Genomic DNA, 115,343 nt, shown 5'->3' with positions numbered 1-115,343 from the left:
GGCCGATACCGCCACCGGTGCCGTGTGGTACGACGCCGGCAGCCAGAAGAAGAGCGGAAAGGCGGCCGCCTTGATGCCGAAGGCGAGCATGAACAGCGTCGCGATCACGGTCACCCGTTCCGGCGCCTCGACCGCATCCAGCTTGACCGCGAGATCCGCCATGTTGAGCGTGCCGGCGAGTCCGTACAGCAGGCCGATGGCGGTCAGGAACAGCGCCGAGGACACCAGGTTGAGCACGACGTACTTGATGGCACCCGCCATCTGCGCGCGCTCGCCGCCCATCGCCAGCAGCGCGAAGCTCGCCAGCAGCAGCACTTCGAACCAGACGTAGAGGTTGAAGATGTCACCGGTGAGAAAGGCGCCCGCCACTCCCGCCAGCAGAAGGTGCATCAGCGGGTAGTAGCCGGAGGTCTCGAGGCCCCGACCGACCGTCGATACGGAGTAGATCGCGACCGCCAGCCCGGTCAGCCCGGTCATCAGGGTCAGCACGGCGCCGAGCGCATCGGCCGCGAGGATGATCCCGAACGGCGCCGGCCAGCCCCCGGCGGCCAGCACCAGCACCCCGCCGTCGAGGACCTGCCACAGCAGCGCGACACTCACCGCCAGCATGGCGGCGGTCCCGCCGATGGCCAGCAACCGCTGCGAGAAGTGGGAACGCCAGAGCACCAGCGACAGCGCGCCGGTGAGCATGGGAATGAGAATGGGCAGTGCGACGAGCAGGCTCACTCGACTTCATCCTTGAGCATGTCGAGGTCGTCGGCCCCCAGCACCTCGTGCGCGCGATGGATCAGCACCACCGCGAAGGCCAGCACGCCGAAGCCGATGACGATGGCGGTGAGGATCAGCGCCTGTGCCAGCGGATCCGCGACCGGTCCCGCCGGCTCGTAGGCCCCCGGCGGCACGATGGCCGGCGCCGCCTCGGTGAGCCCGCCGGAAACGAAGATCAGCAGATTCGCCGCATTCGACAACAGGATCAGCCCGATCACCATCTTGGTCATCGAGCGCCGCAGCATCATGTAGAAGGCACAGCCGTACAGGCCGCCCACCGTGATCGCCAGCCAGGCCTCCATCAGCCCTCCGTCTCCGCCAGGGTCAGCACCATGATCAGCACGGCGCCGATGACCACGAGGTAGACCCCGACATCGAACAGCAGCGGGGTGCCCAGGTGGGTCTTGCCCACCACCGGCAGGGCGACATCCACCCAGAGTCCCTGGAACAGCGTGCCCTTGCCGCTGAACGGCGCCATCATCGCCGCGAGCAGCGCCACCAGCAGCCCGATGCCGACCAGCCGGCGCGGGTCCACGCGCAGCACGCCGCGCGCCGAGCGGATATCGGCCGCGAACAGCTTGAGCGAGATCGCCGACGCCGCGACCAGTCCGGCGATGAAGCCGCCGCCCGGCTCGTTGTGACCGCGCAGCAGCAGGTAGATCGACAGGACCATCAACAGCGGCAGCAGCACCTGGCCGGCCGCGCGCAGGATCAGCGAAGCGCTCATGCCGCGAACCTCCCGTCCCGCTTGCTGACGTTGCGCTCGCGCAGCAGCGCGTAGACACCCACGGCGGCCAGCGCCAGCACGAAGATCTCGCCCAGCGTATCGAGGGCGCGGAAATCGACCAGGATCACGTTCACCACGTTGCGGCCGTGGCCGTCGGGCACCGAGTGCTCCAGCAGCCAGCCGGAGATCGAATCGAACTCCCGATTGCCGGCGACCATCCACAGCAGGCATGTCATCAGCGCTGCAAAGGCCACCGAGACGGCGCCGTCGCGCAGGCGCGCCGGCCGCGACGACAGACGCTTGAATCGCGGCATGCGGAAGATCACCAGCATCAGGAGGATCGTGGTGAGAGTCTCGATGAGCACCTGGGTGATCGCCAGATCCGGCGCCGAGTACCACACGTAGAGCAGCGCCACGCCGAAGCCCAGCGCCCCCAGCGCGATCACCGATACCAGCGCCGAGCGCGTGTCCAGCGCCGCCACGGCCGATACCAGCACCAGCACGGCGATCAGGCCGGGTACCACGCCGGGCGCCCCGAAGAGGCTCGCGGACAGGCCGATGTCCGCGCGCAGCACCAGGGTGAGGCCCGAGAAGACCAGCGCCACGACCATCACCGTGAGTACGTAGGAGCGCAGCAGGCCGCTCTGGAGGCCGTCGGTCGCGCGCGCGGCCAGCGCCTCCAGACCGCGCATGAGCCCGCCGTAGCCGGCCTCGGGACCGCAGCGCTCGGGCAGCGACCAGGCCGCCAGCGCCGGCTGCCAGCGCGGCCAGGCGAAGAACAGCAGTAGCGCCGCCGTCAGCGATAGCGCCGACAGCAGCAGCGGCAGATTGAAGCCGTGCCAGAGCGCCAGATGGCTCTCCGCACCCGGCTGCACCGCGCCCGCGGCCGGCTGCAGCAACCAGCTCTCGGCGAGATGCGGCATCAGGCCGAAAGTGACGCTGCCGATCCCCAGCACCACCGGCCCGATCAGCATCGGCCAGGGCGCCTCGTGCGGGTGCGCGGCCGGCGCCTGCATCGGCCCCAGGAAGAACACGCGCAGCACCAGGGTGGCCATCATCACCGCCACCAGACCGCCGGCTACCGCTCCGGCCACCCCCATCAGCGCGTGGACATGCAGCCCGGTCTCGATGAGCAGCTCCTTGCCGATGAAGCCGAACAGCGGCGGCAACCCGGCCGCCGAAGCGGCGGCGATCAGGGCGAAGGCGGCCGTGACCGGCAGCGCGCGCGCCAGCCCGGACGCCTCACGGATGTCCTTGGCGCCGGCCTCGTGATCGACGATGCCGGCGACCAGGAAGAGCGCTCCCTTGTAGAGCGCGTGCACCAGCAGGAAGGTGACCGCCGCCACCGCCGCGCCCATGCCCAGCAGCATGGTCAGGGTGCCCAGCGCCATCACCGTGGTGTACGCCAGCACCCGTTTCACGCCCGAGCTGCGGAAGGCCATCGCCGACCCCAGCAGCATGGTGACGGCACCGGCCGGCACCAGCCACCAGAACCAGTGCGCGTGCTCGCCCAGTGCCGGGTGCAGACGCGCCAGCAGATAGACGCCGGCCTTGACCATGGTCGCGGAATGCAGATACGCCGACACCGGGGAGGGCGCCGCCATCGCATTGGGCAGCCAGAAGTGGAACGGGAACTGTGCGCTCTTGGTGAAGCAGCCGATGACCACCAGCGCCAGCGCCAGCCCCGCGCCGGGCCGCGTGTGCAGATCGTCCGTGGCAAGGATGTCGCTGATGCGGTAGCTGCCGGCCAGCTCGCCGAGCACCACCATGCCGGCGAGCATCACCAGGCCGCCGGCCACGGTCACGATCAGACCCTGCAGTGCGGCTGCGCGCGACTTCTCCGATTCGTGCTCGTAGCCGATCAGCATGAAGGAGGTGATGCTGGTGAGCTCCCAGAACACGAAGAGCAGCAGCAGGTTGTCGGCCAGCACGACGCCGAGCATGGCGCCCATGAAGCCGAGCAGATAGCAGAAGAAGCGGCCCGCGCGATCGTCGCCCGCCATGTAGCGGCTGGAGTAGGCCACCACCATGGAGCCGATGCCCAGCACCAGCGTGCTCATCAGCATCGACAGACCGTCGAAGCGGAAGTCCGCCGCCACCTGCAGGCCCGGCATCCATGGCAGGGATTCCAGTGCCGCGGTGCCGTCGAGCACCGTGCCGCCGTGCAGGCTCAGCAGCCAGACCAGCAACCCGAGCGGCAGCACCGCCAGCAGCATGCCGCCGCGCGGAGCGCCGGCCCGCAGCAACCAGGGTGCGACGGCTGCGGCGGCGAAGCAGGCCAGTGTCGCGATGAGCATCGCGTGGGTCGCGGCCTCTGCGGCTGGCACCTGCGGGGTCCTCCCTCTTCCTTAGCTGCGGTGACTGGGGGTATCGGGCAGCCAAGGGTAATGCACATGGCGACCGACCGGGCCGTGCAGCACGGAGCATGCCAGCTGTTCGGCCACCCGCTGTGCGGGCACCGGTCGGTAGCGCGCGAGTGGACCGCGCAGTGCCGGCCCGAGCGCGGGCGCGAGCTTCTGGGCGAGATCCTCGGCGGGTCGGGTCTGCCCGCGGACGCCCAGCAGCAGCGACGGCCGCATGATGTGCAGGGCCTCGAAACCCAGCGCGTCGAGCGCCTGCTCGACCTCGCCCTTGACGCGCAGATAGTGCGAACGCGCTCCGGGCGCCGCGCCCACCGAGCTGACCAGACCGAAACGCGACGCGCCCATCCCGCGCGCGCGCTCCGCGAAACGCAGCGTCAGATCGCGATCCACTGCGGCGAAGGCCTCGCGCGAACCGGCCTCGCGGTGCGTGGTGCCCAGGCAGCAGAACGCCGCATCAACCGCCGGCGCATCGGCAGCGTCGAGCCAGTCCCAGTCGTGCCAGGACGGCCCGCCCTCGCCGGCAGCGGCGGGAACGGTGCGCGCCAGTGCATGCACGCCGGATACCTGCGCATCGCCCAGCAGGTTCGCGACCAGCGCCTGCCCGACCAGGCCGGTTCCTCCGGCAACCAACGCGATCATCCCGCTCCTCTCCGACATTGGACAACGTCCCCGGCCTTTGGCAGCTTGCCGGGCACCAGTCTAAACAAACACGGGTGCCGCCCATGCCGGACTTCGTTCTCGACGCGCGACTGCAGCAGGACTGTCTGCCGATCACCGACTTCCCGCTGTGCCGGCTGCTGATGATGAACGACGCGCGCTTCCCGTGGTTCCTGCTGGTACCGCGCGTGCCCGGCGCACACGACGCCATCGATCTCGATGCCGATGACTACCGCCGGCTCTGGGACGAATCCGGCGAGCTGTCCCGGGCCATGCGCACTGCCTTCACGCCCCACAAGCTGAACGTCGCGGCGCTCGGCAACCAGGTCGCCCAGCTGCACGTGCATCACGTCGCGCGCTTCCGGGATGATGCGGCCTGGCCGCGCCCGATATGGGGCGAGGGCGCGCCGGAAGCGTGCGACGAGAGCCTCGTCGCCCACCGTCGCGGCGAACTCCTCGCGGCACTGCCCGGCCGGCTGCGCCCGCATTGATGGCACGAGACGCCGGCGGACAAAAGTTGCCTTCCGTTGTGGCTACACTGTCCGCCGGGTCAATACAGCAAGGCGCAGCAACGCGCGGTACAACACCTGCCACGCTGCCATGGGGAGAACGCACCGAATGAATTACCTAGTCACCGGCGCCACCGGCTTCATCGGCCGATTTCTGGTCGCGCGTCTGCTGCAGGACAGCGATGCGCAGGTTCATGTTCTGGTGCGCGAATCCTCGCGCGACAAGGTCGAGAAGCTGAGGAACGCGCTCGGCGAGGATGCGGCATCCCGGCTGCACGCGGTCTGGGGCGACATCGCCGAAGCCGGCCTGACCTCCGCCAGCGCGCGCAAGAAGCTCGCCGGGAAGATCGACCACATCTTCCATCTGGCGGCGGTGTACGACATGAACATGGACGACGCCACCGCCGACCGCATCAACACCGAAGGCACGCGCAACGTCGTGGAATTCGCCAACGGCCTGGGCGGCGACGTGCGCCTCCACCACATGAGCTCGGTGGCGGTCGCGGGGAACCAGTTCGAAGGCCAGTTCACCGAGGACATGTTCGACGAGGGTCAGTCCCTCGACCATCCCTACTACCGCACCAAGTTCGAATCCGAGCGCATCGTGCGCGAGGAATGCCGCGTGCCCTTCCGCATCTACCGGCCGGGCGCCGTGGTGGGCTCGTCCGAAACCGGCGAGATGGACAAGGTCGACGGGCCGTACTACTTCTTCAAGACCATCCAGCGCATCCGCGACACGGTTCCGCGCTGGCTGCCGATGATCGGCATCGATGGCGGGCGCGTGCCGGTGGCACCGGTGGACTACGTCGCGCTGGCCATGTACGCGCTGGCGCACAAGCCGGACGGCGACGGCGAGTGCTTCCATCTCATCCAGTCGCAGTCGCCGAGCGTGGGCGAGCTCATCGGCGTGCTGCTGGAGGCCGCACACGGCCCCGAGATCGCGCGCAGCATCGATGTCGGCCGCTTCGGCACCCTGCCGTCGCCGGTACGCCAGGTGACCAACTCGATGATCCGCGTCGTGCCGGGCAGCGTGCTGCGCATGGCCTCGCGCGCGCTGGGTGTGCCGGTGTCGGTGCTGGGCTACATCTTCAACCCGGCCGTCTTCGACGACCGCAAGGCGCGCGCCGCCCTCAAGGGCACCGGCGTGAAGTGCCCCGACATCCGCGACTACGCCGACAAGCTCTTCCAGTACTGGGAAGTGCACCTCGACCTCGATACCCATGTCCCGGCTTCGCTCCAGCGCAAGCTGGGCGGCAAGGTGGTGCTCATCACGGGTGCCTCCAGCGGCATCGGGTTCTCGGTGGCCAAGAAGCTGGGCGCGGCCGGGGCCAAGATGGTGCTCGTCGCCCGCACCCCCGAGAAGCTGGAACTCACCCGCCACATCATCGAGAAGGCCGGCGGCGAGGCCCACTGCTACCCCTGCGATCTCAACAGCATGGAGGCCATCGACGCGATGGCGCAGCAGGTGCTGCACGACTTCGGCCACGTCGACGTGCTCATCAACAATGCCGGTCGCTCCATCCGTCGCGCAGTGTTCGAGTCCTTCGACCGCTTCCATGACTACGAACGGACGATGCAGCTCAACTACTTCGGCGCGGTGCGGCTCATCATGAACCTGCTGCCCGAGATGGCACGACGCAAGTCCGGCCACATCATCAACATCAGCTCCATCGGCGTGCTTGCCAACGCCGCGCGCTTCTCCGCCTACGTTGCCAGCAAGGCGGCACTCGATGCCTACACGCGCTGCCTGTCCGCCGAGGTGCGCTCGCGCAACATCCACACCACGGCCATCTACATGCCGCTGGTGCGCACCCCGATGATCGCTCCCACCAAGATGTACGACTACGTCCCGACCTGGACGCCCGAGCAGGCCGCCGACACCGTCGTCGACGCCATCGTCAAGCGCCCCAAGTCCATCGCCACCCCGGTGGGTACCGCGGCCGCGCTCAGCTACGCCGTCTGGCCCAAGGTCAACGACTACATCCTCTCCAAGGGCTTCCAGCTCTTCCCGTCCTCGAGCGCTGCACAGGGCGTCAAGGAAGGCGGCAAGCCGACCATCGAGCAGGTCGTCTTCGCCAACCTCTTCAAGGGGGAGCATTGGTGATTTCGCGACCGACTTGCCTGCGGCAAGTCGCGGCGCGAAATCACGCCAGCACATGGATGTGCTGGCGCGGGTCACTTAGCGAGGCAAGGATGCCGAGCTTAGTGACCGCGGCGGCCGCCAGCACGAGACCGCCAATGTCGCCTGCATCCCAAAATGCTGAGAGTGCCAGCGACCGACTTGCCTGCGGCAAGTCGCAGCGCGAAATCACGCCAGCACATGGATGTGCCGGTGCGGGTCACTTGGCGAGGCAGGATGCCGAGCCTGGTGACCGCGGCGGCCCATAGCACGAGGTTCGCGCACACAGCCCAGGGCCATCGGCCACAAGCCGCTAACGCGGCCCCAGCCTCATCCCACCCCTTCTCCCGCCAGCGGGAGAAGGGTTGAGCCGTTGGCTTCGTGACCGCGGCCGCCGCTGGCGCGCGCGGCCTGGGGCCACCCGGTGTCCGATCAACGCGGCACGGGATCACGCAACGGTGACGGCGACGCGATGCCACCCGGCGGGGCCGGGTCGGCAATAGCGACCACGCTCCGTTCCGGCGACCGCCTCGCCATCGCCCCGGCTGCCGTTCACGCCTTCCCGCGGCACCGCACAGCCGGCAGCACGCACGCCGGCTCTTCCCACGCACCGCAACTTTCCGTATATTGACTTTTGTCAAGTTTGACATCTGTCATGTCTTGGCGTGGCTACCCGTCTTCCGCGAGCAGACCCGCAATGCGGAGGGACGGCGGAGTCAGGGGAAGAACAACACAACGAGCAACAAGCTGGAGGAGCAAGAACTGATGATTCCGACGATCAGAGCCGCGTCGGCGGCTGTGCGGACGGGGGCGCTCAGCGCGGCGCTGCTACTGACCACCGGGGCCCTCGCGCAGACGGACCCGGAATCCATTCCGGTGGAGGACACCGAATCCGAGCCGGCCCAGCCGGAAGTGGCAACCGCGCAGGCACCGGCGATCGACGAGATCGTCGTCACCGCCCAGCGTCGCGAGCAGAACCTGCAGGACGTGCCCATCGCGGTCACGGCGGCATCGGCGGAGATGCTCGCCGATGCGCGTGTCGAGAACATCACCGACATCCAGGCGGTGTCGCCCAGCATCAACTTCGACGTCACCAACAGCGCCGCCAACAGCGCCAACATCCGCATCCGCGGCATCGGAACCACCGGCAACAACCGCTCGTTCGAGGGTGCGGTGGGTGTCTTCGTGGACGGCGTGTACCGCACGCGGCCCGGCCAGGCGCTCCAGAACTGGGTCGACATATCGGGCCTGCAGATCCTGCGCGGCCCCCAGGGCACGCTGTTCGGCAAGAACACCTCGGCCGGCGCACTGATCGTCAACAGCAAGGAGCCGGTGCTCGGGCAGGTATCGGGCGACTACAGCGCCACTGCCGGCAACTACGACCTGCTGATGTCGAAGGGTGCGGTGAACACGCCCATCGGCGACGACATCGCCATCCGCGTGGCCGGCATGTGGCAGAACATGGACGGCTTCATCGAGGACCCCAACGACGGCGACGACTACAACGACCGCAACGCGCGCGCCCTCAAGTGGCAGGGCCTGTGGCAGGTCAGCGACGGACTGAAGCTGCGCCTGATCGCGGACTGGTCCGAGGAACGCAACAACTGCTGCTACGGACAGGTGGATGCCGTCGACGGCCCGCTGCAGCCCTACATCTACGGCACGCTGATCCCGGAACGCGGACTGGTACCGCCGTCGCCGGACTTCGATGACTACGAGATGGTGCTCAGCAACGACACCGACCAGAACATCGAGGACAAGGGCGTGGTCCTGCACGCCGACTACGCCTTCGCATCGGGCGACACGCTGCGCTCGGTGACGGCCTACCGGCGCTGGGACATCACCCAGATGGGCATGGACGGCGACTTCACCGGCGGCAACATCCTGACCATCAACGAATCCTTCGCGACCGACTTCTTCTCGCAGGAGGTCACCTACAACGGCACGCTGGACGACCTCGGCTTCGCGCTCGGCGCCGAGTACGTGATCGGCGCCTACATTTCCCAGGAGGACATCGACGCCCGCTACCAGCTCCTCTGGGGCGACCAGGCGCAGCCCTACTTCGACACGCTGCTCGGCGCCCAGGGCGCGCCTCCGGGCACGGCCGCGGCACCGGAAGGGCTGTGGCACGACGCAGCCTTCCCGGCGACCAGCGACTCCTACGCGGCCTTCACGCACTGGGACTTCGATCTCACCCACCGGCTCGGCCTGATCGTCGGTGCGCGCTACTCCTACGACGACAAGACCGGCGCCTATCAGCGTCTCTTCTTCACCGACCTGCCCAACGCCGCCTTCCGCGTCCTCGGCGCACAGCCCGGCCCGGAGTTCGACGCCTCCTACGACGACAGCGCGCTGACCGGAACGCTGGGCCTGCGCTACCAGTTCGCCGACAGCACCATGGGCTACGCCACCTACAGCCGTGGCTACAAGTCCGGCGGCGTCAACATCGACAACACCGCTGCCGGCGGGCCGGCAAGCAACCCCGAGGAGACACCCGGGGCCGTGCCCGGCGACCCGCGCTACAAGTCGGAGTACAACGACGGCTACGAGATCGGCCTGAAGACCGAGTACTGGAACCGCCGTGCGCGCACCAACATCGCGGCCTTCTACAACGACCTGAAGGACCTGCAGATCGCCCTGTTCTCGGGCACGCAGTTCTCGGTCATCAACTCGCCGGAGGCGACCGTCTACGGCGTCGAGATGGAGAACAGCCTGCTGCTGACAGATGTCTTCCGCGCCAGCCTCGATGTCACCTATCTGGCCGAGGCGGAGTACGGCGAGGATCCGGCGCTGGACCTCTCTGCCGCCGGTCAGGCCAACCTGTCGGGACGCGACTTCGCGCAGGCCCCGGACCTCGCCGGCAACCTCGCACTGAGCATGGACCAGCCGCTGTCCGATCGCTACGCCCTCATCGGCCGCATCGCCGCGCGCTACACCGGCGAGCAGTTCACCAACCCGTCCAACGACCTGAAGCGTGACGCCGAGACCGAGCTCGACGCCAGCCTCGGTCTGGCATCGATGCAGGGCTGGGAAGTGACGGCGTGGTGCCAGAACTGCACCGACGAGCGCTACGTCGTGCAGCACTTCAACTCGCCGCTGCAGGGCACCGACCGCAACGCCTATGTCTCGGCGCCGCTCACCTTCGGCGTGACCTTCCGCGGCGAATTCTGACGCGGAAGCCCCTTCCTCTCCGGCGGCACGGACTCTCCCGCCGCCGACCTTGACGGTGTCGCCCCATCGGGGCGGCGCCGATTTTTTGCGCGGCCCTCGCGTCCGACCGTTCGCCGGCACCCCCGGAGCGCCGGCATGCCTGCGCGCTCTGCCCGTCCGAGGCCGGTACGACTCGTGGACTGGATGCCGGCCTGATCGTGCGCAAGGCTCCCCGGTACCGCCGCACATCGCAGCGGCACAACCCGAGGAGACCACCATGAGCACGACCGGATCCACCACGGCAACCGACTCCGAGATGCAGGCGCTCAAGCAGCGTCTGAAGGCAACCTGGGAATCAGGTGACTACGGTGCCTTCGCGGTCTATCTGGAGCGCGGCGCGGCGGAATTCCTGGAGCGCCTCGATGTCGAGCCCGGCACCCGCATGCTCGACGTCGCCTGCGGTGCCGGTCAGATCAGCGTGCCGGCGGCGCGCGCCGGCGCCCGGGTCACGGGCGTGGACCTGGCTGCGAATCTGGTCGACCAGGCGCAGGCGCGGGCGCGCGAGGAGGGCGTGGACGCCCGCTTCGACGCGGGCGACGCGGAGGCACTGCCCTACGACGACGCCAGCTTCGATCTGGTCACGAGCCTCATCGGCGCTCAGTTCGCCCCCCGGCCCGACCGGGTGGCCGAGGAGCTGCTGCGCGTCTGCCGACCCGGCGGTCGCATCGTGATGGGCAACTGGACACCCGTGGGCTTCGTCGGCGGCATGTTCGGGATCATCGGCAGGCACGCACCGCCCTCGCCATTGATGGCGCCGCCGGTGCAATGGGGCGACGAGGCCACCGTGCGGGAACGCCTCGGCCAGGGCGCGGCGCTGACACTGACCCGCCGCGACTACCCGCTCGAGTATCCCTTCGGTCCGGCGGCGGTCGTCGACCTGTTCCGCGACCACTACGGGCCGGCGCAGAAGGCCTTCGCGGCGCTTGACGAGGCGGGCGGGAGCGCGCTGCACGAGGAGCTGACGCAGCACTGGCAATCGCACAACCGGGCGCGCGACGGCGGCACCCACTGCGATGCCGAGTACCTCGAGGTCGTCGCGCATCGCCACGGGTAGCGGTCGGCGCGCCGCATCGCGCACGTCGCGCGGGCGGGCGCGATGCCGCCGGCCGGTGTCCGTGCGTCGACACCGGCCGGCGATGGCGTGTCAGCGCTCGTACGCCTCGGCGCGCTCCCACATCTGGATGTAGGCCTCGGCCGAGCGGAAGAGGATGTCCACCGCCTTGCGCCCGTTCTCGCCGCCGTTCTGCTGCATGTCGGCGATGAGATCGGGATAGAGACCGTAGTGGGCGACACCGTCGCTGTTGAGGTCGAAGACGCGCTCGCCGCTGATCTGACGCTCGAACTCGACATCGCCGTAGTACGACGAGAACGGGTACTGCAGCGGCGCGTCGGCCGCGTTGCCGCGTGGACCGGGCTGCGTGGCGATGCCGTTGATGTCGGACGAGAAGCCGGTGGCGAAGAAGTAGTCCGGGTTCTCGTACTCGGCGATGCCGTTGATGCGGTCCGCCCAGTTGCCCGCCGTCGACGCGAAGTCGTTGACCATGCCGCCGAGGTCCACCAGACGCTGCTCGGCGCGCGAGCTGGTCAGGAAGCCGTGGCTGGACACCACGCCCGGGTAGCCGCGCGCCTCGAGGATCTGCAGCGCCTTGTCGCGCACACGCGTACCCATGTGGTCGACCTCGATCAGGATATTGCGATCGATGAGCCGGTCGATGAGGTAGGTGCCCATGTCGGTCATGCCGCGCGCGTTGCACTGGGGCTGGCCGCCGACCGGGTTCAGGATCGCGTTGAGATCGGTGAGGCCGGGTAGCGCGTCGAGATAGAACGACACCGTCAGCAGCAGCGACTCGAAGAGGTTCGGCCCGGGCTGGTCGGTCTGCTCCTCCTCCTCGGGCCCGCACGCTTCCAGTGCGAAGGGCTGTCCGGTCGCGAGCACGTTGCCGACGGAAATGACGGTCTCGGTGATGCCGGTGCCGTTGTAGGCACCGCCGAAGGCGTTGTCGAAGCGATGGATCGGGAAGATCGCGCGGATGCCGAGCTCGATGAACTCGTCCAGCTGGCGGTCGATCTCCTCGCGCGAGCAGGTGGGCTGGCCGAGATAGGACTTGCAGTTGAACAGATGCGAGAACTCCAGGCCCAGCATCACCGCGAGCTTGCCGTCGGCGATCACCTCGCGCGCCTCCGCCGGGGACTCGACGATGCGGAAGAAGCCGCGACCCGGGCCGCCCTCCTGCGCATCGATGTAGTCCTGCAGCTCGTGCATGCGCTTGATCTGCAGGCGTGCATTCTCCATCGGGTCGCAGTCGTTGCGCACCAGCGGGTAGATCTGGCACAGGGTCTCGTTGCCGGTCATGTGGTTGACCATGAACCGCAGACCGCCCATCCACATGCGCTCGATCCACTTGTAGTAGGTCTGGTGATGCTGCAGCGACGAGTGATGCGGCCAGTCCCGGAAGGTCGGCCAGCCCTGGGTGTCGTGCAGGCGCAGCGGCAGCGGACTGCCCGAGGTGAAGTGCTCGATCAGACCGGTCGTGCCCTGCGGACCGTGGTTGACCGCGCAGTTGTCCAGCGCGGTGGTCACGCCGAACTTGTGGAAGGGCTCGCCATAGTTGACGCGGCCGCCGATGAACTCGTAGGCACCGATATGGATGTGGGTATCGGCGATGCCCTTGAGCGACCCGTCGGCATTGGTACCCGAGAAGGGCTCGCCGTGCGCATTGGTCGTCACCTCCGGGAACTCGGCGCAGCCTTCGGTGGCGACCAGATCGAAGGTACCGGCCTCGCCCAGCACGGCTTCCTCGGCCAGTACCAGCGCGCCGGTATCGTCGGTCGCGGCCAGGCGCTGGCCACTGACGCCGTTGGCGAGCGTGAAGCGCCCGCCCTCCGGGCGCTGGACCGTCCAGATGGCGAGATCGCTGGCGTTGCGACGCGCGCCGAGCGCCGGGTTCACCTCGACCCCACCGACCGTGTCGCCGATACCCCCGACCACGTCCGCACCGATGGTGCGCAGCACGCCGCCGATGCGCCGCAGCGGGTCGATGACACCGAGCGTGTCGCCGACACCCGCGAGGATCTCGCCGACGGTCCCGACGAAGTTGCCGGCGCCATCGAGCAGTTCGCCGAGCGGATCGCTGATGCCGAGGAACTCCGCCTCGTGGTCGTAGAGCAGGTAGTCGCCGAGCGCGCTGGCACGGAAGTAGAAGGGCTCGGCCTCGTCCACCGCGGTGGCATCGGCCACGTAGTTGCCGTCGCGCTTGGCGATGAAGGCATCGCGATCATTGGACCGCAGGGCGAAGCAGCCGCCCGCGAGCGAATAGCGCGTCTGCGTGGATGGCACGACCACGCCGCCGTCACCGGATTCTTCACCCGGATTGCTCCCGCCGCAGCCGGTCAGTACGGCCCCGCCGAGCAGAAGCACACCCAGCCCCGCACGCGTTGCAGCGCGCGTCATCCCCCTCGAATCACGCATATCGACCCCGAATACCGTCATTGGATGCGCGCGGCACACGGTTGCCACGCTTTCCCGGTCAGGCTAGGGGGCGCGCGACGCCGGAGGTAAGCGTAATTTTTCAGCAATGTGACGGTCCGGCGCACGCCGGACCGTCACGCGAAGGGTCGACTCAGGCCGTCTCGACCAGGCGCTTGCGGCGCTGCGCCACGAAGCCGGCGAGCTCGCGCAGCACCGAAACGGTGTCGTCCCAGCCGATGCAGGCGTCGGTGACGGACTGGCCGTAGACCAGATCGCCGCCCAGATCCTGGCGCCCTTCCTGGAGATGGGACTCGATCATGACGCCGATGATGCGGTCGTCGCCGTCGGCGATCTGAGCGCCCACGTCCTGGGCGACATTGATCTGGCGGCGATGCTGCTTCTGGCTGTTGGCGTGCGAGAAGTCGATCATCAGATGCTCGGGCAGGCCGGCCTTCGCCAGCGCCGCGCAGGCGGCATCGACGCTCGCGGCATCGTAGTTGGTGCCGCTCGAACCGCCACGCAGGATCAGATGACAATCCTCGTTGCCGGTGGTCTCGAAGATGCCGGTCTGGCCGTCGCGGGTCATCGACAGGAAGTGGTGCGGATGCGCCGCCGACATCACCGCATCGACCGCCAGCTTCACCGATCCGTCGGTGCCGTTCTTGAAGCCGACCGGGCACGACAGGCCGGAGGCCATCTCGCGATGCAGCTGCGACTCGGTGGTGCGGGCGCCGATGGCGCCCCAGCTCACCAGATCGGCGAGGTACTGCGGCGTGAGGATGTCGAGGAACTCGACGCCCGCCGGCACGCCGGACTCGGTGAGCTGCAGCAGCAGCTTGCGCGCGGTACGCAGGCCGGTGTCGATGTGGTAGCTGTCGTCGAGCGTCGGGTCATTGATGAGTCCCTTCCAGCCGACGGTGGTGCGCGGCTTCTCGAAGTACACCCGCATCACCACCAGCAGGTCGCGCGACAGCTGCTCGCGCAGCGCACGGAGGTGCTCGGCGTACTCGAGCGCGGCCTTGGGATCGTGGATCGAGCACGGACCAACCACGACCAGCAGACGATCGCTCTGGCCGGCGAGGATCTCCTGGATCTCGCGGCGCGCGCTCAGCACGGTATCGATGGCCGCCTGCGAAAGCGGGTACTCGCCCTGCACCTCGGCGGGCGTGGAAACGGGCCGCACACTGCGGATACGGGTGTTTTCGGTTACGGCGGACATGGCAGCACCTGCTGCGGCGATATGGGCGAATCGGGCGCGCGATGTTAGCAGACGCGCCCGGGCTTTCCGATCACCATCCGCTATGCTCTGCACAGCCATCCCCTATGCCGGACCCGTCCATGCTGTTTCGTAGCGCCTGCAGCGCCCTGGTGGCGTTGTGCATGCCGGCCATCGCCGGCGCCGCCGACTACTTCCAGGTGCGCAACGAGAACCAGCTCGCGCGTGCCGTGCCCCTGCCGGTTCTGGCGCCCGACTCGCCGGAACCGGGCCAGCTCGACTTCGGCACCCGCCTCGATCTCAGTAACGAGTACGCCAATCTGCAGGCGGCTGACGAAGCCCTGCTCGCCGACGGCGAGGTCGCCAAGCTCACGCTGTCCGCCAGCGGCCGTTTCACCGCGGCCACGCACTGGTCCGTCCGCCTGCCGGTGCTGCACCAGGGTGGCGGCTTCCTCGACGGCACCATCAGCGACTGGCACGACTTCTTCGGCCTGCCCAACGGCGGCCGCGAGTTCGCGGTCGATGACCGTTACCTGTTCGCGTACGCCGAGAACGGCGAGACCCTGCTGCGGGTGGACGACAAGGGCACGCGCATCGGCGATCTCGAAGTGGCATGGCACTGGGAGCCGGCCGAGCGCTGGCTGCTGGGCGCCCACCTGCAGGTTCCGACCGGCGACGGCGACAAGCTGGCCGGCGGCGGCGCCATCGGCGCCGCCGTCTGGGCCACCCGGCGCTTCGCCGCCGGCCCGCTGGACGCCTTCCTCTCGGGTGGCGTGGCGGTGAGCGAACCGGGCGACATCCTGCCCGACCGCCAGCGCCGCACCATTCCCTTCGGCGGCGCGGGCATCGGGCTGCGCCTGTTCGACTGGATGCGGGCCGTGACGCAGGTCTATGCCCACCGCGCCTCCTTCTCCGACACCGACATCAACACGCTGGGACGCGACAGTGTCCAGCTGTCGGTGGGCGCTGTCTTCCGGCTCCCCGGAAAGACGCGCCTGCACCTGCTGTTCCAGGAGGACCTGGGCGTCTACGCATCGCCCGACTTCAGCGTGCAGGCTGCGCTCTACTGGTAGGCGCCTCCGACTTCCACGCCGCGATGACGCGATCGATCTCGGCACGCGCCTGTGCCATGCGGCGGTCCACGACCTCGGCCGGCGCGGCGGTACCCTGCCCGGCCACCACGTCGACGCCGGCGAAGCCCATGAAGCCGAAGAGCTGCCGCACCGTCGGCGTCAGCAGGTCGTAGCTGCCCGGCCCATCCTCGTACTGGCCGCTGCTGGTGGTGATCAGCAGCGCCCGGTGCCCGGTGAGCCAGCCCTCGTAAGCACCGTCGCGCACGGTCCAGGTGCGGTCCCTCTGGATGACAGCATCGAACCAGGCCTTGACCGCGGCCGGCAGCCCGAAGTTGTACATCGGTGTCGCCAGGATGATCCGGTCGGCCGCGCGCAACTGCTCGACGTACCGATCCATGGGCGCGAGTGCCGCCGCGGTCTCGGCGGCCGGTTCGATGCCGCCGTAGTTCCGCGCCACGTAGCCGTCCACCCGGGTGGTATCGAACAGCGGCGGGAGTGTCGTCGCGAGATCGGTGACGACGGGTGCCGGATCGAGCTGGGCAATGGCGTGCTCCAGCAGGCGCGCGGTGCGCGACCCGGTGCGCGGGGTGTAGCGGACGACGTGAACGGCCATGACTTTCATCTCTGCTGAAACGTGCAGCAACGGTATGGCCGGACCCGTGCAATGAATAGCGGACATGAAAGAACTCCGCTTTCAAAGCATTTGAAGGACCGATATGCTGGTGCCATGCGCCTGACGCTCGAATCGCTGCGCACTCTCGAGGTCATCGCCGACGCCGGCAGCTTCGCGCGCGCCGCCGAGCGGCTCCACCGGGTGCCATCTGCGCTGACCTACACCGTGCAGAAGCTGGAGTCGGACTACGCCATCACCCTGTTCGAGCGCGTCGGGCGCCGCATGCAGCTCACCGATGCCGGACGCGCGGTCGTCGAGGAAGCGCGCGCCCTGCTCCGGCAGGCGGAGGCCACCGACAACCGCCTGCGCAAGCTCGGCGAGGGCTGGGAATCCCGCCTCGGCATCGCGGTCGATGCCATGCTGCCGATCGACTGGCTCTTCCCGGCCGTGCGGGAGTTCGATGCACTGGCGACGCGTACCGAACTGCGGCTCATCGAGGAGACCCTCGGCGGCCCGTGGGACGCGCTGATCGGTGGCCGCGCCGACATTGCCATCGCCGGCGGCGAGCCGCCCGGCGGCTACGGGCTCAGCAGCAGCCTGCTCGCCGAGATCACCTGGGATTTCGCCTGTGCGCCGACGCATCCGCTGGTAGCGGAGGCGGAGCGGCGCGACGGCCCGCTGCCGGCGTCGGCGCTGCGCGCGCACCGTGCGGTGGTGGCTGCCGACTCGGCGCGCAAGCTGGCAGCCCGCACTTCCGGCGTCCAGGACGGGCAGCCGATCCTCGCGGTCTCCGGCGTCATGCACAAGATCCGCGCACAGGCCGACGGCCTGGGAGCCGGTTTCGTGCCGCGCCATCTGGCGCATCCCTGGCTGCGCGACGACCGACTGCGGCGGCTGGCGGTGGAAGTTCCGCGCGAGCGCACCCGCCTGCTGGTGGCATGGCGCAGCGGCGAACAGGGCCTGGCGCTGAACTGGTTCCGCGAGCGCCTACTGCATGACGCCGCACTGCAAGCGCGCTTCGACTGCGACGGCCGCGACTGAACCGCTACCAGAGCGTGCACCAGGCGCCTGCCACCAGCACGGCGACACCGCCGACCTCGGCCACCACCAGCAGCAGCATGAAGCCGTGCACGATCGCGCCGGGCAGACGCCGCGTGCCGAGACGATGCGGCGCGCGCAGCTGGTTGTCGGTATCGCCCAGCCAGCCGTGCACGACATAGGTCCCGATGGCGAGCGCGAAGAACAGCAGCGGCCAGACCACAGCGTGCAGATCCACCACCATCGGCCACGCCGACACCGCGGCCAGCGCGGCCATCACCAGGGCGGCGAAGCTGTAGAGCAGGCTGGCCCGATGCGCGATGTCGACATAGGGATGCGCCTGCGCGTCGGAGGAGCGCGCCATGCCCGCGTACTTCCATACGCCGGTCAGCAACCCTACGAGCAGGAACACGCCCGACGCCGAAAGCGCCACGCGTACCGGAAGCTCCATCACCGCACCCGCCAATGATTCCATGCCCGATCTCCCTTTCTGGCCGGGCGATAATCGCACCTTTACCGCATCGGGACCCGCATCGTGGATCCATCCGACATCGACCCGCTCGCCGTTGCCCTGCCCGGCATGGCGCCCGCGCTCTGGCTGACGGTCTGCGCCCTGCTGCCGCTCGGCGTGGTGCTGCTCGCCGACAGCCTGTTCCGGCACCGGGCGGCGCGGCTGCCGCCGGCACTGCGCGGCGGCGCCAAGCTCGCGGTCGGCCTCACCGGCGCCGCCATCGCCGCGCTGGGCAGCTGGCTCATCAGCAGCAACGGCGCCTGGCGCACCGACGACACCTTCTACCTGCGCGCGAGTCGTGCCTTCCTGGTGGAGCTGCCCGTCGAGCAGCTCCGGCCGGACGCGGCAGCGCCCCTGTCCTTCGACACGCTGACGGCGGACGGCCGCCTGCGCGCACCGGGCTATGCCGCCGGCTGGTACCGCGACCCCGACGGGCGCCGCGTCTTCGTGCTGTGGTCGGGCGCCCCGCTGACCCGCATCCCGACGGACCGCAACTTCGATCTCGCGCTCGCCATCGCCGACCCCTCGGCGCTGCGATGACGGCGTGACGACCGTGGCCGCACTACACTGCGCGCCTGTGCGACGAATCGCCCGGGGGAGGCATCGGAACATGAAACGGTGGATCAGTACGCTCGCCCTGCTCGCGGGCGGCATCGGCCCGGTACACGCGGCCGACATCGGCGCCGGCGTGCGCGCCTCGACGCTCGGACTGGGCGCCGAACTCTCGATCGGACTGCTCGATCGCCTGGTGCTGCGCATCCCGGTCAGCACCTTCACCTACAGCGACGACGTCGAGGAAGACGGCATCAACTACGACGGCGACCTCGATCTGCTCACCGTCGGCCTGTTCGCCGATGTCCATGTCTTTGGCGGCGCATTCCACATCACCGGCGGGCTGGCGAGCAACGGCAACGAGCTCAACCTGCGCGCCAGCGAAGCCACCGGCAACGAATCCTTCGAGGTCGGCAGCAACACCTACGTCTCCGATCCGGACGACCCCTTCGAGCTGCGCGCCGGGATCGACTTCGAATCGGTCGCGCCCTACATCGGCATCGGCTGGGGCAACGCGGTACACGCCGAGCGCAACAGCGTCTACTTCAAGCTCGAGCTCGGCGTGCTCTACCAGGGCAGCCCGCAGGCCACCGCCTCGGCAACCGGCTCGGTGCGCGACGCCGACACGCCTCTGGCGCCGTCCTTCGACGTGAACTCGGCCGACCCGCGCGCACAGGCCTTCCGCCAGCAGCTCGAAGCGGAGCGCGCGACACTGGAAGACGATATCGACGAGTACGATCTGTACCCGGTGCTCGGCGTGTCCGTCGGCTACCGCTTCTAGGACCGGCCGCCGACCGTGCTGAGCGCGGCACTCTGCGGTGCCGCCTTCGTCGGCGCCGTCCTCTCCGGCGCGCTGGGTCTCGGCGGCGGCACGCTGCTGATCGCGGTGCTGTTCGCGGCGGGGCTGCCGCCGGCCGAAGCGGTGCCCCTGTTCGCGATCGTGCAGATGGTCGCCAACGGCACGCGGAGCCTGTCCTATCTCCAGGCCGTCGACGGGCGCGCCCTGCTGGTGTTCCTCGCCGCCGGACTTCCCGCGGCGGTGATGTTCGCGCCGCTCGCCGACCGGGTGCCGTCGTACTGGGCGGCCATCGCCCTCGGCGGCCTGATCCTGCTGTCGCTGCTGCCGCGTCGTTCCCGCGCCCCGGAGCGGGGCCCGCGACTGCCGCCTTCGGCGGCCTACGCCGGCGCCGGACTGCTCAACGGCACCGCGGGCATGTTCATCGGCGCCACCGGCCTGATCGTCGGCCGCATGCTCGTGCGGCCCGACTGGGACCGCCCCCGCGTGGTCGGCACCATCGCCGCCGCGCAGATGCTCGGCCACCTCATCAAGATCGTCGGCTTCGCGCTGGCCGGCACCGCGCTCCTGCAGCGCCCGGCGCTGGCGGCCGGCATGTGCCTGGCGGCGATCGCCGGCACCGCCATCGGCACCCGCTTCGGCGACCGCCTGCCCGAGGCCCGGTTCCGCGCGGCGTTCCGCATCGTGCTGGTGGTGCTGGCCGCCCAGCTGCTGATCGACGGCATAATCCAGGCATGGAAACCCTTCTGAGCGCGGCCCGCGTAGAGGCCATCATCCACGCCGGACTGCCCGAATCCGACACCATGGGTGTCCGTGTCGAATCGGTGGGCGACGGCGCCGCCACCATCCGCATCCCGTTCTCCCCGCGCATGCTGCGCCCCGGCGAGCGCGTCTCCGGCCCGACGCTGTTCGCCGCCATCGACACCGCCATGTATGCCGCCGTACTCGCGCACATCGGCGAGCGTCCGATGGCGGTGACCGCCGATCTCAACATGCACTTCCTGCGCGCCTGCGCCCCGCGCGAGATCACCGCCGGCGCGCGCATTCTCAAGATGGGCCGCCGGCTGGCCGTGATGAGCGCCGTCGCCGGCGCGGTCGACGAGGCACCGGCCGTGCACGCGACCGGGAGTTATGCGCTGCCGGCGGAGGTGTTCGCGCAGAAGGGGTGAGAGGCCGCATCGCGGTTCCATGGTGCGGACCTCGAGACCGCACCAGCGCGGCGCCGCAGCCGCAGCAACCCCGCCCTACAGCACCCCCGGCAGCCAGGTGGCCAGCACCGGCACCAGCGCCACCAGCAGCAGGATGACGAGCTGGATCCCGATGAACGGCACCACCCCGCGATAGATGTCGAGGGTCCGCACCTCGGGAGGCGCGACGCCGCGCAGATAGAACAGCGCGAAGCCGAAGGGCGGCGTCAGGAAGCTGGTCTGCAGGTTCATTGCCATGAGCACGCCCAGCCAGACCGGATCCAGCCCCATCATCAGCAGCGGCACGGCGACGATGGGTACGACCACGAAGACGATCTCGATGAAGTCGAGCACGAAGCCGAGCAGGAACATCAGCACCATCACGCAGATCAGCGCGGCCACCGGCCCGCCGGGCAGCTCGGTCAGGGTGCGCTGGATCAGCAGGTCGCCGCCGTAGGCGTTGAAGGTCATCGCGAACATCGACGCACCCACCAGGATCATGAACACCATGGTGGTGACCGCCACCGTCTGGCGCGCGGTAGCGAGCAGTTCCCGTCCGTCGAGCCGGCCGCGCAGCGCGGCCAGCAGCACGCTGCCACCGGCGCCGATGCCGGCGGCCTCGGTGGCTGTGGCATAGCCACCCAGGATGGCGCCCAGCACCAGCACGATGAGCGCGACCGGCGGCAGCAGCGCCACCCCCACCGTTGCCATGGACGGCATGGGCTCGCGGGCGCCGTCGCCCGCGGCGGCCGTGTGCCGCGAGGCGAACAGCACGTAGATGACGTAGACCACCACCAGGATGACGCCGGGCACCAGCGCGCCCGCGAAGAGGTCGCCCACCGACACCGTCTCCACCGACCAGATGCCGGCGCGCAGCTGGGCCTGCTGGTAGGCCGAGGAGAGGACATCGCCGAGCAGCACCAGCACGATCGACGGTGGAATGATCTGACCCAGCGTGCCGGAGGCGCAGATGGCACCGCTGGCCAGCGGCGGCGCCACGCCGCGCGACAGCAGCGTGGGCATCGAGATCAGGCCCATCGCCACCACGGTGGCGCCGACGATGCCGGTGCTGGCCGCGAGCAGCGCCCCTACCACCACCACCGACGCGAGCAGACCGCCGCGCACGCGTCCGAACAGCGCGCCCATGGTCTGCAGCAGTTGCTCGGCAAGCCGGCTGCGCTCGAGCATCACGCCCATGAAGACGAACAGCGGCACCGCCATCAGGGTGGCATTGCTCATGGTGCCGTAGACGCGGCTGGCCACATCGAGCAGCTGCACGGCCTCGAAGGCGCCGATGCCGATGCCCAGAAGCGCGAACCACAGCGCGACACCCGCCAGCGTGAAGGCCACCGGGTAGCCCAGCAGCAGAACGCCGCAGGCCACCACGAACATCAGGATCGCCACCCAGGCCACTTACAGCCCCTCCTCGTGGGCCGGCGCGTCGAGCGTTTCGCCGCCGACAGCCAGCAGCACCGCCGACGCCACCGCCTGCAGCGCCAGCTGTAACGCCGCGACCGGCATCAACGTCTTGAGCAGATAGACCAAGGGCAGGCCCGAGCTCTCCACCGATGTCTCGCCCAGACGCCAGGACTCGGCGACGTACGGCATCACCGCCCACAGCAGGAACAGCGCAAAGGGCAGCAGCAGCAGCAGATGCCCGCCGATCTCGACGCGCCGCTGCACCGCGGGCGAGAAACGGTTGCGCAGCACGTCCACGCGCACGTGCCGGTCGGCGACGATGCCGCCGGCCGCGGCGAGCAGGAAGATGGCGGCGTGCAGGTACTGGGCGGTCTCCTGCAGCGCGATCAGTCCGATGCCGAAGCCGTAGCGCAGTACCACGACCGCCAGGAAGGTCACCACCATCGCCAGGGCCAGCCACGCCATGGCGCGTGCCACCGCGACATTGCACGCCCGCACCGCGCGCGCGGCGACCAGCAGCGCCATCCTCACAGCGATAGCGGCTGCCCGCCGGTATGGAAGCGGAGGATGCGCTCGTAGGGCGTGGGATCCTTGATGTGCACGAGGTCGCCGTCGCGCGGGAAGTGCCAGTCGTAGAGGCGCGACAGCCAGAAGCGCAGCGCCGCCGCGCACAGCACGCCCGACCAGTCGGCCTGCTCGGTCTCGGTGGGTTCGCGCTGCGCGCAGTACGCTTCGGTGAGCGCGCGATAGCGCGCGCGGTTGAGACGCCCGTCCTGCTCGAAGCACCAGTCGTTCACGGTCACCGCGAGATCGAACAGCAGCGCGTCATTGCAGGCGTAGTAGAAGTCGATGATGCCGCTGACCTGATCCGCCTGGAACAGGACGTTGTCGCGGAACAGGTCGGCATGGATCACGCCCTGCGGCAGCGCTGTCCAGCGTGCCGCCTCGTCGGCCGCCAGCGCGGTATCGAGCAGCGCGGCAGCCTCGGGCGGAAGCCGCGGGCGCACCTGATCGGCGGTGGCCACGCGCCAGTCGCGGCCGCGCGTGTTGGCCGCGGTCAGCCGGAACGAGCGCGCGCTGCTGTGCAGATCGGCGAGCGCCTCGCCGGCGGCATGGCACTGGGCCGTGTTCGGCGTCAGCGCGCTGGCGCCCTCGAGTCGCTGCACCAGTGCGGCGGGCTTGCCGCACAGCTCGCGCAGCACCTCGCCGTCCTTCGCGCGCAGCGGGCGCGGCGCCGGCACGCCCCGGTCGGCACAGTGCGCCATCAGCCCCAGGAAGAAGGGCAGATCATCGTGATCGAGACGCTCGAAGAGCGTGAGCACGAAGCGGCCGTCCTCGGTATCGACGAAGTAATTGGTGTTCTCGACACCCTCGCCGATGCCCTGGAACCCGATCAGGGCACCCAGCGGATACTGTTCGAGGAACGCGGTGAGCGCCTTGTGCGAAACCTTGGTGAATACCGACATGCGCGCGGAAGCGGGCTCTTGAGCGCGTCAAAATACACCAAAGCGCGACCGCGACACCGTTCGAAGGCCTGCACGGCCGTTCCGGCCGGCGGCGACCGCAGGCTAGCGGCGCACGATATCCGGGTCGTCGAGCAGCAGGCCGACCTCCTCGACCACGCCTTCGGGACTGATGTCGCGCACGATCAGCTCGAAGGGCCCCAGCGGCACGCGGTCGCCGAGCTCGACGCTGCCGCGGAGCCGGTCCCGGAAGACCTCGCGCAGCGTCTTGCCGCGCATGTCCGGTGGCAGATCGATGTCGAAGCGACGGGCGATGGAATCCGCCGACGCATCGGGCGGCAGCGAGAAATCACCGAGGAAGTCGCGCGCATCGACGGTATCGACGGCCGCGTAGATGCGGTCCAGCAGGCGGATATGGCGCTCGGCGCAGAACAGATAGACGGTGTCGCCCGGCTCCAGCGCACCGGCCTGATGCGGGCGCAGGCTCTCGCCGTTGCGCAGGATCAGGGAAGGGCGCGCCCAGCGCGGGATCCGGGTGGCGCCAAGCGCCGGGCTGTTGGCCGCCAGCCGGTAGCCGACCAGCTCGTGCTCGGCGCGACCGGGCAGCTCCAGCTCGATGCGGTCGATCATCGCGGCCTGCGCCGCTTCCATCTGCCGCAGGCGCTGCGCTGCCAGCCGCACCGTCCAGCCCTGCAGCAGCAGCGAGAAGATCACCACCAGGAAGACGACATTGAACAGCAGCTGCCCGTCGGCCAGCCCGGCGCGCAACGGCAGGATCGCCAGCAGGATGCTCACCGCGCCGCGGAGACCGACCCACCCCACGAAGCCGGTCTCGCGCCAGTCGAAGCGCTGCGGCCGCAGACAGATCAGCACCGCCAGCGGACGCGCGAGCAGCGTCAGCACCAGGGCCAGCCCGATGGCGGGCCAGATGACGTCGATGAAGCTCGACGGCACCGCGAACAGGCCCAGCGTCACGAACATCAGGATCTGCGCCAGCCAGGTGAGCCCGGCCTGGAAGCGGCGCATGGAGTACTTGCCCTTGAGGCGCTGGTTGCCCGCCACCAGACCGGCGAGGTACACCGCCAGGAATCCGCTGCCGCCGACCATGGTGGTGCCCGCGAAGACGATCAGCGCCATGCCCAGGACGGCAACCGGGTAGAGCGCGGTCTCGATATCCAGCGCGTTCACCAGACGCACCATGGCGAGCCCGCCGCCGATGCCGAACACCGCGCCCAGCCCCATCTGCTGCACCAGCGTGATGAGCATGCCGTCGATGCCGTCGCGGTCCCCGGCCACTGCCGCCAGCAGCGCCACCACCATGAAGATGGCGACCGGATCGTTGGTGCCCGACTCGATCTCCACCGTGGAACGCACGCGCTCGCGGATGCGCACGCCGCCGGTGCGCAGCAGGAAGAACACCGCGGCCGCGTCAGTGGACGACAGGCAAGCGCCGAGCAGCAGCGCGGTGGGCCAGTCGATGGGCAGCAGCAGGCGCGCCCCGGCCGCCACCACCAGCGCGGTGAGCACCGTGCCCAAGGTGGCGAGCGTCAGCGCCGGCGCCGCGGCCTTGCGATAGGCGCGCCAGGGCGTGGCGAAGCCGCTGTCGAAGAGGATGACCGCCAGCGCCAGACTGCAGCCCCAGTAGGCGATCTGGGCATCGTCGAAGTCGATGCCGCCGATCCCGTCCTCGCCCGCCAGCAGGCCGACGCCCAGGAACACCAGCAGCAGCGGCGCGCCCATCCGGAAGGAGAGCACGCTGCTGAAGATGCTGATCACCACCAGCGAGGCGATGATCAGGATGGTGACGATCTCGGGCTCGATCACCGCGCGCCTCGCCGGTTCCGGGAATGGATGAGGTCGCCCAGTGTACCGCCGGGCACCACCCCGCCCCCGGGCGCGCGGCGCCTCAGCGTCGCCAGAAGTAGGGGGTGAGCACCACCAGGAGCGGGAAGATCTCGAGCCGCCCCAGCAGCATCGCGAACACGCCCACCCACAGCCCGAAGTCGTTCACTGCCGCGAAGTTGCTCGCGACCTCGCCGAGGCCGGGACCGAGGTTGTTCAGCGTCGCCGCCACCGCGGAGAACGCGGTCACCACGTCGAGACCGGCGGCGAGCATGAGGAAGAAGATGATCAGGTAGAAGCCCGCGTACACCGAGAAGAAGCCCCACACCGCCTGGACGACGCGGTCGGGCACCGTGCGGTGGCCGATCTTGATGGGCAACTCGGCATTGGGGTGGATCATGCGCACCACCTCGCGTATGCCCTGCTTGAACAGCAGCATGACGCGCACCACCTTGATGCCGCCGGTGGTCGAGGCGGCCGAGCCGCCGATGAAGCTGGCGAAGAGCAGCAGCGGCGGCAGCAGCAGCGGCCAGCTGGTGTGATCGGCGGTGCCGAATCCCGACGTCGTGCCGATGGAGACAACCTGGAAGAGCGCGTGCGTGAAGGCCTTCACCCCGCTGCCGTAGGTGCCCGAGATCCACAGCACCGCGGTCACGAACAGCGTGATCGCGAGGATGATCCCCATGAAGGTCTTGAACTCGGCGTCCCGCCAGTACGCCAGCGGATGCTTCTCGCGCAGCATCGCGAAATGCAGGCCGAAGTTGATGGCCCCGCTGATCATGAACACCACGCAGATCATCTCGATGAGCGTGCTGTCGAAATGCCCGATGCTGTTGTCGTGGGTCGAGAAGCCGGCCGTCGACACCGTCGAGAAGGCGTGGCTGACGGCGTCGAACGGCGTCATGCCCGCCAGGTAGTAGGCCAGGGCGCAGGCCACCGTGAGGGTCAGATAGATCTGCCAGAGCACGCGCGCCGTCTCGCGGATGCGCGGCGTCAGCTTGTTGTCCTTGATCGGCCCCGGTACCTCGGCGCGGTAGATCTGCATGCCGCCGACACCCAGCAGCGGCAGGATGGCGACGGCCAGGACGATGATCCCCATGCCGCCGAGCCACTGCAGCTGCTGGCGGTAGTAGAGGACCCCGTGGGGCAGCGTGTCCAGCCCGGTGATGACCGTCGCACCGGTGGTGGTCAGTCCCGACACCGCCTCGAAGGCCGCCTGCGCGATGCCCAGTCGCGGCGTCAGCGCCAGGTACAGCGGCACCGCCGCGAACAGGCTCAGCACGGTCCAGAACAGCACCGCGACCAGGAAGCCCTCGCGGATCTTCAGCTCGCGCCGGAACGAGTAGACCGGCAGCCACAGCAGTGCGCCCGTCACCAGCGTGATGCCGAAACCCACCACGAAGGAGAGCGCCACGCCCTCGCGGTAGAACAGGTCCACCAGCGCCGGCGGCAGCATGGTGGTGGAGAACAGCATGAGAAGCAGCCCCACCACCCGCTGCACCGTGGCGTAGCGGTGCTGCATCCGCGGCAGACGCATCAGAGGAAGGTCGGCGGCACGTTGAACAGCTCCTCCACCGCGCGCGTGTACTTGCGGTCGACGATGAACAGCACGACGTGATCGCCGCCCTCGATCACGACGTCGCGGTGCGCGATGATGACCTTCTCGTTGCGCACGATGGCGCCGATGGTGGTGCCGGGCGGCAGGTCGATCTCGTCGAGCCGGCGGCCGACCACGCGCGAGTTGTCGCGATCCCCGTGCGCCACCGCCTCGATGGCCTCGGCCGCGCCCCTGCGCAGGCTGTGCACGCGCGCGACGTCGCCGCGCCGCACGTGCGCCAGCACCGCCGACACCGTCGCCTGCTGCGGCGAGATGGCGATGTCGATGATGCCGCCCTCCACCAGATCGATATAGGACAGCCGGTTGATCAGCGACAGCGCCTTGTGCGCGCCCAGCCGCTTGGCGAGCATCGCTGACAGGATGTTGGCCTCGTCATCGTTGGTGATGGCGCAGAACACATCCATGTCCTCGATGTTCTCTTCGGTCAGCAGATCCTCGTCGGCGGCGTCGCCGCACAGCACGATGCCCCGGTCCAGCTTCTCCGAGAGCATGCGCGCACGGTTGCGGTCGCGCTCGATGATCTTGACCTGGGCGTGGCCCTCCAGCGCCTGCGCCAGCTTGAGGCCGATATTGCCGCCACCCGCCAGCATGATGCGGCGTACCGGCCGATCCACGCGGCGCAGCTCGGCCATGATCTTGGGCGCGGCATCCACCGAGGAAATGAAGAAGACCTCGTCCTCGGCCTCGATGATGGTGTCGCCCTCCGGCAGCAACGGCCGGCCGCGGCGGTAGATGGCCGCCACGCGCGCGTCGAGGCCGGGTAGGTGCTGCGGCAGCTCGCGCAGCTGGCGGCCGACCAGCGGGCCGCCGTAGTAGGCGCGCAGTCCGATGAGCCGTACGCGCCCCTCGGCGAAGTCGACCACCTGCAGCGCCCCGGGGTACTCGATGAGCCGCCGGATGGCATCGGTGACCAGCTGCGCCGGGGAGATGTGCATCTCCATCGGGAAGCTGCTGTGGCTGAACAGATCGTCCGCCGAACGCAGGTACTCGTCGGCGCGCACGCGCGCGATCTTGGTGGGCGTGTTGAAGAGGTTGGCCGCGATCCGGCAGGCGACCATGTTCACCTCGTCGGACTCGGTGACCGCGATCAGCATGTCCGCGTCGTTGCCGCCGGCATCGCGCAGCACGCGCGGATACGAGGCATGCCCGTGGACGATGCGCAGGTCGAGTCGGTCGCGCAGTTCGTTGAGCAGCGTCTCGTCGGTGTCGACCACCGTCACGTCGTTCTGCTCGCCAGCCAGATTGTCCGCCAGCGAAGCCCCTACCTGACCGGCGCCGAGGATGATGATCTTCAATGCGGCGTCACATCGCTGTAGTGGCCCGGCATGATACGCCCCGCGAAGCCCGTCGGGGGACTGTTCCGCATAGGCAATTTCTACGATGGCCGCACCGCGCGCGGCGTCGCTATGCTGATCGGCTCGATACAACAAGAGCGCGGATACCGCGCCGGCGAGGAGACAACATGCCGTACCGCCACCCGGCAATCACCGCATTGCTGGCCGCCGCCCTGTGCGGCCTCGCCGCCTGCGGCGGCAGCGAACCCGTATCCGGTGACGGCGCGGGCGCGCCCGCCGAACCCGACGTACGCGTTGCGGAGGGCGCCCATATCGTCGTGCCAGCCGGCACCCGTGTCGGCCTCGGGGAAGCCGACGGCACGCCGCGCGCGTGGCGCCAGCAGCGCGGACCGGCCACACCACTGACCGGCGAAACCCTCCTGGCACCCGATGTCCGCGTCGCCACCGAGCTGCGCTACCGCGCCGGCGGCGACCAGAGCGGCATCCTCGTGCAACCGCGCCCCGACAGCGCCTGCGCCGGGGGCGCGCGCTGCGCCGCCGCCTCGAAGCGGCGCATCACGCCCGCGGATGCGCACATCGCCGGCATCCGCGAGGAGCGCCTGCTGATCGCGCCCAGGACGCAGCGCTTCAATCTCGGCGGCTTCGGCATCGACCCGACGCAGAACTTCCCGGCACCGCTCGACCGGCTGTCCGACATCCTCACCATCCCGGCGGCCGAACGCCTGCATCGCAACCGCGCCGACGACGACGAGCACACCTGGCTGCGCAGTCTCGTGCTCAGCGAGAACGGCGAGACCGTCGTCTTCCTGACCGTCGACGCGGTGGGTGCCGGCAACATCATCACCGGCGAGATGGGCCGCCGCATCGCCGATGCCACCGGCATCGATCCGGGCCGGATCCTCTTCGGCTCGACGCATACGCATGCCGGCGCCGACCTTCAGGGCCTGTGGGGCGGCGTGCCGCAGGACTGGATCGAGAACGTGCTCTATCCCGAGGCGGTCGGGGTGGTCGCCGACGCGCTGGCCGCGCTGCGCGAGGTCGAGCTGCGGGTACGTCAGGGCGACGCTGCCGCCTTCAACAGCTACCGCCGGCCGCCGGTCGATCCGACCGCGCGCGCCGACCCCATCATGACGCTCCTGGAAGCGCGCGAGCGCCGCTCCGGGCGACCGGTCGGCCGCCTGCTGCAGTTCAACGCCCATCCCACCAGCATCAACGAGGACCCGCGCACGCCCCATCCCGACTACGTCCTGGGCGCGGTGGACCGGCTGGAGGCGGACGGCGGCGTGGCCGTCTTCTACAACGGACCGATCGCCGACGCCTCCGCGCGCGGAGGCGACGCACCCGAGGACGCCACGCCCTACGAACGCGTGCGTGCCCGCGGTCGGGCCATGGCCGAGCACGCCCTCGCCCTGGGCGACGACCGCGTGCTCGGACCGGGGCTGACGTTCCGCCAGCAGCAGGCCCTGCTGCCGGTGACCAATCCGCTGTTCATCGGCGCGGCCGCCGCCGGCGCCTTCAACCGCTACTACAACTTCACCGGCCTGCCGCTGGAGCGCATTCCCTTCGTCAGCGAGTTGTTCACCACGCTGCCGCAGGTCGCGCCGGTGGCGCCCACCGCGGTGTCGCGCATCCGCCTGGGGAGCGACGACGCGGCGCTGGACATCGTCACCATCCCGGGCGAAGCCACCAACACCTTCGGCGAATCGATCCGCGCACTGGGCGACGGCAGCCCCATGATGCTGCTCGGCCTCACGCACAACAGTTTCGGCTACATCCTGCCGGTCGACGAGTTCAACTACGTCGATACCGGCGGCGGCACCGGGCTGTTCCTGCCCTTCACCAACTACGAGGAGTTCGTCTCGCTCGGACCGCTGACCGCGCCGCTGCTGCGGCTGCAGGCCTACGCGCCGCTGTTCGACATCGGCGCGGCCAATGCGGATGCGCTGCCGCCGGCGCTGTCGGCCTGCTTCGACGCGCTGCTGGGCGAGGACTGCCTGGTCAACCGCGTCGCCATGCAGCTCGACTACCTGCAGCAGGGCCTGCTCGACCGGTGCCGCGATGCCGGCGGTCCGGACGGCTTCTGCGCGCTGCTCGACCCGGTCACGCCGCTGGGCGACATCTGCCGGCAGCTCGGCCTGCCGCCGGCGGTCTGCGATCTGCTCGGCGAGACGACGCCCGCGGAAGCCCCGGCAGCGGCAGCGACTGAACAGGGCTGACCCGGCGACGCGCGACCGCTAAGCTGTCGGTCGATCCACGCCACGAAGGGAGCCGCGTCCAGCGACGCGGAGCAGCACGCATGAATCCAGCCGAGGAGGCCCTGTCCCGCCTGCGCGCCGGCAACGCGCGATTCGTCGAGCGCATCCGCAGCGCCACACCCACCGCTCAGCAGGCCGAGGCGATCACGCTTCCGCGCGAGCAGAAGCCCATGGCGATCGTGCTGGGCTGCGCCGACGCGCGCGTGCCGGCCGAGCTGGTCTTCGATCAGGGACTCGGCGATCTCTTCGTCATCCGGGTCGCCGGCAACATCGTGGCGCCGTCGGGCATCGGCAGCATGGAGTTCGCGGCCTCGCGCTTCGGCACACGGCTGGTGGTCGTGCTGGGACACACCGAATGCGGCGCGGTCACCGCCACGGTGGAAGAGCTGCTGCGCCCCGCCGGCGAGCAGTCGCCCAACCTGAGCGCCATCGTGGAGCGCGTGCGGCCGGCAGTCGCGCCGGTGGTCTCGGGCTGCGGGCACAGCCATACCGATGCCATCGTCCCCGATGCCGTGCGCGCCAACATCCGGCACTCGGTGGCGCAGATCCACAACGGCTCCGAGATCCTGCGCCAGCTCATCCGCGACGACGGACTGAAGATCGTCGGCGCCGAGTACGACCTCGCCAGCGGACAGGTGCACTTCCTCGACGACTGAGCTCAGTCGTCCAGCTCGGCCAGCCGGCGCTCCAGCAACCGGCGCTGGGCGGTCTGCTCGCTGAGCGCCAGCGCCCGCCGATAGCACGCGCGTGCCGCAGCGACACGGCCGGCGCGGCGATGAAGTTCCGCCAGGGCGGTATGGCCGGGCGCGTAGTCGGTCAGCGCACCGTCGGCGTGCAGCGCGTCGATGAGCGCGATGCCGGCATCCGGTCCGTCGCGCATGGCCACCGCCACCGCCCGGTTGAGCGCCACCACCGGCGACGGCTCGACGCGCAGCAGAACGTCGTAGAGGCCGACGATCTCGTGCCAGTCGGTGGACGCCGCGTCGGGGGACTCGGCGTGCAGCGCCGCGATCGCGGCCTGCAGACTGTACGGGCCGAAGCGCCGCGAGCCCAGCGCGCGCCGCACCAGCGCCGCGCCCTCGCGGATCTCGCCGGCATGCCACAGACTGCGATCCTGATCCTCCAGCAACACCGGCTCGCCCTCGGCGGTTTCGCGCGCATCGCGGCGTGCATCCTGCAGCAGCATCAGCGCGAGCAGCCCGAGCACCTCCGGGTCCGGCATGAGTTCGGCGAGCAGGCGGCCGAGACGAATGGCCTCGGCGGCGAGATCGGCCCGGCGCAGGCGCTCGCCACCGGATGCGGCATAACCCTCGTTGAAGACCAGGTAGATCACGTGCAGGACACTGTCGAGCCGCTCCGGCAGGTCGGCGGGCGCCGGCACCTCGTAGGGAATGCCGGCGTCGCGGATCTTGGCCTTGGCGCGCACGATGCGCTGCGCGACCGTGGGCACGCTGGTGAGAAAGGCGCTGGCGATCGCCTCGGTGGTCAGATCGCAGACCGTGCGCAGGGTCAGCGCGATCTGGGCATCCGGCGCCAGCGCCGGGTGGCAGCAGGTGAAGATGAGACGCAGCCGGTCGTCGCCGATGGCGTCGTCGCCATCCGGCTCGTCTTCGCGGCGCGCCTCGTACTGCTCGGCGATGAGGTGCTGCGAGGCATCGAAGCGCGCGCGCCGGCGGATGCCGTCGATGGCACGGAAGCGCCCCGCCGACACCAGCCACGCGCGCGGATTCTCCGGTACACCGTCGCGCGGCCACTGCGCGACGGCCGCCGCAAAGGCATCGTGCAGCGCCTCCTCCGCGAGCTCGAAATCGCCGAGCAGCCGGATGAGGGTCGCGAGCACGCGCCGCGACTCGGCCTGATAGACCGCGGCCACCCGCGCCGCGGCGGCACCGTCGTCGACCGGGCGGACCACGGCGCGCTCAGCGGGCTCCGGCGCCCGCGCGCCACCGGCCCGCGGACGCGGGCGGATGGGCCATCGATTCGGTTCGGTGCGTCATGGCACACGATCGCTTCTGTGACGACATGGTGTACCCGCTGCGAGACGTGGATACAAGACGGGGCTTGCACTCACTCCTGCCGGATGGCCTCGACCTGGATGCGCAGCGTCACGACGCCGGCCTCGCCCTCGCCGTAGGCGCTGTGCTGCATGCCGTACTCGGACCAGTTCATCGTGCCGGTGGCGTCGGCACCGCAGACCTCGACCTTCAGCATCGGATGCGGGATGCAGTTGAAAAGCGTGATGGTCAGCGGCACCTCGCGGGTGATGCCCCGGAAGGTCACCGCGCCGTCGACGCGGGCGGGGCGCCCGTCCTCGAAGACGATGGTGCCTTCATAGCCGGCATCGGGATGGCGCTCGACATCGAACCACTCCGCCGAGCGGGCCTTCTCGTCCATGATGTCGAGACCGAAGCGGATGCTCGCCGGGTCGATGGCGATGTCGACGCTGCCGGTTTCGGCCTCGCGGTCGAGGGTGATCACGCCGCTGCTGCGCGTGAACTTCCCGCGCCAGATCGAGATGCCCATGTGCGGGAAGGCCAGACTCGGGAAGGTGTGCTGCGGGTCGACCCGATAGCGAACCGCCTCGGCTCCGACGGTGCCGGGGAGCACCGCGGCCGCGAGCAGCGCGGCGGCGGCGATGCTCGCAACCCGCGATCCGGCCCGGGGCAGGCGGCCCATCACGCCGCCTCCGTGTCGGCAGGGCCCGGAATCGCCGCCATGTCCATCCACATCAGCTCCCAGATGTGGCCGTCCGGATCGCGGAAGGCGTGCTCGACCATGAAGCCGTGATCTGCGGGGTCGCGGAAGGTGGTGCCCCCCGCCGCGACCGCACGCTGCACGATGCGGTCGACCTCGGCGCGACTGTCGACACCGATGGCGATCAGCACCTCGGTGGCTGCGTGCGCATCGGCCACCGGCTGCGGCGTGAACTGCGCGAACCTGGCGTGCGTCAGCAGCATCACGGAAATGTCGTCGGCCACCGCCATGCAGGCGGCGGTGTCGTCGCAGAAGCGGTCGTCGAAGCCGAAGCCGAGCGACGAGAAGAAGGCCCGGGCGCGCGCGAGATCGGCGACCGGCAGATTGACGAAGATCCTGCGGGGCATGGATGCTCCTGGTCGGTGGATGGTGCGCTCAGGCCTCGACGATGGTCCGGAAGCCGCCCCAGAACATGCGCTTGCCGTCGAAGGGCACGTTCTGCATGTCCATGTCGGCGAGGCGCGGATCCTTCATCACCAGCTCGTTGATGCGGTCGCGTTCCTCGCGCGACGGGTAGGTGATCCAGGCGAAGACCACGGTCTCGTCCTCGCGCAGCAGCACGCTCTGCGGGAAGGAGGTCACCTCGCCGGGCTTGACGTCGTCGGCGACGCACTCGATGTACTCCAGGGCGCCGTGCTCGCGCCACACCTGCGAGGCGAGCTCGGCGAGCTTGCGGTAGTCCTCGACCCTGTTCTTCGGCACCGGTACCACGAAGCCGTCCACGTACTTGCTCATATCGGTTGTCCTCTTCAGTCAGCGGTTCACGATCTCAGGGGCAGCCACAGCGCGATCACACCCTGCCCGGTGGCGGGATCGAAGCGCTCGTCATAGCGCTCGAACAGCGTCGGCGATTCCGGCACGGCCTCGCCCGAGGCCGGCAGCCACTCGCGCCAGATCGCGTCCCAGCTCCGCCGCATGTCGGCGACATGGCCGTGGTGCTCGAAGACCGCGAAGCGGCCGGCCGGCAGCGGGTGCCGGGTCACAGCGTCCGGCAACGACGCGTCCGGTGCCACCTCGACCGCACACAGGTAGGCGATGCCGTCGGCGGGCGCGTGCTCCGGCGGCATCAGCCCGTACAGGGCCGAACCGATGCGACCACCGAACCGGTCCACGGATGCCATGAAGCGCTGCCACTGCACGGCGATGCCTGTCCGTTCCGCGAAGCGGTGGCGCTGCAGATCACCCGCGAACACGCGTCCGGGCTGATGCTCGATGCGTACCGGCTGCATGGCGCGCGCTCTCGATGCCGTTCCGGCCGCCATCATTCCGGTGTCCTGTTGCAGTTGATCATCCACGGCACGCCGAAGCGATCGACGACCATGCCGAAGCGCCGGGCCCAGAACGTCTCCGCCATCGGCATCTCGACCGTACCGCCCTCGGCCAGCACCGCGTACAGGCGCTCGGCTTCCTCCGGTGTGTCGACCGACAGCACGACGTGCATGCCGGTGATGGCGGCGCGCGGCGCTTCGCAGCCGTCGCCGTCGGTACCCATCAGCTCGACGTCACCGAACAGCAGGCTGGCGTGCATGACCTTGTCCTGCATCTCGGGCCCGACCTGATCCGCCGCCGGCCCGTCGCGGAACAGCATCACGCCGTTGCCACGCGCACCCAGCTGCCGCTCGTAGAACGCGAAGGCCTCGGCGCAGCGGCCGCCGAAGTTGAGATAGGGATTGAGCTGCATGATCGATCCTGGTGCGTGCGGGATGGGCGTGACGATGTCCGTGGGTAGTCGCCGCAGCGCGCGGCGAATCGACAGCAGCAGGCGGATATCGCTCAACCACAAAGTTGAATATTGCACGTGCACCCGCTATATTCAACCCAATGGTTATGCAATATGACGCCCGACTCGACGCCGTGTTCCGCGCACTGGCGGACCCCACCCGGCGCGACATGCTGCGCCGCCTCGGCGACGGCGAGCAGAACGTCGGGCAGCTGGCCGCACCGTGTGCGATGTCGCTGGCCGCCGCCTCCAAGCACATCCGCGTGCTGGAGAACGCCGGGCTGGTCGAGCGCCGCGTCGCGGGCCGCACGCACTGGTTCCGCCTGCACGGCGACGCGCTGGCCGAGGCCCACGCCTGGCTGGCCCGCTACGAGGGCTTCTGGACCGGGCGCCTGGATGCGCTGGCGCGCGCGCTCGAAGCACCCGACACCCCCTGATCCCGCACGGAGCCAGCCATGTCCGACCCCGGCCGACTCGATGAAACCGGCACCCTCATCTTCCGCCGGCGCCTGCCCGGCCCCATCGAACGCGTCTGGGCCTTCCTCACCGAGGCCGACAAGCGCGCGCGCTGGCTCGCCGGCGGCGAGATGGAGTTATGGGCAGGCGGTCGCGTCGAGCTGCGCTTCCTGCACGCCGAGCTGACGCCGCATCTCGAGGCCATCCCCGAGCAGCACGCCGAGCTCGTCGACGGTCACGTGATGACCGGACGCATCACCCGCATCGAGCCGCCGCACCTGCTCGCCTTCACCTGGGGCGAGAACGGCGATTCCCCGTCCGAGGTCTGCTTCGAGCTCGGCACCGACGGCGACGAAGTCAGCCTGCTGCTGACCCACCGCCGCCTCGCCGACACCGACGCCACGCGCGTCAGCGTCGCGGCCGGCTGGCACACGCATCTCGACATCCTTGCCGACCGCCTGGCCGGACGCACGCCGCAGCCGTTCTGGTCAACGCACACGCACTACGAGGCCGAGTACACGCAGCGCCTCACCTGGACCGAGGAGAGCCCGCCATGACCCGAAGCATCACGCCCTTTCTCATGTTCGAGGGCACCGCCGAGGCAGCGGTGCGCTTCTACGTGTCGCTGTTCGCCGACTCGGCGATCGTGCGGATGGCGCACTACGCCGCCGGCGAGCCGGGACCCGCCGGCAGCGTCCAGCGCGCCGACTTCCGGCTCGCCGGTCGCGACTTCATCGCCATCGACTCGCCGATGACGCACGACTTCGGCTTCACGCCGTCGCTGTCGCTGTTCGTCGAATGCGCGGACGCGGCCGAGATCGAGAGCGCCTACGCGCAGCTCGGCGCGGGCGGCCGCGAGCGCATGCCGCTGGACGACTACGGCTTCAGCCGCCGCTTCGGCTGGATCGACGACCGCTTCGGCGTGTCCTGGCAGCTCAACCTGCGCTGACGCCGCACACGGTCACTCGGTCCCGTCACCGTCCGCAACGAAGGTCAGCGCAAAGCTCACCGGCACCATGCTGCCGATGGCCTGCAGGCCGGCGACCTTGCGCAGTGCGTCGATGCCCTCCACCAGCGCGAAGCTGCCGGCATCGACCAGCACCGGCTGCTCGCTGGTGACGAACAGACGCGCGTCGTCCAGACGCGTCACGTGCAGGGTCGCCGGCACCCGCTTGCTGGCGCCGTGCAGATCGAGTGCGGCCTCGGTATCGAGCTTGCGCTGCTCGCCGGCCGCGAGACCGTCGACCATGTCCGCATCCACCGCGAGCGTCACGGTGGCACTGGCGAAGCGGCCGGTCTCGAACAGCATCTCGCGCATGCGCTTGTCGCGGATGCCGATGCCGGTCTGCACCGAGTCGAGGCCGATGCTCAGCGTGGCCTCGCCGTCGGCACCGATGGAGCCGCTCAGATCGGGAAATCGGTGCACTTCGGCGATGCTGTTGTTCTTGATCGAGACCACGCTGAGGCTCGATGCATCGGCGTCGAGCGTCCATGACCCGGTCCCGGCGCTGGCGGGCAGCGCCCAGAGCGGGGCGAGCAGCGCGGAGGCGAGCGCGAGTGTCGGAACGAAGCGTTTCATGCGGTTCTCCTTGGGGGCGAATAGCAACCCGGTGATCATGCAAGGACCGGCCCAGCCGACGCGGTACCGGTTCACGGCGTCGCCGCGTGGTCGCATCGTGCGTGCATGGGGATCGTGCCATCCGGGTCGCTGAAGCGCGGATCGCAGACGAAATCCCAGTCGGTAAGACTTTCGAGGAAGGCGAGCAGATCGTCGACCTCGCCCGGCGTCAGCCTGAACCCGACCATCAGCGCGTCCTTGTACGGACTCTGCGAGCCGTCGCCTGCCAGCGGGCCATCGGCCACCACCCGGCCGCTGCGCGCGTAGTGATCCACGATGACCGCGCGCAGGGTCGGGATGGAACCGTCGTGCATGTAGGGCGCGGTAAGCGCGATGTTGCGCAGGGTCGGCGCCCGGAAGCGGCCCATGTCCGAGGCTCTGCCGGTGAACTCGTACAGGCCCTGGTTGCCGCCCGGATAATTGCCCTGCTCCAGCGGATAGCCCGGCCCCGGGCCGGCGATGTTGTAGAGCCCGGTGTTGCGGTACTCGATGCCGTCGAGCACGGTGCCGTCATGCTGCACCGACTGCGCGAAGTTGAAGCCGCCGTGGCAGTGGAAGCATTCCAGACGCTCCGAGAAGAAAAGCGCCTGACCGCGCCACGCCGACTCGCTGATCGCCCCGGGATCGGGATCGACCGGATGCGTGGCGCGGTCGTACGCCGAGCGCCCCGAGATCATGGTCGCGACGAAGGCCGCATAGGCACGCGCCACACGGTCCAGCGTGAACGGATCCGGGTCGTCCGGGAAGGCCGCGAAGAAGGCATCGACGTACGCCGGATCACCGCGCAGCCGGTCCAGCATCGTCTGCTCGCGACCGGCCCAGCCGAGCTCCACCGGGTGCTCGTTGAGCAGCACGTCGATGGCCTGCGCGCGCAGGTCGGTGGTGTTCGGGTTGGCCCAGTTCTGGCGCGCGTTGTAGACCGCGTTGGTCAGGCTCATGGCGTTGCGCGGGTGCGTCTCGCCGGTAGGCCCGACCGCCAGCGCGCGCCGGTCGGTGAAGGCGAAGCGCTGCTCGTGACAGCTGGCGCAGGACCCCTCGCGGTTGACCGAGGTGCGCTCGTCGTAGAACAGCATGCGCCCGAGCTCGACGCGCGCCTCGCTGAGCGGCTCGTCGCCGGGCAGCTCCGGCGGCGGGAAGCCAGCGGGCAGGCGCAGGTCGAAGCCACCCGGCGGCACCGGATCGGGCGGCGCCGCGTCCCCGCCGCCGCCACCGCATGCCGCCGGGAGCACGGCGCCCATCGCGAGGATGGACGCCGTGAACACTCGGAAGCGCATCATCGCACCGTCAGGAACTGCTGCTCCTGCCGCGGAATCGGCTCACCGTTGTAGGTGAAATCGAGCCCGAAGCGGGGCACGATCCCGAGACACTCAGGATCGGTGGTGCCCGACATGCAGCCCGGCGCGCCGGCGGCGTCGCTACCGATATCGGCGTCGGCCAGCACCGGTGCAATATCGGCGACGATGCGCCCGCCTTCCGCAATGACCGTGTAGTCGAGGCAGATCTCGGCCTGGTTGGGCTGCGCGCAGGCACCGTCCGGTGGGGCGGTCGGATCGCCGGTGCCGTTGGTGCAGCCCGTGCTCCCCAGATGCACGAAGAAGTTCTGGCGCGCGCCGTCGGCATCGCCGATGCCGTCGACGCGGACGAACTTGCGGCCACCCAGCCAGGACCACGCCATCGCCGTCGAATTGAGCGGCGTCGGCGCAGTGGCGATGTCGCCGTGATTCCGGTCCGCCGGTACGCCCAGCGTGAAGCAGAGCTGGTCGAAGTCACCGGCCGCTGCGGCGCCGGCCAGCGCCAGCGTGCGCGCCGGGGCCGGGGCGTCGCAGCCCTCGACCAGACCCAGCAGGGCTACGTTGCGGCCATCCTGCTGATGGACCGTGCCGTCGGCGCGCGGCGCCAGCCGCACCGGCGCCACGCCGTCGTTGCCGCGCAGCTCGAGATCGCTGACGTACCAGCGGAAGTCGCGCAGCTCGTAGTTCTGAGCGGTGCTGCCCACGCCCTCGTAGGCCGCGCCGCACATCGCCTGATCACCGTTGACCTCGGCCGCGAAGGCGAGCGCGAGATTCTGCTCGTCGCCGGTGTGCACGTGCATGGCCGCCAGGATGTTGTCAACCAGCCGCGCCTGCTCGGCAGCGGCGTCGGCGAGCTGCGTCATGTCGATGCCGTCGAACCACTCCTCGTAGCGAAGCACCACGGTGAGGTCGAGCTGGCGGTGCTCGGCGTCGAGCGTTACCGGCGCCGAGAACGGCAGCGTGATCCGGCGGGGCTGAGCGGCGGCCTTCGCCTGCACGCAGCTGTGTGCGCTGATGCTGTCGAGCTCGGTGTCCGGCACGCCCACCGTGTCCGGGTAATGGCACGGCGCGACGTTGATGGCCACACCGTCGAGGCTGGTATCGAGCTCGCCGCCGTGCTTCGGCGCCGCGGCCGACCCGGGCTGCAGTGCGACGCGCAGGCCACAGTAGCTTCCCGGCCCGGCAATCAGCGCGCCGAGATCGACCACCCCTTCACCCCCGGCCACCGTGTTGACCGCACCCGCCGGCGGCGAGCCGCCGTGCCCGGCGTGCGCCACGGCCGCGCCCATCGGATTCAGCATGGCGAGCACCCGGCCGACGCCGGCGCTGGCGGTCGGACACGCCTCCAGCGCGATGGGCACCAGATTGACCAGGCCGAGCTGCAGGTCGATGCGCATGCCGTCGGCGCGGCGGAACTGTCGGTAGTCGGCGTGGCCTGCCCCGCCCCCGTCGTGAGACGCGGTGTGCGAGCCCATCGGCGTGGCGCGGAGACTGGCCTCGATGCCCGCCTCGCGTTCGCCGTTGCCGGAACACGCCGCGAGCACGGCGCACGATAGCGCGGCGACCAACGCCGCGCGCAACATTGCATTCGTTTGCATGGAAAATTCCCCGAATCTAGAAGTCGTAGGCGAGCGACAGGCGCAGCGAGGCGTCCTCGTCCTGCGCGCCGTTGAGGTCGTCGAGCACCGGCACCTGCGCGCCTGCGCTGATCGACAGCTCGCCCAGGAAGCGCGCCGCGACACCGGCGTAGAGCGCCGCCAGGGTGCCGCCGGAGTCCGGGTCGGTGACGCCGGAGAAGCGGTTCCTGCCGCTGTGCCGCGCATCGAGCCCGGCCTGCAGCGCCCAGTCCGCGTTGATCGCGTACTGGCCGAGCAGCGAGGCGGTGTAGGCATCGCCGGGCGAGAAGCCCTGATGGCCGTCGCCGTACACGAAGGCGACGCCGCTCACGGTCAGCATCCACGGGAAGCGGTAGTAGCGGTACCAGCCGCCGAGATTGGGCGCGATGGCACCGGCGTCGGGTTGCACGTCGATGTCGAGCCTGCTGCCGCCCTCGCGCACCTGGTCGGTGGTCGGCAGGCGCACGCCGAAGCGCACCCCGGCCAGGTGGCGGACCACCGGCTCGCCGCTGCGATGCAGGACCCACCAGCCGATGAGATCGATGTTGCCGAAGCCCTCGGCTTCCTGCGAGGCGAGATTGCCGTCGTCGAGGGTCTTGCGCACCCACGGCAGCTGTGCGGCCACGGTGAGATCGTCGCTGACCGCGTAGGACAGACCGATGGTGCTGCGCAGCTCCTCGGTCTCGCGCGCGTTCAGGCCGGCGCCCTGGGTCTCGCTGCGCGCCAGCAGGTCGAAGGCCGTGCGCAGGCGTCCGGCGTAGGGTTTCTCGGCGCCCAGCAGCGTGATGCTGTAGTCACCGCACTTGCAGGTCGAACAGGCCAGTGCCGCGGGCGGCGCCAGCACGAGAAGAAGCCCGGCGAGCAACGCCGGCTTCCGGAATCGGTACCACATGGTTGTCGCTCCCCTGGCCGCGGATGCGCGGCCCCGAGTGATGAGGCGGCGCCCTCGGGCGCCGGCTACGAATCGCTCAGGCGGGAATCGGGGGTGCGCGCGACGGCGGCCGCAGCGCGCGCGGCGCTGCCGGTATCGTGCCGCCGGCGATGGTCGCAGCGGGTGGCGCAAGCGACGGCCGGACCCCTTCGATGGCGACATCCGCGCTCGGCGCCGCGGCGGCGTGTGCTGTCGCGCAGGCGCTGCACTGGGGCAGCTCGGCGATGAGCCGGGCGGCATCATCCTGCGCACCGGCAGCTTGACCGTCGCGCACCGACGCGGCCAGCGCCACCGCGCCGGTGCCGCACCACGCGAAGGCGAGCGGATCGCCGGCCCGCTGCGCATAGGTCAGCGCGTGCGCCGACGGCAGCAGCAGCTGGCAGAGCATCGCGATGATGCCCAGCCACACGAATACGGGTCCGGGACGGCGCATCAGCCGATTATTCCAGAAGCCCGGCCGGGTGGCGACCGCACGCGCCGCCGACCCGCTGCGCCATGATCAGCCGGGCACATCGAGCTGCCGAATGGGCCGGACCTCGATGCTGCCGACACGCGCCGAGGGCACCCGCGCCGCGATCGCCAGTGCCTCGTCGCGGGACGCGGCCTCGATCAGCCAGAAGCCGGCGAGCTGCTCCTTGGTCTCGGCGAAAGGGCCGTCGGTCACCGAGACCCTGCCGCCGCGTACCCGCACCGTCGCCGCGGTCGCTACCGGCTGCAGCGCCTCGCCGGCAATCCACTGACCGGCATCGCGCAGCGACGCGTCGAAGACGGCACACTCGCTGTCCTCCGGACTCTCCGGCAGCCCGTGCAGGTCGGCCTCGCTGCTGTACACCAGACAGAGATACTTCATGGCTTGCTCGCGGCGTCGCATGGTCGGCCGATATCGTAGCGCGACCTGGTCATGCCCCCGGCGTCGACGACGGCGGTCGCTCCCATCTCAGACCGCGGCCGCGTGCGTCGGCGCCATCAGCTCGCGCGTGGGGCGGATCTCGATGCTGCCGACGCGCGCTGACGGAATGCGCGACGCCACCTGGATGGCATCGTTGAGATCGCGTGCCTCGATCAGGATGAAGCCGGCGAGCTGCTCCTTGGTCTCGGCGAAGGGACCGTCGGTCACCGAGACGCGCCCGTTGCGCATGCGCACGGTGGTGGCGGCGCTCACCGGCTGCAGGGCCTGGCCGAGCAGGAAGTGGCCGCTGGCCTTCAGGGCTTCATCGTTCGCCGCGCACTCGCCGTCGCGCGGGCTGTCGGACTGCGTCTGCAGCGCAGACTCGGCGGCGTAGACCAGGCAGAGATACTTCATGGTGCGTTCCTCGCGAAGCGGTGCTCACCCTCTGATCGTCCGGCAGTGCCGGATATCGACAGCCGGTCCTCGACGATGGTGTCCCGATCGACCCGCGCCCCGCGTCCACCCGCCGGGAGCAGCGGCGGCCGAGCGGTGCGAAGCGCGCTGAAGTCGATGACCTGGCCGCAGCGCCGGCGGCGCCCTATGGTGCGGACATGAAGCAGGCTTCCGTCGCCGATGATGCAGCCCTTGCCGCCTATCTGGGGCAGTGGGTCGACGTGGCCCCCGAGGAAGCGCGCGCCCTGCGTGCCTACGCGCGGCGCTGCACCTGGGAGCGCGGCGCCACGCTGTTCCCGCTCGGCGGCGAGGCCGACGACCTGATCCTGCTCACCGAAGGAGTGGTACGCAGCTTCTATCTGCACGACGACCGCGAGGTCAATCTGCGCCTGCTGTGCGCGCCCGCCGCGGCGCTGCCCTACAACAGCTTCCTGCTCGGCACCACCGCCGACGAGGCGCTGCAGGCACCGTCTCCGGGTACCGGCTATCGGGTGCGCTTCCGCGCCTTCTGCCGCGAACGGCCCGGGCTGCTCGCCGAGGCCGTGCGCCGCGAGCTCGCCGAGCGCCACTTCATCGCGCTGCAGCGACGCCTGCGCATGCTGCAGGCGCGCACCGCCGCGCAGCGCTACGCCTACTTCCGTGCCCACATGCCGCCCGAGATCGTCGCCGGCACGCCGGCCTACCACGTGGCCTCCTATCTGGGCATCACGCCCGAATCGTTGAGTCGGGTGAAGGCCGATCTTGAGAAATGTCAAGGAAACGCCGATCCGCCTCCGGCAGACTGACCGGCAACGGATCGATCGCGGGGGAGACGCCATGATCGGCTACGCGGTAAGCGGACTTCTGGTGCTGATCGGCACCATCAACCTGATCCCGGCGGCGGGCCTGCTGTCGCCGGAACGCCTGCGCGTGCTCTACGGCGTCGCGCCCGATGCCCCGGACCTGATCCTGCTCCTCCGCCATCGTGCGCTGCTGTTCGCGCTGCTCGGCGGCTTCATCGTGCTGGCCGCGTTCCGCCCCGCGCTGCAGCCACTCGCCTTCCTGGTCGCACTGGTGTCGATGGGCGGCTTCCTGCTGCTCGCCGCCGGTGGTGATCACGGCGCATCCATCGCGCGTGTGGTGCGCGCCGACGTGGCGGGCCTGTTGCTGCTCGCCACCGCCTTCCTGCTGCACAACCTGCGTCCCGACTGAGGGAGCCGAGCCGTGTTGAAGATGAAGCCCGCCTGCGAGCGCTGCGCCACCCATCTGGGCTGGCACGACGCCGCCCGCATCTGCTCCTTCGAGTGCACCTTCTGCCCGGCATGTGCCACGGCGATGGAGAGCGTCTGCCCCAACTGCGCGGGACCACTGGTCACGAGGCCGGTGCGCGAACGCGCGCCGCTGCCGGTGGCCGCGGGCCTCATCCGCCGGCGCCTGGGGATCGGCGGGCGCGGCACGCCGCGCTGATCCGGGAGACCACCGCATGATGAGGATCCACGGATTCCGCGGCTCCGGGAACTGCTACAAGGTCGAGCTGGCGCTGCGACTGCTCGGCCTGGAGTACGAATGGATCGAGCACGACATCCTGGCGGGAGCCACCCGGACCGATGCCTTTCTCGCCGTCAATCCCAACGGCCGCATCCCGGTGCTCGAGCTGGCGGACGGTCGCGTACTGCCCGAGTCCAACGCCATCCTCTGCTACCTCGCCGACGATACCCCGCTGATGCCGGAGGATCGCTTCCGGCGCGCGCAGGTGCTGCAGTGGCTGTTCTTCGAGCAGTACAGCCACGAACCCCACATCGCCGTGGCGCGCTTCATCCACCGCTACCTGGGCAACCCACCCGGGCAGGCCGAGCGCGCGCAGCGCTGCGTGGAACCCGGCTACGCCGCGCTCGGCGTCATGGAGCAGCACCTGGCGGCGCGCCGGTACTTCGTGGGCGAGGCCTACAGCATCGCCGACATCGCGCTCTACGCGTACACCCATGTCGCCCACGAGGGCGGGTTCTCGCTCGACCACTACCCGGCGGTGCGCGCCTGGCTGGACCGGGTGGCGAGCCGACCCGGCCACATCCCGATGGAGGGGCCCCGCAATGCCTGACGACACTCGCGCACAGACGACCGCGGAACCGCTGCTGACCCGCTTCCCGCCACCCGGGGGCCCGCCGGCCGGCCGCGTTCTGGTGCTTCCGGCGCTGGGTGTGCCGGCACGGTTCTACGGCCGACTGGCCGAGCAGCTCGCCGCACGCGGACTGGAGGTTGCGGTGCTCGAGCTGCGCGGCACCGGGGAGAGTCCGCTGACACCCGCGCGACACTGCGATTTCGGCTTCCGCGAACTCCTCGACGAGGACATACCGGCGGCGCTGCGCACGCTGCGCGCAGCGCGCGACGGGCTGCCGCTCTGGATGCTGGGCCACAGCCTGGGCGGGCATCTTGCCGTGATCACGGCCGGCCGCATGCCCGACGAGATCGACGGCCTCATGCTGGTGGCCTGCGGATCGCCATGGCGTGGCGCCTACGCCGGCGCCACGCGCCGCAGGCTCGACGCGATCTGCGCGCTGATTCCGGTCTGCAACGCGCTCCTCGGGTACTACCCCGGTCACCGACTGGGATTCGGAGGCCGGCAGCCGCGCACGATCATGCGCGACTGGCGCGCCCTGGCGCGCAGCAACCGCTACGCCGCCGCGGGCATCCGCGAGGATCTGGAAGCCGGACTCGCGCGCTTCGCGGGCCCCGTGCTCAGCCTGCGCATGGCCGACGATGACTTCGCGCCGCAAGCCGCCACGCGCGCCGTCACCGCAAAGCTTCCGGCAGCCTCGCTCACCGAGGCGGTGCTCGATGGTGCCGCCCTGGGCACCGCCGCCGACCATTTCCGCTGGGCGCGGCAGCCCGATGCCGTGGTGACCCGCATCGCGGAATGGATGCAGAAGGCCGGAGCGGCGTCGTGAGCGCGTTCGGCGAGAGCCAGATGCTGTTCGCGGGCACGCTGCTGTTCCTGCTCGGCCTGCTCACCGGCGTGGCGATACCGGCGCTGCGCAACAAGCGCATGGGGCTGTCGGCGCATCTGGTCGGCGTGCAGCACGGCATCGTGCTGTGGGTGGTGGGCCTCATCCAGGCGCGGCTGACGCCGTCACCAACGCTCGACGCGTGGATGACCTGGTCGCTGGTGCTCGGCCTCTACGGGCTATGGCTGGCGATGCTGCTGGCCGCCATCTGGGGCGCCAGCCGGGCGCTGCCCATGGCCGGTGCCGGCTTCTCGGCATCGAAGGCGCGCGAGCTGGTCGTGGGAGCGCTGGTCTACGGTCCGGCCGCGCTCATCATCGCCGGCACCACACTGCTGCTGGCCCGGCTCTGGTAGCGCGACGCTAGAAGCGGTACGCCACGCTGCCCACCACCGTGCGCCGGGCGCCGTAAAAGCAGTCGCCGCGCTCCAGGCACACCGCCAGCACGGTCTCGTCCTCGAGGTTGCTGGCGTTGACGGCGACGCGCCAGTGCGTCGACTCGAAGGCCGCCATGGCATCGAACAGGGTCGTGGACGGGACTTCCACGGTGCGGCTCTGGTCGGGAATGGCCGCCGTGTAGCGCAGGCCGGCGCCGATCGAGAAACCGGGCACCCCGAACAGGCCGAAGCGCAGCCGCCCGAACAGCGACGCCTGATCGTCGGCGACGGCGGACAGCGGCTTGCGGCCGGCACCCTCCGCGTTGGGCCCCTCGTCGCTGTAGGCATCGACGAAGCGCGTGTAGGCGGCGATCAGATCGAGCCGCTCGCGCCACGTGCTGGTGGCCTCGAACTCGAAGCCGCGGATGCGCGCCTCGCCGAGCTGGACCTGCACGGCCGGATCCGGTCCGGGAGCCAGGCGGTTCTCTTCCTCGATGTCGAACCAGGCCGCGGTGAGCAGCGTCCCCGCATCCCGCGACTGGTATTTCAGACCGGCCTCGAACTGCCGGCCGATGACCGGTTCGAAGGGCTCGCCCTCGCCGTCGTAGTCCGCGACCGGCTCGAAGGACTCGGCATAGCTGACATAGGGCGCGAAGCCGGCATCGAAGTGATAGAGCAGGCCGCCGCGCAGCGAGGTCTCTTCATTTTCGATGTCGGGGTTGCCCGCCTCCTCCGAGGACGCGGTATCGAAGCGGACGCCGGCCAGCGCCACCAGATGCTCGCCGATGCGCATCTGGTTCTGCAGGTAGTAGCCGGTCTGGCGTGTGGTGAGCTCGGGCCGGGCGGTCACCTCGGGGGCGATGAAATCGCCGTACTCGGGCTCGTAGAGATCGAACAGGCCCTGCGCAACGATGCGCAGCGGCGGGAGCCGGCCCTCCTGCTGCGTGGTCTCCACATGGGTGATGTCGACGCCGGCGAGCAGCAGGTTCGCCACCGCCCCCCAACGCCAGCGGCCGGTGACGCGCTGGTCGGCGGTCACCGCGTGCACGTCCGGCTCGTCGATGTAGCTGACGCGCAGCACCGAGTCGCGCCGGAGCGGGTTCAGCAGGTAGGGATCGCCGGTGTAGATGTTCGGGAACATCGAGCGGTAGACCGCGCCACTGTCCGAGTAGCGCGCGTTCTGATGGAAGGTCCAGTGCGCGCCCAGGTCGATCTCCAGCAGCGAGGTCACCGCCTTCTGCTCGGTGTCGTAGCGGTCGAATCCGGGCTCGCTGACGAAGCGGCTGGTGGGAATCCGCCCGTTGCGGTTGGGCAGCACCGTGCCCTCCCACGGCAGGAAGGCGGTCGACGAGCCGCTCTCGTCCTCCTGGAAATGGCCCAGCACCGTCCATCGCAGCCAGTCGGTGGGGGCCCAGCGGACCGACGGCGCGACGAACCAGCGATCGGCGTCGACGAAGTCGACCTGGGTCCCGGACTGCCGGACCAGCGCCACCAGCCGATAGGCGAGGTTGCCGCTTTCCGTCAACGGACCGGTCGAATCCAGCGCGATCTGGCGGCGCTGGTAGCTGCCGACCTCGGCGCGCAGCTCGTGCGCCGCTTCCAGCCGGGGCCGCTTGCTGGTGAGATCGACCATGCCGCCGCTCGGCCCCTGGCCGTAGAGCACCGACGACGGCCCGCGCACGATGGTCACGCGCTCCAGCGCGTAGACATCCGGACGCACGTTGTTGTACGAGCCGAACAGCGAACGCAGCCCGTCCTGGTACTGCGCGAACTGGGTGCCGCGGATGATCGCGAAGTCGCCGCGCGTGTCGAAGCCGTAGGCGTCGGAGCGCACGCCGGCGCTGTAGCGCAGCGCGTCCTGCACGCTGAGCGCGCCGAGATCCTGCAGGCGTTCTGACGAGAGCACCGACACCGCCTGCGGCGTCTCGATGAGCGGTGTGTCGGTCTTGGTGGCGGCCCGGGCGCTGTCGGCCGTGTAGCGCGGCGCGGCGATGGCCTCGCCCTCGACGGTGAGATCGCCGAGCTCCAGCGGTTCGCGCTCTCCGTCCTCCACCGACTCGACCGGAATGGTCTCGACCGTACCCTCGGTCGGCTGCGCGTGCAGCCACGGCGACAGCGCGCCGAGCGCAAGCATCAGGGCCGCACCGGCCTCGCCGCGCGCCCGCCCCTGGAAGGCGCGACGCCGGATACGCACCAACTCGCTGACCAACCCCATGCGATATCCCCCTGACGCCATTCATGGCGGACATGCAATCGCGAACACGATTGCTTCTCACGCGTTATTGTATCTCGACAACTCAAGCAGGGCCGCGGCGCGGCCGTATCGGGATCGCATGCACACCTCCCCCTCGTCCGCTCACGCGCGCAAAGTTCGAAACCGCCTCGCGCTGGCCGTCATCGCGCTAGGCACCGCGACCGCGGCGGGTCCGGCAGCGGCCCGCGCCGACGACGCCGTCACGGTGGCGGTCGACCTCCCCGCCCAGCCGCTGGCGGCATCGCTCGACGCGGTGGCGGACGACGCCGGACTGGCGCTGGAAACCGGCAGCGTGTCGCTGTCCGGCGCGCAGGCGCCCGCCATCACCGGCAGCTATCCGCTGGACACGGTGCTGGACCGCCTGCTCGCCGGCAGCGGGCTGGTGGCGACGCACGATGGCGACCGCATCCGCGTCACCGGGATGGTGCCGGTCGCGTCGGCGGACGGCGACGGCGATGACGCGGCGGCCGATCCGGTCGCGCTGGAGCCGGTCATGGTCACCGGCGAGAAGCTGGTGCGCCGGCTCGAGGACACCGCCACCAGCGTGCAGGTCATCGATGCCTACGAGATCGAATCGTCGTCGATGACCGATGCCTACGATGCCTTCCAGCGCACGGCCAACGTCAATCTCGACGTCGGAGGGCTGGGGCGGGTGGGTGGCTTCGCCATCCGCGGCATCAGCTACAACGGCGTCACGCCGCAGAGCTTCGCGTCCAGCACCCCGCTGGCCAGCATCTTCGTCGACGGCGTGCCGGTCTCCAGCGCCGGCGCACTGGCCGGGCCGCTGGATTTCTGGGACATCGACTCGGTCGAGATCCTGCGCGGCCCGCAGTCCACCAGCCAGGGACAGAGCGCGCTGGCCGGCGCCGTCATGCTGCAGACCCGCGACCCGGGCGAGCGCTTCGACGCCCGTTTCCGCGCCCGCCGCGGCACCGACACCGCCGAGGACTACGCCGCCGCGCTGGGCGGCCCGCTGGGCGCCGGCTTCGGCGGCCGGCTGTCCTTCCGCAGCTTCAGCACCGATGGCCCCACCCGCAACACCACGCGCAACGAGCCCGCCGACTTTCGCGACCGCTATAACGCCCGCGCCAAGCTCGGCTGGCAGGCCGAGGACCCCGAGCGCGCATCGATCATGCTGAGCGTGAGCCGCGCCGACGCCGAGCTCGGCCAGGCCCAGCTCACCGGCGACCCGGAGGCGCGCGAGAGCACCGCCAACGACCCCGAGTACGTCGACACGCGCAGCGACCTCGCCAGCCTGCGCGCGGACTTCGGTCTGTCCGAGCACTGGAAGCTGACCAGCATCACCGGCTTCACCACCACCGACCTGCATCGCCACGACGACTACAACGCCTCGGCCGTCGAGGACGGCACCATCGAGAACATCAACGACGACCGCACGCTCACCCAGGAGCTGCGCGCCGGCTTCGGCGGTGTGTCGCTGCTGTCGCGCCCGCTGCGCGGCGTGGTCGGCATGTTCGCGTCCGAGCGCATCAACGACAGCGCGCTCCGCGTCACCGATGGCAACGTCACCGGCGGTCAGCCCGTCGATGTCTTCCTGGACATCGACACGCAGGTCGATCAGAGCCGCGAGGGCGCGGCCGTCTTCGGCGAGACCGAATGGACCTTCGCGCCCCGATGGACGCTGATCAGCGGCATCCGCTTCGACTACGAGACGCTGGACTACGCCTATGTGTCGGACGTCAGCGTGTCGCTGCGGCGCGACGGCCCGGGGCTGGCCGACGAGCTGCTTGAGCAGGTGCTCGGCTCGCTCGCCGGCCTGCCCGCCGACGCCGACGGCGCCGGCAACGCCGACTCCAGCGCCGTGCTGCCCAAGCTCGGGCTGCGCTACGCCTTCAGCGACGACGCCAGCGTCGGCGCCACCGTGCAGCGCGCCTACCGCGCCGGCGGCGTGTCGGTGAACTTCGTGCGCGGCACCTTCAACGCCTTCGACCCCGAGACCACCACCACCGGCGAGCTCTTCCTGCGCCTGGCGCTCTTCGACCGGCGCCTGCGGCTGCGCGCCAACCTCTACTACACCGACTGGCGCGATCAGCAGGTCTCGGTGCAGCTCTCCGACGACCCCAACGACACCCGCACCGAGAACGCCGGCGCCTCGCATCTCTACGGCGGCGAGCTGGAGGCGGACTTCCGGCTGCTGGCCGGCCTGCGCGGCTTCGTCTCGCTGGGCTACGCCCACACCGAGTTCGATGACTTCCAGGCCGCCGGCAGCGACTACCGCAACAACGACTTCCCCAGCGCACCCGAGCGCCAGGGCGCGGTCGGCCTGACCTGGGAGCCCGGGCTGCGCGGTCCCTATGCGCAGGTCGATCTCAACTACCAGTCGAACAGCTTCCGGCAGCCGGACAACGACCCCGGGCAGACCGCCGACGCCTACGCGCTGCTCAACGCGCGCATGGGCTGGCGCTTTCGCAACATGGAGGTCTACGTGCTCGGCCGCAACCTGCTCGACCGCTTCTACCTGACGCAGCGCGCCTTCGGTCTCTTCCAGGCCGGCGACCCGCGCACGCTGTACGCCGGCATCGACTGGCGCTGGGACTGAGAGGGTGTCTGCAGAACGACTGCGCTCGGCATCACTGACCCTGCTCCGGGGCGGCCCCGCGCGCCTGCATGGCGGGCATCGCCGCCACATCGTCGCTGTCGGGGCGCTGCTGCTGGCGATCCTGCACGCGGCTGCGGTTCAGGCGACAGGTGACCATGCGTTGCAGCTCGCGCTGCCCGCGCAACCGCTGGCGACCTCGCTCGCCGCCGTGGCCGAACGCGCCGGTCTGGCGCTGGAGGTCGGAAACGCTTCGCTGGAAGGCATCACCGCCCCCGCCGTGCAGGGCGAGCGCTCGGTGGACGAGGCGCTCGATGCGCTGCTTGCCGGCAGCGGGCTGGTGGCGGTCACCGACGAAGACCGCATCCGGGTGACGCAGGTCATCGCGCTGCCGGCGGAGCGCGCGCCGCCGCCGCGCGACGAGGCGCCGATCGCGCTCGACGAGGTCGTCGTCACCGGCGAGCTGCTGGCGCGCACCGCCGAGCGCGCCCCCACCAGCGTCGCCGTGCACGATGGCCTCGACATCGCGCGCAGCACCGCGCGCGACGTCTACGACGTCATAGGTGCCACGCCCAATGCCGGCTGGCACGACAGCGAGCTCGGCCTCAGCACCATCACGCTGCGCGGCATCGGCAGCTACGGTGCCAGCCTCACCGGCGCCGGCACCCTCTACGGCACCGCCACCACCATCGTGATCGACGGCGTCGCGCTGCCGCGCGGCGCGATGGGCTTCGCCGATCTGTCCGCCTTCGACATCGATCAGGTCGAGATCTTCCGCGGGCCGCAATCCACCAGCCAGGGGCGCAACGCGATGGCCGGCGCGGTGGTCATCAATACCGTCGAGCCCGAGGTCCGCGACCGCTTCGCGCCGGAGCTGCGCGGCCGCGTCGGCATCGGCAACAACGACGCCTGGCAGGCCGCGGCCGCCTTCGGCGCCACGCTGTGGCCGGACCGCCTCGCGGTCCGCCTGGTCACCGACCACCGCACCACCGACGGCGACATCGACAACGTCACGCGCGACGAGGAAGACTGGGCACGCAACCGCAACCATGGCACGCGCCTGCGCGCCAAGCTCACGCCCTTCGGCCCGGATGGCCCGTATCGCATCGTGCTCGGCGCCGGCGACATCCGCCGCGAGACCGGCAACCGCTACGTGGAACAGGCGCGCGAGGCGGATCGCGAAGCCACCGCCGACGAGCCCAGCGGGATCGACAACGAAGCGCGGCTCTATTCGCTCGATCAGCGCCTGCGCCTCGGGGACGAATGGGAGCTGAGCGCAATCAGCGCCTGGGCCGACTCGAGGACGCTGCTGCATCTGGACGTCGACTACACCGCGCGCGCCGACGGTTTCATCGCCCAGGTGGCCGATTCGCACGCGTTCTCGCAGGAGCTGCGCGCCAGCTTCACCGGGGAGGCGTGGCGCGGCACGCTGGGGCTGTTCTACTACCGCGGGCTCGACGGCGAGGAATCCGAGGGATCGACCGCCCTGTCGGCGCTGGTCGACGCTGCCGGCGTGTGCCCGGGAGAAGCACTCTGCAACCTGCTGCTGCGGGGCAACGTCCTCGTCGACGGCAGCGCACCCGCACGCATCGAGAACCGGGCCCTGTTCGGCGAAGTGGACTGGGACGCCAGCCAGCGCCTGACCCTCACCGCGGGCCTGCGCCTCGATCACGAAAAGAACAGCCGCAGAACGGTCAGCACGATCTCCGGCGACAGGCCCGGCGCCCAGGGGGCCGTGGCATTGCTGAAGACTCTGGGCGTGCTCGCCCGGGACGGCGAGACCCGTGTCGGCCGCAGCTTCTCGGCCGTGCTGCCCAAGGTCGCGGCCAGCTACGAGCTGTTCGCGGGCAACTATCTGGGGGCGGCCTATACCGAGGGCTACCGACCCGGCGGCGACGGCTACAACTTCGGCTGCGGCGAGCGCTACCGCTTCGACGCGGAGCGCACCCGGAACGTCGAGGTGTCGCTGAAGGGCCGGCTCGACGTCTGGCGCACGCGCTACGCGCTCAACCTGTTCCACACCGACTGGGACGACATGCAGGTGCAGCTCGGCGACCTGCTCTGCCAGGTCATCGGCAACGCCGGCCGGTCGCGCATCCGGGGCGGCGAGCTGGAGCTGAGCACCCGGCCGTTCCGGCAGCTGCGCTTTGTCGGCGGGGTCGGCGTCACCGATGGCGAGTTCGTCGACTTCGTCAGCAGCCGGGGCGACTTCAGCGGCAAGCCGCTGCCCAAGGCCCCGGAGTATTCGGTCACCCTGGCGCTGGAATGGTCGCCGATCGACAGCCTGCTGATCCGCCCCGAGGTGCAGCGCGTGGGGTCGACGCCGGCGCAGGCGGACAATCTGCCCGAGAACCGGATTCCGGCCTACACGCTGCTCAACCTGTCGCTGCGCTGGCAGTACCGGGCGCTCGGCCTGTTCTGCAACGGCAGCAACCTGACCGACGAGGACTACCGCTTCGACGCCAACCGGACCGCGCTGCGCGGCGACCCCATCGCCGCGCTGGGCCACGGCCGGCGGATAATGGCGGGGCTGGAGTTCTGGTTCTAGAGTGGACCGATGAACACATCCATCACCGATATCACCGCGCTGGAAGCCCGCGTCGGCAGGAAGCCGGCCGCCGTCGACATGAAGGTGCTCGATCACCTCGATGCGCACGACCGGCGCTGGGTCGCGGCCGCGCCGTTTGCCTTCCTGGCCTTCGGCGACCGCCACGGCATCGCGATCACCGCTGCCGGTGGCGCGGCCGGCTTCGCGGAAGTGGCGGACGCGCGCAGTCTGCGCATTCCACGCGCCACGCTCGATGACGCGGCGACGGCGCGCGAGGGCAGCGGCTTCGGATCGCTGTTCCTGATTCCGGGCTGCGGCGAGACACTGCGGGTCAACGGCCTCGTGACAGCCGTCGATGACGCGCACATCGCGGTTGCGGTCGAGGAGTGCTATCTGCACTGCGCCAAGGCGCTGATCCGCTCCGGATTCTGGGATGCCGATCCGTCTACGACCGCGCCCGACTCGCCGGAAGCGCTGCTCGGCGCCAGCCGCTTCATGGCGCTGGCGACCGTCGACGCGCAGGGCCGTGCCGATGTCAGCCCCAAGGGCGATCCGGCCGGATCGCTGCTGCGCCTGCAGGAAGGCGATGTCTGGTACGCCGACCGCCCCGGCAACCGCCGCACCGACAGCTTCCGCAACATCCTGACCCAGCCGCGCGTCGCCGCGCTGGCACTGGTGCCGGGCACGGCACGGGTGGTGGCACTCGCCGGCAGCGCGTCGATCAACGCAGACGAGGCCATGCGCGCAGCCTTCACCGTGGCCGAGCGCACGCCGAAGGTGGTCACGCGCATCGCGCAGCCGGCGCTGGCGGTCCGGGACAGCGCCGCCCTGGCCCGCGCCGCGCTCTGGCCGGCGTCCGCCGCACCGGCGGACATCGACCCGGCGACCATGTTCGCCGCGCACGTCAAGCACAACAAGGCGGGCGGCGTCGGTGCCGGCATCACGCGGGCGGCCGTTTCAGTGCCGGGCCTGATGGCGCGCGGCCTCAAGCACGACTACAAGCACAACCTGTACTGACATGAACGGGTCGGGCACCTCCCGCTGGTTCCGCGTCAACCTCTGGCTGCACCGCTGGACCGGCCTGATCGCGACCCTGCCCTTCCTGGTGCTGTGCCTGACCGGGACGGTGCTGATCTTCCACGAGGAGATCGATCACGCCCTCGGCACCGTGCCGGTTTCGGAGCACGCCCCCGATGCGCCGCAGCGCCCGATCTCGGAGGCGGTGGCCAACATCCGCGCCGCCTACCCGGACGAGCGCGTGCTCAGCGTCGGCGTCGACCCCGAACACCATCCCGGCGTGCTGCTGGCGGTAACAGCGCCGATGGCGGCGCGCAGCTTCGACGACGCGCGCGTGCGCTTCGCCGACCTCGTCACCGCACAGCCCACCGGCGATCCGGACCCGGGCCCGACCCTGACCGGCTTCCTGCTGGAGCTGCACGCGCAGTGGTTCCTCGGCCCGCTCGGCGAGCTCATCGGTGCGCTCATCGCGCTGCTGGTGCTGATCGCGCTGCTGTCGGGGCTGGTGGTGTACGCGCCCTACGTCAAGCGCATCGCCTTCGGCGTGCTGCGCCGCGGCCGCGGCGCGCGCCTGCTGCAGCTGGACCTGCACAACTTCATCGGCGCGGTGGTGCTGGGCTGGGCGCTGGTGGTGACGGCAACCGGCTTCCTGCTCGGCTTCGGCACCGCCGCCATCGGCCTCTGGCAGATGACCGAGCTCAGCGGCCTGCGCGCCGAGGCCGAGCGCATGGAACCGGTGGACCCGGTGCAGCCGCCGGCCGATGTCGAGACCGCCTTCGCGGCGGTGCGGGCCGCCGCGCCCGAGGGCTGGTGGGTGCAATCGCTGGTGTTCCCCGGAACCGAGTTCTCGACGCCGCGCCACTACACCGCGCTGCTCGGCGGGAGCGAGGGCGTGCAGGAGCGCATGTTCCGCGTCGTCATCGTCGACGCGAAAACCGGCGAGGTCGCCGCGGCACCCGAAGTGCCGCTCTATCTCAAGGCCATCGCGCTGTCCGAGCCGCTGCACTTCGGCGACTACGGCGGCCTGCCCCTCAAGCTGCTGTGGACGGCCTGCACCTGGCTGACCCTGTTCATCACCGCCAACGGCGCCTGGTTGTGGTGGGCGCGGCGGCGGCGCGCGCCGAGGGCGAGCGCAACCGCGGAGGCGGCGGCATGAGCGGCCGGCGCGCGCTGACCCTGATCTCGGTTCTGGCGCTGATCGGCATCGCCGGCATCGTCGGCATGCTGATCGCGCGCGGGCCGGTCGCGGACAGCCTGCTGCTGCTCGCGGCCGCGCTGCCACTGGGCTATGGATGGTGGCGCTATCGCACCATGCGGGGGCCGGCGCGCGGCTGAGCCGGGTTCAGCCTGCTGCGTGCATGCGCGCCGGACCGATCCGGCAGATGACCCGGCCGACGATGCGGTCGGACCCGACATCGCCGAGCAGCTGGCTCGCCGTGCTTTCCTCGACGTTGTCGCCGGTCAGACGCAATCGGCGGTCGGCGTCAACGGCGGCGATCCGCTTGATGATGCGGCCGTACGACGGGTGGTCGACCACCACCACGTCGCCGGCCGCGAATCGCTGCAGGGGATGGCGCCAGGCCAGGACGTAGTCGCCCGCCGGGTAGGCCGGGAACATGCTGTTCCCCGTCACCCGGAACAGCCTGACGCGCATCTCCCTTCAATCAGCCGAGCTTGGGGTAGACCACGGTCTCGCTCGGCGGATAGGGGCAGGTCGCCTTGTAGGTGGGCACGTCCTTGGTGGTCCAGAACGCCTCGGCGAACTCGTTGACCAGCTCGAGGAGCTTGACGCCCTTCTCGCGCTCGATGCCCTGCTTGCACGCCGAGCCGGCGAGCATGATGTTGTGCACCAGCGTGCTCGCGTCCGGGAACTTCTCGAACTGCGGCTGCTTGAAGTAGTCGCCCCAGATGACGCGCACTTCGTGCTTCGCCTTCTCGGCGTGGGTTTCCTTCTCCTGCACCAGTCGCGTCAGCTGCGCCTGGTCGGCAAGGCTCAGCGTGCCCTTGGCCTCGAGCTCGGCGATCTGGTCCATGAAGCGGATGACGCTGAGGGTCGCGATCTGGGCCGAGATCGGGTCGTAGATCTTGCAGGGAATGTCGCAGTGTGCGGAGACGGTCTCGACCCGCTTCCTGCGGCCGTACCAGTTGATCAGTCCGTAGAGCATTACTTGACCTCCTGCCGGGCGTTGGCCTGCTTGCGCTTCTGGTAGATCACGTTGCCGATACCGACAGCCGCGAACACCGAGAGGAAGAAGAGCGTGTGGACGAGCCCGCTCGACCAGTGACCGTGGTCGTGGCCGGCGTGCGCCAGCACGGTCGCCGGGGTGGCGAGCAGCGCCGCGGAGGACACCATCAGGTTTCGCTTGAGTGCAGTCATGGGCATTGACCCTTTTGGGATGGGTGAATGAGACATCATGGCTCATGCAGATAAGCGCATGGTCGCGTCCGCCGCCTGACTCGCGCCGGAACGAAGCGCTTGCGCGACTTCATGATAACGGCACTGCGGCGCGTCAGCCGTGCGCGCGCTCCAGCAGCGCATAGAAGAAGCCGTCCCATTCGCCGCCCGGCGCGATGCGCCAGCCGGGGCCGTCGCGCTCGCCGACCGGCAGGTCGGGGGTGGCGGGCACCGCGTCGCCCTGGTCCGCAACGAAGGCATCGACCACGTCGGCGCCTTCCTCGCGCAGCACCGAGCAGGTCGCGAACACCAGCCGGCCACCCGGTGCGAGCAGCGGCCAGAGCGCATCGAGCAGCGCGCGCTGACGGGTGGCGAGCGCGGCGATATCGGTCTCGCGGCGCAGCCACTTGATGTCGGGATGCCGGCGGATGACGCCGGTTCCGGAACACGGCGCGTCGATCAGGATGCGGTCGAAGGCGGCGCCGTCCCACCAGCGACCGGTGTCGCAGGCGTCGGCCGCCACCAGCCGCGCGCGCAGGCCGATGCGCCGGAGCGTGGCGTCCACCTGCTGGAGCCGCTCGCGATCGACGTCGAGGGCGGTGAGGGCCGCATCCGGACAGCGCTCGAGCAGATGCGCGGCCTTGCCGCCGGGCGCCGCGCAGGCGTCGAGCACGCGCTGCCCGGACGCGACGTCGAGCAGATCGGCGGCGAGCTGCGCGCTGGCGTCCTGCACCGACACGCTGCCGCGGGCGAACCCCGGGAGATCGTCGACCGCGCTGGGTGCGCCCAGCACGACGGCGTCGGGTGCGCCGGCGACCGCATCCGCCGCCATGCCCGCGCGCGCCAGTCGCGCCCGATAGGCGGCCGGGTCCATGCGCCGACGGTTGACGCGCAGGGTCATCGGCGCCTGCACATTGGCGGTCGCGATCATCTGCTCGGCGCGCGCTTCGCCCCAGTCGGCCTCCAGGCGGGCGAGCAGCCAGTCCGGGCAGGAGTGGCGGATCGCGGGCGCCTCCGGCTCGGCAAGCGCATCGCGCTCGCGCTGGGTGCGGCGCAGCAGGGCATTGACCAGCGATCCGGCCCACTCGGCATCGAGCATGGGCGCGGCGCCGGTGGTGGCCGCGATGGCGGCGTGATCCGGCACGCGCAGGTCGAGGAGCTGGTAGAGGCCGACGCGCAGCAGGACCTCGATCAGCGGCGCGTCGCGCAGCGGACGCTCCAGCATGCGCTCCGCCTGCCAGCCGAGACGGCGGTAGTGCCGCACCACGCCGTAGACGATGGCCGCGAGCAGCGCATGGTCGCGGGCCGTGATCGGATGGCGGGCCACGGCATGGGCCAGCGCGTCGTCGAGGCTCCTGCCCTGCGTGACCACGGCGTTGACCACGCGCGTGGCGCTCGCGCGCAGCGCGGAGCCGGGGGCGCGCGGCCCGCGCTGTCCACCGCCGCGCTGCTCACCGCCACGCGGGCCGCCGCTGCGCGGTCCACCACCACCGCCGCCTCCGCCGCGTCCGTTCATGTCAGCTGCGCTCCTTCGACAAGCCGGCGGCCGGCCGCCTCGAATGCCGGCAGCGCACGCGCACCCGGCCACTGCAGCGTTTCCAGCAGCAGCGCGCCTTCGCCGGTGGCGACGCGCACGCCCGCGTGGTCGACGCCGAGCACGGTACCGGCCGCGGCCGTGACGACCGGCTCGGCGGGGCGCGCGCGCAGCACGCGCAGACGCTCGCCGTCGTGGCCGGTCCACGCGCCGGGCACCGGGTTGAAGGCATGCACGCGACGCGCGATGGTCGCCGCGGATGCGGTCCAGTCGACGCGGGCTTCGTCCTTGGCGAGCTTGCGCGCGTAGGTGACGCCCTCCGCCGGCTGCGGCTCGGGAGCGCCGTCGGCGGCGGCCACCTGCGCCAGCGCCGGGACGATCTCCCGCGCGCCGAGCTGCGCGAGGCGGTCGTGAAGCTCGCCGGCGGTCTCGTGCTCGCCGATGGCGAGCGCCGCGCGCCGCCAGACCGGTCCGGTATCCAGACCGGCCTCCATCTGCATGATGCACACGCCGGTCTGACTGTCGCCCGCCTCGACCGCGCGCTGGATGGGCGCCGCCCCGCGCCAGCGCGGCAGCAGGCTGGCGTGGATGTTCAGGCACCCCCGCACCGGCGTGTCGAGCACGGCCTGCGGCAGGATGAGTCCGTAGGCCACCACCACCAGCACCTCGACGGCGGCGTCGACCAGCTGCGCGCGCGCGGCGTCGTCGAAGCGCGTCGGCTTGTGCACCGGCAGGCCGAGGGCGTCGGCGCGCTCGGCCACCGGTGACGGGCGCAGCCTGCGTCCGCGCCCCGCGGGCCGGTCGGGCTGCGTGAAGACGGCCGCGATGTCGTGCCCGGCCGCGTGCAGCGCGTCGAGCGCGGGAACGGCGAAGTCCGGCGTACCGGCGAAGGCGATGCGCATCAGCTCTGCCTTGTTGCCAAGCTCGACATCGATCGGGGCCTTCCCGGCAATCAGGATTCCTGCTTGCGGAGCTTGCGCTGACGCTTGAGCAGACGGTCGCGCTTGATGGTCGACAGGTGGTCGATGTAGAGCTTGCCGTTGAGATGATCGGTCTCATGCTGGATGCACTGGGCCAGCAGGCCGTCGGCGCTGAGCTCGTAGCCGGCGCCGTCGCGATCCAGGGCGCGCACGGTGACGCGCTTGAAGCGCCGCACGCGGTCGGCGACCTCGGGCACGGACAGGCAGCCTTCGTCGATCACCTCCGGCTCCTCGGTGGCGACGATCTCCGGGTTGATCATGACGCGGGGGTCGCTGGCGTCCTCGCCGCCGCAGTCCATGACCGCAACGCGCAGCGCGATGCCCACCTGGGTCGCGGCGAGGCCGACGCCCGGCGCGTCGTACATGGTCTCGAACATGTCGTCGATCAGTTGCTGCAGCTCGGGCCCGAAGTCGGCGACCGGCTGTGCCACTTCCCGCAACCGGGGATCGGGATGATGCAGTATTTCGAGCAGTGCCATGCTGTTATGCGGATTCCGGCCTTGCACATCGGCTGCTACAGTGCCCGGGCAATCGGGGATCTGCGGCGACCGAGCTGCGCCTGTCGGGGAGAAGGGGATCGATGACGACAGTGACAAAACAGTATACCGGCATGCGCAGGCCACTCGGTCTGGCGGCCATCTGCGCCGGCGCGCTGCTCGCAGCCTGCCAGAGCACGCCGGAGTCGGGGACGCCGGACGCGCGGCCCGCCACCACGGGCGAGGTCGTGGCCAGTGGCGGCCCGGAGCGCACCGCTCCGTCGCCGGCACCGGCGCAGCCGGTCGCCACGACGCGCGACGGCGCCGAGCAGCGCGTGCGCAAGACCGCGCGCTATGTGGTGAAGAAGGGCGACACGCTCTGGGGCATCGCCGACCGCTTCCTGATCGACCCGTGGAAGTGGCCCGAGGTCTGGGTGGCCAATCGGCAGGTGAGCAATCCGCACCTGATCTATCCGGGCGATGTGCTCGAACTGCGCTGGCTCGAGGGCAGCGAGCGCGTCGCGGACGTGCGCAAGCTGTCGCCGCGCATCCGCCGCAAGCCGCTGACCGACGCCATCCCCACCATCCCGCTCGACCAGATCAAGGACTTCCTGCGCGGGCCGCAGATCGTCGACAAGGCGACGCTGGAGAATGCGCCCTACGTGGTGGAGTTCGACCAGGAACACCTCATCGGACCGGACCGCGTCGGCATCTACGCCAGGGAACTGCCGGAGGACGCCGACGAGGACTGGCTGGTGCTGCACCCCGGTGCGCCCTACGTCGATCCGGACAGCGGCGAGACCCTGGGCTACGAGGCCATCCCCGCGGCCGACGCGACGCTGGCGCGCCACGCGCGCGAAGTGGCGGTGCTGGAGCTGACGCGCGCGCACCGCGAGACCCGCATCGGCGATGTGCTGATCCCGAAGCCCACCGACGAGCTGTCCGCCAACTTCTACCCGCGCGCGCCGGACGGTGCCGTCGACGGGCGCATCATCTCGGTGTTCGGCGGCGTCACGCAGATCGGCCAGTACAACCTGGTGGTGCTCAACCGCGGCAGCGCCGACGGACTCGCCAGCGGACACGTGCTCGATGTCTACAGCGCGGCGCGCGAGGTCAAGGACCCGCAGCGCAGCTTCGGCCGCGTCAGCCTGCCGGCGGAGTTCGCCGGACAGCTCCTGGTGGTGCGCGTCACCGACCGGCTCTCGCAGGCCCTGGTCATGGAAGCCGTCCGCCCCATCCTGCTGCATGACGAGGTACACGCGCCCGACCGCAGGCCGTGACCGACGACGGTGCCGACCGCGAGGCCTGGCTGACCCTGCTGCTGGCGCCCGGGGTCGGCCCCGTTACCGGCATGCGCCTGCTCGAGCAGCACGACAGCGCCGCGGCGGCGCTCGACGCCGGGCCGGGCGCATGGCGCGCCGCCGGCCTTCCGGATGCGCTGCACGATGCCCTGCGCCGCCCCGCCCCCGACGCCCTGGACACCTGCCGGCGCTGGCTCGACGGCGAGCGACGCGCGCTGGTCACCATCGACGATGCGCGCTATCCGCAGCGACTGCTGCAGACGGGCTGCCCGCCCCTGGCGCTCTACTGCCTGGGTGACCCGTCGCTGCTGGCGCAGGAGCAGATCGCCATCGTCGGCGCACGCTCGGCCAGCGCCCAGGGCCTGGAGGACGCCCGCGCCTTCGCCAGCGAGCTGGCGCGCGCGGGGCTGTGCGTCACCAGCGGCATGGCGTCCGGCATCGACGGCGCCGCGCACGCCGCGGCGCTGGACGCCGGCGGCGCCACCATCGCGGTCGCCGGCACCGGGCCGGACCGCGTCTATCCGGCGCGCCATCGCGCGCTGGCGCACCGCATCGGCGACCACGGGCTGCTGGTCTCCGAGTTCCCGCCCGGCACGGGCGCGCGTCCGGGACACTTCCCGCGGCGCAATCGCATCATCGCCGGGCTCGCGCTCGGCGTCTTGGTGGTGGAGGCGGCGGCGCGCAGCGGCTCCCTGATCACGGCGAAGCTCGCGGCGGAGTACGGCCGCGAAGTGCTCGCCGTGCCGGGCAGCATCCACCGCCCGCTGGCGCGCGGCTGCAACGCACTGATCCGCGAGGGCGCCCAGCTCGCCGAGACCGTGCAGGACGTGCTGCGCGCGCTCGGCCGTAGCACCGGCGGTTCCGCTGCTACACTGGGCCCCGTGACAAGCTCAGGAGCCAGTCCGGCGCTGTCAGCCAACGCGGCGTTGACGCTCGACGCCGTGCACGACGCCGGCTCCGCCTTCGACCAGCTTGTAGCGCGCACCGGCCTCGACGTGCAGGCCCTGAGCAGCGCCCTGCTCGAGCTCGAGATCGCCGGCCTGGTGGCCAGCGAGCCGGGCGGTTCCTTCTCCCGACTGGCGCGCGCCGACGCATGACCCCGACCGCAGGAAGGCCATCGTGAACATCAAGGAAAGCGTCCTCGACGTCCTCATGTACCTGTACGAGAACTACGTCGAGCAGGAGTTCGCCGATTCGGCCAACTACGACACCCTGCGCGTCGAACTGGTCGGTGCCGGCTTCCCCGAGGAGGAGGTCAACCACGCCTTCGCCTGGCTCAACGACCTCGCCGAGCGACGCGACAATCTGGTCAACCCGGCCTCCGGCTCCATCCGCATGTACAGCAGCGCCGAGCGCGCGCGCATCGGCCCCGAGAGCCAGGGCTTCCTGCTCTACCTGGAGCAGCTCGGCCTGCTCGGACCGCAGGGCCGCGAACTGGTCATCGACCGCCTCATGAGCATCGAGGACGACGTCGACATCGAGCGCGTCAAGTGGGTCGTGCTGCTGGTGCTGATCAGCCAGCCCGGCACCGAGGACGCGCTGGCGCAGGTCGAGGAAATGGTCTACTACGACGGCGAGTTCCTGCACTAGGCCACCGTGGTAAGGCGACGGTCAGGTCCCGGATGATCCCATCCCCGGGCCGGTCGCCTCTTGCAAACGGATCCGGGCCGCTACCGGGTGCTCCGGCGCAACGGCGATGCGAGACGGCGGGACGTCGTTGCCCCGGGGCCACGACGCACCGATGCGCCACGGGCCATCGGGCCGCCATCCCCGGCACTCCGTCCAACCACCAGGTAGCTCTTCCATGTCCAATATCGACGGCGTCATTGCCGCCATGCAGGAAGCCGACCAGAACCTGCAGCACCGCCTTCGGGATCTGACCGAAGACGACAAGACCACCCTCTATGCCTATCTGTCCATGTTCGACCACGACCGATCCGGGGCACTGGAGCCGCACGAGGTCGAGGATGCATCGGACATCCTGCGCCTCGTCCGTCACATCGACGAGGCATCCGTCAGAAGCCTGATCGCGCTGCTGAAGTACATCGACTTCAACGGCAATGCGACCGTTGACAGCAACGAGCATCGACTCGCCGTGGACATCATCGGTGCCTTCGCCGGCGAGGAGGCGGGCGACAGCTCGACGGTCAATCATGATGAACTGGACCAGGCGGTCAGAGCGACGAGCACGTTCGACCGCAACGCGGACGGCCTGATGACGAAGGATGAACGGCGCATGCTGCGTGACGGGCTCGGAGAGCTCGCGCGGTTCCGGGAGTTGGGCAAGGCCACGTGACCCCGGCGGGAGGGTCCTTCACCTTCAGCTGATCTGCTCGTGCACACCGGCGGCGCTTCCGGCGCGACGCCCCCCGGCAGCGTCTCTCCCCGCCGGTCCCGGAAGCAGGCCGAATCATCCTGACTGAAGCGAAACCGCATCCAGAGCGCGCCGTGCCGAACCGGACCTAGCGCCCTCGCGCGGGACGCTGCTTCCCTCTCCGGTGTCCGGCGGCATTCGCGGCGTGCCTGCCCGGTACTGCGGCAATGCACCGGAGAACCGCTGCCTGCCTTGATCGACGGCGGCGCGGAGTGCCGTTGCCGGGCGCAAACGTGGGGTGTTCGACAGCACCGCTGTACACGCCCGTCCAATGCATCACACCCAGGTGTGATGACCGGGCCGCGCACGGCTGACTACGCTTGCGCCATGCACGGAATTGCGCGGCGGGGCAGACATGGAACGGCAACGGGCTGCCCACGGGGCAGGCGCAACCGTGACCTTCGGCACATATTCGTTCATATCCGCTGCGATCCCCCCCCCCCGAATCGAGGCTGTTCGGGACTTACTGACGTGGAAGACTGAAGCCATGACGTGCTCAGCCAGCCATGAGCCGCAGTGGGTCGGTGGCGGTCGCCACCACCGCACCGCCGAAAGGGATCGGCGGTGATGACCTGTCCGCGCGAGACGCGACGCCCCCTCGAGGGAGGCGTTCGTGTCCCGGCGCCGGACGTTCCCGGTTGCGGTGCCGAAGCCGCGACCTTCCGTGCGATCGGTCGATCGCAGCACTCCCCAGGGGGAAAACAACAATGAAGACTTCAAGAGGCGTACTGATCGCGCTGCTGTCGGGTAGCGCGTTGCTTGCCGCGTGCGGCGGCGGTGGTGGCGGCGGGTCCGGCACCATCGATCCGGGCGCCGAGCCCGATGCGGTGATGCAGGCCATCCTGATCAAGGTGGGCGATCGTGACGCCAGCCTGCTCGACGGTGACCCGCCGGCGCCGACCAGCACCGGCAACGATCCGGTGCTGCAGGCGGCGACCCGGCAGGTCGGGGTCCCGTCCGGCGGCAGCGCGTCTCTGAGCCTGGACTTCGAGACCGGCTCGGCGCTGTCGGCGATCTTCGCCAAGGTGGTCGGCTCCGACCGCTACGCCGAGGTGCTGCTGGGCTCGGAGACGCAGTCGCGCAGCGGCACCAAGGCGCTGGAGACCGTGGTGCTGGACATCGAGGTGCCGTCGAACATCGGTGCCGGCGAGTTCTGCGTGGCGATCAGCGGCCGCGATGCCGAGAACCTCGTCTCCAATGTGGATACCGTCTGCTTCGACGTCGACAATGCCGTCATCGATGCGCTGCAGGGCACGTGGGACTTCGCGTGCAGTCCGGCCGACGACGGCAGCGAGTCCTTCGAGGGCTCGTGGGCCTTCGATGGCACCGATGTCACCGTGACCGAATCGGTCTGGCCCAACGGGTCCTGCCTCGGCTCGCCTGAAGACAGCTACAGCGAGCAGCTCACCGTAGCCGTGGGCGAGCAGGTCCAGGCCGCGGACGGCGAGCCGGCCAGCGAGATCGATATCCGCAACCTGACCGAGGGCGGTTTCTTCTACTCGCTCGTTCGCGTCGACGGCGATACCTTCCAGCTGGCGCGTGCGCCAATGGGTTCCGGCAGCAGCGCGGAAATGCGCGCCGTGTCCTTCGAGCTCAACCGGACGTTTACGCGGCCGACGGACTCGGTCGATCCGGCGTCCGCCTGCTTCAATCCGGTCCTGTGGCAGGACGGCACCGAGTACACCGAGAGCGATCGCGAAACCGAGGGCGGCGCGTTTGTCGGTGAATTCACATCCGACTTCACCGTCTTCACCGATAGCTCTTTCCAGGGCCGCCCAGCTACCCGCGTGTTCGTGCAGGACAGTGGCACCGGGCTTGCCGACGCGAACGAGTACTTCCAGATCGACTTCGAAGTGCCGTCGATCAACGCGATTGCTGACGAGAATCTGCAGGGCATGAACGACGGATTCGTTTCCGATCCGGGTGAGCTCCTGCGCTTTGATCTTGCGCCCGGTGAGTCCTATAGCTATACGTCTACCTATACCGAACTCGGAGCGGAGGTTGGAGACGACGGCACCGCCACGGTGACCTATGTCGGCCGCGAAACGATCACTGTTCCGGCCGGAACCTTCGAAACATGCCGTTTCGATCTGACAACCCCCGACGGCTACCGTGAAACCGAGTGGTTCGGTGTTGGCAATGGTATCGAGATCGCGGGCGAGAATGAGGGGCCGGGAGAACCCGTTACACGTACCGAGCTGCTCTTCGCCGAGATCAATGGCGAACCGATTGGCGAGGCACCGGGTGTCCCCGATGGTGACTTCTCCTCGCTGATGCCGGGAACCTATGCGGCCGCGATCGATGGTGACGAGCAGGCCACGGCCTTCGAGCTGAATGAGGGTGGCGCAGGCACCTGGAGCTTCGGCGAGGACGGCGGGTCCATCACCTGGGAGGTGACCGAAGATGGCGTTCTGATCATCGCATTCTCCGGCGGCGGCACCGAGCGCTACACGCTGACCTCCGGCGACACCTCGGCAGGCACGGTGCTGATCGAGTTCTCGAACGAACCGGACAACGCAACCGGCACCTGGACGCAACTCTAGAAGCTGGAAGGCGGTCCCATCGGCTCCCCGCCCGCGGAAGCCGCCGGGGCCACCCATGCCCGCCCTCTGGCATGGGCTCGGCCGTCCATCCCGCACGAAACGGGTCCGCCATCCGGCGGGCCCGTTCCGGTCGATCCCTCCGCCCGCGATGCGCCGTGACGCGCGAGCGGCCCGCGCAACCGCCCGGGCACGCGGCGCGCTGTTCGACTCCGGGCGAGGTTTCGACTACGTTACAGAGCCATGGTCGTGCGCGATGGCACTGGATGAAGCAGCCGGATCTCAACAGCGTCATCCTGACGCTGTATCAGGCATCCATGACGCCGGAACAGTGGCCGGAAGCCCTGAGATTGGTAAGCGACTTCGTTGGGGGGTGCGCCGCGGCGATGGAGTTCCTCCACCTGCCCACCGGCAGCGTGAAGGTCGCGAACAACCACGGTTACGACGCACAGGGGATTCTCAACGTCCTGGGCAACGATCTGGCCGGGTTCGACCCCTGGTGGCCCTGCGTCGACATGGAGCCTGACAGCGATCTGCATGTCGGCAGCAAGTACGTCCCGGCAGGAACCGTTCGAGCATCGACCTTCTACAACGAGGGCCTGCGCGCCGTCGGGTCGGACTGGTGTGACGTGATGGCAGCGGTGGCGCCGCTGGGCGAAGACAGCACCGGACTGCTGACCGTGTACCGGGACGGCGCTCGCGACGTGTTCAGCCACGCGGACGCGGCGCGCATGCGCGCCGTGCTGCCCCACATCAAGCAGGCCTTCGAGATATGCAGCCGTCTGGATGGTTACGCGATCCGCGAACAGATCACCGGCCGCATCAGCGCCGACCGGGGAGACGCGGTCGTATTCCTCGACCGGAACGGCGGCATCGTCTATGCGAACCCGCTCGCCGAAGCGCTCGTCCGGACGGTGCCCGGACCGCTGATAGCGCGACCGGAGCGCATGCACCTGACGGACGCCGCGGCGGACAAGCAGTTCCAGGCGGCACTCTGGCGCTGCATCGCCAGCATCGATGCGGAGTGGGAGCCGCGCGGCGAAACCGTGCTCTGGCAATACGGCGCCCGGCGCTACTCGGCCTGCCTCACGCCCCACCTGCGGCGGGTACTGGCCTCGCCACTGGCGTTCGAGCGAAGGGAGCCCGTGGTGGCGGTCATCATCCGCGACTTCCGGCCCGACAGCGCCGGAATCGCCGCAAGGATGCGGGACGCCTTCCGTCTGACCGGCGCGGAGACACGCATCCTCGAGCAGTTCCTCGACGGGCTTTCACCGACCCTGATCTGCGAGCGCACCGGGGCCTCGATGAACACCATCAAGTCCCAGTGCCGGGCCCTCTACCGCAAGACCGGGACCGCCAATCAGGCCGCGCTGGTGCGCATGAGCTTCGCGGGCTTCGGCGCCTGAGTCACCACCGGGGACAAGCTCCAGCGGCAGCAACATCTCCTCCGTGGAGCGCCGCGCCGGAACAGCCCCCGCGCCCTCGCGCTGGCCACCGCTTCTCCGGCGCCCGGACCGGCTGGCGCGGCGTTCGAGTCGTACCGGTCCGATGCTGCAGAAATGCACGGGAAAACCACTGCTTGCCATGACCGACGGCGACACGGAGCGTCCTTGCGGGGCTCAGGCGCGGGGTTTTCGACAGCCCCGCGATACGCGCCCTTCCTTTGACACCCCGGCGATAGCCCGCGTATAAGCTCGCGGCCATGAGTACCGCTACTGCCAGCAAGAGCCTGGTCATCGTCGAGTCGCCGGCCAAGGCCAAGACCATCAAGAAGTATCTGGGCCCCGGCTACGAGGTGCTGGCCTCCTACGGCCACGTGCGCGATCTGGTGCCCAAGGACGGCGCCGTCGACCCGGCCTCCGGCTTCGCGATGCACTATCAGATGATCGAGCGCAACGCCAAGCACGTGCGCACCATCATCAGCGCGCTCAAGGATGCCGACACCCTCGTGCTCGCGACCGACCCCGACCGCGAGGGCGAGGCCATCGCCTGGCACCTGGTGGAGTTGCTGCGCGAGAAGAAGGCGCTCAAGGACAAGAGCGTGCAGCGGGTGGTGTTCTACGAGATCACGCAGAGCGAGGTCAGCCGCGCCATCGCGCATCCGCGCGGCATGTCCGACGAGCTCATCAGCGCCCAGCAGGCGCGGCGCGCGCTCGACTATCTGGTGGGCTTCAATCTGTCGCCGCTGCTCTGGCGCAAGGTATCGCCGGGGCTGTCCGCCGGCCGCGTGCAGTCGCCGGCGCTGCGCCTGATCTGCGAGCGCGAGGAAGAGATCAAGGCCTTCGTGCCGCAGGAATACTGGTCGCTGGAGGCGCATACCGGGAAGGATGCGCAGCACTTCACGGCCCGGCTGCTGCGCCTCGACGGCGAAAAGGCCGAGCAGTTCACGCTCACCAACACCGACGACGCGCACTCGGCGCGTGACCGCATCCTGCAGGCCGCTGACGGCCGCCTGCGCGTGGCCAAGGTCGAGAAGAAGCAGCGCCGGCGCAATCCGACGCCGCCGTTCACGACCTCGACGCTGCAGCAGGAGGCGAACCGCAAGCTCGGCTTCGGCTCGACGCGCGCCATGCGCGTCGCGCAGCAGCTCTACGAGGGCGTCGACATCGGCGGCGAGACCGTCGGCCTGATCACCTACATGCGAACGGACTCGGTCAACCTCGCCAACGAGGCCGTCCAGCAGATCCGCGACCTGGTGGGGAGCCAGTACGGCGCCGACTACGTGCCGGAGTCGCCGCGCCACTACAAGTCGAAGTCGAAGAATGCGCAGGAGGCGCACGAGGCGATCCGCCCCACCGACATGCACCGCACGCCGGAGCGCATGCGCGCATACCTCGCCGAGGACCAGCTCAAGCTGTACACGCTGATCTGGCGGCGCGCGGTGGCCAGCCAGATGGCCTCGGCGGTGTTCGACACCGTCAGCGCCGAGCTGACCGCCGGTGACCACGCCTTCCGCGCCAACGGCTCGGTACTGGTCTTCCCGGGCTTCATCAAGGCCTACCAGAGCGGCACCGACGAGCCGGGCGACGATGATGACGACAAGCGGCTGCCCGAGCTGGTCGAGGGCGAGGACGTGACGCTGCACGACATCGCTGCCGACCAGCACTTCACCGAGCCGCCCCCGCGCTACACCGAGGCTTCGCTGGTGAAGACGCTGGAGGAATACGACATCGGCCGGCCGTCGACCTATGCCTCGATCATCGGCACGCTCCAGCAGCGCGAGTACGTGCGCATGGAGGGCAAGGCGTTCTGGCCCACCGACGTCGGCATGATCGTCAACCGCTTCCTGACCGAGCACTTCGGCCGCTACGTGGACTACGACTTCACCGCCCGGCTGGAGGACGACCTCGACGCGGTGTCGCGCGGCGAGAAGACGGTCGAGCCGCTGCTGGCGTCGTTCTGGGAGGATTTCGCCAAGCGCGTCGAGGAGAAGAAGGACCTCAGCCGCGGCGAGGTCAACGAAGGTCGCACCCTGGGCACGGATCCGGTCAGCGGCAAGCCGGTCACCGCCAAGCTCGGTCGCTACGGACCATACGTGCAGATCGGCACCAAGGACGACGAGGAGAAGCCCAAGTTCGCGTCGCTGCGCGCCAACCAGCGCATCGACACCATCAGCCTCGAGGAGGCGATGGAGCTGTTCAAGCTGCCGCGCAACATGGGGACCACCGAGGACGGCACCGAGGTCGTGGTCAATATCGGCCGCTTCGGGCCGTACGCCCGCTTCGGCGACGAGTTCGTCTCGCTGAAGAAGGACGACGACCCCTACAAGGTGACGCTGGCGCGCTGCATCGAGCTGTACGAGGCCAAGCAGGCCGCGCTGGAGGCCGCCACCATCCGGCACTGGCCCGAGGAGAACATCCGCATCGTCAAGGGCCGCTTCGGGCCCTACGTGAGCGAGGGCAAGCTGCGCGCGCGCATCGCCAAGGGCACCGACGCGTCGACACTGTCGCTGGACGACTGCCGCGCCCTGCTCGAGGCCGAGAAGCAGAAGAAGCCCGCGGCCAAGAAGTCCGGCGCGCGGAAATCGGCCGCCAAGAAGAGCGTGGCGAAGAAGAGCGGCGCGAAGAAGGCCGCCGCCAAGAAATCGGCCGGCAAGAAGGCTGCCGGCAAGAAGTCCGCTGCCAAGAAGAGCGCGGCGAAGAAGGCAACCGCCGAGAAGACGGCGGCAGCCACCGACGCACCCTGGGCCGACGGGCCGGGTGCGGCCGACGCCTGACCTGCGGCGCCATGCTGCGCCGTAGCGAGACGATGGCCGTCGACGCGCTGGCGCGCGGCGGCCTCGTCGCCTATCCCACCGAGGGGGTCTGGGGCCTGGGCTGCGATCCGGACAACCCGTACGCGGTCGCGCGCCTGCTGGCGGCCAAGCGCCGCGACGTGGCGCAGGGTCTGATCCTCATCGCCCACGACTTCGCCGCGCTGGCGCCGTGGATCGCGCTGCCGTCGCGCACCGCGGTGCGCCGCGCGCTGGCGACCTGGCCGGGGCCCACCACCTGGCTGTTCCCGGCCGCCGACGACGCGCCCGGATGGATCACCGGCGACAGCGACCGCATCGCGGTCCGCGTCACCGCCCACCGCCCGGCCGCGCGACTGTGCCGGGCGTGGGGCGGCGCGCTCGTATCCACCAGTGCCAACCGCAGCGGCGAGCCGCCGGCGGACGGGCCGACGGCAGTCCGTCGCTGCTTCGGCGCGGAGCTCGACGCACTGCTGCCGGGCCCGCTCGGCGGTCTCGGACGCCCCTCGCAGATCCGCGACGTGCGTTCGGGCTATCTTGTGCGCGCATGAGCGACGCGATCGACCCCGACGCCGTGGCGGATTTCCTGCGCGGCTTCCAGGACCGGCTGTGCGGTGACCTGGAAGCCGCCGACGGCGACCGCGCCTTCTACATCGACCGCTGGGACCGACCGGCCGGCGGCGGCGGCGACACCCGCGTGCTCAGCGACGGCGCCGTCTTCGAGCGCGCCGGCGTGGCCTTCTCGCTGGTGCACGGCGACCAGCTGCCGCCGTCGGCGTCTGCCTCGCGGCCCGAGCTCGCGGGGCGCAGCTTCCGCGCCATGGGGGTGTCGGTGGTCATCCACCCGCGCAACCCCTACGTGCCGACCAGCCACGCCAACGTGCGCTTCTTCGTGGCCGAGGCGCCGGACGCGCCGCCGGTCTGGTGGTTCGGCGGCGGCTTCGACCTGACGCCGTACTACGGCTTCCGCGACGACTGTGTGCACTGGCACGCCACCGCGCGCGATGCCGTGGCGCCCTTCGGCGCGCATCTCCATCCGGCCTTCAAGCAGCACTGCGACGAGTACTTCCACCTCCGGCACCGTGACGAGCGGCGCGGCGTCGGCGGCCTGTTCTTCGACGACTTCAGCGAGGGCGGCTTCGACAACGCCTTCGCCGTCATGCGCGCCGTGGCCGAGGCCTTCCCGCGCGCCTATCTGCCCATCGTCGAGCGGCGGCGCGACACGCCCTGGGGCGAGCGCGAGCGCGACTGGCAGTGCTACCGGCGCGGCCGCTACGTGGAGTTCAACCTGGTCTACGATCGCGGTACGCTCTTCGGCCTGCAGTCGGGCGGTCGCACGGAGTCGATCCTCATGTCCATGCCGCCGCGCGCGCACTGGCGCTACGACTATCATCCCGAGGACGGCAGCCCGGAGGCGGCGCTGCTCACCGACTTCCTCCCGCCCCGCGACTGGCTCTCCGACGCATGACCCTCACCGAGCTGCGCTACCTCGTCAATCTCGAGAAGGAACGGCACTTCGGCCGGGCAGCGGAGCGCTCCTTCGTGTCGCAGCCGACACTGTCGGTGGCCATCCGCAAGCTCGAGGAGACCCTCGACGTCACTCTGTTCGAGCGCAACCGCGGCGAAGTCCGGCCGACACCGGTGGGCGAGCGCATCTGCGCGCAGGCCAAGCGCGTGCTGGCCGAGGCGGCGCGCATCGAGGACCTCGCCAACGAGGGCAAGAACGACCTCGTCGGCCCGGTGCGGCTGGGCGCGATCTACACCGTCGGCCCCTATCTGCTGCCCTACCTCGTCCCCATGCTGCGCGAGACGGCACCGGAGATGCCGCTGATCCTCGAGGAGAACTTCACCGCCCAGCTGCTCGAGCAGCTGCACGCCAACGAGCTCGACGCGGCGCTGGTGGCGCTGCCCGTGGAGAGCAGCCAGCTCCACGTGTGGTCGGTGTTCGACGAAGACTTCATCGTGCTGCTGCCCTGCGGCCATCGCTGGGCCGAGCGCGAGAGCATCAACGCCTCCGAGATGGGCGAGGAGAACCTGCTGCTGCTGGGCCCCGGCCACTGCTTCCGCGAGCAGGTCGTCGAGGCCTGCCCGAAGTGCATCGACAGCAATGCCGAGGGACCGCGCCCGCAGACCGGGTCCAGCCTCGAGACCATCCGCCACATGGTGGCGAGCGAGATCGGCATCAGCGTGCTGCCGCGAAGCAGCCACGAGAACCGGCCCGAGGAAAGCCAGCAGTACCTGGTGGCGCGCCCGTTCGCCGATCCGGTTCCGCGCCGGCGCATCGCGCTGGTGTGGCGCAAGACCTTCCCGCGACCCGAGGCGATCAGGGTGCTGCGTACCGCCATCGTCACCTGCCACATGCGGGGCGTGGACTTCCGCGCCCTGGACGAGCCGCCCGAGGCCTGACCCGGGCGAGCAGCGCCGCGCGCGGCGCGCTAAGCTGGCCGTCACAACGACAGTCGGCCACAGAGCCGGCGACGACGGAGGAGAGACCATGAAGGCATTCCCGGCGCTGCTGGCCGTTGCGCTCACCCTGCCCGCCCTCGCCGAGGGCCCGCCCGCACGCGATGTCGACCGGCTCGGCGACACCCTCACGCCGCTGGGCGCCGAGAAGGCGGGCAACGCCGACGGCAGCATCCCGGCCTGGACCGGCGGCTATCAGCACCCGCGCCCGCCGGACGGCGAGGAGCGCCGCATCGAGCACTACGAGCCCTACGCCTCGGACGAGCCGCTCTACACCATCACCGCCGAGAACATGGCGCAGTACGCGGACATGCTGACGGTGGGGCAGAAGGCCCTGTTCGAGCGCTTCCCGGACACCTACCGCATGCCGGTCTACCAGAGCCGGCGCGGCGGCCATGCCCCCGAGTTCATCTACGAGGCCACGCGCCGCAATGCCGAGAAGGCCTATCTGAGCAACGGCGGCGAGAGCCTCAACGAGGCGGTGACCGGCATTCCCTTCCCGCTCCCGGAATCGGGCAAGGAGGTCATCTGGAACCACAAGCTGCGCTACCGGGGCGAATCGGTGCGCCGCTACAACACCCAGCTCGCGGTGCAGTCGAACGGGCTGTTCACGCCCTACCGGCTGCGCGAGGACGTGCGCTTCCACTACAACAACGACGGCGTCTCGGTCGCCGATCTCGACAACATCGGCATCTACTTCCTGCAGACCGTGGTCGGCCCGCCGCGCCAGGCCGGCAACGTGCTGCTGGTCCACGAGACCCTCGATCAGGTCCGCGAATCGCGCCGCGCCTGGCTCTACAGCGCGGGGCAGCGCCGGGTCCGACGCGCGCCGGATGTCGCCTACGACAACCCGGGCACGGGCTCGGACGGGCTGCGCACCAACGACCAGCTCGACAGCTTCAACGGCGCCACCGACCGCTACACCTGGAAGCTGGTCGGCAAGCGCGAGATGATCATGCCGTACAGCGCCTACAAGCTCGCCGACGACCGCCTGACCTACGACACCATCGCGCAGGCGGGCCACCTGAACCAGGATCTGACCCGCTACGAGAAGCACCGCGTCTGGGTGGTCGACGCGACCCTCAACGAGGGCACCACCCATCTCTACAAGCGCCGCACCTTCTACATCGACGAGGACACCTGGAGCATCCTCGCGGTCGACATCTACGACCGGCGCGACCAGCTGTGGCGCGTGCAGGAGTCGCACACCATCATGCTGGTCTGGGAGGACGCGGTCGCACCGGTGGCGAGCACCGTCTACGACCTGCACGCCGACCGCTATCTGGTCCAGGATCTCAGCAACGAGGAACCGCTGGCCGACACCGACGTCGAATTCGGGGAACGCCATTTCTCGGTCGCCAACCTGAGCAGGACCGCGACCCGCTAGCGAGCATGCCCGCACACCCGCATCCTGACGCATTACTGCAACGGAACCGTCAACTTCCTGAAACCGGGCGCGTGCACTGTGCGCGCCATGTTGCAGGCCGCTGACAGTCCGCTGCGCCGGCCGCTCGGCGCCGCCGCGCGACGCAGTCTCCGCCTCCACGCCCGGTGGATCGCGGAGGCCGTGTCACCCGGCGCGCATCCGGCCGCCCCGCTGACACCCCGCCGCGCGATGACGCTGGCGGCGATGCTGCCGCCGTACGCCGCACTGCAGGCGACCCACCTGGCCGCCTTCGCGCTCGATACCGTGCTGTATCCCCGCGAGGCCCGCACCGATACCGGCGATCCGCTGTTCGTGCTCGGCATCCCGCGCAGCGGCACCACCTTCGTGCACCGCCTGCTGGCCGCCGACGAAGGCCGCTTCACCACCATGCGCACCTGGGAAGCCGTGCTTGCGCCGTCGGTCAGCGAGCGCCGCTTCTGGCAGGCGGCCGGCCGCGCCGATGCCCTGCTGGGCGCCCCGGGCCGGCGCCTGCGCGACGCGCTGATCGCGCACCTCGGAGGCGACTTCGACGCCATCCACGAGACCGGTGCCGACGCCGCCGAGGAGGACTACCTCGCGCTGCTGCCGCTGGCGGGCTGCTTCATCATGGCGCTGGCCTTTCCGGACAACGCCGCGCTCTGGCAACTGGGCGCCCTCGACCGCGAGCCCGATCCGCGCACCCGCGCGCTGCTGCCCGCGGCCTACCGGCGGCTGCTGCAGAAGCACCGCTACGCCAGCGGCGACGGCCGCCAGCTGCTCTCCAAGAATGCGGCCTTCGCGTCGTGGGCCGGCGCGCTCGCCGAGACCTTCCCGCGCGCGCGCTTCATCGTCTGCCTGCGCGAGCCGGCATCCGCGCTGTCCTCGCAGATCAGCGCGGTCGAGCCCGGGCGGCGCCTGTTCGCGGTGGACCCCGACCGGCGCTGGCTCAGCCGGCGCTTCGCCGAGATCTACGCCGGCGCCTACCGGCACCTGGACGAACAGCTCGCCGCGCACCCCGACCGCATGGTGGCGGTCGACATGGCGGACCTGCGCGCAGCGCCCGGCCCCACCCTGAAGGCGGCGCTGGCGCACCTCGACATTCCGGTGAGCCGGCCGCTGGCATCGGCCTTCGCGAGCGCCGACGCGGCCGCCGGCGGCGACAGTCGCCACCGTCACGACACCGGCCCCGGCGACGCGCCACCCCTCGCCATGCTGGCCGCGATGGAAGCCGCCTATTCCCGCATGCGGTCGCGCGCGGCGCGACCGGTGCACCGTACCGAGAACGAGGTGTCCTGACGATGGATTTCGCCTACGGCTCCAGCCACGCGATCGACGCGCCCGGGTTCGCCGACATTGCCGACGCGCCGCCCGCCACGCGTCCGCTGCGCGTGGCCTTCTTCTCCGATGCCGAACCCGAACGCAACGGCGCCGGCAGCTACTACAGCGATCTCATCGCGCAGCTCGACAAACGCATCGACGCGGTCGAGATCTTCCAGCCCACGCGGCGCAAGCGCCTGCTGAGCGGACTCAGCGTGCCGCTGCCCGGCGATCCGACGCAGCGCCTGCTCACGCCCAACGTCCCCCGGCTCTGGCAACGCGTGCGACGCATGCAGCCGGACGTCATCGTGAGCATCACGCCCGGCCCCTTCGGCCTGCTCGGGCTGGCCATGGCGCGGCATTTCGGCAGTGCCTTCATGACCGCGTTCCACACCGAGTTCGAAGCGCTGTCGCGTCTGTACTGGAGCCCGGTATCGCGCGCCATTGCCACCCGCTATCTGACCGGCGTCAACCGGCTGCTCTGCCGCAGCAGCAGTTCGGTGCTGGTGCACAGCGGCCGGCTGGTCGAGACCGTGCGCTCCCTCGGCGCCGGCGACGTGCAGGTGATGGGCACACCGCTGCCCACGCGCTTCATCGACACCCCGGTGGCACCGCCGCGCGGGCGCCTGTCGCAGCTGGTGTTCGCCGGTCGGCTCGCGCCCGAGAAGAATCTCGATGTCATCGTCGAGGCGGCGCGCGAGCTGCCCGATCTGCAGTTCGTGATCGCCGGCGACGGCCCGCTGCGCAAGCGCATCGCGCGCGACACCCGCCGCCTGCCCAATGTGCGCATGGTGGGCTGGCTCGACCGCGAGGCGCTGCGCGAGCTGCTCGATGCCTCCGACCTGCTGCTGCTGCCGTCGCGGCTGGAGACCTTCGGCTCGATCGCGCTGGAGGCGATGGCGCGCGGACGGCCGGCCGTGGTCGCGGAGAACGCCGGCATCCACAGCTGGCACGCACTGCACGACGGACTCATCACGCTGCGTCGCAGCGATCGCCTCGCCGATGCCATCCGCCGCGTCCAGGCGCAGTGCCCGCAGGAACGGCACGACAAGGCCATGCGCGCCCGCCAGGCGGCGGAACGCCTCAACATGGAGACGCTGGCGCACTGGATCGGCCTCATCGACCGCCAGGCTGCATGAGCGGCAGCGGCGCCGCCCCGCCGGCGCGCCTCTCCATCCATGACGTCATGCCGGCGACGCTGCCGCAGGTCGCCGACATCGTCGCGCGCATGCACGCGCACGGCCTGCCACCCGCGACGCTGCTGGTGGTGCCGGGGCACGACTGGGACCCGGCCGGCATCGCGCAGCTCCGCACGTGGCACGAGGCCGGCCACGCACTGGCCGCGCACGGCTGGCACCACCGCGCGCGCCACATCCGCGGCCTGCGCCACCGCCTGCACGCCGCGACCCTCTCGCGCGACGCCGCCGAGCATCTGGCGCTGACCGCCGACGAGATCGCCGCGCTGATGCAGGCCAGCCACGACTGGTTTCCCGCCCATGATCTGCCCGCGCCCGACACCTACGTGCCGCCGGCCTGGGCGCTGGGTGCCATCACGCTGCCCGCCCTGCGACGCCTGCCCTTCGCGCGCATCGAGACCACCGCCGGCATGCTCGACGTCGCCAACGGCCGCACCGAGCACCTCCCGCTGGTCGGCTTCGAGGCCGACACACCGCTTCGCGCCCGTGCCCTGCGCACCTGGAACCGCGGCCAGATCGCGCTGGCCCGCGCCACCGGGCGGGCGTTGCGGGTGGGGATTCATCCGCACGATCGGGCGCTGAAGCTGGCCGATGATCTCGAGGGATTGCTCGCCGAACTGGGGCGGGCGGGGACCGCGCGGGCGGCCTGAGCGCGACGGGCTTGCGGGGGTTGCGCTGCCTGGTTCCGCGCCCGGTATGGCAGCAGGCCGCTGCCGCGAAGCTTCGGATTCTGGTGAGGTTGCGCTTCCCGTTGGTCCCGTTCGTGCTCTCGGGTTCCGCGCCTCGGAGCCTCGGCGCCTGATTCCTCCTCGTTGACCCGGTTGCGCTCCTGGGTTCCGCGCCTCGGAACCTCGGCGCTGCCGAACGTTGCCACTCGATCGGCGCGGGCTACTTTGGTTACGGCCAAAGTAGCCAAAACCATGGTGCCGCACGGGTGGCCTGCCGCGCCGGAGGCGCGGCAGGTGCCCGGCCCGGGAGTCGTGCTCGGGGGCACGGGTGAACAGGACATCCCTGTCCTGGTCACCCTTGCTCGACGTCCTGTCTCGCAGCCCCACTGCGCGCGCCTCCCGGTCCGGCCACCCGTGAAGGCACCCCCTGAACGGCTCGTCGCTTCGCGACATCGCGGCAATGGAGTGGTGCTACTTCTTGGCTTTGGCGATGTTGCGAAGCAACGAGCCGACCATGTCCCCCTTCAGGAGGCGCGGCGACTGATGGTGCGTGGAGGAGGTCGGCCGGCCACGGATGGCCGGCCGAGCCGCGGAGGACAGGATGTCCGTCCGCGGCGACCCCGGAGCGCGCCGCCAGTCGCCGGGACTCCGGCCCGCCCCGCGGGCGGGCCGGAGCGCCTTCTGCGGGGCGCGCTCTTTTGGCTACTTTTCTGTCGCGCAACAGAAAAGTAGCCCGCGCCGGTCGAGTGCCAACACTCGGCAGCGCCGAGCTCCCGAGGCGAGGAACCCGAGAGCACAAACGGGTCAACGAGGAACCCCCAAGCGCCGAGCTGCCAGCAAGAACGGGGCAGCACCCGACCTACCCCACCCGCACCTTCCGCCTGGCCCGCCGCGCCATCATGTTCAACCCCTCGACCAGCGCCGAGAACGCCATGGCGGCGTAGATGTAGCCCTTCGGCACGTGCACGCCGAAGCCGTCGGCGATCAGCGTGGTACCGATGAGCAGCAGGAAGCCGAGCGCGAGCATGACCACGGTCGGGTTGCGCTCGATGAAGTTCGCCAGCGGATCGGCTGCCAGCAGCATGACGGTTACGGCTGTGACCACCGCGATCACCATGATGGGGATGTGATCGGTCATGCCGACGGCGGTGATGATGCTGTCGACGGAGAACACCAGGTCGAGCACCAGGATCTGTGCGATGGCGGTGCCGACGCTGTTGATGGCGGCGTCGGCGCCGTGTTCCTCGGCCGGCGCGGGATCGACGTGGTGATGGATCTCGCGCGTGGCCTTGGCGACCAGGAACAGGCCGCCGGCGATCAGGATGAGGTCGCGCCACGAGAAGCCGTGGCCGAAGACGCTGAACAGCGGCGTAGTGAGCTGGACGATGTAGGCCACCGTGCCGAGCAGCGCCAGGCGCAGGATCAGTGCCATGCCGATGCCCAGGCGGCGCGCGCCGGCGCGCCGATCCTCGGGCAGCTTGTTGGTGAGGATGGAGATGAAGATGAGGTTGTCGATACCGAGCACGACCTCCATCACCACCAGGGTCGCGAGCGCGATCCAGGCTTCGGGACTGGTCAGCAGGGCAACGAGATAGTCGAGCATGGCCGTGGGCGCGATGGGTCGGGAATGCGCACTCTACGCAGCCGCGCCCGCATGCGCAGCGCGGACGTCATGGACGCCCGCGCTGCATCCGGTCGCGCTACCAGGCGTACTGGTAGCCCACGGTCAGCACGCTGTCGGTCTCGAGCTGCGGACCGTTGAGGTCCTGGTGCACCGGCACCATGTACTCGACGGCCATGCGATGGCCGGCGAGCGCGCCGCGCGTCCCGAGCAGATTCACGCCGATGCCCGCATCGACGCGATCGCCGCCCTGGAAGTCGGGATTGGCGGTCTGCACCGGCGCACGGATCTCGCTGTCGATGCCGTCGATGCGCGCGCGGGTGGAGGCCTCCGCGCGCACCGAAGTGCTGATCCACGGCGCCCACAGATAGCTGCCCCAGGCGCTGAGCACGTGCTCGTCTCCGCGGCTGTAGCCCTCGTCGTTGCGGCCCAGCTGCAACGTTCCGGCGTACTGTGCGCCCCAGCCGACGGCGCCCGTGCCGTGCCGCCAGGTCAGTCCCGGCGTGAGCGCGAAGGTGCCGCTTCCGGTCTGCATGGGATAGGGCAGGCGCAGTTCCGGGCGGGTGTCCATCGGCGACAGCACGGTGTCGGTATCGTCGACATCGCCGGTGGGCAGGCGCACGCCGAGCTTGCCGACGAGCTGCCCGTCGGCCCACTGCCGGACGCGGAACAGCGCCGACAGACCGACATCGCCGATGCCCGAGCTGGTGGTCTCGAAGCGGCCGAGCCGCTCGGTCCCCATGCCGCCGGCGAAGGTGACGTGAGTCATGTCGCTCGACAGCACCGGCACCATCGCCATCAGGGTGGTCCGGTCCGTGGGCGCGACCATGGCGCCGAGCATGTGCATCTCCATGGTCATCTCCAGCGGCACCACGCGCAGGGTCGGCGGCTGCATGGGCTGGCCGGCGAAGCGGTTGGGCACGTTCTGGACGATGAACTCGGGTGACACGCGCTCGGTGCCGATGCGGTTGCCCGCCATGGCCATCCGCATGTAGCGGTACGAGACCATGAACTCACCGGACTCGTGGACGTGCTCGCCCATGACGCCGATGGGTGCGTGACTGTCGGCGCGGGGCGCGCCATGGCCCGCATCGGCGTGAACGATGCCGACGGGAAACAGCAGCAGCGCGCACAGCGCGCGCCGCGAACAGCGATTGATTCGCATGGGTATTCTCTTTGCAGAAGGAGCGTTGCGCCGGTAAACCCGGCGTGCGGTCGTACGGCCGGCATAGCGCCGGCCGGCGCGCTCACACCGGTGGCGCGCGTGCCCCCGGGAGCCCGGCGGGACGGGCCGGCCGCGCGCCGTTGCCGGCCACAACCGGCGGCACGGCGGCGATCGCGCCGGCCAGCCCGAGCGGCGGCCTGGCGAAGGGCGGCGCGCTCGGGCCACTGCATCCGCCGCATGCCGGGCAGATGTAGCCGGTCCCCTCCGCCGCCTGCCCGTCAGCCGGGACCAGCTCTGGCGGCAGCAGCGTCGCGAGCCGGTCGGCGAAGGCTTCGCTGCCGGTGCCGCAGATCAGGGCGGAGAGCGGGCCATCACTCTGCGACGCCATCAGCTGCGCATGGGCGACCGGCAGCAGCAGATGGCACAGCAGCGCGAAGAACGCGAGCGCACTGCGCATGCCGATGGTGCCGGTACGAAGCCTCATGCCGCGATTATGCCCGTGCCCCGCGCTCAGCGGCCCGGCGCATCGTCGCCATCGACGAGCGCATGGATGATGGGACAGGAGGCGGCGCTGCCGCTGCCGTCGCAGCACTCGACCAGATCGGCCAGCGCTTCCCGCATGCGGCCGAGATCCCGCAGACGCGCATCGATGATCGCGAGCTTGTCGGCGGCCAGCGCACGCACCTCGGCGGACGGGCCGGCGACGTCGGCCAGCGTCAGCAGGCGGCGCACTTCGTCGAGCGTAAAGCCGAGCTGCTTGGCGCGCTGAATGAAGCGCAGGCGCGCCACCGCGTCGTCCGAATAGAGCCGGTAGCCGCTCGCGCTGCGCTCGGGCTCGGGAAGCAGCCCCTCGCGCTCGTAGAAGCGGATGGTCTCGACGCCCACGCCGCTGGCTGTTGCGATCCTGCCGATGGTGCGCATGCGCCCCTCTCAGCCCGACACGGTCGGCAGATCGTAACCCGCCGGCGGCTCGGCGCCGGGGGCCTCGATCAGCCGCCGGGTAAGCAGCGTGCCGTCCAGCCGATACAGATCGATGAGCGCCTGGCGGTAGGCGATGAAGGCCTGGGCGCGGTCCAGTTGTGCCTGCAGCAGGTCGCGCTGCACCTGCGCCACCAGCAGCGCCGTCGAGCGCCCGACCTCGAAGCGCGCCTGCTCGGCCTCCAGGGCCTGCTCCTGCAGCGCCAGCGTGGCGGCGGTCGCCTCGATCTGCGCAGCGCTGCGCTCGACCTCCAGCACGGCGTTGCGGACCTCGGACTGCACCAGCTGGTCGAGGTTGCGCAGGCTCTCCTCCGCCTGCAGGCGCTGCGCACCGGCGCGCACATCGCGGGCCCGCGCCGCCCGGTTGCCGAAGGGATACTCGAACTCCAGCGCCGCCGACAGGTTGTAGTTCTCGCGCTCCTCGACGTTCGACCAGGCCTCCCCGAAGCTGTCGGAGAAGCCGGTCTGACCGAGCGTGATGAACAGATCGAGACGCGGCAGCAGACCGTTGCGCGTGGCGACCACCTCGAGCTCGTTGGTGACCAGCTGCATGCGCGCCTCGTTGAGCTCGGCGCGGCGCGCCCGGGCGAGCGCCACGTGCGCGGCCACGTCGGGGACCGGATCGGTCTCGAGCTCGGGCGCGCTGGTGGCATCCACCGTGCGTTCCCATACCGGCTGTCCCGGCGGGCTCAGGCGGGCAAGCAGCTCGGACTGGAGCCGGCGGGCCTCGGCGCGGCCGTCGATGAGATCCTGCCGGCGACGCGCGGCCTCGGCACGCACCGCGGCGAGCTCGGTCCGGGGCAGCGCCCCCACCTCGATGCGCGTGGCAGTGGCCTGCGCCTCGCGCTCGGCGAGATCGAGCGACGCCTCGAGGATGCGGATGCGCTCGCGCGCACCGACATAGTCCCAGTACAGGCGCTCGACCTCGGCGACCAGCGCCGACGCGAAGCCGCGCAGCTGATAGGCCGAGGCAGCGACATCGCTGCGTGCCTGGCGCAGCGCCACCAGGTTGGTGCGCATGCCGGCACCGCGCAGCAGCGCCTGGGTGACGGTCAGCCCGAGCTCGGCGTCGGCCTGGGTCGGCGAACGGTTGGACTCGGACAGCTGCTGCGACAGGCTGAGCTCGAGCTCGGTGCCGGTGGGCAGCACCTGCCGTGCGCCCACCGCGTAGCTTTCGCGGTCGCTCTCGATCTCCAGCGTCTCGTTGGTGTTGTCGAACTGCTGCTGGGTCAGCGCGCGGCTGCGCGTCACGTTGGCGAACAGCGTCGGGTCGAAGCGCGCGCGCTCGACCGCCTCGAAGGTGCCGGCGACGATCGGGTTCCGGCGCTCGGAGGCGAGCTCCGGATTGTGCTCCAGGACCAGCGCCACGGCCTCCTCCACCGACAGCGACAGCGCACCGCGCTCCGGCACGCTGACCGTCTGCGCGGGCGTCACCGCATTGTCGGGCGCGGTCGCGCCGGTGGCGCCGACGAACAGGCCGAGCAGGGCGAGGGATCGCGACACGAAGGGCAGTGCATTCATGGACATGGGCACGAAACGGTCAGGAAGTCGCCCGTCGGGCCGGCCAGGCGCCGTGGAAGCCGGCATAGACGACCGGAATGATGACCAGCGTGATCAGGGTCGACGACAGCAGCCCGCCGATGACGGCACGCGCCAGCGGGGCCTGAGAGTCGGCACCCTCGCCGATGCCGATGGCCAGCGGCAGCAGCGCCAGCATGGTGGTGGCTGCGGTCATGAGGATCGGGCGGAGGCGCCGGCGCCCGGCCTCGCGTACTGCCTCCAGCGCGCTGCTGCCCTGGCGCTGCAGCAGGTTGGCCTGATCGACGATGAGGATGGCGTTGTTGACCACGATACCGATGAGCATCAGGCAGCCGACCAGCGACTGCGCATTGAGGGTGGTGCCGGTGAGCAGAAGCATGATCACGACGCCGATCAGTGCCATCGGCACCGTCACCATGACGATGACCGGATCGCGCAGCGATTCGTAGAGGCAGGCCATGACCATGTACACCAGCAGCAGCGCCAGCACGACGTTGACCGCCATGGTACGGAAGGTGGCGGCCTGCTCCTCGTACTCGCCGGTGAGGGCGATGTCGTAGTTGCTCGGCAGCGGGATGCTGTCCAGCGCGGCCTGCACGTCGGCGACCACCGAACCGAGATCGCGACCGGCGATGTTGACGAAGACGACGTTGCGGCGTTGCTGGTCCTGGCGCTGGATCTCCGGCGGCCCGCTGCTCGCCTCCAAGGCGGCGACCGCGCCCAGCGGCACCGTACCGCCGTCGCGCGCCGGCACCGGCACCGGCAGGTCGAGGATGCGCTCGGGCGCGATGGTGCGGTTGTCGGCCAGCTTGAGGACGATGCGCACCTCGTCGCCCTGGTCGAGGAAGTAGCCGGCGGTGGCGCCGGCGATGGCGGTCTCCACGGTAGTACCCACCGCTTCCACGGAGACGCCCAGGTCGGCCGCACGCTCGCGGTCGATGGCGATCAGCCGCTGCGGCTCGCCGCCGGTACGCGGCAGGCGCAGATCGGTGATCCCGGGCACGCCGGCCAGCGCGGTCTCGACCTGCGCGGTCAGGCGGTCCAGCGTGTCGAAATCGTAGCCTCGCACTTCCACCGACAGCGCCTCGCCCTCGCTGAGGTCGCGGCGCAGCCAGCGCATGTAGAAGGGCTCGTTGACGCGCACGCGCACGGTGGTGTCGGGCAGGCCGACGATGGCCTCGCGCAGCGCCGCCGCGACCTCGGCGCTGGTGCGTGCGCGTTTGCCCGCCGGCGGCAGCTCGATCTCGATGTCGGCCTCGGTCCCGCTCTCGGACTCCACGCTGGTCACCATGGAAAGGCGCTCGGGCACGAGCTCACGGATGATCGCCTCCGCCCGCTGCGTCTGCGCGTCCATGATGTCGAGGGTGGTGCCCAGCGGCATCTCCAGATCGACGCGCACCTGCCCTTCGTCGCTGGCCGGCATGAACTCGGTGCCGATGAGGGGCAGCGCGGCCGCGGCCAGCGCAAAGAGCCCCCCGGCCATGGCGATCACCGTGCGCGGCCGGCGCAGCGCGCCGTCGAGCAGCCCTCGGTAGCGGGCCTGCAGCCGCTCGTAGCGCACCGACAGCGCCGCCGTCGGCCGCGCCAGCCGCGACGAGGCCGCCAAGCCGCTCCGCGCGGGCACGTAGCGCGCCGTGAGCATGGGCACCAGCGTCAGCGCCATGAGCAGCGCGCACGCCAACGCGAAGGCCACCACCACTGCCAGCTCGCGGAACAGCTGCCCGGTGAGCTCGCGCGCGAACAGCATGGGAATGAAGATGGCGAGCGTGGTCAGCGTGCTGGCGACGATGGCCGCACCCACCTCGGCGCCGCCGCGCACGGCCGAATCGTCGAGCGCCTCGCCGGCTTCGTGGCGGCGGCGCATGATGTTCTCGAGCACGACGATGGCCGAGTCCACCATCAGTCCCACGCCCAGCGCCAGGCCGCCGAGCGTCATCAGATTGATGGTGTAGCCGGCGAAGTAGATCAGCGCGAAGGTGCTGATCAGGGATACCGGAATGGCCGTGGCGATGACCAGCGTCGCGCGCGGATTGCCCAGGAAGAGCAGCAGCACCAGTACCGCGAGCACGCTGCCGTAGAGCAGCGAGCGCGCGACGTTGGCGATGGCGCGCTCGATGAAGCCCGCGCTCTCGAAGAAGGGCGCGATCGCGACCTGCGGGAACTCGCGATTGAGCACCGCGACCTCGGCCCGCACGCGCTCGGATACCTCCACGGTGTTGGCGCCGGACTGCTTGCGCACCGCCATGCGCACACCCGGCTCGCCGTTGATGCGGATGCGGCGCGTGTCGCGCATCTGTGTATCCGCCAGAGTCGCGATGTCGGCAACGCGGATGACCGAGCCGGCGCGCTCCGCCACCACGGTGGCGCCGAGTTCCTCGAGACTCCCGATGCGCCCCGGCGTGCGCAGCCGGATCTCGCGCCCGGCCAGCTCGATGGAGCCCGCCGGCAGATTGCGGTTGGCCGCCTGCAGCGCATCGCGCACCTCGATCAGCGACAGGCCCAGTGCCTCCACCTGCGCGATGTCGAGATTGACCTGGATCTCGCGCTCGGGCCCGCCCCACACCTCGGCCGAGGCCACCCCGGGCACCTGCTGGACGCGGTAGAGGATGCGGTTGTCGATGAGCCTGCGCAGCGCGACCGGGTCGATGGGACTGGCGATGCCCAGCACCATGATCGGCGTATCCGAACTGTCGAACTTGCGCAGCCGCGGCCGCCCGGCATCCTCGGGCAGCTCGTCGACCTCGCTGAAGAGGCGGTCGCGCACGTCGTTGGCGGCGGCGTCGACATCGGTGCCCCAGGCGAACTGCAGGGTGACCTCGCTCTCGCCCTCCTTCGACTCCGAGCGCATCTCCTCCAGCCCCGGCGTCGATGCCACCGCTTCCTCGACCACGCGCGTGACCAGCTCCTCCATGGTCTGCGGCGAGGCGTTGCGGTACTCGACCTGGATGTTCATCGCCGGCGTCTCGACGTCCGGCAGCAGGTCGACCGGAATGCGCGCCAGCGCGATCAGCCCCAGCAGCACCGCGATCAGGACCACCATCACGGTGGTCACCGGCCGCGATACCGCCGCGCGCGGCAGATTCACGATGCGTCCGCGCCGGAGGGCATGACACCGGCTCCGTCGCGGAGCTGATCCTGGCCGAGCACGACCACCGACCGCGGTGCCGGCCCTTCCGGCACCAGCGCCGCCTCGCCGCCGGCCTCGAGCAGCACCTCCACCGGCACGAAGCGGGCACGCTCGCCGTCCACCGTGAACACGCCGCGCTGTCCGCCGCGCTCGACCAGCGCGCGCACCGGGACGATCGCGGACGCCTCGACGCTGCGGGCACGCAGCGCCACCTGCACGTACATGCCGGGCGCCAGCGCTCCGTCGGCGTTGGGCACCCGCAGCTCCACGCGGGCCTGCCGCGAGGCCGGATCGAAGCGCGGCGCGATGCGCACCACCTCCGCATCGACGCTGCGTCCGGCGAGCGCCGGTGCGTGGATCGCCGCGCCCTGTCCGATCTCGAGCGAACCGAACACCGCCTGCGGCACCTGGATGACGGCCTTGAGCGCGTCGGTGGCGAGCACGCTGAGCAGCGGCGTGTTCGCCGCGACGGTGTCACCGGCATCCACCAGCCGCTCGCCGACCACGCGCGCGCCCCCCGCCTCGCTCCAGTCGGCGGAGATGCGGGTGTAGCCCAGGCGCAGCTCGGCGGCCTGCAGCGCGGCGCGGGCGCGCGCGATCTCGGCTTCGGCGACTGCCAGCGCGGCCGACTGCGCGGCCACCTCGGCATCGACATCCTCGAGTTCGGCCACCGCCGCGATGCCGTCGCCTTCCAGTCGGCGGATGCGCTCCTGGCGACGCTCGGCGAGGCGCAGCGCGCTGCGCGCCTCGTCGCGCCGCGCCTGTGCCACCTGCAGCTCGGCGCGGGCGCTGGCGACTTCCTGTCGCTGCTCGCCATCGTCGAGACGCACCAGCTCGGCGCCGCGCGCGACGCGATCGCCGATGTCGACCAGCACTGCCTCGACGCGCCCGGCGATCTTCGGTGCGACGGTGTAGGCGGCCACCGCCTCGAGACTGCCCGGGAAGCGGCGCATCTCGACCAGCGCTCCGGTCCGTGCCGGCGCGAGCTCGACCGCGACGGTCCGATCGGATGCGGTGTCTCCCGCCGGGTCGGCCGGCGACAGCATCCGCCAGGCCAGCAAGCCGAGCACCAGCAAAACGACGCCTGCGGCGAGCAAGCGCTTGCTCATCGAATTCTCCATGGACGGCCGGACCGGCTGCGAAAGCAGACCGCGCTCGGCGGCCGCGGTTCCCTGACGTGCCGCTATGGTGCCCGATTCAGGCCGGAACGCCCCTCGGCCGTAGAAGCTGCAGCGCGAAACGCTCGTCGCCGTCGGTCCAGCTCTGCGTCACGGCAAGACCGGCGCGGGCGGCCATGTCGGCGAATCCCTGATGCGAGTACTTGCAACTGTACTCCACCAGAACGCCCTCGCCGGCACCGAAGTCGAAGCGGCGCCCGGCGACCGAGACCCGCTGGTCGGCATCGCTCACGATGTGGGTCTCGATGCGGCCGGCCAGGGCGTTGTAGCGCGCGCGGTGATGGAAGCGCGCCGGATCGAAGTCGGCATCGAGTTCGCGGTTCATGCGCGCCAGCAGGTTGAGCGTGAAGGCGGCGGTCACGCCGGCGGCATCGTTGTACGCCGCCTCGACCGTCGCGCGATCCTTCTGCAGATCGATGCCGACCAGCGCGGCACCCGCGTCGCCGATCTCGCCGCGCATCACCGTGAGCAGCGCCACGGCGTCGTCGGTCGCGAAGTTGCCCAGTGTCGAGCCCGGGAAGAAGACCAGCACGCTCGCCGGCTCGCGCGCGGCGACCGGCAGGCGCAGCGGCCTGGTGAAGTCGGCGCACAGCGGCAGCATCTCGACATCGGGGAAGCGCACGGCGAGATCGGCAACGCTCTCGTCGAGCGCGCTGGCCGAAATCTCCACCGGCACGTAGGCGACCGGATCGTCGAGCGCGTCCAGCAGCAGGCGGGTCTTGATGCCGCTGCCGCTGCCGTACTCGAGAACCAGCGGACGCGACCCCACGGCCGCGGCGATGGCGTGGCGGTGATCGTCCAGGATCGCCAGCTCGGTGCGGGTCGGGTAGTACTCCGGCTGCTCGCAGATGGCCTCGAACAGCTCGGAACCGCGTGCGTCGTAGAGATACTTCGACGGAATGCGCTTGACCGGCTGCGACAGCCCGCGCACGACGTCGCCGGCGAAGTCGTCGGCGACCGCGGACTCGGTCGCGATCGCCGCGTCGCCGCCGCTCACAGGTCCCTCGCCAGGCGGAGGCCGGTGAACTGCCAGCGATCGGGCGGCGCAAAGAAGTTGCGATAGCTGGCGCGGATGTGATCGGCCGGGGTCGCGACCGAGCCGCCGCGCAGCACGAACTGTCCGCACATGAACTTGCCGTTGTACTCGCCGAGGGCGCCGGGCAGCGGCCGGTAGCCGGGGTAGCTCAGATAGGGGCTGCCGGTCCACTCCCAGACATCGCCCCACAGCTGCAGCGGTCCGTCGCCGGGTACGGCGGGCCGCGGCTGCAGGGCGCCGCTGTCGGCCAGGTTGCCGCGCACCGGCTGCGGCGCGGCCAGGCACTCCCATTCGGCCTCGGTCGGCAGGCGCATCCCGGCCCAGCGCGCGAAGGCGTCGGCCTCGTAGTAGCTGATGTGCGTCACCGGCGCGCGCGGGTCCAGCTCGCGCCGCCCGCCGAGCGTGAATGCGCTCTGCAGATCGTCGGCCCAGTACAGCGGATGCTTCCAGCCCTGCGCGCACACCGTGTCCCAGCCGTCGGACAGCCACAGCGTCGAGGTCTCGTAGCCGCCATCGGCGATGAAGTCGCGGAACTCGCCGTTGGTCACCGGACGGTTGGCGATGGCGTGCGGCTGCAGCAGGGTGCGGTGACGCGGCGTCTCGCAGTCGAACGCGAAGCCGTGTCCGTCGTGGCCGATCTCGTGGATGCCGGCGGCGCCCTCGATGAAGGTCATCGGTACCGCCGCGGGCACCGGTGCGGGCGCGATATCCCGGTAGGCCGGCTCGAGCGGATTCCGGGCGAGCAGATGCTTGATGTCGGTCAGGATCAGCTCCTGGTGCTGCTGCTCGTGATGCAGCCCCAGCGTGACGCGGGCCCGGGTGTCGTCGTCCTCGCGCTGCGCGATGAGATCGGCCATGCGGCTGTCGACGACGGCGCGGTATTCGCGCACCTGCGCCAGCGAGGGGCGGGTCAGCAGGCCGCGGTGCGGACGGGCGTGCATCGGCCCGACCGACTGGTAGTAGGAGTTGAATAGGAAGTGCCAGTCCGCGTTCACCGGCGCGTAGTCGGCATCGCGACCGAGCAGGAACTGCTCGAAGAACCAGGTGGTGTGCGCCAGATGCCACTTGGTGGGGCTGGCCTCCGGCATGGACTGGACACAGGCGTCCTCCTCGGACAGCGGCGCTGCGAGATCCAGTGTCCGCTGCCGCACGCGCTGGTAGGCGGCCAGCAGCTCGTCGGTGGTGCGGGGCGCAAGCGCCACCGCGGTCTCGTTCTCCATGCCCGATGCGCGTCGTCGCGCTCGTTCTGATGTGGGACGAGGATACGATAAGCACGATGACACGCGTCACCGTTGCCCGGCCGCCGTCCACTGCGGCGCCGCGACGGGCCGCGGCACGAGCCAGGAGCCACGCCATGCCCGCAGCATCCGCATCGCCATTCGCGCTGCCCGACGACATCATCTACCTCAATGCCGCGGCCAGCGGCCCGCGCCTGCACGCGGTGAACGCGGCCGCCCACGATGCCGTCGACCAGAGCGCGCGCTCGTGGGCCTTCGACATCGAGGCGTGGTTCGACCACATCGAGGCCCTGCGCGCGCTCGCCGCCGACACCCTCGGCACCGAGCCGGCGGGCCTCGCCTTCGTGCCCGCGGCCAGCTACGGCATCGCGGTGGCGGCGCGCAATCTGCCGCTGGGAGCCGACCGCACGGCCGTCCTGCTGGCCGGCGAATACCCCTCCAACCGCAACGCGTGGATGGTGGCGGCAGAGCGCGACGGCGGCGCCTGCATCGACGCCGCCCCGGAGGCCGGCGAGACCTGGACCGACGCGGTGCTGCGCAGCATCGACGACCGTACCGCGGTGGTCTGCGTGCCGCCGGTGTACTGGACCGACGGCGCGCCGCTGGATCTGCACGCCATCGCCCGCGCCGCGCGCGACCGGGGCGCGGCGCTGGTGGTGGATGCCAGCCAGTCGCTGGGCGCGCTGCCCTTCGACTTCGACGGCATCGCGCCGGACTTCGTGGCCAGCGCCGGTCACAAGTGGCTGCTCGGGGCGCTCGGCTTCGGCTGGCTGTGGGCGGCACCGCACTGGCGCGCGCACGGCAGCCCCATCGAGGAGACCTGGCTGGCGCGCGAATACCGCGAGAGCTTCGGCACCGCCTCGCCCGAGCCGCTGCCGCCCTACCGCCCGGGTGCGTCGCGCTTCGACGCCGGCGCCTTCGCGCGGCCGGTGGACGTGGCGATGGCGACGGCCGCCATGCAGCAGCTGTCGGACTGGACCGTGCCCGGCATCCGCGACCGGCTCGCCGCGCTCACCGGCCATCTCGGCGAGCGCCTGTCCGCGCACGGCATGGCGGCGCTGATGCCGGCCGACCACGCCGCGCACATGTGCACGCTGCGCCCGCCCGCGGAGCGCCTCGACGCGGTCGCCGCGGCGGTCGCCGACGCCGGCATCGTGTTCTCGCGCCGCGGCGGTGGCCTGCGCATCGCGCCGCACCTGAACGTGGACCGCGCGCAGCTCGACCGGCTGGTCGACGTGCTGCGCGCGGCCCTCTGAACTAGGCGGCCGCCGGCTGCGCCTCGGCGCTGTAGTCGCGCCCGATGTAGAGGTACATCGCCGGCACCACGTAGAGCGTGAACAGGGTGCCGATGGTCATGCCGGCGGCGATGACGATGCCGATGGCGAAGCGCGCGGCCGCGCCCGGGCCGTCGGCGATGAGCAGCGGGAACATCGCCACCACCAGTGCGGCCGTCGTCATCAGCACCGGACGCAGGCGGATCGACGCCGCCTCCTCGATCGCCTCGCGCTTGGCCAGCCCCTGCTGCTGCAGCTTGTTGGCGAACTCGACGATGAGGATGCCGTGCTTGGAGATCACGCCGATGAGCGTGACCAGGCCGACCTGGGTGTAGATGTTGAGCGTCGCCGGCAGGCTGGTGATCTGCATGCCGTTGGTGATGCCGAAGATGTTGAGCACGAGCAGCGCGCCCGAGATGGACATCGGCACCGTCACCAGCATGATCAGCGGATCGCGGAACGACTCGAACTGCGCCGCCAGCACCAGGTAGATGATGATGAGCGCGAAGGCGAAGGTGGTGAGCATCGCCTGACCTTCCTGCACGTACTGGCGTGAAGTGCCCGAGTAGTCGACCTGGAAGCCGTCCGGCATGACCTCGCGCGCGATGCCCTCGAGCGTCTCCAGCGCCTCGCCCTGCGAGATGTCCGGCCGCGGCACCGCGATGATGGTGTCGGCATTGAGCTGCTGCGCGCGCGTGATCAGTCGCGGCGTCACCTCGTCGCGCAGCGTTGCCACCGTCGACAGCGGGATGAGCTCGCCGTTGCCGGCGCGGATGTGGAAGTCCGCGAGCTGCGACGGGTTCAGGCGGTCGGTGCGCTGCACCTGCTGCACGACGCGGTAGGAACGTCCATCGAGCGCGAAGCGGTTGACCTCGCCGCCGGCCATGAAGGACGCCAGATCGGCGCTGAGCTGCTGCATGTCGATGCCGAGCAGCGCCGCCTTCTCGCGATCGACGTCGACCACTGTCTCGGGCTGATCGACGCGCTGGCGGGATGACACGTAGAAGAACTTGTTGGTCTCCCGCGCGCGCTTGATGACCTCGTCCGAGGTCTCGGACACGATCTCCGGCGACTGCGTCGACTTGAGCACGAACTCCACCGGATAGCCCTGCCCGGGCGTGGGCAGCGGCGGCGGCTGCACTACCGCGGTCCGCAGCGCCGGAACCTGGGAAATCTGGTTGGAGAGCTCGTCGACGATCTGCTTGGTGGTCTTGCCGCGCTCGGTCCACGACGACGCGATCAGGCCGGTGAAGCCGTTCGACCCCTGCGCGGCATCGCCGCCGTTGAGCGTGAAGCCGTGCGCGATCTCCTCGTGCGCGAAGGCGATGCGCTCGGCCTGCTTGGTGGCTTCGTCGAGGTACTCGATGGTGGCGTAGCCGTCGACCTCGTTGATGAGGATGGCGAAACCGTAGTCCTCGGGCGGCGCGAGCTCGGACTGGGTGGTGGTGAACAGGAAGTAGCACGACACCAGCACGATGGCGCCGAACACCGCGATGACGATGCGGGTGTCGAGGGCGCCGTGCAGGCGGCGCTTGTAGCCCTGGCGCCAGCTCTCGAACCTGTCGTCGAGCCAGGCCGCGAGACGGTCGCCGCCCTTGCCGCCGCCACCGCCGTCTTCGCCGTGCGTCCGCTTCAGGATGCGCGCGCACATCATGGGCGTGAGCGTCAGGGCGATGATGCCCGAGATCAGGACCGCCCCGGCCAGCGTGAAGGCGAACTCCGAGAACAGTGTCCCGGTGATGCCGCTGAGGAAGCCGATGGGCGCGAACACGGCGACCAGGGTCAGAGTCATCGCGATCACCGGCCCGACCAGCTCGCGCGCGCCCTTGATGGCGGCCTCGTTCGGCGCCATGCCCTCCTCGATGTGTCGGTGGATGTTCTCCAGCACGATGATGGCGTCGTCCACCACCATGCCGATGGCCAGCACCATCGCCAGCAGGGTCAGCAGATTGAGGCTGTAGCCCATGGCCAGCATCACGAACATCACGCCGACCAGCGACAGCGGCACCGTCACCGCCGGAATCAGCGCGCTGCGCAACGATCCCAGGAACAGGAAGATGACCACGAGCACGATGACCACCGCCTCGATGATGGTCATCAGCACTTCCTCGATGGCGTCGCGGATGTAGATCGTGCTGTCGAAGCCGATCTCGCCCTCCATCCCCTCCGGCATGCGGTCGAAGATGTCCGGGAGTCGTTCGCGCACGCCGTCGACGACATCGAGCACGTTGGCTTCGGGGCGCACCTCGATGCCGATGAAGATCGCGCTCTCGCCGTCCCAGCGCGCCGATGCGTCGTAGCGCTCGGCACCGAGCTCGACCTCCGCGATGTCGGCGAGTCGGACGATGTCATCGCCGCGCGCACTGACCACCAGCTCCCGGAAGGCCGCAGCGCTCTGCAGGTCGGTGTTCGATGCCAGACCGATGCGGACGTAGCTGCCCTTGGTCTCGCCCACCGCCGACAGGACGTTCTGGCTGCGCAGCGCGGCCATCACCTCGGCCGCGGTGAGATCGTGCGCCGCGAGCTCGTCGGGCTTGAGCCAGACCCGCATGGCATAGGGCTGACCGCCGATCAGCATGGCGCTCTCCAGGCCCGGAATGCTGGCCAGCTCCGGCTGCACCTCGCGGATGATGTAGTCCGCGATCTGGGTGTTGTTGAGCACCTCGGAGTAGAACGAGACGTACATCGAGGCCGTGCCGCCGCTCTCGGCGATCTGCACGATGGGATCCTCGGCGGCCTCGGGAAGCTGATTGCGCAGCTTGTCGACCTTGGTGGAGATCTCGGTGAGGGCCTCGTTGGGGTCCTTGTCGATCTCCAGGTAGGCCGTGATCGTGGCCTGCCCCTGCTGACTCGACGAGCTCAGGAAGTCGATGCCGTCGGCGGTGGCGATCTCGCGCTCCAGCGGCCGCGTGACGAAGCCGGCGACGAGCTCGGCATCGGCGCCCGGGTACGGCACCGTCACGCTGAGCTGCGCGTTCTGGATCTCGGGGTACTCGCGCACGGTGAGATCGAACCCGGCCCGGATGCCCAGCAGCAGGATGACCAGGCTGAGCACGCTCGCCAGTACCGGTCGGCGAATGAAGATGTCGGTGAATTGCATGGGCGGTCGTACGGGTTCGCGTGCGTGGGGGACGGTGCGAGCGCGGGCGGGGGGTTAGCCCCGCGGCACCTCGGGCTCCAGTTCGGCCTCGGGCGCTCCCTCGTCGTTGATGAGGATGGGCTGGCCGTTGCTGAGCTTGAGCAGACCGGTGACGGCGACGCGCTCGCCGGCCTCCAGGCCCTCGCTCACCGCGATGAAGTCGCCGCGGGCCTCGCCGAGCTCGACGAAGCGCTGGCGCACCATGAGATCGGTGTAGGGCGGCATGTTGGGATTGGGCTCGGCCGGTGGCGGCCCCTTGTCCGGGTCCTTCTGCACGATGTAGACGGACGTGCCGTAGGAGCTGTACTGCACGGCCGTGCGCGGCACCACCACCACCTCGCGCGACTCGGGCATCTCGACGCTGACGCGCGCGAACTGGCCGGGGCGCAGCCGGCCGTCGGCATTGGGCAGCGTGGCGCGCACGTCGTAGTTGCGGGTATCGGCATTCACGCGCGACTCCAGCGCCGTGATGCGGCCCTCGAAGACCTCGCCGTCGAAGGCGTCGACGCGCACCGTCACCCCGAGCCCGGGCTCGACGCGAGCGAGCGTGTCCTCGGGCAGCGAGAAGTCGACCTCGATCGGGTTCACCGATTCGAGCGCCACGACGGGCGAGCCGGCGGCCACGAACTGGCCGAGGCTGACCCGGCGGATGCCGAGCTTGCCGTCGAAGGGCGCCTTGATGCGCTTCTGCTCCAGCAGCGCCTGCTGCGCCGCCACCGCGGCGCGCGCCACGCCGGCCTGGCTCTCGGCCTCGTCGAGCTCGGCGCGCGAGATCGACTCCAGCTCGAACAGGCGCTTGCGCCGCTTGAGCGTGACCGCGGCGAGCTCGGCATCCGCCTTCAGGCGCTGCAGCTCGGCGGCTTCGGTCGCCGAGTCGAGCTCCACCAGCAGATCGCCCTTGCTGACCTCGTCGCCGGATTCGAAGTGGATGGCGGTAACGATGCCGGCCACCTCGTTGGCGACATCGGTGCCGTTGACCGCGCGCAGGCTGCCCACGGCATTGATCTTCGAACGCCACGTCATGGTCTGCGCGTCCGAGGCGGCGATGGTGGCGGGCGGCGTCGGCATGTTCTCGAGGAAGTCGACCATCGCCAGACGGCCGAACTCCTTCATGCCGAAGATGCCGCCGAATACCACGCCCGCGATGACGAGCATGATGATCATTCGCTTGGTGGTCGATCGCTTGGTGGTCATGACGGATCCTTCGGTGCGTCGGTTGCGGCGGCGGGTTCGGAGTGGCGCAGCAGCGCGTCGATCTGGCGGAAGTCGCCGCGGTCGATCTCGCCGACCGACTGCTTGAGCGCCAGCACGCTGTTGAGAAGCTGATAGCGGGTGCTGTTGAGGTCGCGCCGTGCCTGCGCCACCCGGGAGGTGGCGTCGAGCACGTCGGTGATGGTGCGGGTGCCGGCCTCGTAGCCGTTGCGCGTGGCCTGCTCGGCGGCCCGCGCCGACTCGAGTGCGCGCGCGAAGGCGCGCACCTCGGTGCGCGCCGAGGAGACGGCACGATAGCGCTCGCTCACCAGTCGGCGGGTCTCGCCTTCGAGGCGGGCGACTTCGGCTTCGGCAGCGCGCAACCGGGCCGCGGCCTCGCGCTCGCGGGCGGCCAGGGTGCCGCCGTTGTAGAGCGGCATCACCAGCTCGATACCGATGGATTCGTCCTCGACGCGCTGGCCGAACACGAAGTCGCTGCTGTCATCGATGCCGGCGCGCGCCACCAGGTCCAGCTCGGGCATGCGCGCCGCCTTGCTGCTGCGCACGTCGGCGCGCGTCACCGAGAGCTCGGCACGCGCCTGGGCGAGCGCCGGATTGCGTGCCTCGGCGGCCTCCACCCACGCAGTCAGCGATTCCGGCTCGAGTTCGGGAAACTGCAGCGTGTCGCCCAGCTGCGGCAGCTGCTCGGGGCGACGGCCCGTGGTCTCTTCGAGCGCGTCGAGCGCATTTTCCAGCGCGCGTTCGGCGGTCAGCAGCTGCGCCTGCGCCAGATCGTGCCGCGACTGCGCCTCGACCAGGTCGGTACGCGGAATGAGCTCCACTTCGTAGCGATCCTGCGCGTCCTTGTAGGCCGCCTCCACCGCGCGTGCCTCGTTGCGGCGCTGGCGCACCGCGTCCTCGGCGTCGAGCACGGTGAAGAAGCGCGACGCCACGCGCACCAGCAGCGCCTGCGAACGCTCGCGCAGGCCCTCGTCGGCGAGTGCTTCATAGGCTTCCGCGCGATCGCCGCGTGCCGTCCAGTCGAGACGGAACAGCGCCTGCCGGGCCTCGATCTGCGCGCCCCAGGCGGTATAGGTGTCGGAGGTGGTGCCGAAGACGCCGTCGGAATCGGTGCGCTGGTAGGCGCCGGATCCGGATACTTGCAGCTGCGGCAGCCGGCTGCCGATGTCCTGGGCGCCCGCCTCGCGCTCGGCCTCGGCCTGTGCGATCGAGGCCCGCACCGCGGGATCGTGCTGCACGGCGGCCTCGACCGCCTCGGTGAGGGTCATTGCCGGCGCCGACGCCGGCGCCGTCAGCGCCAGCACCGCGGTAGCGAGCAGCGCGCGGCGGGCGCCGCGCCTAGTGGTGGTCACACAGGTCATGAAAAACCTCGGTCTTGATGCGCGCGATCAGGGCGCGCAGGGCGGCCTTGTCGAGCGTGCTGACGCGCGGCTCCCAGCCGTAGCCGTTGAGCAGGGCCTGGAAGTGCTGACACATGAGCGGATAGGGCTCGTGTACATCGAAGTCGGCGAGCAGTCCCTCGGCATGGACGAGATCGTGCGTGCCCAGCGCCATCGCCCACAGACCGGTCGAGAGCTCGGTCGGCGCCATGTCGCCGATATCCAGATCACCGCGCGCAACCGCTTCCTCGATGATCCCCACGACAATCTCGGACAGTGGCGCGTTGGCCTCCATCAATGCCTCGCGGCGCGCCGCCGAGGTGCTGCCCCAGACCGCCTCGCAGAATACGTACTGCGCTATGCGGAAATATTGCGGATTCCGGCGCACGAAGACCATGTCGGCGACTGCCAGCGCCATGATGCGGTCGCGTGGTGCCGCGTCCCAATCGCGCACACGGGCGAACAGTGCACCGTGCTCGCGGACGCCCTCGGTGGTCAGCGCCAGCAGCAGATCCTCCTTGGACGCGAAGTGCTGATAGAGGGTCCCGACCGCATACTCCGCGGCCTCGGCGATGCGCGTCATCTGCAACGGCAGCAGGCCGTTCTCCTCGATGAGCCGCCGGGCCGCATCCAGGAAGAGCTGCTCGCGCTCGGCGAACTGCCGCTGGCGACGTTCCTTAGTGCCCACGCGCTGGCCTGACTCCGTTCATGAATCAGATTATGAACCGGATTCATGCGACTGTCAAAGCGTCAACGGACGTCTGTCCGGCAACAGACGCATCTCGTCGCCGTCTCCGGCATACGCGCTTCTCCTGGCGGCTTCCGCCTGCTACATTGGTACGCTCCGCCCCCGCGCCACCGTCGGCCGTGCCATGAGCGAAGGCAGCCGCGACAATGATGATTTCGACATGCTGCGCAGCAGCATCGTCACGCGTTTCCGCGACCAGCTCCGGACCGCGGTCGACGGCGCCCTGCGGGCGGCCGACGATGTGCTCTTCGACTGGGCCTACACGCAGAGCCTCAAGAGCAAGACCACGCAGGACTGCATCGACCTGATGCGCATGCTGCGCCTGCGGCGCGAGAGCTTCGTGGAGACCTTCATGGAGCACTTCGACCGCGGCAGCGCACCGCCCGACGACGCGGCGGTCGCCGGAGGCGAGCTCGAGCTGGCACTGAAGGCGGACGATCAGCAGGAGCTGGAGTTCGCGGTGCAGAACTTCGTCTCCACCGTCACCAACCACTCGGAGGCGCTGCACGGCGACCTCATGCTGCGCCTCGCCGCCCTGGACACCGGAGACGGCAGCGGCGATACCCCGGACCAGCGCGGTCTGCGCTGGCGGATCTCGACCGAGCACGTGGCGCAGACCTTCCGCGAGGCCGCCGCCACGCTCGAGCTCGACGCCGGCATGCAGGTCATCCTGTTCAAGCTCTTCGAACGCTGCGCCACGCCCGCCCTGAGCGCAGGCTACGCACTCATCGAGCGGGATCTCGCCGCGGCGGGCGTGGCCGCGCCGCAACCGAGCGCCACCGCGACCCCGCCCCCCGGGGACACCGCCGCCGACGGCGGCTTCGCGGGCATGGCGAACGATGCCGCCGCGCAGTCGGGCCAGCAGGCGACGTCCGCCACCTACGGCATGGACGCCGGGCAGGTGTCGCACCACTTCGCGCAGCAGCTCATGGGGGCGCCGGTGCCCGGTGGCAGCGCCGGCGGTATTCCGGCCGGTGCCTACAGCTGGGCCGGACAGGGCGGCGGCACCGCACCCGGGGCTGGCGGTCAGGGCGCGGGTCGCAGCAGCAGCGGCATGTCGGGCGCCTACTTCCAGTCCGCGCAGCAGTTCGCCGATCTGCACACCCAGCGCCTCGATCAGATGCTGGGCGGCTACGCGGCGATGGCGCCATCCCCGGAGCGGGCCCGCGACATCCTGCAGCCGCTGATCATGCCGCTGATGCGACTGAGCGCTGCGCAACCGGAGCTGCTGTCCGATTCCGGGCACCGCATCCGCTCGCTGCTCGATCAGGTGGTGGCGGAGGGCGCCTCGCCGACCCGCGACGCCCAGACCACGCGCATCCTCGAGGAGCTTCAGGACGTCATCGGCCGGCTCGCCGAATCGGTGCAACTGCCGCGGGACTTCTCCCGCCAGCAACGGCGCCTGCCGGACGAGGAGCAGGTTGCCAACTCGCTCGCCGAAAGCCGGCGCGCGCGCTCGCAGCGCGCGGTGGAGCGGGCGCGGCGCTTCGCCGGCGCGGAAGTGGATGCGCTGCTCGACCAGCGCACGCTGATCGAGGGCGGCAACGCCTGGCTGCGTACCGTGATGGTGCCCTACCTGGCGTGGGCCTGGATCAGCAAGGGCGAGCGCTCGCGCACCGTACGCGACGCGCGCGACATGCTGAGTGCGCTGGCGGACGGCATCGATCCCGCCAGCGCGGTCGACGCCCGCGATGCCTTCGAATCGCTGGTCGAGCGCAGCGCCCGCACGCTGCACGCCGCCGGCGCGCGCCTTCCCGCACTCAATCGCATCATGGTGCGCTACCGCCAGCTCCACGCTGCCGCCTGCGAGGCCGCGGTCTCGCTCGACGAGCTGCTCGGCGACCAGCGATTCCAGGACCGCGAAGCGCCGCCGCCCGAACGCGCGGCGGAGAGCGGGCAGGAGGCCGAGGCGCCCGCGGCCGATACCGCCCCGCGCCAACCCGACATCACCGAAACCGCCGAGGGCAGCGCGCGCACCGCGCTGCCCGAGAGCACCGACAGCTGGCTGTCGGCGCAGCTGCGCGTCGGCGACTGGTGGCGCATCGGCATCGATGCCGACGCGCGGCCGCTGTTCGCGCGTGTGGAAAGCAGCGCCCACCCGGGTCAGGACGTGCACTTCTCGGCGATCGACAACGACGGCGGCATAGAGCGCTTCGCCTGGCACGAGCTGCGCGACTCCGTGCTGTCGGGCCGCTCGCGACCGCTGCACCCGCCGCCCGGCTTCTCGGCCTACATCCGCGCGCAGGCAGCCTGAACGGCACGCTGTCACGGAACGGACACCGGCTGCCGTGACAATCGCGCGCCGACCCCGGACCGCCTCCGACCCCGCCATGATCCGTTTCCTCGTCGCGCCGCTCGCAGCGCTGGCACTGGCAGCCTGTGGCAGCGCCGATACCACTCCCGACGATGCCGCCGGCCGCGACGGCGTCTGGATGAAGGGCGATCTGCACCTGCACTCGCACCACAGCCGGGACGCGCTGGACAACCCCATGGCCGACCTGGTCGACATCGCCGAGGCACGCGGCATGGACTTCTTCGTGGTGACCGATCACGACAACCACGTCGACGGGGTCATCGCCACCTGGGACGACCCCGACTACCGCTCCGAGCAGATGATCCTGCTCTACGGATCGGAGTTCACCACGGCCAAGGGGCATGCCAATACGCTGTCGGCCACGCGCTACGACCATCGCGCGCTCTACGCGCTGCGCGATGCCGGCGGCCCTGCGCTGGCCGCCAGGGCGGACGAGCTGGGGGTGCACCTGTCGGCGAACCATCCCACCAACTCGGATCCGTGGCTGTTCGGCTACGACGGCATCGTCGACTCGCTGGAGGTATGGAATGCGCTGTACGCATTCCCCAGCGACAATCGGGCCAACCTGGATCTCTGGGACAGCCTCATGGAAGCCGGCCTGCGCATGCCGGCGCGCGGCGGCAGCGACTGTCACCACCAGCAGGGCATCCAGCCGCTGGGACTCAATATCGGCACCCCCACCACCTGGGTCTATGCGGCGGAACGCAGCGCCGAGGCCGTCATCGAGGCCATCGCGCGCGGCCGTGCCAGCATCAGCTACGCCCCGGGCGCCGAGCGCCTGATCCTGGACGCGGACACCGACGGCGACGGCACCTTCGAGACGCTGATGGGCGACAACGCCGTCGCCACCGGCGAGTCGGTGCGCTTCCGGGTGCGCATCGACGGCTTCCGCGCACTGGCCGGCTACACGCTCGACATCGTGCACAACGGCGCGGTCGTGGACACCCTGCGACCGAGCGCACCGGAAACCTTCTTCACCTACGCCCCGGAACCCGGCGCACGTCACTACTACCGCGTCGAGCTCAACGGCAGCACGCCCGAGGCCGAGACCCTGCCCGCGCAGGCCATCGGCTTCTACGGCCGCAAGGTGGCGTTGAGCAATCCGGTCCATTTCGGCTTCGCGGACTGAATGGCGCAGCAAAACCCGTTCGCCGCACCACCGGGGCGCCGGAAAGCCCCACGACAGGGCGCGCTGCACCACCCGCGGTTAGTGGTTTTTTGCGATGCCCAGCGCGATCGGATGGTGTCATCGTTGCGTCACGTTAAATTCCAATGAATGCGACCCAACCGGTTTCCGGCGTCGCGGAGAGGCAATGATCACGATGCGATTCATCACGGCCGCAACGGCGCTGGCCCTGGTTTCCCTCCTTTCAGCCTGCGGCGGCAGCGAAGCTCCCGACGGCAACCCCTCGGCCCCCGGCAGCGGTGGCGACGCCGACGGGCGGGAATTCCTCATCGAGCCTGGCCCCGATGCCACCAACGAGGCGCTCGAGGCCTTCATCAGCGCGCGCCCCGGCGACACGGTGCGCTTCGACTGCGGCTACTTCGATATCCGCGCCACGCTCCTGCTGACGCAGACCGAGGGCGTGACCATCAAGGGCTGCGGCATGGACGAGACCGTGCTGTCGTTCCGCAACAGCAACGGCGTCGAGGGCCTGCTGATCGACGAAGTCCGTGGCGTGGTCATCGAGGACATGACCGTCGCCGATACCGCCGGCAACGGCGTCGAGATGCGCAACGTCGATCACGGCACCGTGCGTGGCGTGCGCGCCTTCTGGTCGTCCAACGGCGGGCGCGAATCGCCCGACCCGGTGAGTGCCGACAACTACGCCGGTGCCGATACGCCGCTGCACGTGGCGTGCACCGACCCGGCCACCCAGGATCCGGATTCGGCGCTGATCAACGGCCCCAACGCCGACATCGACTCCCCGGACTACACGGTCAGCGACCGGGCCGGCCGCTACGGCATCTACCCGGTGAAGTCGCAGAACATCCTCATCGAGGACACCGAGTCCATCGGCGCCTCGGACGCCGGCATCTACGTCGGCCAGACCTCGACCGCGATCATCCGCAACTCGCGTGCGGCCTACAACGTCTTCGGCTTCGAGATCGAGAACGTCCGCCACGGCGAGTACGCCTACAACCTCGCGGAGTGCAACACCGGCGGCTTCCTGATCTACGATCTGGACAACCTGACGCAGTACGGCGAGCGCACGATCATGCATCACAACGTCGCGCGCATGAACAACACCTACAACTTCACGTCGGGTGGCTTCGTGGCGAACGTGCCGCAGGGCAGCGGCATGATCACGCTGGCCTACGACCGCATCGACGTCTACGACAACGAGTTCATCGACAACGAGACCGGCGGCATCATCCACGCCAGCTACGAGCTCTTCCCGGAGGGCGCCGGCCGGCCGACCGACAAGAAGATCGACTTCTACACCGAGGGCATGCGGATCTACCGCAACAAGTTCCGCAACAACGGCAACGGCATCAAGCTGCCCAAGCTCAACGATCTCACCAGCCTGGACATCGCCAAGTTCCTGCCCGCGATCGTCGGTCTCAAGACCGCCACCGGCTGCCTGCTCAATCCGGGCACCTGTCCGCGCGGCGCCGGCCAGCTGGGCCTGCGTGGCGCGCACATCGTCTGGGACGGTCTGCTGCCCGAGTACAACCCGGACTGTCCCTACCCGGTCGATGCCGACGGCAACCCGCTGCCCGAGGAGCCCAACTTCCCGGGCAAGCCGCGGCACACCAACGAGGAGCCGCAGCCGTCGTGCCACTACAACGGCTACAAGTTCGACACCGACCTGCCGGACAATCCGCGCAAGACGCCGATCTTCTTCTCGTCGTGCATCGATGACGACAACGATTTCGGCAGCGACAGCCTGACCTACACCAACTTCCACGGCACCAAGGGCCTGGAGGCGCTGCTGGCGTTGATCGGCAGCACGCCGCTGCAGGATCTGCTCAACCTCGGGAACATCCTGCAGGGCCTGCCGCAGTTCGCGGCCAGCCTCGACATGAGCCCGCATGACTGCGTCGCCGAGTTCGGCGAGAACCTCGCGCCCATCGAGCCGGTGGTGATCCCGCCCTTCGAGCCCAGCGGCGAGCTCGACCCGGCACCGACGCCCGAGGAAGTGGCTGCGCTCTGCGAGCGCGGCGTCGCCTCCGGCGAGGTCAACTTCGCGGCCGCCGAGGTCAACTGCCCGAGCCTGGACCAGTACCATCTGTTCCAGGATCCGGAGGATCCGACCAGCGAGCCCAACGGACGCAGCTTCCCGTTCGTGCTCAATACCAAGCTGTTCTCGGACTACGCGGTGAAGTACCGCGTGGCCTTCCTGCCGCCCGGCACGCAGGCCACCTATCTGGCGCCCGGCAACACCCAGCCCAGCGGCACCATCGTGTTTCCCACCGGCACCATCATCGCGAAGACCTTCTCGTTCCTCGACAACGGTGACGAGACCGCCATCGAGACGCGCCTGATCATCAAGCGCCAGAACGACAACGGCTCGGTGCGCTGGGAGGGTCTGCCCTACATCTGGAAGACCGATGACGAGGGCCATCGCTACGCCGAGCTGCAGATGCGCGGCCAGAACGACATCGCCGCCAGCTGGAACTACCGCGATGCCGACAGCGGCGAGCTGCTGCAGGGGTCGACCGACCACTACAGCGTGCCAACCGCCAACCAGTGCCTGTCCTGCCACGCCAACCGCGATCTCGAGGGTGGCTCGGCGCCGATCGGCCCCAAGGTCCGCAACCTCAATCGCGCGTACGCCTCCGAGTCGTCGCTGGTGACCGACCAAAGCCGCCATCCCATTGCCGGCAGCAACCAGATCGCCTGGCTGTGCGACAACGGCTACCTGGCAGGCTGCCCGGACGATCTCGGCGTCGACCCGCTGAGCGGCGTCGCCACCAACCTCGAGCGCCTGCCGCACTTCAACGTGCCGGGCGACTCCGGCTACCCGGCCGGCTCCGACTCCGATGTCGAGGCGCGCACGCGCGCCTGGCTCGAGGTCAACTGCCAGCACTGCCACAACCCGCGCGGCTTCGCTTCCAACACCGGCTACTACCTCGACGTGTTCCGCCCGACCAACGTCAGCTACGGCATCTGCAAGGGACCGACCGCGACCGGCTCGGAAGGAAGCGGCGGTCGCACGGTGGACGTCAAGCCCGGTGATGCCGACGGCTCGATCCTCGCCTACCGCATCAGCCCCGAGGCCGACACGCCCGCCGCGCAGATGCCGCCGATCGCGCGCAGCGTCGTGCCGGCGGAAGCACACGCACTGGTGGTCGACTGGATCAACAACGTCGTTGTCGCCGACGAGGAGCGTTATCCCGGCTCCACGAGCTGCGCCGGCAACTGATTCCGGGGGGAGCCAACGAAAAGCCCGGTCAGGCGAAAGCCTGGCCGGGCTTCTTCGTTTCCGTAGTCTGGCGCGCCTGGCAGGACTTGAACCTGCGACCTTCGGCTTCGGAGGGCATGCACGCTGTGTATTGTTATCCCACACTATGCGACAGAATGCAACATAAATGTATGAATTACATACATTAGATCGATGGCAGAGCCGGATAGCGTTCTAGACATAGAGGTCCTTTTCGGTCTATATGTAACGCTTGACATACATTTTTAAAAATCTCTCGCATGAACATATGCACGCTTTGTTGGCTCTCCAGGGGCGGAGACAGCCCCCCGCGCGCGGCCGAATAAGTTGGGCAGCCCCATGGAGCAGGCCCTACCCATTCCCGCACCGCCTGACCGAAAGCATGTGAGCCACGTCCTGCAAGGGCTCGCCGAGCTCGCAGAGCTGTCGGAGACATTGGAGGAGGTGCCCGACGGGCTGACGCGCCAACTACGCACCCTGCGCGCAGCGGTCGCCAACGAAGAAGCTCTAGGACCCGCCACCGCTTCACCGACATATCAGGGCTATAAATCCACATACCCCGAGTACGCTGCACTTGGAACGCCTGCACCGCATTGCGATTCCGATCATGGCTATCGCATGGCGCAGGTCGCTTTAGTAGCGTCTCTAGCAATACGACCAGAAATGGCTGCCAACGAGGCCTTCCTCGACAGTCGCAGAATGGCCGGACTCGCCTGCCGCCGAGCCGCACGCAACGAGAAGCTGAGAGAGCGAATTGATCAATCCGCTGAGCAGACGCAGAGTCTGCGCACGTTCGGCGAGAGGCTGCGCGAACAGGCACAGGCCTACAGACTCGCCCACCCCATCGATGCAGAGGTGCCGAGGCATCTCGATGCAATCGCTCGGCTTATCGAATACGCATGCGAGACGAAACTCCCGGCGAGCCGCCGACGCGGCGCACCGCACGATCGACAGACTAGACGCACAGACCCTGATGACGACACGCAGATCGACGCAGAACTCCTCGTCGACCGCCGCGACGCCATGCTCATCGAAGCACGAAAAGCCGCGGGAGCTGCTCCAACCGGGGAAGCCGCAGGCAACCGCCAAGGAAGCGTTACGCTCGATCGCCGCCGCGATAGCCGCGGCGAGTCGCCGAAACAGCGATACCTGCGGGCGGCCTACCTCAGCCGCTCAATAACCACTCGCAACCAGCATCTACCAGCAGCCAGTGACCGCCTCCAGCTGCATGACTTGCAGGTTCTGTTCGAATGGTTGCGTTCTCCTTCAGGCAGGAAGGGGCTAGCCGCGGCCCAGGAGCGGGAAGTCAAGGAGTTGGTGGCCATGAGCCTTCTCTTCGGCGCTTCAACCGACACACTTCTGACCACCAGGATCGCGGCGACCGAAACCGAAATTGAAGCCTCCGAGCCCGGCATCCCCTGGCTCGTGCTGCAAGGACGCTATCTCACCGTTCGCCGACCTCGATTGCCCGATGCCTTCATCCCGGCCGCATCGGAATCACAGCTCTACGAGCCCGTCGGCGATTGGCAGATCTGGCCGATCATCGAGACATTTCCGGGGCTCGACAGCGTGATGGCACGCGCTCGAGAGCAGCCCGGTGGGCACGCCTTTGCCGGCAGCGCGCAACAGTGGCGGAGCGTGGCGCAGCCCGCACTGAATGCGCTCAATTCGAAGCACCAATCACGGCTTACACTTACCCGGATCGCCGCCTTCCTGCGCCGTTTCGTCGCCGATCTATCAGGTGATGCAGCCGCGGCCACCATGTGCGCACTCGACGGCCTTGGCGACCATTGCTCGGCCCGCCTCTACTACTACGCGCCACCCCATGACGACGTCGTGCTCGCCTATGTAGACGCCATCAACCAGCTTCAGCGGTCTCTCACCCGCGGCCAAATCGTAATAGGCCGCCGCGAGCTGACTACCCCGCCCCCGTGGGAACGTCTGGGGAGCCACGGTTATCCCGAACAAGGCGAGGTCCGGAAGGCAATTGCGGCGCTGGCCGACCAGGTACCGCGGCTCGGCAAGGGGCGCCCGACGGTTAGCCAACTGGTCGAGATCCACAATCAGCTCGTGGCCTATACGGTCACCATGGTTCAGTGGGCCACAGGCGCTCGCGCCGTTCAGGATCCGATCGATATCGCACTGACCGACCTGGAGGATGGCTTGATCGCCCTTTCCGACAAGGATGGGGACCGCTACGCCGAGACGCGCATCGCCTGGCTGCCCGACGTGGCTCGGAAGCAGCTGCAGGCGTACGCCATCCACAGGGGACAGCTCGCCGCACACAAAGCATTCGAGCCATTGGTCCGATCCGCGCCGAGCTGGTTGTTCTTCATTGTTGACGGCAAGGCATCGCTCGTCACGCCAGCACTCCTGACAGAGATCCGTGGCGCAGCCTACCCTTTCCGCGGCAACGTTCAGCGCCACTATCTGCGTACGGAGTTGGCTGAACGACGCACCTCGGGCCAGCTTATCGACGCATTGCTCGGCCATGGCGCCTTCGGAGAGGCTGCATACGGTTCTTACTCGTGTTTCTCGCCGAGGGACCTCAAGACGATCGTGAGCCCGCGCATTGGCGTACACCTTGAGCGGCTAGGCTGGCACGTTGTGCCCGGCCTTCCTTCCCCGCGCAAGCACAGGAAAGGCCGAAGGCGCCTCCTGTTGCCGGCGCCCCCCACCGGCGGCACCAGTGGCATTCGCACCCGGGCGAAGAACCGGGAAAAGGCGGCAGTTGCGCGAGAAAGACGCAAGAGAGAAATACTCGAGGTCGTCCGAAGCTGCATCTGGCGCCACGCCAAGACGCTTTCGAGCGACGGAGAGTCACCACCTCTCATGCGCTTCGACGCGCTGCAGAAGGTGCTTCCACGATACGACATACCGTGGGAGCGCAGACATCTGAACGTCGTCACAACGCAGATCCTGCAGCACGGCGAGAAACACGAATTATGGAAGGTGGACACGCTTCCACCCCAGGTCGTCCGCCTACCACGCGATCCATCGCCCTTCCGCCCACCCCGCATCGCTAGTAACCGAATCGTCAGCGAGATACATCGCAGGCATCTGGCGCACACCCAGCTGCTCGCCGCTCGCCCCGACGCCGAGGACACTAAATCGGTAAAACGACACTGCCGACTGCGGGCCGGCCAACTCCTCACCTCAGCGATTCTTGATAGCGGCCTTGTCGCGCGCTCCTTTGCAGAAGCATTACCCGCCGCCCTTGCAGATGGCCTCTACGAGTGCGGTGGACGGATCTGGATCGACTTTGCGCATTCACCCGGCAAACCAGATGACCTCTTCGGTGCACCGACATGGATCCGGCGCTGGTTCCCGACGCCGCTAACAGCTTCCCTGCTGTTGCGCTGGCGATTGGATGGCCTCCATTGGCCTGCCGAGAACGGCATGTCGCTCGACGCGATCCTGAAGACGTATTTCGCAGAGCTGGGTGTGCATTACGACGAGCCCGTCGATATCGCGAAAGAACGCGGAAAGAGCAAGCTGGCGCACGTCCGTTTCGACCGCGCCGAGCATCTTCCGGTCGAGACTTCTTCGCCAGTCGCGTTGCTCCTGCAGGGCGGACGCACTTCCCTGTATACGCGCATCCCGAGGCTCCTGGCTGACTTCGCGTCGGACCCGAGCGCTGGCTGTTCGATGAGCGCTCCATCCTGGGCGCGCGTCATTTCAGGGAAGGCCCTGAACACCGACACCACGCCTGCCGAGGCTTCCAAGAGGCGGCGGACGAGGAACGAACCGGACAACACGAGCCGTCCTGGCGATTTCCTGGTTCGCAATGCCGATCAACAGGCCATCTCCAAGCGAATCCTTCGCTGCCTCCGGGGACCCCAGGGATACGTCGACCGACCACGAGCAAGAGGCGAGCTCGAGGCGCTGGTGCCACAACTTGACGCAGAGCAGGAATCCTTGCTGCGACACCTCGCCGAGTGGGCGCTCTGGTGCCTTACAGCGAGGGACATCGGAAATGGCCCGCTCCGGGTTTCCAGCGCCTATCAGTACCTGCGCGCGGTTGCTTCGCCGCTATTGTTGTCCGGAGCGCACCTGAATTCAGATCAGTTGCGAGGAGAAGATGGGTGCGAGGCATTGATTGCCGCGTACGACGAGGCCGTGGAGAGCATCAAGAGCAACCAGGCACGGCAATACGCCTCGCAACGCATTGCCGAATTCCACGTCTTCCTGACAAGGCGATTGGGAACACCGCCTATCAAGTGGCGCGGTTACAGCACCCACACCAAGCAGAAACCCAACGCCAATTTCGTGAGCGAAGCAGAATTTGCGGCCGTGCGTCGCTCGATCGACGCGTCGGGACACGGCGACCGCCGAAGGAAGCTTCTTCATCTTTTGCTCATCCTGGGATATCGACTCGGTCTGAGGCGGGATGAAATCGCAGCGCGCCAGCTCAATTGCCTGCAAGGCTTCCCCTGGCACGCGAACACCAGCCAGTCCTTGCGCCCGCAACTGTGGATTCACGCCGTGCAGCGGGGTTCCATCAAGCGGCGAGCATCCAATCGCAGGTTGCCCCTCGCGCACCTTCTTACGCGGGAAGAGCTCGACCTGCTGCTCGACTGGGCGAAGCTGCGTGCCAGTGAAGTAGGTGATACCCGAACCGGTACGGAACGCCTATTCGCGCCAGCGCCGGGGGCGACCGCCAAGTTGGCTGACAGCGATGGCTTCGCCGAAGTATCCAAGCTCGTTCGCGACGTGACCGGAGACGAGACGCTCGACTTCCACCATCTGCGCCACAGCTTCGTTTCACTGCATACGGCGAGGATGCTTTGGCCGGCGGATGCAACCCCTCTGGGCCAAGAGGAGATAGCTGGCCTGGTTCCACCGGAGAAGCTGGACGGAAGGAAGCTGATTCAAAGCCTCATGCTCAGCGAGACCCTGCCGAGAGCCACGATGTACCAGATTGCCGCATTGGTGGGTCACATCGATCCGCAGGAAACGGTGGGCACGTACTGCCATACCCTGGATCTACTCCTGGAGCGCCATCTGGGTCGGGAAGCGCCCTCTCTGACAGCGCGCCAAGTCGAGCACATAATGGGTAAAAGCGATGGCGCCCAACGAGTCGCGAGGCACCGTAAGAAACAAACGATCAGCGAGGGCGGGACGAAGGAGCCATTCGCGCCCGGCGAGGAAGTCGCCCCCCTTCAGGCTGCGCACCGTGCACTGATCGAGAAGGCGCGCAGGAAGCGGCTATTCCTGCCCCTGTCAGAACTTCGGCCTCTCACTGAGCAGCCGCTTCGCGACGCTGGAAGCGCTACAGAGGACTATCCACCCCTGTTTTCGCTGTACCGCCTGCTACGCCGTGCCGGATTGAAGGAAAGTCTGGAGCAGCGTGCCGAAGCAGCGAACATCCCGATGGGCCTGGCGCAACCGATCCTTCGAGCTGCCCGACGATTCGCGGGGGAGACAACGACCGCGTATCGAGACCCCACGCGACGCCGGAGCCGCGCAACGCGCAAGCGGGACAGCGAAGCCAACGCCGGCATTGACCACCGCCAGCTCCCCGAAACGGCCGGCTTGGCGAGAGCCATTCCGAAGCCGATCAAGGAGCGGAGGGAAGCCGAAGCCGTCTACGCCCGGCTCGTCGAGGCCATGCTGCCCGACGCACAGCTGCTGGAGGACGCCATCGTGGTCTTCAATGCCTCCAGTCGGTCATCGAGCTACTTGGCTCTCAGAACGCCTGCACAGATCGCCAGCTTCGAGCGCGTGCTCCAGGCTGCCGGCGTCGGCCGCGCACGACTGGCAGTGGAGGTTCAGACCATAGGGCACAACGAGACCTCGAAAGTGGCGGCCAAGCGGGCCGCGCAGATGCTGAACCTGAACGGGAAGCAAGTCACCGTTGCAGACCGTCCACGAACGCGCAGAAGCAACGCAGAAGTCGACCAGCTGAACATTCGCGTCCTGCCTACACCCAGCGAGCAAGCCAGGCTGAGGGTCCGCAATCCGAATGCGATGTTGAAAGCCGCCTACGGTTGGCGCACCGGCCTGTTCTATGCATTGGTCTGCTGCACTGCGGGCATAGAGCGCAGCGCGAAAGCGAGTAAACCCTGAGGTAAGGCATCGCAGAGATTGCGACAACCCAGGCTCTCATTAGCCACGTTTAAGGCAGCCGCACCATCGTAATTGGGGATCGCAACGGACCCCGATAGTGACAAGCGCCCCACGTGCCATGATCCTACCCGCAGCCGAATCCCTGATCCGCCAAGCAGACTAGGTTCGTCCCTGCAACCCGCACCAAGGAATGAACCGTCTCGGAGTCATTCTGTCGCGCCGGCGTCTTGACCAGCGGACCGGGGGCATCCAAGGCGATGTGCCCATCGCACATCCAAGCAATGGGCGGACGCGAACGTTATCGGCCTTGCCGGTCATACTGCTGCAGGCGCACCGCCTCGCCCACCTCCCCCGTCACTGAATTCCTATCAGCGCGCTCGGCTTATCAGCCGCCAACTTGGTGGGTTTCGACAGGAATCCTTCGAGCGACGCGCGCCCGCATTCCATGCATCCCGCCACGCCGTACGAGCCGGTGGCTTGAACCCGTTATTCGCCGCTAGTACGCTCACCGAGGACCTTTCGGAAAACCTCCAGAAATGCGGCGAAGACAGGTGGTGCAGGCACTGGGCGGTTTGTTTTCGACCACGACGCTGCCGTCGCTGGGGCTGGCGCGCCTGCCGAATGACCATGAATACGAGTACCCACCCCTCTTCGAGGTATGCGATCACGACGTGCTTCCCCAGATGTGGGGATCACTGCAAAGCGGGGATTTTAGCTCCGCGATCAATCGCTCCAGCGAGATCACTCAGGCGAGCATATATACGACACCTGCTGTTTGGCTGTGTCGCAACAAGTTAAACGCAATCGTGGATTTTGCACCTTCCTGGAGATCCGCTCCGAGGCACGGACCTCTGCGGGACCCGCTCAGCTTCTGCAACGAAACGATCCGGGATTTCTATTGGGCAAAGGACAGGAGCGAGGTGATCGACTCCGGAGTGAAGTCGATCTTCTCGGCAACGAAGTTCGGCGCGGACGAGTTCGGTTCGATCAAGCGGGATCTCTTGAAGAAGGGCGAATCCGTCGACCGCATCCACTACGCATCCGACGATCGGTATGGCGCATTTGCGCGCCTCTACTCCGGCGCTTCGCTTGAGGGCAAGAAACACCTCCTGGAGGCAGCCAGAGAATATTTCACCCAGTACAGGGACCTGCACGGGCAGAAAGAAGCCTTCAAGAAGAACTATGAAAAGAAGGCAATGGAGCGGCAGAAGGAAAAACCCTGGCACAGAAGAATACAGCCCCACCCACAGTCCTATTATTACAAGGGCGGCGGAGAGAATGACCCGAAGGTCATTCGGGCACTTTGATCAGTTGGCGGCCTCTTTCGCAAATCTATTAACCATGACGGCACTTGCGAGAGAGGGCAAAGACGAAGCGGACATTTTTTACAAGACCCTAGAGCCAGCTCTTACAGAATGCTTAGGGCACCGCATGAGAGGACCGCCTTTATATGAAATATAAATAACTAGTGCTGGAACCACGCTCAAATAGTTGCCAGGTGCCAAGTAATTGCGATCAGTTTTTTGAAGATCTCAGGCTAGTCGGTCTGCCAGCAAGCATGGCGTGGTTTGTTCACTTGGCGTAGCTGCTGTATTCATCCGCCTGTTAGCCAGGCGCCATCAGAGATCAATCGTTTGCGCCCAACGGAACGTCCCGCTCTCCATGGGGTAGCCGCGCTGGTTGGTCGCGATGGTCACGCCATTGACCGATGCGACGCAGGAGTGATGGGTGCGTCCGTAGATCCAGAGCCGAACAGTGTCGCTGAGCAGTTGGTCAAAGCGATTGTGGAACGCCGGCGTCAGCGCGTTTCGTCCGTGGTCCGGGTGAATGAGTGACGCATCCGTACTCGGGGCGGTGTGCGTCACGACCACCGTGGGTGGTCCCGGCTGATTGAGCATGGAGGCAAGCCATTGGTAGCTGGCTTGGCAGTACTGGCGTATCTCCACGGGCTTGATTGGGCGGTCACCGACGCGGATGGTCTTGAAGTCGCTAAAGGCCTCCCGCGCTAGGGCCATGGTGGCATCCGGTGCGCCGTTGGCTTCGAAGTCGGTCCACAGGGTGCATCCCAGGAAGCGGACACCAGACAAGCTAATGGCGTCGCGCTCGAGCAGATACACATTCTCCGTTCTACCTGCAACGACGCGCGCCTCTTTCACGAGCTCCGAGAAGTCATGGCCATACTTGTCCACTTTGGAGGCCGCGCGTCTTCGAACATTCCTCAAACGCGAAGTAGCGCGACCTACTCTCCGCGCAAATACTCGACCGGCCCTAGCTCATAAATGGGATGTGAGTGATCCTGGAGCCATCGAGCCAAAGCGCCGTGAGCGACGCCACTCAGGACGAGATAGAGCCATTTACGCCGTTGCTGAATCGCGGAGCGGAGGCTGGCGCAGACCACGTCGGGGTTCGGGCGGTCAGCAATAGCGTCCAACGCGGAGACCACAATGAGGGTCGGGCGATCGGTGATCTCGTGGAGATCATCGAGGTAGTCGGCCCATTGCCACGAGGCAAGCCTGACGACCGCTTCCCCTAGTTCGGCTGCAGTGAGCGCAGCGGCCTGATCCCGCAGCGTGGCCAGCACATCGCACGACGCGGAGGCGTCGATCTGCAGCGTCGTGTAGCCCTCTTCCCTTGCCTGCTCACACAGAGCCTGCTCGGCCTGTTGGCATGCCTTGGGGGCTCCCCGAAGTACCAGGGGCGACATGGCCCCTGTCGAGAGCCGCCAAAGACGCCACCGGGCCTCATCGGTGAGGTGGTCGTTGAGGGCGGGCACTTGGTTCAATGCCCCCTTCGCAAGCTGTTGATGTCGTCCATGCGGTGCTTTCCGGTCGCTACTCGGCGCAGCGCGTTGCTTCAGTCATGAGGTGCTGCGCCCATTCTGGCGTCGATTCGCCACGGTTCACGAGCAAGCACCGCCCCCGCAAGTGCAGCAGGATTCGAGGCTTCGGAACACCCTCGTGCATCGGTGCGGTGTTGTCGAGAACGCGCACCTCGTGACAGTGCGGCATGAGCTGCGTCAGATTGTGGCGCGACGTCTCCCAGCGCTGACGGACCTTGTCGGCGGGGATCGCATGGCCACCCTTCGCCGCCCGCGCCGCGATGCGCTCGAGATGGGTCTCGACGGAAGCCAGCCCCATGGAAAGGACCCGAACCGATCGCCCCTTCTCCGCTGCGTCGAGCAGCGCATCACGAATCGAGTTGCCGCCGAGCGTGGTCTCGAAGGTGTAGTCGTCGTCCTGCGCGATCGCCCGCTGGAGTTGGCGAAACCCGATCCGCCAGGCCTCACCGTTGGCCGCCTCCTCCCCGATCCCGGGATCACCGGCCATCAACTGGCGGGTGATCTCATCGGGGTTGCAGTAGTCGCCACCGGCCTGGCGGATGTACGCGCCGATGATCGAGCTCTTGCCGGCGCCGTTGACGCCTGCAATGACGGTGATCACGTTGGTACCTCGGTATCGCCGGGGCGGTGATGGCGGCCGAGGTCCTCTTCGGTTGCCTCGAAGACGGCGTCAGCGGCCACTCGCGAGGCCGGTGCCGCAATGCGCGCATAGAGCGCGTCGAAGGCCGTTTCGCTTGAGGTGCTGTTCGCTGCGCTTGCTTCCCGGTCAGAGGGGGTGGGCGGGGAGAACGCTGATGGCTGTCTCTTTCGTGGCATGACGGCTCCCTTGATGGATCCACTTCATCGCATTCTTGCCGCCGCCGGGAATTACGCAAGCCCGTTAAGCGGACCGATTCACCCCCTTTCGGGAAAGGGCTGCGCGGGCACAAGAGACAGCTAGCGTGCTGCTGGCGGCACCACCGGCGCGACAGCTACGTGAGTGCTGGCGGCGCTCATCCGGCATAGCCCGGCAATTAACAGGAGCCCCATCTATGCCACCGGACCGAGAGGTTGGTGGTCTGCGTGCGATTGAGATCCTCTGGACCCCACGCTCACCCGGTCCGGCTGTGTAGCCCTCCCATACGCGTCACAGGCGCAATCGCCAAGTCGCAGAAATATCGGGGAATTCAGGTCGCTTGCATATTCTGGAACCGGGTGTGAACTGGATGCGCGTGAATTCGCACGCCATGCATTCATCAACCAAGGAACATCAATGTCTGCGACTACGAGCATCAAACGGCCGGGCTTCATGGAAGAGACCGCCGCCACGGACACTAGCGGATACCTCGTTGGCATCGTGATGGAAGCGGACGGGGGCGAAAGCTCCGCCGGACTTCTGGAAGCCCACGACGAGGCGGCTCAGGAGTACGGGGCAGAGCCTGGACGAGAGGCTGCTGCCTCCGAAGCCGCAAACACCGCCGGGAGGACTGCTCATGAGTGAGCGCATCAACCCGGCCGAACACATGGGGGTCTATCTCGACTTTACGGAGGACGACATTGAGAACGCCGCCCGCATAAACGGCCAGCTCGCGCTGATCGGGTTGCCGCAGCTGACGCTGACGGAACTGGATGAGCTTCTCGGCTGCGTTTCCGCGGAGAAGCTCGCCCGCCATCTTCGGAACGCCCCGCACTGTCAGGCATCGAGGGACTGGCTCGAGGAGGCCTGGAAGTGGCTCCCTGACCAGCCGCACTACCAGTGCGCCAAGCCCGGAACACTCGGCGGGTTTCCGTTCAATGCGTGCTACATCTGCAACACGGGCAAGCGACCAGAGGGTTGGGAATGACAGGGATACTGATCGCGGTCGGCGGAATTTTTCGCCTTGGCGCTAGGTATGCAAACCGAGGAGGTTGTTCACGGGAAGGCAGAGCCGGCTGACGGGTGGTTGATAGTTCAAGCTGGCATGAGGGCGGTGCCAGTTGTAGTGATGCAGCCAGTACGGCAGATGGGTTGCGCGTTGGTCGGAGTGTGCGTAGGAGCGGGCATAGGCCCACTCGCGTAACGCAGTCTGGATCAGCCGCTCGGCCTTGCCGTTGGTCCGCGGTCGACAGGCCTTCGTGCGGCGATGCCGGATGCCCAGGCGTCGGCAGGCCTTGGCAAAGGCCCGCGAGCGATAGCAGGCGCCGTTGTCGGTCAACGCGCGGCGGATCGGCACACCCAGGCCGCGGTAGTAGTGCACAGCTGCAATCAGGGCGCGCCAGGCGCTGGCGCCGGTTTCGTCCGGTTTGATCGTCGCCCAGCTCACACGGCTGTGGTCGTCGATGGCGATATGCACATAGTCCCAGCCCGCCCGATACGAGCGTCCTGCCTGACGGTCGCCGGTCACGCGATGCCCCGGGCGCCAGAACCGGCCGAGTTTCTTGATGTCCAGATGCAGCAGATCGCCGGGCGCGTCGTGCTCATAGCGCGTGACCGGCGGTACGGGATCCAGTGCCGACAGCCGGTTCAGTCCAGCGCGCCGAAGCACGCGCGCCACCGTGGCAGTAGAGATTCCGAGCTCGCCGCTGATCTCGCGACAAAATACGCCGCTCGCGCCGCAAGGTCACGATCCGCTCTCGGGTGGCCTCGGACAGGCGATGCGGGCAACGCCGCGGCCGTGAGCTGCGTTCCAGAAGCCCGGGCCAACCTTCCTCCTTATACCGACGCAGCCACTTGTACGCGGTACGGGCGCTCACGCCCGCCGCATGGGCGGCCTCGACCGGTCGAAGGCCGTGTTCGACGATGTGACGTACCAACAGGGCTCGACCGTGAGCGGTCAGACGCGCATTCTTGTGCGTGTTCATCCGGGTTGCTCCTTAGGCTGACGGGCCTTGACACCCATCAGCTTCGGGCCAGCGGCCCCGGATGAACAGCCATCAACATGCCCGATTGACGCCCTATGGTCGAGCCCTTTTGGTTCGGCGGATGCTGGAAGAGGGGCTTCGGACTGAGGAAGCGGCGCAGGCAGCGGGTGTGAGTGTGCGCACTGCCTACAAGTGGCGCCGCCGCTACCTGGACGAAGGCGAAGCGGGGTTGAGCGATC

General features: G+C 69.3%; 100 protein-coding genes and 1 pseudogene (1 of these 101 running past the window's edge). 48 read left to right on the top strand and 53 right to left on the bottom strand.

Annotated features, from left to right (window positions below):
* The 5 genes in view from KAH28_RS10305 to KAH28_RS10285 are tightly spaced (at most 51 nt apart) and all read right to left on the bottom strand, a layout consistent with a single transcriptional unit that may run on beyond the window.
* Nucleotides 1-726, bottom strand: the start of a protein-coding gene (locus tag KAH28_RS10305) for a Na+/H+ antiporter subunit D (protein WP_290576298.1). It extends 768 nt beyond the left edge of the window; 726 of the gene's 1,494 nt are visible here — the first part of the coding sequence; it begins with the start codon at nt 724-726; the stop codon falls past the left edge of the window.
* Nucleotides 723-1,070, bottom strand: coding sequence for a Na+/H+ antiporter subunit C (locus KAH28_RS10300; protein WP_290576296.1), 348 nt, complete (start codon nt 1,068-1,070; stop codon nt 723-725). The genes KAH28_RS10305 and KAH28_RS10300 overlap by 4 nt, the downstream gene beginning before the upstream one ends.
* Nucleotides 1,070-1,495 carry a Na+/H+ antiporter subunit B gene (locus tag KAH28_RS10295; protein ID WP_290576294.1) on the bottom strand — a complete coding sequence of 142 codons (426 nt, stop codon included), beginning with the start codon at nt 1,493-1,495 and terminating at the stop codon, nt 1,070-1,072. Before KAH28_RS10295 ends, KAH28_RS10300 begins: the two co-directional genes overlap by 1 nt.
* Entirely contained in the window at nt 1,492-3,792 is a 2,301-nt protein-coding gene (mbhE, locus tag KAH28_RS10290) for a hydrogen gas-evolving membrane-bound hydrogenase subunit E (protein WP_366918167.1), read from the bottom strand. The genes KAH28_RS10295 and mbhE overlap by 4 nt, the downstream gene beginning before the upstream one ends.
* Nucleotides 3,793-3,843: 51 nt before the next feature.
* The gene (locus KAH28_RS10285) at nt 3,844-4,497 is read right to left on the bottom strand and encodes an NAD-dependent epimerase/dehydratase family protein (RefSeq protein ID WP_290576290.1); all 654 of its coding nucleotides are present in this window, start codon (nt 4,495-4,497) and stop codon (nt 3,844-3,846) included.
* Between the two features lie 83 nt (nt 4,498-4,580).
* On the opposite strand from KAH28_RS10285, the gene KAH28_RS10280 reads away from it, so the two are divergent.
* The 4 genes from KAH28_RS10280 (at nt 4,581) to KAH28_RS10265 (ending at nt 11,407) form a co-directional block, all read left to right on the top strand.
* Nucleotides 4,581-5,006 carry an HIT domain-containing protein gene (locus tag KAH28_RS10280; RefSeq protein ID WP_290576288.1) on the top strand — a complete coding sequence of 142 codons (426 nt, stop codon included), beginning with the start codon at nt 4,581-4,583 and terminating at the stop codon, nt 5,004-5,006.
* A 127-nt stretch (nt 5,007-5,133) separates the two neighbouring features.
* On the top strand, nt 5,134-7,128 hold the full coding sequence (locus tag KAH28_RS10275) for an SDR family oxidoreductase (RefSeq protein ID WP_290576287.1): 1,995 nt from the start codon (nt 5,134-5,136) through the stop codon (nt 7,126-7,128).
* A 780-nt stretch (nt 7,129-7,908) separates the two neighbouring features.
* Nucleotides 7,909-10,314 carry a TonB-dependent receptor gene (locus tag KAH28_RS10270; RefSeq protein ID WP_290576285.1) on the top strand — a complete coding sequence of 802 codons (2,406 nt, stop codon included), beginning with the start codon at nt 7,909-7,911 and terminating at the stop codon, nt 10,312-10,314.
* Between the two features lie 256 nt (nt 10,315-10,570).
* Nucleotides 10,571-11,407 carry a class I SAM-dependent methyltransferase gene (locus KAH28_RS10265; RefSeq protein ID WP_290576283.1) on the top strand — a complete coding sequence of 279 codons (837 nt, stop codon included), beginning with the start codon at nt 10,571-10,573 and terminating at the stop codon, nt 11,405-11,407.
* Between the two features lie 90 nt (nt 11,408-11,497).
* Here the strand turns inward: KAH28_RS10265 and KAH28_RS10260 are convergent, their stop codons facing one another.
* Both KAH28_RS10260 and KAH28_RS10255 read right to left on the bottom strand, forming a co-directional pair.
* The gene (locus KAH28_RS10260; RefSeq protein WP_290576281.1) at nt 11,498-13,804 is read right to left on the bottom strand and encodes a hypothetical protein; all 2,307 of its coding nucleotides are present in this window, start codon (nt 13,802-13,804) and stop codon (nt 11,498-11,500) included.
* A 169-nt stretch (nt 13,805-13,973) separates the two neighbouring features.
* Complete coding sequence (locus KAH28_RS10255; RefSeq protein ID WP_290576279.1) at nt 13,974-15,041, bottom strand: 3-deoxy-7-phosphoheptulonate synthase; 1,068 nt, start codon at nt 15,039-15,041, stop codon at nt 13,974-13,976.
* Nucleotides 15,042-15,160: 119 nt separating this feature from the next.
* Between KAH28_RS10255 and KAH28_RS10250 the strand changes: the two genes are divergently transcribed.
* Nucleotides 15,161-16,111 (top strand): DUF3187 family protein, encoded by a 951-nt coding sequence (locus tag KAH28_RS10250; RefSeq protein ID WP_290576277.1) that lies wholly within the window; start codon nt 15,161-15,163, stop codon nt 16,109-16,111.
* On the opposite strand, the gene KAH28_RS10245 is transcribed toward KAH28_RS10250, so the two are convergent.
* On the bottom strand, nt 16,083-16,724 hold the full coding sequence (locus KAH28_RS10245; protein ID WP_290576275.1) for an NAD(P)H-dependent oxidoreductase: 642 nt from the start codon (nt 16,722-16,724) through the stop codon (nt 16,083-16,085). The genes KAH28_RS10250 and KAH28_RS10245 overlap by 29 nt on opposite strands.
* Before the next feature lie 114 nt (nt 16,725-16,838).
* Between KAH28_RS10245 and KAH28_RS10240 the strand changes: the two genes are divergently transcribed.
* Entirely contained in the window at nt 16,839-17,765 is a 927-nt protein-coding gene (locus KAH28_RS10240; RefSeq protein WP_290576273.1) for a LysR family transcriptional regulator, read from the top strand.
* Nucleotides 17,766-17,769: 4 nt separating this feature from the next.
* Here the strand turns inward: KAH28_RS10240 and KAH28_RS10235 are convergent, their stop codons facing one another.
* On the bottom strand, nt 17,770-18,237 hold the full coding sequence (locus KAH28_RS10235) for a hypothetical protein (protein WP_290576271.1): 468 nt from the start codon (nt 18,235-18,237) through the stop codon (nt 17,770-17,772).
* Between the two features lie 60 nt (nt 18,238-18,297).
* Between KAH28_RS10235 and KAH28_RS10230 the strand changes: the two genes are divergently transcribed.
* The 4 genes from KAH28_RS10230 to KAH28_RS10215 all read left to right on the top strand — a co-directional run bounded on the left by KAH28_RS10230 (nt 18,298) and on the right by KAH28_RS10215 (nt 20,790).
* Nucleotides 18,298-18,813 carry a hypothetical protein gene (locus tag KAH28_RS10230; protein ID WP_290576269.1) on the top strand — a complete coding sequence of 172 codons (516 nt, stop codon included), beginning with the start codon at nt 18,298-18,300 and terminating at the stop codon, nt 18,811-18,813.
* A gap of 70 nt (nt 18,814-18,883) precedes the next feature.
* The gene (locus KAH28_RS10225; protein WP_290576267.1) at nt 18,884-19,606 is read left to right on the top strand and encodes a hypothetical protein; all 723 of its coding nucleotides are present in this window, start codon (nt 18,884-18,886) and stop codon (nt 19,604-19,606) included.
* A gap of 15 nt (nt 19,607-19,621) precedes the next feature.
* On the top strand, nt 19,622-20,371 hold the full coding sequence (locus tag KAH28_RS10220; protein ID WP_290576265.1) for a sulfite exporter TauE/SafE family protein: 750 nt from the start codon (nt 19,622-19,624) through the stop codon (nt 20,369-20,371).
* On the top strand, nt 20,356-20,790 hold the full coding sequence (locus tag KAH28_RS10215) for a PaaI family thioesterase (RefSeq protein ID WP_290576263.1): 435 nt from the start codon (nt 20,356-20,358) through the stop codon (nt 20,788-20,790). The genes KAH28_RS10220 and KAH28_RS10215 overlap by 16 nt, the downstream gene beginning before the upstream one ends.
* 75 nt (nt 20,791-20,865) lie before the next feature.
* Here the strand turns inward: KAH28_RS10215 and KAH28_RS10210 are convergent, their stop codons facing one another.
* The 6 genes from KAH28_RS10210 to trkA form a co-directional block, all read right to left on the bottom strand.
* Nucleotides 20,866-22,221: a TRAP transporter large permease subunit gene (locus tag KAH28_RS10210; protein ID WP_290576261.1), complete on the bottom strand. Its 1,356-nt coding sequence runs from the start codon at nt 22,219-22,221 to the stop codon at nt 20,866-20,868.
* Nucleotides 22,222-22,752: a TRAP transporter small permease subunit gene (locus KAH28_RS10205; protein ID WP_290576259.1), complete on the bottom strand. Its 531-nt coding sequence runs from the start codon at nt 22,750-22,752 to the stop codon at nt 22,222-22,224.
* Nucleotides 22,753-22,754: 2 nt separating this feature from the next.
* Nucleotides 22,755-23,693, bottom strand: coding sequence for a homoserine kinase (locus KAH28_RS10200; protein ID WP_290576257.1), 939 nt, complete (start codon nt 23,691-23,693; stop codon nt 22,755-22,757).
* Between the two features lie 102 nt (nt 23,694-23,795).
* Nucleotides 23,796-25,514: a potassium/proton antiporter gene (locus tag KAH28_RS10195; RefSeq protein WP_290576255.1), complete on the bottom strand. Its 1,719-nt coding sequence runs from the start codon at nt 25,512-25,514 to the stop codon at nt 23,796-23,798.
* Nucleotides 25,515-25,596: 82 nt separating this feature from the next.
* Nucleotides 25,597-27,069: a TrkH family potassium uptake protein gene (locus tag KAH28_RS10190; RefSeq protein WP_366918164.1), complete on the bottom strand. Its 1,473-nt coding sequence runs from the start codon at nt 27,067-27,069 to the stop codon at nt 25,597-25,599.
* A complete protein-coding gene (trkA, locus tag KAH28_RS10185) occupies nt 27,069-28,445 on the bottom strand; it encodes a Trk system potassium transporter TrkA (RefSeq protein ID WP_290576253.1) in 1,377 nt (458 codons plus the stop codon). Before trkA ends, KAH28_RS10190 begins: the two co-directional genes overlap by 1 nt.
* A 167-nt stretch (nt 28,446-28,612) precedes the next feature.
* Here trkA and KAH28_RS10180 point away from each other — a divergent pair, with 167 nt between their 5' ends.
* Together KAH28_RS10180 and KAH28_RS10175 are read left to right on the top strand one after the other, a co-directional pair.
* Nucleotides 28,613-30,661 carry a hypothetical protein gene (locus tag KAH28_RS10180; protein WP_290576251.1) on the top strand — a complete coding sequence of 683 codons (2,049 nt, stop codon included), beginning with the start codon at nt 28,613-28,615 and terminating at the stop codon, nt 30,659-30,661.
* Between the two features lie 80 nt (nt 30,662-30,741).
* Entirely contained in the window at nt 30,742-31,356 is a 615-nt protein-coding gene (locus tag KAH28_RS10175) for a carbonic anhydrase (RefSeq protein ID WP_290576249.1), read from the top strand.
* A gap of 2 nt (nt 31,357-31,358) precedes the next feature.
* On the opposite strand, the gene KAH28_RS10170 is transcribed toward KAH28_RS10175, so the two are convergent.
* From KAH28_RS10170 to KAH28_RS10145, 6 genes are all read right to left on the bottom strand, one after another.
* Entirely contained in the window at nt 31,359-32,612 is a 1,254-nt protein-coding gene (locus tag KAH28_RS10170) for an RNA polymerase sigma factor (RefSeq protein ID WP_290576247.1), read from the bottom strand.
* Between the two features lie 155 nt (nt 32,613-32,767).
* Entirely contained in the window at nt 32,768-33,376 is a 609-nt protein-coding gene (locus tag KAH28_RS10165) for a YceI family protein (protein WP_290576245.1), read from the bottom strand.
* On the bottom strand, nt 33,376-33,801 hold the full coding sequence (locus KAH28_RS10160) for a VOC family protein (protein ID WP_290576243.1): 426 nt from the start codon (nt 33,799-33,801) through the stop codon (nt 33,376-33,378). The genes KAH28_RS10165 and KAH28_RS10160 overlap by 1 nt, the downstream gene beginning before the upstream one ends.
* Before the next feature lie 28 nt (nt 33,802-33,829).
* A complete protein-coding gene (locus tag KAH28_RS10155) occupies nt 33,830-34,189 on the bottom strand; it encodes a DUF1428 domain-containing protein (protein WP_290576241.1) in 360 nt (119 codons plus the stop codon).
* A 26-nt stretch (nt 34,190-34,215) separates the two neighbouring features.
* On the bottom strand, nt 34,216-34,719 hold the full coding sequence (locus KAH28_RS10150; RefSeq protein ID WP_290576239.1) for a GyrI-like domain-containing protein: 504 nt from the start codon (nt 34,717-34,719) through the stop codon (nt 34,216-34,218).
* Nucleotides 34,716-35,135: a VOC family protein gene (locus KAH28_RS10145; protein WP_290576237.1), complete on the bottom strand. Its 420-nt coding sequence runs from the start codon at nt 35,133-35,135 to the stop codon at nt 34,716-34,718. Before KAH28_RS10145 ends, KAH28_RS10150 begins: the two co-directional genes overlap by 4 nt.
* A gap of 140 nt (nt 35,136-35,275) precedes the next feature.
* Here KAH28_RS10145 and KAH28_RS10140 point away from each other — a divergent pair, with 140 nt between their 5' ends.
* The 3 genes from KAH28_RS10140 to KAH28_RS10130 are packed head-to-tail and all read left to right on the top strand — an operon-like array spanning nt 35,276 to nt 36,579.
* Nucleotides 35,276-35,611, top strand: coding sequence for a metalloregulator ArsR/SmtB family transcription factor (locus tag KAH28_RS10140; protein WP_366918163.1), 336 nt, complete (start codon nt 35,276-35,278; stop codon nt 35,609-35,611).
* An 18-nt stretch (nt 35,612-35,629) separates the two neighbouring features.
* Nucleotides 35,630-36,187: an SRPBCC family protein gene (locus KAH28_RS10135; protein WP_290576233.1), complete on the top strand. Its 558-nt coding sequence runs from the start codon at nt 35,630-35,632 to the stop codon at nt 36,185-36,187.
* Entirely contained in the window at nt 36,184-36,579 is a 396-nt protein-coding gene (locus tag KAH28_RS10130; protein ID WP_290576231.1) for a VOC family protein, read from the top strand. Before KAH28_RS10135 ends, KAH28_RS10130 begins: the two co-directional genes overlap by 4 nt.
* A gap of 12 nt (nt 36,580-36,591) precedes the next feature.
* On the opposite strand, the gene KAH28_RS10125 is transcribed toward KAH28_RS10130, so the two are convergent.
* The 7 genes from KAH28_RS10125 to KAH28_RS10095 all read right to left on the bottom strand — a co-directional run bounded on the left by KAH28_RS10125 (nt 36,592) and on the right by KAH28_RS10095 (nt 42,390).
* The gene (locus tag KAH28_RS10125; protein ID WP_290576229.1) at nt 36,592-37,209 is read right to left on the bottom strand and encodes a YceI family protein; all 618 of its coding nucleotides are present in this window, start codon (nt 37,207-37,209) and stop codon (nt 36,592-36,594) included.
* A 71-nt stretch (nt 37,210-37,280) separates the two neighbouring features.
* Nucleotides 37,281-38,522 carry an MbnH family di-heme enzyme gene (locus KAH28_RS10120; RefSeq protein ID WP_366918166.1) on the bottom strand — a complete coding sequence of 414 codons (1,242 nt, stop codon included), beginning with the start codon at nt 38,520-38,522 and terminating at the stop codon, nt 37,281-37,283.
* Complete coding sequence (locus tag KAH28_RS10115; protein ID WP_290576225.1) at nt 38,522-40,138, bottom strand: MbnP family copper-binding protein; 1,617 nt, start codon at nt 40,136-40,138, stop codon at nt 38,522-38,524. Before KAH28_RS10115 ends, KAH28_RS10120 begins: the two co-directional genes overlap by 1 nt.
* Before the next feature lie 16 nt (nt 40,139-40,154).
* A complete protein-coding gene (locus tag KAH28_RS10110; protein ID WP_290576223.1) occupies nt 40,155-41,048 on the bottom strand; it encodes a hypothetical protein in 894 nt (297 codons plus the stop codon).
* Between the two features lie 76 nt (nt 41,049-41,124).
* Complete coding sequence (locus KAH28_RS10105; RefSeq protein WP_290576221.1) at nt 41,125-41,520, bottom strand: DUF2946 family protein; 396 nt, start codon at nt 41,518-41,520, stop codon at nt 41,125-41,127.
* 66 nt (nt 41,521-41,586) lie between these two features.
* The gene (locus tag KAH28_RS10100; RefSeq protein ID WP_290576219.1) at nt 41,587-41,937 is read right to left on the bottom strand and encodes a YciI family protein; all 351 of its coding nucleotides are present in this window, start codon (nt 41,935-41,937) and stop codon (nt 41,587-41,589) included.
* 87 nt (nt 41,938-42,024) lie between these two features.
* Nucleotides 42,025-42,390: a YciI family protein gene (locus tag KAH28_RS10095; RefSeq protein WP_290576218.1), complete on the bottom strand. Its 366-nt coding sequence runs from the start codon at nt 42,388-42,390 to the stop codon at nt 42,025-42,027.
* Between the two features lie 197 nt (nt 42,391-42,587).
* Between KAH28_RS10095 and KAH28_RS10090 the strand changes: the two genes are divergently transcribed.
* From KAH28_RS10090 to KAH28_RS10065, 6 genes are read left to right on the top strand one after another with little or no spacing between them, the layout of a single operon-like run.
* Nucleotides 42,588-43,214, top strand: a complete 627-nt coding sequence (locus tag KAH28_RS10090) for a Crp/Fnr family transcriptional regulator (RefSeq protein ID WP_290576217.1) — start codon at nt 42,588-42,590, stop codon at nt 43,212-43,214.
* Between the two features lie 31 nt (nt 43,215-43,245).
* Complete coding sequence (locus tag KAH28_RS10085; protein ID WP_290576215.1) at nt 43,246-43,620, top strand: hypothetical protein; 375 nt, start codon at nt 43,246-43,248, stop codon at nt 43,618-43,620.
* A 21-nt stretch (nt 43,621-43,641) separates the two neighbouring features.
* Complete coding sequence (locus tag KAH28_RS10080; RefSeq protein WP_290576351.1) at nt 43,642-43,875, top strand: DUF1272 domain-containing protein; 234 nt, start codon at nt 43,642-43,644, stop codon at nt 43,873-43,875.
* 16 nt (nt 43,876-43,891) lie between these two features.
* Nucleotides 43,892-44,506 (top strand): glutathione S-transferase family protein, encoded by a 615-nt coding sequence (locus KAH28_RS10075; protein WP_290576214.1) that lies wholly within the window; start codon nt 43,892-43,894, stop codon nt 44,504-44,506.
* On the top strand, nt 44,499-45,353 hold the full coding sequence (locus KAH28_RS10070) for an alpha/beta fold hydrolase (RefSeq protein ID WP_290576212.1): 855 nt from the start codon (nt 44,499-44,501) through the stop codon (nt 45,351-45,353). The genes KAH28_RS10075 and KAH28_RS10070 overlap by 8 nt, the downstream gene beginning before the upstream one ends.
* On the top strand, nt 45,350-45,763 hold the full coding sequence (locus KAH28_RS10065; RefSeq protein ID WP_290576210.1) for a hypothetical protein: 414 nt from the start codon (nt 45,350-45,352) through the stop codon (nt 45,761-45,763). The genes KAH28_RS10070 and KAH28_RS10065 overlap by 4 nt, the downstream gene beginning before the upstream one ends.
* Nucleotides 45,764-45,770: 7 nt before the next feature.
* Here KAH28_RS10065 and KAH28_RS10060 read toward each other — a convergent pair whose 3' ends face one another.
* Entirely contained in the window at nt 45,771-47,999 is a 2,229-nt protein-coding gene (locus KAH28_RS10060; RefSeq protein ID WP_290576208.1) for a TonB-dependent siderophore receptor, read from the bottom strand.
* Between the two features lie 118 nt (nt 48,000-48,117).
* On the opposite strand from KAH28_RS10060, the gene KAH28_RS10055 reads away from it, so the two are divergent.
* Complete coding sequence (locus KAH28_RS10055; RefSeq protein ID WP_290576206.1) at nt 48,118-50,598, top strand: TonB-dependent receptor; 2,481 nt, start codon at nt 48,118-48,120, stop codon at nt 50,596-50,598.
* Nucleotides 50,599-50,629: 31 nt separating this feature from the next.
* Here KAH28_RS10055 and KAH28_RS10050 read toward each other — a convergent pair whose 3' ends face one another.
* On the bottom strand, nt 50,630-50,755 hold the full coding sequence (locus KAH28_RS10050) for a hypothetical protein (RefSeq protein WP_290576204.1): 126 nt from the start codon (nt 50,753-50,755) through the stop codon (nt 50,630-50,632).
* A gap of 3 nt (nt 50,756-50,758) precedes the next feature.
* Here KAH28_RS10050 and KAH28_RS10045 point away from each other — a divergent pair, with 3 nt between their 5' ends.
* The 4 genes from KAH28_RS10045 to KAH28_RS10030 are packed head-to-tail and all read left to right on the top strand — an operon-like array spanning nt 50,759 to nt 55,495.
* Nucleotides 50,759-53,143, top strand: a complete 2,385-nt coding sequence (locus KAH28_RS10045; protein ID WP_290576202.1) for a TonB-dependent receptor — start codon at nt 50,759-50,761, stop codon at nt 53,141-53,143.
* A 9-nt stretch (nt 53,144-53,152) separates the two neighbouring features.
* Nucleotides 53,153-54,160: a pyridoxamine 5'-phosphate oxidase family protein gene (locus tag KAH28_RS10040; RefSeq protein WP_290576200.1), complete on the top strand. Its 1,008-nt coding sequence runs from the start codon at nt 53,153-53,155 to the stop codon at nt 54,158-54,160.
* A 1-nt stretch (nt 54,161) separates the two neighbouring features.
* Complete coding sequence (locus KAH28_RS10035; RefSeq protein WP_290576198.1) at nt 54,162-55,316, top strand: PepSY-associated TM helix domain-containing protein; 1,155 nt, start codon at nt 54,162-54,164, stop codon at nt 55,314-55,316.
* On the top strand, nt 55,313-55,495 hold the full coding sequence (locus KAH28_RS10030; RefSeq protein WP_290576196.1) for a hypothetical protein: 183 nt from the start codon (nt 55,313-55,315) through the stop codon (nt 55,493-55,495). The genes KAH28_RS10035 and KAH28_RS10030 overlap by 4 nt, the downstream gene beginning before the upstream one ends.
* A 7-nt stretch (nt 55,496-55,502) precedes the next feature.
* Here the strand turns inward: KAH28_RS10030 and sodX are convergent, their stop codons facing one another.
* The 6 genes from sodX to def form a co-directional block, all read right to left on the bottom strand.
* Nucleotides 55,503-55,814: a nickel-type superoxide dismutase maturation protease gene (gene sodX, locus KAH28_RS10025; RefSeq protein WP_290576194.1), complete on the bottom strand. Its 312-nt coding sequence runs from the start codon at nt 55,812-55,814 to the stop codon at nt 55,503-55,505.
* A gap of 10 nt (nt 55,815-55,824) precedes the next feature.
* A complete protein-coding gene (gene sodN, locus KAH28_RS10020; protein ID WP_290576192.1) occupies nt 55,825-56,325 on the bottom strand; it encodes a superoxide dismutase, Ni in 501 nt (166 codons plus the stop codon).
* Nucleotides 56,325-56,537, bottom strand: a complete 213-nt coding sequence (locus tag KAH28_RS10015) for a hypothetical protein (RefSeq protein WP_290576190.1) — start codon at nt 56,535-56,537, stop codon at nt 56,325-56,327. Before KAH28_RS10015 ends, sodN begins: the two co-directional genes overlap by 1 nt.
* A 133-nt stretch (nt 56,538-56,670) precedes the next feature.
* Nucleotides 56,671-58,071 carry a 16S rRNA (cytosine(967)-C(5))-methyltransferase RsmB gene (gene rsmB / locus KAH28_RS10010; protein WP_290576188.1) on the bottom strand — a complete coding sequence of 467 codons (1,401 nt, stop codon included), beginning with the start codon at nt 58,069-58,071 and terminating at the stop codon, nt 56,671-56,673.
* Entirely contained in the window at nt 58,068-58,991 is a 924-nt protein-coding gene (fmt, locus tag KAH28_RS10005; protein ID WP_290576186.1) for a methionyl-tRNA formyltransferase, read from the bottom strand. The genes rsmB and fmt overlap by 4 nt, the downstream gene beginning before the upstream one ends.
* Nucleotides 58,992-59,041: 50 nt before the next feature.
* Complete coding sequence (def, locus tag KAH28_RS10000) at nt 59,042-59,548, bottom strand: peptide deformylase (protein ID WP_290576184.1); 507 nt, start codon at nt 59,546-59,548, stop codon at nt 59,042-59,044.
* Nucleotides 59,549-59,679: 131 nt separating this feature from the next.
* Between def and KAH28_RS09995 the strand changes: the two genes are divergently transcribed.
* From KAH28_RS09995 to KAH28_RS09930, 14 genes are all read left to right on the top strand, one after another.
* A complete protein-coding gene (locus KAH28_RS09995; RefSeq protein WP_290576182.1) occupies nt 59,680-60,825 on the top strand; it encodes a LysM peptidoglycan-binding domain-containing protein in 1,146 nt (381 codons plus the stop codon).
* Nucleotides 60,822-61,943: a DNA-processing protein DprA gene (gene dprA / locus KAH28_RS09990; RefSeq protein WP_290576180.1), complete on the top strand. Its 1,122-nt coding sequence runs from the start codon at nt 60,822-60,824 to the stop codon at nt 61,941-61,943. Before KAH28_RS09995 ends, dprA begins: the two co-directional genes overlap by 4 nt.
* Before the next feature lie 22 nt (nt 61,944-61,965).
* Nucleotides 61,966-62,436, top strand: a complete 471-nt coding sequence (locus KAH28_RS09985) for a DUF494 family protein (RefSeq protein ID WP_290576178.1) — start codon at nt 61,966-61,968, stop codon at nt 62,434-62,436.
* A 214-nt stretch (nt 62,437-62,650) separates the two neighbouring features.
* Nucleotides 62,651-63,142, top strand: coding sequence for a hypothetical protein (locus tag KAH28_RS09980; RefSeq protein WP_290576176.1), 492 nt, complete (start codon nt 62,651-62,653; stop codon nt 63,140-63,142).
* A gap of 908 nt (nt 63,143-64,050) precedes the next feature.
* Complete coding sequence (locus KAH28_RS09975; protein ID WP_290576174.1) at nt 64,051-65,763, top strand: hypothetical protein; 1,713 nt, start codon at nt 64,051-64,053, stop codon at nt 65,761-65,763.
* Between the two features lie 263 nt (nt 65,764-66,026).
* Entirely contained in the window at nt 66,027-67,166 is a 1,140-nt protein-coding gene (locus tag KAH28_RS09970) for a helix-turn-helix transcriptional regulator (protein ID WP_290576172.1), read from the top strand.
* 296 nt (nt 67,167-67,462) lie between these two features.
* Complete coding sequence (locus KAH28_RS09965) at nt 67,463-69,976, top strand: DNA topoisomerase I (protein WP_290576170.1); 2,514 nt, start codon at nt 67,463-67,465, stop codon at nt 69,974-69,976.
* Between the two features lie 11 nt (nt 69,977-69,987).
* Nucleotides 69,988-70,542, top strand: coding sequence for a Sua5/YciO/YrdC/YwlC family protein (locus KAH28_RS09960; protein ID WP_290576168.1), 555 nt, complete (start codon nt 69,988-69,990; stop codon nt 70,540-70,542).
* A complete protein-coding gene (hemF, locus tag KAH28_RS09955; protein ID WP_290576166.1) occupies nt 70,539-71,459 on the top strand; it encodes an oxygen-dependent coproporphyrinogen oxidase in 921 nt (306 codons plus the stop codon). The genes KAH28_RS09960 and hemF overlap by 4 nt, the downstream gene beginning before the upstream one ends.
* Nucleotides 71,456-72,397: a hydrogen peroxide-inducible genes activator gene (locus KAH28_RS09950; protein ID WP_290576164.1), complete on the top strand. Its 942-nt coding sequence runs from the start codon at nt 71,456-71,458 to the stop codon at nt 72,395-72,397. Before hemF ends, KAH28_RS09950 begins: the two co-directional genes overlap by 4 nt.
* Nucleotides 72,398-72,485: 88 nt before the next feature.
* Nucleotides 72,486-73,841 (top strand): DUF1329 domain-containing protein, encoded by a 1,356-nt coding sequence (locus tag KAH28_RS09945; protein WP_290576162.1) that lies wholly within the window; start codon nt 72,486-72,488, stop codon nt 73,839-73,841.
* Between the two features lie 87 nt (nt 73,842-73,928).
* Nucleotides 73,929-75,155, top strand: coding sequence for a sulfotransferase (locus KAH28_RS09940; protein WP_290576160.1), 1,227 nt, complete (start codon nt 73,929-73,931; stop codon nt 75,153-75,155).
* A 2-nt stretch (nt 75,156-75,157) separates the two neighbouring features.
* On the top strand, nt 75,158-76,315 hold the full coding sequence (locus tag KAH28_RS09935) for a glycosyltransferase (RefSeq protein ID WP_290576158.1): 1,158 nt from the start codon (nt 75,158-75,160) through the stop codon (nt 76,313-76,315).
* On the top strand, nt 76,312-77,022 hold the full coding sequence (locus KAH28_RS09930) for a polysaccharide deacetylase family protein (RefSeq protein WP_290576156.1): 711 nt from the start codon (nt 76,312-76,314) through the stop codon (nt 77,020-77,022). Before KAH28_RS09935 ends, KAH28_RS09930 begins: the two co-directional genes overlap by 4 nt.
* Before the next feature lie 877 nt (nt 77,023-77,899).
* Here the strand turns inward: KAH28_RS09930 and KAH28_RS09925 are convergent.
* The 9 genes from KAH28_RS09925 to egtB form a co-directional block, all read right to left on the bottom strand.
* A complete protein-coding gene (locus tag KAH28_RS09925) occupies nt 77,900-78,643 on the bottom strand; it encodes a TerC family protein (protein WP_290576154.1) in 744 nt (247 codons plus the stop codon).
* A gap of 97 nt (nt 78,644-78,740) precedes the next feature.
* Nucleotides 78,741-79,826, bottom strand: coding sequence for a hypothetical protein (locus KAH28_RS09920; protein WP_290576152.1), 1,086 nt, complete (start codon nt 79,824-79,826; stop codon nt 78,741-78,743).
* Between the two features lie 82 nt (nt 79,827-79,908).
* The gene (locus tag KAH28_RS09915) at nt 79,909-80,310 is read right to left on the bottom strand and encodes a hypothetical protein (protein ID WP_290576150.1); all 402 of its coding nucleotides are present in this window, start codon (nt 80,308-80,310) and stop codon (nt 79,909-79,911) included.
* A gap of 26 nt (nt 80,311-80,336) precedes the next feature.
* Complete coding sequence (locus tag KAH28_RS09910) at nt 80,337-80,747, bottom strand: MerR family transcriptional regulator (protein ID WP_290576149.1); 411 nt, start codon at nt 80,745-80,747, stop codon at nt 80,337-80,339.
* Nucleotides 80,748-80,756: 9 nt separating this feature from the next.
* A complete protein-coding gene (locus tag KAH28_RS09905) occupies nt 80,757-82,331 on the bottom strand; it encodes a TolC family protein (protein WP_290576147.1) in 1,575 nt (524 codons plus the stop codon).
* A gap of 13 nt (nt 82,332-82,344) precedes the next feature.
* The gene (locus KAH28_RS09900; RefSeq protein ID WP_290576145.1) at nt 82,345-85,428 is read right to left on the bottom strand and encodes an efflux RND transporter permease subunit; all 3,084 of its coding nucleotides are present in this window, start codon (nt 85,426-85,428) and stop codon (nt 82,345-82,347) included.
* On the bottom strand, nt 85,425-86,579 hold the full coding sequence (locus KAH28_RS09895; RefSeq protein WP_290576143.1) for an efflux RND transporter periplasmic adaptor subunit: 1,155 nt from the start codon (nt 86,577-86,579) through the stop codon (nt 85,425-85,427). Before KAH28_RS09895 ends, KAH28_RS09900 begins: the two co-directional genes overlap by 4 nt.
* A gap of 88 nt (nt 86,580-86,667) precedes the next feature.
* A complete protein-coding gene (gene egtD / locus KAH28_RS09890; RefSeq protein ID WP_290576141.1) occupies nt 86,668-87,645 on the bottom strand; it encodes an L-histidine N(alpha)-methyltransferase in 978 nt (325 codons plus the stop codon).
* The gene (egtB, locus tag KAH28_RS09885) at nt 87,642-88,904 is read right to left on the bottom strand and encodes an ergothioneine biosynthesis protein EgtB (protein ID WP_290576139.1); all 1,263 of its coding nucleotides are present in this window, start codon (nt 88,902-88,904) and stop codon (nt 87,642-87,644) included. Before egtB ends, egtD begins: the two co-directional genes overlap by 4 nt.
* 134 nt (nt 88,905-89,038) lie before the next feature.
* On the opposite strand from egtB, the gene KAH28_RS09880 reads away from it, so the two are divergent.
* Nucleotides 89,039-90,178 (top strand): aminotransferase class V-fold PLP-dependent enzyme, encoded by a 1,140-nt coding sequence (locus KAH28_RS09880; RefSeq protein ID WP_290576137.1) that lies wholly within the window; start codon nt 89,039-89,041, stop codon nt 90,176-90,178.
* A gap of 1 nt (nt 90,179) precedes the next feature.
* Here the strand turns inward: KAH28_RS09880 and KAH28_RS09875 are convergent, their stop codons facing one another.
* The 4 genes from KAH28_RS09875 to KAH28_RS09860 are packed head-to-tail and all read right to left on the bottom strand — an operon-like array spanning nt 90,180 to nt 96,614.
* Nucleotides 90,180-93,296 (bottom strand): efflux RND transporter permease subunit, encoded by a 3,117-nt coding sequence (locus KAH28_RS09875; RefSeq protein ID WP_290576135.1) that lies wholly within the window; start codon nt 93,294-93,296, stop codon nt 90,180-90,182.
* 54 nt (nt 93,297-93,350) lie between these two features.
* Nucleotides 93,351-94,529 (bottom strand): efflux RND transporter periplasmic adaptor subunit, encoded by a 1,179-nt coding sequence (locus KAH28_RS09870; RefSeq protein WP_290576133.1) that lies wholly within the window; start codon nt 94,527-94,529, stop codon nt 93,351-93,353.
* Nucleotides 94,526-95,908, bottom strand: coding sequence for a TolC family outer membrane protein (locus KAH28_RS09865; protein ID WP_290576131.1), 1,383 nt, complete (start codon nt 95,906-95,908; stop codon nt 94,526-94,528). The genes KAH28_RS09870 and KAH28_RS09865 overlap by 4 nt, the downstream gene beginning before the upstream one ends.
* Nucleotides 95,886-96,614: a TetR/AcrR family transcriptional regulator gene (locus KAH28_RS09860; protein ID WP_290576129.1), complete on the bottom strand. Its 729-nt coding sequence runs from the start codon at nt 96,612-96,614 to the stop codon at nt 95,886-95,888. The genes KAH28_RS09865 and KAH28_RS09860 overlap by 23 nt, the downstream gene beginning before the upstream one ends.
* A gap of 184 nt (nt 96,615-96,798) precedes the next feature.
* Here KAH28_RS09860 and KAH28_RS09855 point away from each other — a divergent pair, with 184 nt between their 5' ends.
* From KAH28_RS09855 to KAH28_RS09835, 5 genes are all read left to right on the top strand, one after another.
* Nucleotides 96,799-98,928, top strand: a complete 2,130-nt coding sequence (locus KAH28_RS09855) for a DUF1631 family protein (protein ID WP_290576127.1) — start codon at nt 96,799-96,801, stop codon at nt 98,926-98,928.
* A 76-nt stretch (nt 98,929-99,004) separates the two neighbouring features.
* Nucleotides 99,005-100,117 carry a CehA/McbA family metallohydrolase gene (locus tag KAH28_RS09850; protein ID WP_290576125.1) on the top strand — a complete coding sequence of 371 codons (1,113 nt, stop codon included), beginning with the start codon at nt 99,005-99,007 and terminating at the stop codon, nt 100,115-100,117.
* A gap of 184 nt (nt 100,118-100,301) precedes the next feature.
* Entirely contained in the window at nt 100,302-103,358 is a 3,057-nt protein-coding gene (locus KAH28_RS09845) for a parallel beta-helix domain-containing protein (protein ID WP_290576123.1), read from the top strand.
* Between the two features lie 402 nt (nt 103,359-103,760).
* Nucleotides 103,761-109,445, top strand: a complete 5,685-nt coding sequence (locus KAH28_RS09840) for a hypothetical protein (protein ID WP_290576121.1) — start codon at nt 103,761-103,763, stop codon at nt 109,443-109,445.
* 551 nt (nt 109,446-109,996) lie between these two features.
* A complete protein-coding gene (locus KAH28_RS09835; RefSeq protein WP_290576119.1) occupies nt 109,997-110,752 on the top strand; it encodes a hypothetical protein in 756 nt (251 codons plus the stop codon).
* 312 nt (nt 110,753-111,064) lie between these two features.
* On the opposite strand, the gene KAH28_RS09830 is transcribed toward KAH28_RS09835, so the two are convergent.
* From KAH28_RS09830 to KAH28_RS09820, 3 genes are read right to left on the bottom strand one after another with little or no spacing between them, the layout of a single operon-like run.
* Nucleotides 111,065-111,634 (bottom strand): hypothetical protein, encoded by a 570-nt coding sequence (locus KAH28_RS09830; RefSeq protein WP_290576117.1) that lies wholly within the window; start codon nt 111,632-111,634, stop codon nt 111,065-111,067.
* Nucleotides 111,635-111,684: 50 nt separating this feature from the next.
* On the bottom strand, nt 111,685-112,227 hold the full coding sequence (locus tag KAH28_RS09825) for a hypothetical protein (protein ID WP_290567169.1): 543 nt from the start codon (nt 112,225-112,227) through the stop codon (nt 111,685-111,687).
* Nucleotides 112,228-112,276: 49 nt separating this feature from the next.
* Entirely contained in the window at nt 112,277-112,885 is a 609-nt protein-coding gene (locus KAH28_RS09820) for an AAA family ATPase (RefSeq protein ID WP_223055117.1), read from the bottom strand.
* Nucleotides 112,886-113,756: 871 nt separating this feature from the next.
* On the opposite strand from KAH28_RS09820, the gene KAH28_RS09815 reads away from it, so the two are divergent.
* On the top strand, nt 113,757-114,107 hold the full coding sequence (locus tag KAH28_RS09815) for a hypothetical protein (RefSeq protein WP_223055114.1): 351 nt from the start codon (nt 113,757-113,759) through the stop codon (nt 114,105-114,107).
* 42 nt (nt 114,108-114,149) lie between these two features.
* On the opposite strand, the pseudogene KAH28_RS09810 reads toward KAH28_RS09815, so the two are convergent.
* Nucleotides 114,150-115,104 (bottom strand): annotated as a pseudogene (locus KAH28_RS09810) (IS481 family transposase).
* Between the two features lie 61 nt (nt 115,105-115,165).
* On the opposite strand from KAH28_RS09810, the gene KAH28_RS09805 reads away from it, so the two are divergent.
* A partial coding sequence (locus KAH28_RS09805; protein ID WP_290576349.1) for a leucine zipper domain-containing protein occupies nt 115,166-115,343 on the top strand: 178 nt, incomplete at its 3' end.

The organism is Algiphilus sp. (genome assembly GCF_023145115.1).
In the GTDB taxonomy this organism is placed as follows: domain Bacteria; phylum Pseudomonadota; class Gammaproteobacteria; order Nevskiales; family Nevskiaceae; genus Algiphilus.
This window is presented reverse-complemented; position numbering and strand designations above follow the sequence as displayed.

Excerpts from the sequence above, each read along its gene's own strand:
- KAH28_RS10300 (WP_290576296.1), bottom strand. The coding sequence starts at position 1,070 with ATGGAGGCCTGGCTGGCGATCACGGTGGGCGGCCTGTACGGCTGTGCC.
- KAH28_RS10070 (WP_290576212.1), top strand. The coding sequence starts at position 44,499 with ATGCCTGACGACACTCGCGCACAGACGACCGCGGAACCGCTGCTGACC.
- KAH28_RS10240 (WP_290576273.1), top strand. The coding sequence starts at position 16,839 with ATGCGCCTGACGCTCGAATCGCTGCGCACTCTCGAGGTCATCGCCGAC.
- KAH28_RS10175 (WP_290576249.1), top strand. The coding sequence starts at position 30,742 with ATGAATCCAGCCGAGGAGGCCCTGTCCCGCCTGCGCGCCGGCAACGCG.
- KAH28_RS09930 (WP_290576156.1), top strand. The coding sequence starts at position 76,312 with ATGAGCGGCAGCGGCGCCGCCCCGCCGGCGCGCCTCTCCATCCATGAC.
- KAH28_RS10215 (WP_290576263.1), top strand. The coding sequence starts at position 20,356 with ATGGAAACCCTTCTGAGCGCGGCCCGCGTAGAGGCCATCATCCACGCC.
- KAH28_RS10125 (WP_290576229.1), bottom strand. The coding sequence starts at position 37,209 with ATGAAACGCTTCGTTCCGACACTCGCGCTCGCCTCCGCGCTGCTCGCC.
- KAH28_RS10285 (WP_290576290.1), bottom strand. The coding sequence starts at position 4,497 with ATGATCGCGTTGGTTGCCGGAGGAACCGGCCTGGTCGGGCAGGCGCTG.
- KAH28_RS10130 (WP_290576231.1), top strand. The coding sequence starts at position 36,184 with ATGACCCGAAGCATCACGCCCTTTCTCATGTTCGAGGGCACCGCCGAG.
- KAH28_RS10015 (WP_290576190.1), bottom strand. The coding sequence starts at position 56,537 with ATGACTGCACTCAAGCGAAACCTGATGGTGTCCTCCGCGGCGCTGCTC.
- KAH28_RS10105 (WP_290576221.1), bottom strand. The coding sequence starts at position 41,520 with ATGCGCCGTCCCGGACCCGTATTCGTGTGGCTGGGCATCATCGCGATG.
- KAH28_RS10155 (WP_290576241.1), bottom strand. The coding sequence starts at position 34,189 with ATGAGCAAGTACGTGGACGGCTTCGTGGTACCGGTGCCGAAGAACAGG.
- KAH28_RS09880 (WP_290576137.1), top strand. The coding sequence starts at position 89,039 with ATGCCCGCAGCATCCGCATCGCCATTCGCGCTGCCCGACGACATCATC.
- KAH28_RS10035 (WP_290576198.1), top strand. The coding sequence starts at position 54,162 with ATGAACGGGTCGGGCACCTCCCGCTGGTTCCGCGTCAACCTCTGGCTG.
- KAH28_RS10160 (WP_290576243.1), bottom strand. The coding sequence starts at position 33,801 with ATGCCCCGCAGGATCTTCGTCAATCTGCCGGTCGCCGATCTCGCGCGC.
- KAH28_RS10030 (WP_290576196.1), top strand. The coding sequence starts at position 55,313 with ATGAGCGGCCGGCGCGCGCTGACCCTGATCTCGGTTCTGGCGCTGATC.
- KAH28_RS09910 (WP_290576149.1), bottom strand. The coding sequence starts at position 80,747 with ATGCGCACCATCGGCAGGATCGCAACAGCCAGCGGCGTGGGCGTCGAG.
- KAH28_RS09935 (WP_290576158.1), top strand. The coding sequence starts at position 75,158 with ATGGATTTCGCCTACGGCTCCAGCCACGCGATCGACGCGCCCGGGTTC.
- KAH28_RS10090 (WP_290576217.1), top strand. The coding sequence starts at position 42,588 with ATGAAGCAGGCTTCCGTCGCCGATGATGCAGCCCTTGCCGCCTATCTG.
- KAH28_RS10295 (WP_290576294.1), bottom strand. The coding sequence starts at position 1,495 with ATGAGCGCTTCGCTGATCCTGCGCGCGGCCGGCCAGGTGCTGCTGCCG.
- KAH28_RS10055 (WP_290576206.1), top strand. The coding sequence starts at position 48,118 with ATGCACACCTCCCCCTCGTCCGCTCACGCGCGCAAAGTTCGAAACCGC.
- rsmB (WP_290576188.1), bottom strand. The coding sequence starts at position 58,071 with ATGAACGGACGCGGCGGAGGCGGCGGTGGTGGTGGACCGCGCAGCGGC.
- KAH28_RS10200 (WP_290576257.1), bottom strand. The coding sequence starts at position 23,693 with ATGTCGGTATTCACCAAGGTTTCGCACAAGGCGCTCACCGCGTTCCTC.
- KAH28_RS09850 (WP_290576125.1), top strand. The coding sequence starts at position 99,005 with ATGATCCGTTTCCTCGTCGCGCCGCTCGCAGCGCTGGCACTGGCAGCC.
- KAH28_RS10205 (WP_290576259.1), bottom strand. The coding sequence starts at position 22,752 with ATGGCGCTGCTGGTCGCCGCGCGCGCGGTGCGGGCGTGCAATGTCGCG.
- fmt (WP_290576186.1), bottom strand. The coding sequence starts at position 58,991 with ATGCGCATCGCCTTCGCCGGTACGCCGGACTTCGCCGTTCCCGCGCTC.
- KAH28_RS10080 (WP_290576351.1), top strand. The coding sequence starts at position 43,642 with ATGAAGCCCGCCTGCGAGCGCTGCGCCACCCATCTGGGCTGGCACGAC.
- KAH28_RS09940 (WP_290576160.1), top strand. The coding sequence starts at position 73,929 with ATGTTGCAGGCCGCTGACAGTCCGCTGCGCCGGCCGCTCGGCGCCGCC.
- KAH28_RS10115 (WP_290576225.1), bottom strand. The coding sequence starts at position 40,138 with ATGCAAACGAATGCAATGTTGCGCGCGGCGTTGGTCGCCGCGCTATCG.
- sodN (WP_290576192.1), bottom strand. The coding sequence starts at position 56,325 with ATGCTCTACGGACTGATCAACTGGTACGGCCGCAGGAAGCGGGTCGAG.
- KAH28_RS09920 (WP_290576152.1), bottom strand. The coding sequence starts at position 79,826 with ATGCGAATCAATCGCTGTTCGCGGCGCGCGCTGTGCGCGCTGCTGCTG.
- KAH28_RS10120 (WP_366918166.1), bottom strand. The coding sequence starts at position 38,522 with ATGCGCTTCCGAGTGTTCACGGCGTCCATCCTCGCGATGGGCGCCGTG.
- KAH28_RS10270 (WP_290576285.1), top strand. The coding sequence starts at position 7,909 with ATGATTCCGACGATCAGAGCCGCGTCGGCGGCTGTGCGGACGGGGGCG.
- KAH28_RS10275 (WP_290576287.1), top strand. The coding sequence starts at position 5,134 with ATGAATTACCTAGTCACCGGCGCCACCGGCTTCATCGGCCGATTTCTG.
- KAH28_RS10140 (WP_366918163.1), top strand. The coding sequence starts at position 35,276 with ATGGTTATGCAATATGACGCCCGACTCGACGCCGTGTTCCGCGCACTG.
- KAH28_RS10225 (WP_290576267.1), top strand. The coding sequence starts at position 18,884 with ATGAAACGGTGGATCAGTACGCTCGCCCTGCTCGCGGGCGGCATCGGC.
- KAH28_RS10255 (WP_290576279.1), bottom strand. The coding sequence starts at position 15,041 with ATGTCCGCCGTAACCGAAAACACCCGTATCCGCAGTGTGCGGCCCGTT.
- KAH28_RS09865 (WP_290576131.1), bottom strand. The coding sequence starts at position 95,908 with ATGACCTGTGTGACCACCACTAGGCGCGGCGCCCGCCGCGCGCTGCTC.
- KAH28_RS10265 (WP_290576283.1), top strand. The coding sequence starts at position 10,571 with ATGAGCACGACCGGATCCACCACGGCAACCGACTCCGAGATGCAGGCG.
- hemF (WP_290576166.1), top strand. The coding sequence starts at position 70,539 with ATGAGCGACGCGATCGACCCCGACGCCGTGGCGGATTTCCTGCGCGGC.
- KAH28_RS10060 (WP_290576208.1), bottom strand. The coding sequence starts at position 47,999 with ATGGGGTTGGTCAGCGAGTTGGTGCGTATCCGGCGTCGCGCCTTCCAG.
- KAH28_RS09855 (WP_290576127.1), top strand. The coding sequence starts at position 96,799 with ATGAGCGAAGGCAGCCGCGACAATGATGATTTCGACATGCTGCGCAGC.
- KAH28_RS09980 (WP_290576176.1), top strand. The coding sequence starts at position 62,651 with ATGTCCAATATCGACGGCGTCATTGCCGCCATGCAGGAAGCCGACCAG.
- KAH28_RS10245 (WP_290576275.1), bottom strand. The coding sequence starts at position 16,724 with ATGGCCGTTCACGTCGTCCGCTACACCCCGCGCACCGGGTCGCGCACC.
- mbhE (WP_366918167.1), bottom strand. The coding sequence starts at position 3,792 with ATGCTCATCGCGACACTGGCCTGCTTCGCCGCCGCAGCCGTCGCACCC.
- KAH28_RS10040 (WP_290576200.1), top strand. The coding sequence starts at position 53,153 with ATGAACACATCCATCACCGATATCACCGCGCTGGAAGCCCGCGTCGGC.
- KAH28_RS09960 (WP_290576168.1), top strand. The coding sequence starts at position 69,988 with ATGCTGCGCCGTAGCGAGACGATGGCCGTCGACGCGCTGGCGCGCGGC.
- KAH28_RS09965 (WP_290576170.1), top strand. The coding sequence starts at position 67,463 with ATGAGTACCGCTACTGCCAGCAAGAGCCTGGTCATCGTCGAGTCGCCG.
- KAH28_RS10100 (WP_290576219.1), bottom strand. The coding sequence starts at position 41,937 with ATGAAGTATCTCTGTCTGGTGTACAGCAGCGAGGCCGACCTGCACGGG.
- KAH28_RS10235 (WP_290576271.1), bottom strand. The coding sequence starts at position 18,237 with ATGGAATCATTGGCGGGTGCGGTGATGGAGCTTCCGGTACGCGTGGCG.
- egtB (WP_290576139.1), bottom strand. The coding sequence starts at position 88,904 with ATGGAGAACGAGACCGCGGTGGCGCTTGCGCCCCGCACCACCGACGAG.
- KAH28_RS10180 (WP_290576251.1), top strand. The coding sequence starts at position 28,613 with ATGCCGTACCGCCACCCGGCAATCACCGCATTGCTGGCCGCCGCCCTG.
- KAH28_RS09815 (WP_223055114.1), top strand. The coding sequence starts at position 113,757 with ATGAGTGAGCGCATCAACCCGGCCGAACACATGGGGGTCTATCTCGAC.
- KAH28_RS10050 (WP_290576204.1), bottom strand. The coding sequence starts at position 50,755 with ATGGTCACCTGTCGCCTGAACCGCAGCCGCGTGCAGGATCGCCAGCAG.
- KAH28_RS10150 (WP_290576239.1), bottom strand. The coding sequence starts at position 34,719 with ATGATGGCGGCCGGAACGGCATCGAGAGCGCGCGCCATGCAGCCGGTA.
- KAH28_RS10280 (WP_290576288.1), top strand. The coding sequence starts at position 4,581 with ATGCCGGACTTCGTTCTCGACGCGCGACTGCAGCAGGACTGTCTGCCG.
- KAH28_RS10145 (WP_290576237.1), bottom strand. The coding sequence starts at position 35,135 with ATGCAGCTCAATCCCTATCTCAACTTCGGCGGCCGCTGCGCCGAGGCC.
- sodX (WP_290576194.1), bottom strand. The coding sequence starts at position 55,814 with ATGCGCGTCAGGCTGTTCCGGGTGACGGGGAACAGCATGTTCCCGGCC.
- KAH28_RS10110 (WP_290576223.1), bottom strand. The coding sequence starts at position 41,048 with ATGTGGTACCGATTCCGGAAGCCGGCGTTGCTCGCCGGGCTTCTTCTC.
- KAH28_RS09995 (WP_290576182.1), top strand. The coding sequence starts at position 59,680 with ATGCGCAGGCCACTCGGTCTGGCGGCCATCTGCGCCGGCGCGCTGCTC.
- KAH28_RS10085 (WP_290576215.1), top strand. The coding sequence starts at position 43,246 with ATGATCGGCTACGCGGTAAGCGGACTTCTGGTGCTGATCGGCACCATC.
- KAH28_RS10165 (WP_290576245.1), bottom strand. The coding sequence starts at position 33,376 with ATGGGCCGCCTGCCCCGGGCCGGATCGCGGGTTGCGAGCATCGCCGCC.
- KAH28_RS10075 (WP_290576214.1), top strand. The coding sequence starts at position 43,892 with ATGATGAGGATCCACGGATTCCGCGGCTCCGGGAACTGCTACAAGGTC.
- KAH28_RS09950 (WP_290576164.1), top strand. The coding sequence starts at position 71,456 with ATGACCCTCACCGAGCTGCGCTACCTCGTCAATCTCGAGAAGGAACGG.
- KAH28_RS10135 (WP_290576233.1), top strand. The coding sequence starts at position 35,630 with ATGTCCGACCCCGGCCGACTCGATGAAACCGGCACCCTCATCTTCCGC.
- KAH28_RS09845 (WP_290576123.1), top strand. The coding sequence starts at position 100,302 with ATGATCACGATGCGATTCATCACGGCCGCAACGGCGCTGGCCCTGGTT.
- def (WP_290576184.1), bottom strand. The coding sequence starts at position 59,548 with ATGGCACTGCTCGAAATACTGCATCATCCCGATCCCCGGTTGCGGGAA.
- KAH28_RS09915 (WP_290576150.1), bottom strand. The coding sequence starts at position 80,310 with ATGAGGCTTCGTACCGGCACCATCGGCATGCGCAGTGCGCTCGCGTTC.
- KAH28_RS09925 (WP_290576154.1), bottom strand. The coding sequence starts at position 78,643 with ATGCTCGACTATCTCGTTGCCCTGCTGACCAGTCCCGAAGCCTGGATC.
- KAH28_RS09945 (WP_290576162.1), top strand. The coding sequence starts at position 72,486 with ATGAAGGCATTCCCGGCGCTGCTGGCCGTTGCGCTCACCCTGCCCGCC.
- KAH28_RS09905 (WP_290576147.1), bottom strand. The coding sequence starts at position 82,331 with ATGTCCATGAATGCACTGCCCTTCGTGTCGCGATCCCTCGCCCTGCTC.
- KAH28_RS10260 (WP_290576281.1), bottom strand. The coding sequence starts at position 13,804 with ATGACGCGCGCTGCAACGCGTGCGGGGCTGGGTGTGCTTCTGCTCGGC.
- KAH28_RS10095 (WP_290576218.1), bottom strand. The coding sequence starts at position 42,390 with ATGAAGTATCTCTGCCTGGTCTACGCCGCCGAGTCTGCGCTGCAGACG.
- KAH28_RS09870 (WP_290576133.1), bottom strand. The coding sequence starts at position 94,529 with ATGACCACCAAGCGATCGACCACCAAGCGAATGATCATCATGCTCGTC.
- KAH28_RS09975 (WP_290576174.1), top strand. The coding sequence starts at position 64,051 with ATGCAGGCCATCCTGATCAAGGTGGGCGATCGTGACGCCAGCCTGCTC.
- KAH28_RS10190 (WP_366918164.1), bottom strand. The coding sequence starts at position 27,069 with ATGCGTCTGCCGCGGATGCAGCACCGCTACGCCACGGTGCAGCGGGTG.
- KAH28_RS09970 (WP_290576172.1), top strand. The coding sequence starts at position 66,027 with ATGAAGCAGCCGGATCTCAACAGCGTCATCCTGACGCTGTATCAGGCA.
- KAH28_RS09875 (WP_290576135.1), bottom strand. The coding sequence starts at position 93,296 with ATGCAATTCACCGACATCTTCATTCGCCGACCGGTACTGGCGAGCGTG.
- KAH28_RS10250 (WP_290576277.1), top strand. The coding sequence starts at position 15,161 with ATGCTGTTTCGTAGCGCCTGCAGCGCCCTGGTGGCGTTGTGCATGCCG.
- KAH28_RS09895 (WP_290576143.1), bottom strand. The coding sequence starts at position 86,579 with ATGAGCAAGCGCTTGCTCGCCGCAGGCGTCGTTTTGCTGGTGCTCGGC.